The 114,469-nt window shown below is 62.6% G+C and carries 105 protein-coding genes and 1 tRNA gene (2 of these 106 running past the window's edge); 65 read left to right on the top strand and 41 right to left on the bottom strand.

The window, feature by feature from the left end; all coding sequences use genetic code 11:
* Window positions 1-84: the start of a heavy-metal-associated domain-containing protein gene (locus tag BLS51_RS06625; protein ID WP_090176246.1), read on the bottom strand. Its footprint begins 117 nt before the window's first position; only the first 84 of its 201 coding nucleotides appear in the window; its start codon is at window positions 82-84; its stop codon lies off the left edge, out of view.
* A gap of 82 nt (window positions 85-166) precedes the next feature.
* A complete protein-coding gene (locus BLS51_RS06620) occupies window positions 167-454 on the bottom strand; it encodes a type II toxin-antitoxin system HicB family antitoxin (RefSeq protein WP_090176251.1) in 288 nt (95 codons plus the stop codon).
* Window positions 455-712: 258 nt separating this feature from the next.
* Here BLS51_RS06620 and BLS51_RS06615 point away from each other — a divergent pair, with 258 nt between their 5' ends.
* Window positions 713-1,360: a CCXG family PEP-CTERM protein gene (locus BLS51_RS06615; RefSeq protein WP_090176254.1), complete on the top strand. Its 648-nt coding sequence runs from the start codon at window positions 713-715 to the stop codon at window positions 1,358-1,360.
* A gap of 71 nt (window positions 1,361-1,431) precedes the next feature.
* Here the strand turns inward: BLS51_RS06615 and BLS51_RS06610 are convergent, their stop codons facing one another.
* The 10 genes from BLS51_RS06610 to BLS51_RS06565 all read right to left on the bottom strand — a co-directional run bounded on the left by BLS51_RS06610 (window position 1,432) and on the right by BLS51_RS06565 (window position 11,586).
* Complete coding sequence (locus BLS51_RS06610) at window positions 1,432-3,240, bottom strand: PhoH family protein (RefSeq protein WP_090176259.1); 1,809 nt, start codon at window positions 3,238-3,240, stop codon at window positions 1,432-1,434.
* Between the two features lie 259 nt (window positions 3,241-3,499).
* Window positions 3,500-3,955, bottom strand: a complete 456-nt coding sequence (locus BLS51_RS06605) for a peroxiredoxin (protein WP_090176262.1) — start codon at window positions 3,953-3,955, stop codon at window positions 3,500-3,502.
* Window positions 3,956-3,976: 21 nt separating this feature from the next.
* On the bottom strand, window positions 3,977-4,939 hold the full coding sequence (locus BLS51_RS06600; protein WP_090176266.1) for a polysaccharide deacetylase family protein: 963 nt from the start codon (window positions 4,937-4,939) through the stop codon (window positions 3,977-3,979).
* A gap of 7 nt (window positions 4,940-4,946) precedes the next feature.
* On the bottom strand, window positions 4,947-5,987 hold the full coding sequence (locus tag BLS51_RS06595) for a bifunctional UDP-4-keto-pentose/UDP-xylose synthase (RefSeq protein WP_090176269.1): 1,041 nt from the start codon (window positions 5,985-5,987) through the stop codon (window positions 4,947-4,949).
* 21 nt (window positions 5,988-6,008) lie between these two features.
* Entirely contained in the window at window positions 6,009-6,932 is a 924-nt protein-coding gene (locus BLS51_RS06590) for a formyltransferase (RefSeq protein WP_090176272.1), read from the bottom strand.
* Complete coding sequence (locus tag BLS51_RS06585; RefSeq protein ID WP_090180502.1) at window positions 6,925-7,920, bottom strand: glycosyltransferase; 996 nt, start codon at window positions 7,918-7,920, stop codon at window positions 6,925-6,927. Before BLS51_RS06585 ends, BLS51_RS06590 begins: the two co-directional genes overlap by 8 nt.
* 20 nt (window positions 7,921-7,940) lie before the next feature.
* A complete protein-coding gene (locus BLS51_RS06580; RefSeq protein WP_090176276.1) occupies window positions 7,941-9,080 on the bottom strand; it encodes a DegT/DnrJ/EryC1/StrS family aminotransferase in 1,140 nt (379 codons plus the stop codon).
* 51 nt (window positions 9,081-9,131) lie between these two features.
* Window positions 9,132-9,503, bottom strand: coding sequence for an SMR family transporter (locus BLS51_RS06575; protein ID WP_090176279.1), 372 nt, complete (start codon window positions 9,501-9,503; stop codon window positions 9,132-9,134).
* A gap of 16 nt (window positions 9,504-9,519) precedes the next feature.
* Window positions 9,520-11,181 carry a glycosyltransferase family 39 protein gene (locus tag BLS51_RS06570; protein ID WP_090176282.1) on the bottom strand — a complete coding sequence of 554 codons (1,662 nt, stop codon included), beginning with the start codon at window positions 11,179-11,181 and terminating at the stop codon, window positions 9,520-9,522.
* Between the two features lie 21 nt (window positions 11,182-11,202).
* Window positions 11,203-11,586, bottom strand: a complete 384-nt coding sequence (locus tag BLS51_RS06565; protein WP_090176286.1) for an Mth938-like domain-containing protein — start codon at window positions 11,584-11,586, stop codon at window positions 11,203-11,205.
* 182 nt (window positions 11,587-11,768) lie between these two features.
* On the opposite strand from BLS51_RS06565, the gene BLS51_RS06560 reads away from it, so the two are divergent.
* The 3 genes from BLS51_RS06560 to BLS51_RS06550 are packed head-to-tail and all read left to right on the top strand — an operon-like array spanning window position 11,769 to window position 15,356.
* Window positions 11,769-13,001, top strand: a complete 1,233-nt coding sequence (locus BLS51_RS06560; RefSeq protein ID WP_090176291.1) for a pyridoxal phosphate-dependent aminotransferase — start codon at window positions 11,769-11,771, stop codon at window positions 12,999-13,001.
* A gap of 22 nt (window positions 13,002-13,023) precedes the next feature.
* Window positions 13,024-14,346: a homoserine dehydrogenase gene (locus tag BLS51_RS06555; protein ID WP_090176294.1), complete on the top strand. Its 1,323-nt coding sequence runs from the start codon at window positions 13,024-13,026 to the stop codon at window positions 14,344-14,346.
* A 50-nt stretch (window positions 14,347-14,396) separates the two neighbouring features.
* On the top strand, window positions 14,397-15,356 hold the full coding sequence (locus BLS51_RS06550) for a DUF4351 domain-containing protein (protein ID WP_090176298.1): 960 nt from the start codon (window positions 14,397-14,399) through the stop codon (window positions 15,354-15,356).
* Between the two features lie 77 nt (window positions 15,357-15,433).
* Here the strand turns inward: BLS51_RS06550 and BLS51_RS06545 are convergent, their stop codons facing one another.
* From BLS51_RS06545 to BLS51_RS06525, 5 genes are all read right to left on the bottom strand, one after another.
* Entirely contained in the window at window positions 15,434-15,766 is a 333-nt protein-coding gene (locus BLS51_RS06545; protein ID WP_090176302.1) for a BON domain-containing protein, read from the bottom strand.
* 208 nt (window positions 15,767-15,974) lie between these two features.
* Window positions 15,975-17,378, bottom strand: a complete 1,404-nt coding sequence (locus tag BLS51_RS06540; protein ID WP_090176305.1) for a sigma 54-interacting transcriptional regulator — start codon at window positions 17,376-17,378, stop codon at window positions 15,975-15,977.
* The gene (locus BLS51_RS06535; protein ID WP_090176308.1) at window positions 17,375-17,938 is read right to left on the bottom strand and encodes a hypothetical protein; all 564 of its coding nucleotides are present in this window, start codon (window positions 17,936-17,938) and stop codon (window positions 17,375-17,377) included. The genes BLS51_RS06540 and BLS51_RS06535 overlap by 4 nt, the downstream gene beginning before the upstream one ends.
* Complete coding sequence (locus BLS51_RS06530; protein WP_090176313.1) at window positions 17,928-19,358, bottom strand: sensor histidine kinase; 1,431 nt, start codon at window positions 19,356-19,358, stop codon at window positions 17,928-17,930. The genes BLS51_RS06535 and BLS51_RS06530 overlap by 11 nt, the downstream gene beginning before the upstream one ends.
* 131 nt (window positions 19,359-19,489) lie before the next feature.
* Window positions 19,490-19,831 carry a ribonuclease E inhibitor RraB gene (locus tag BLS51_RS06525; RefSeq protein ID WP_090176318.1) on the bottom strand — a complete coding sequence of 114 codons (342 nt, stop codon included), beginning with the start codon at window positions 19,829-19,831 and terminating at the stop codon, window positions 19,490-19,492.
* Window positions 19,832-20,100: 269 nt separating this feature from the next.
* Here BLS51_RS06525 and BLS51_RS06520 point away from each other — a divergent pair, with 269 nt between their 5' ends.
* Genes BLS51_RS06520 through BLS51_RS06425 form a run of 20 tightly spaced genes read left to right on the top strand, consistent with a single transcriptional unit; the run spans window position 20,101 to window position 37,505 of the window.
* The gene (locus BLS51_RS06520; protein WP_090176322.1) at window positions 20,101-20,832 is read left to right on the top strand and encodes a beta-ketoacyl synthase chain length factor; all 732 of its coding nucleotides are present in this window, start codon (window positions 20,101-20,103) and stop codon (window positions 20,830-20,832) included.
* Window positions 20,825-21,610: a lysophospholipid acyltransferase family protein gene (locus BLS51_RS06515; protein ID WP_090176326.1), complete on the top strand. Its 786-nt coding sequence runs from the start codon at window positions 20,825-20,827 to the stop codon at window positions 21,608-21,610. Before BLS51_RS06520 ends, BLS51_RS06515 begins: the two co-directional genes overlap by 8 nt.
* Complete coding sequence (locus BLS51_RS06510) at window positions 21,603-21,857, top strand: phosphopantetheine-binding protein (protein ID WP_090176330.1); 255 nt, start codon at window positions 21,603-21,605, stop codon at window positions 21,855-21,857. The genes BLS51_RS06515 and BLS51_RS06510 overlap by 8 nt, the downstream gene beginning before the upstream one ends.
* Before the next feature lie 28 nt (window positions 21,858-21,885).
* Window positions 21,886-22,137 carry an acyl carrier protein gene (locus BLS51_RS06505; protein ID WP_090180505.1) on the top strand — a complete coding sequence of 84 codons (252 nt, stop codon included), beginning with the start codon at window positions 21,886-21,888 and terminating at the stop codon, window positions 22,135-22,137.
* Between the two features lie 5 nt (window positions 22,138-22,142).
* Window positions 22,143-22,688, top strand: coding sequence for a COG4648 family protein (locus BLS51_RS06500; protein WP_090176333.1), 546 nt, complete (start codon window positions 22,143-22,145; stop codon window positions 22,686-22,688).
* Window positions 22,681-24,435: an ApeI family dehydratase gene (locus tag BLS51_RS06495; RefSeq protein WP_090176336.1), complete on the top strand. Its 1,755-nt coding sequence runs from the start codon at window positions 22,681-22,683 to the stop codon at window positions 24,433-24,435. The genes BLS51_RS06500 and BLS51_RS06495 overlap by 8 nt, the downstream gene beginning before the upstream one ends.
* Complete coding sequence (locus tag BLS51_RS06490) at window positions 24,428-25,171, top strand: glycosyltransferase family 2 protein (protein ID WP_373994307.1); 744 nt, start codon at window positions 24,428-24,430, stop codon at window positions 25,169-25,171. The genes BLS51_RS06495 and BLS51_RS06490 overlap by 8 nt, the downstream gene beginning before the upstream one ends.
* On the top strand, window positions 25,168-26,109 hold the full coding sequence (locus BLS51_RS06485; RefSeq protein ID WP_090176345.1) for a lysophospholipid acyltransferase family protein: 942 nt from the start codon (window positions 25,168-25,170) through the stop codon (window positions 26,107-26,109). Before BLS51_RS06490 ends, BLS51_RS06485 begins: the two co-directional genes overlap by 4 nt.
* Window positions 26,096-27,661 (top strand): HAL/PAL/TAL family ammonia-lyase, encoded by a 1,566-nt coding sequence (hutH, locus tag BLS51_RS06480; RefSeq protein WP_175472519.1) that lies wholly within the window; start codon window positions 26,096-26,098, stop codon window positions 27,659-27,661. Before BLS51_RS06485 ends, hutH begins: the two co-directional genes overlap by 14 nt.
* Complete coding sequence (locus BLS51_RS06475) at window positions 27,654-28,091, top strand: acyl-CoA thioesterase (RefSeq protein ID WP_090176349.1); 438 nt, start codon at window positions 27,654-27,656, stop codon at window positions 28,089-28,091. Before hutH ends, BLS51_RS06475 begins: the two co-directional genes overlap by 8 nt.
* The gene (locus tag BLS51_RS06470) at window positions 28,078-28,686 is read left to right on the top strand and encodes an outer membrane lipoprotein carrier protein LolA (RefSeq protein ID WP_090176353.1); all 609 of its coding nucleotides are present in this window, start codon (window positions 28,078-28,080) and stop codon (window positions 28,684-28,686) included. The genes BLS51_RS06475 and BLS51_RS06470 overlap by 14 nt, the downstream gene beginning before the upstream one ends.
* A complete protein-coding gene (locus BLS51_RS06465) occupies window positions 28,683-31,037 on the top strand; it encodes an MMPL family transporter (RefSeq protein WP_090176356.1) in 2,355 nt (784 codons plus the stop codon). The genes BLS51_RS06470 and BLS51_RS06465 overlap by 4 nt, the downstream gene beginning before the upstream one ends.
* Complete coding sequence (locus BLS51_RS06460) at window positions 31,030-32,277, top strand: NAD(P)/FAD-dependent oxidoreductase (protein WP_090176359.1); 1,248 nt, start codon at window positions 31,030-31,032, stop codon at window positions 32,275-32,277. The genes BLS51_RS06465 and BLS51_RS06460 overlap by 8 nt, the downstream gene beginning before the upstream one ends.
* Window positions 32,277-32,828 carry a DUF3261 domain-containing protein gene (locus tag BLS51_RS06455; protein WP_090180512.1) on the top strand — a complete coding sequence of 184 codons (552 nt, stop codon included), beginning with the start codon at window positions 32,277-32,279 and terminating at the stop codon, window positions 32,826-32,828. Before BLS51_RS06460 ends, BLS51_RS06455 begins: the two co-directional genes overlap by 1 nt.
* A gap of 1 nt (window position 32,829) precedes the next feature.
* A complete protein-coding gene (locus BLS51_RS06450; protein WP_175472518.1) occupies window positions 32,830-34,014 on the top strand; it encodes a beta-ketoacyl-ACP synthase in 1,185 nt (394 codons plus the stop codon).
* Complete coding sequence (locus tag BLS51_RS06445; protein WP_090176362.1) at window positions 34,011-34,472, top strand: hotdog family protein; 462 nt, start codon at window positions 34,011-34,013, stop codon at window positions 34,470-34,472. Before BLS51_RS06450 ends, BLS51_RS06445 begins: the two co-directional genes overlap by 4 nt.
* Complete coding sequence (fabG, locus tag BLS51_RS06440; protein WP_090176365.1) at window positions 34,469-35,206, top strand: 3-oxoacyl-ACP reductase FabG; 738 nt, start codon at window positions 34,469-34,471, stop codon at window positions 35,204-35,206. The genes BLS51_RS06445 and fabG overlap by 4 nt, the downstream gene beginning before the upstream one ends.
* Window positions 35,203-36,435, top strand: coding sequence for a beta-ketoacyl-ACP synthase (locus tag BLS51_RS06435; RefSeq protein WP_090176370.1), 1,233 nt, complete (start codon window positions 35,203-35,205; stop codon window positions 36,433-36,435). Before fabG ends, BLS51_RS06435 begins: the two co-directional genes overlap by 4 nt.
* Before the next feature lie 10 nt (window positions 36,436-36,445).
* On the top strand, window positions 36,446-36,880 hold the full coding sequence (locus tag BLS51_RS06430; RefSeq protein WP_090176373.1) for an excinuclease ATPase subunit: 435 nt from the start codon (window positions 36,446-36,448) through the stop codon (window positions 36,878-36,880).
* A 1-nt stretch (window position 36,881) separates the two neighbouring features.
* Window positions 36,882-37,505: a 4'-phosphopantetheinyl transferase family protein gene (locus BLS51_RS06425; protein ID WP_090176376.1), complete on the top strand. Its 624-nt coding sequence runs from the start codon at window positions 36,882-36,884 to the stop codon at window positions 37,503-37,505.
* Here the strand turns inward: BLS51_RS06425 and BLS51_RS06420 are convergent, their stop codons facing one another.
* Window positions 37,506-38,351, bottom strand: coding sequence for a polysaccharide deacetylase family protein (locus tag BLS51_RS06420; RefSeq protein WP_229207366.1), 846 nt, complete (start codon window positions 38,349-38,351; stop codon window positions 37,506-37,508).
* 88 nt (window positions 38,352-38,439) lie between these two features.
* Between BLS51_RS06420 and BLS51_RS06415 the strand changes: the two genes are divergently transcribed.
* A complete protein-coding gene (locus BLS51_RS06415) occupies window positions 38,440-39,165 on the top strand; it encodes a class I SAM-dependent methyltransferase (protein ID WP_090176387.1) in 726 nt (241 codons plus the stop codon).
* A 43-nt stretch (window positions 39,166-39,208) separates the two neighbouring features.
* On the opposite strand, the gene BLS51_RS06410 is transcribed toward BLS51_RS06415, so the two are convergent.
* Together BLS51_RS06410 and BLS51_RS06405 are read right to left on the bottom strand one after the other, a co-directional pair.
* Window positions 39,209-39,766: an outer membrane beta-barrel protein gene (locus tag BLS51_RS06410; protein WP_090176390.1), complete on the bottom strand. Its 558-nt coding sequence runs from the start codon at window positions 39,764-39,766 to the stop codon at window positions 39,209-39,211.
* Window positions 39,767-39,880: 114 nt separating this feature from the next.
* Window positions 39,881-40,105, bottom strand: a complete 225-nt coding sequence (locus BLS51_RS06405; protein WP_373994423.1) for an energy transducer TonB — start codon at window positions 40,103-40,105, stop codon at window positions 39,881-39,883.
* 179 nt (window positions 40,106-40,284) lie between these two features.
* On the opposite strand from BLS51_RS06405, the gene BLS51_RS06400 reads away from it, so the two are divergent.
* The 3 genes from BLS51_RS06400 to BLS51_RS06390 all read left to right on the top strand — a co-directional run bounded on the left by BLS51_RS06400 (window position 40,285) and on the right by BLS51_RS06390 (window position 43,384).
* Window positions 40,285-40,467, top strand: a complete 183-nt coding sequence (locus BLS51_RS06400) for a hypothetical protein (RefSeq protein WP_090176393.1) — start codon at window positions 40,285-40,287, stop codon at window positions 40,465-40,467.
* Between the two features lie 120 nt (window positions 40,468-40,587).
* Window positions 40,588-42,486: an MFS transporter gene (locus tag BLS51_RS06395; RefSeq protein WP_090176397.1), complete on the top strand. Its 1,899-nt coding sequence runs from the start codon at window positions 40,588-40,590 to the stop codon at window positions 42,484-42,486.
* Between the two features lie 145 nt (window positions 42,487-42,631).
* On the top strand, window positions 42,632-43,384 hold the full coding sequence (locus BLS51_RS06390) for a hypothetical protein (protein ID WP_229207368.1): 753 nt from the start codon (window positions 42,632-42,634) through the stop codon (window positions 43,382-43,384).
* Window position 43,385: 1 nt separating this feature from the next.
* On the opposite strand, the gene BLS51_RS06385 is transcribed toward BLS51_RS06390, so the two are convergent.
* From BLS51_RS06385 to BLS51_RS06375, 3 genes are read right to left on the bottom strand one after another with little or no spacing between them, the layout of a single operon-like run.
* Window positions 43,386-44,915 (bottom strand): hybrid sensor histidine kinase/response regulator, encoded by a 1,530-nt coding sequence (locus BLS51_RS06385; protein WP_090176400.1) that lies wholly within the window; start codon window positions 44,913-44,915, stop codon window positions 43,386-43,388.
* 5 nt (window positions 44,916-44,920) lie between these two features.
* The gene (locus tag BLS51_RS06380) at window positions 44,921-46,411 is read right to left on the bottom strand and encodes an ATPase domain-containing protein (RefSeq protein WP_090176403.1); all 1,491 of its coding nucleotides are present in this window, start codon (window positions 46,409-46,411) and stop codon (window positions 44,921-44,923) included.
* Window positions 46,412-46,463: 52 nt separating this feature from the next.
* Window positions 46,464-48,611 carry a diguanylate cyclase domain-containing protein gene (locus BLS51_RS06375; RefSeq protein ID WP_229207369.1) on the bottom strand — a complete coding sequence of 716 codons (2,148 nt, stop codon included), beginning with the start codon at window positions 48,609-48,611 and terminating at the stop codon, window positions 46,464-46,466.
* A 208-nt stretch (window positions 48,612-48,819) separates the two neighbouring features.
* Between BLS51_RS06375 and BLS51_RS06370 the strand changes: the two genes are divergently transcribed.
* From BLS51_RS06370 to BLS51_RS06350, 5 genes are all read left to right on the top strand, one after another.
* Window positions 48,820-50,025: an efflux RND transporter periplasmic adaptor subunit gene (locus BLS51_RS06370; protein WP_090176409.1), complete on the top strand. Its 1,206-nt coding sequence runs from the start codon at window positions 48,820-48,822 to the stop codon at window positions 50,023-50,025.
* 11 nt (window positions 50,026-50,036) lie between these two features.
* Complete coding sequence (locus BLS51_RS06365; RefSeq protein ID WP_090176412.1) at window positions 50,037-53,174, top strand: efflux RND transporter permease subunit; 3,138 nt, start codon at window positions 50,037-50,039, stop codon at window positions 53,172-53,174.
* A gap of 1 nt (window position 53,175) precedes the next feature.
* On the top strand, window positions 53,176-54,618 hold the full coding sequence (gene adeC / locus BLS51_RS06360; protein WP_090176416.1) for an AdeC/AdeK/OprM family multidrug efflux complex outer membrane factor: 1,443 nt from the start codon (window positions 53,176-53,178) through the stop codon (window positions 54,616-54,618).
* 78 nt (window positions 54,619-54,696) lie between these two features.
* On the top strand, window positions 54,697-55,308 hold the full coding sequence (locus BLS51_RS06355; protein ID WP_090176420.1) for a TetR/AcrR family transcriptional regulator: 612 nt from the start codon (window positions 54,697-54,699) through the stop codon (window positions 55,306-55,308).
* An 84-nt stretch (window positions 55,309-55,392) separates the two neighbouring features.
* Entirely contained in the window at window positions 55,393-56,100 is a 708-nt protein-coding gene (locus tag BLS51_RS06350) for a fumarylacetoacetate hydrolase family protein (protein WP_090176424.1), read from the top strand.
* Window positions 56,101-56,105: 5 nt separating this feature from the next.
* On the opposite strand, the gene BLS51_RS06345 is transcribed toward BLS51_RS06350, so the two are convergent.
* The gene (locus BLS51_RS06345) at window positions 56,106-56,930 is read right to left on the bottom strand and encodes an SIR2 family NAD-dependent protein deacylase (protein ID WP_090176428.1); all 825 of its coding nucleotides are present in this window, start codon (window positions 56,928-56,930) and stop codon (window positions 56,106-56,108) included.
* 69 nt (window positions 56,931-56,999) lie between these two features.
* Here BLS51_RS06345 and BLS51_RS06340 point away from each other — a divergent pair.
* Together BLS51_RS06340 and BLS51_RS29220 are read left to right on the top strand one after the other, a co-directional pair.
* Window positions 57,000-57,076 (top strand) — tRNA-Pro (locus BLS51_RS06340).
* A 90-nt stretch (window positions 57,077-57,166) separates the two neighbouring features.
* Window positions 57,167-57,382 (top strand): hypothetical protein, encoded by a 216-nt coding sequence (locus BLS51_RS29220; RefSeq protein ID WP_139168657.1) that lies wholly within the window; start codon window positions 57,167-57,169, stop codon window positions 57,380-57,382.
* On the opposite strand, the gene BLS51_RS06335 is transcribed toward BLS51_RS29220, so the two are convergent.
* Genes BLS51_RS06335 through BLS51_RS06320 form a run of 4 tightly spaced genes read right to left on the bottom strand, consistent with a single transcriptional unit; the run spans window position 57,379 to window position 60,131 of the window.
* Window positions 57,379-57,654, bottom strand: coding sequence for a hypothetical protein (locus BLS51_RS06335; RefSeq protein WP_139168656.1), 276 nt, complete (start codon window positions 57,652-57,654; stop codon window positions 57,379-57,381). The two genes, BLS51_RS29220 and BLS51_RS06335, sit on opposite strands and share 4 nt — an antisense overlap.
* Window positions 57,645-58,223, bottom strand: a complete 579-nt coding sequence (locus BLS51_RS06330; RefSeq protein WP_090176434.1) for a TadE/TadG family type IV pilus assembly protein — start codon at window positions 58,221-58,223, stop codon at window positions 57,645-57,647. Before BLS51_RS06330 ends, BLS51_RS06335 begins: the two co-directional genes overlap by 10 nt.
* Window positions 58,210-58,659: a TadE/TadG family type IV pilus assembly protein gene (locus tag BLS51_RS06325; RefSeq protein ID WP_090176437.1), complete on the bottom strand. Its 450-nt coding sequence runs from the start codon at window positions 58,657-58,659 to the stop codon at window positions 58,210-58,212. The genes BLS51_RS06330 and BLS51_RS06325 overlap by 14 nt, the downstream gene beginning before the upstream one ends.
* Complete coding sequence (locus tag BLS51_RS06320) at window positions 58,656-60,131, bottom strand: pilus assembly protein TadG-related protein (RefSeq protein ID WP_229207370.1); 1,476 nt, start codon at window positions 60,129-60,131, stop codon at window positions 58,656-58,658. The genes BLS51_RS06325 and BLS51_RS06320 overlap by 4 nt, the downstream gene beginning before the upstream one ends.
* Before the next feature lie 140 nt (window positions 60,132-60,271).
* Here BLS51_RS06320 and BLS51_RS06315 point away from each other — a divergent pair, with 140 nt between their 5' ends.
* From BLS51_RS06315 to BLS51_RS06280, 8 genes are all read left to right on the top strand, one after another.
* Window positions 60,272-60,637: a VOC family protein gene (locus tag BLS51_RS06315; RefSeq protein ID WP_090176445.1), complete on the top strand. Its 366-nt coding sequence runs from the start codon at window positions 60,272-60,274 to the stop codon at window positions 60,635-60,637.
* Between the two features lie 215 nt (window positions 60,638-60,852).
* Window positions 60,853-62,124 carry an ABC transporter substrate-binding protein gene (locus BLS51_RS06310; protein ID WP_373994308.1) on the top strand — a complete coding sequence of 424 codons (1,272 nt, stop codon included), beginning with the start codon at window positions 60,853-60,855 and terminating at the stop codon, window positions 62,122-62,124.
* 51 nt (window positions 62,125-62,175) lie between these two features.
* A complete protein-coding gene (locus BLS51_RS06305; RefSeq protein WP_090176448.1) occupies window positions 62,176-63,195 on the top strand; it encodes a LacI family DNA-binding transcriptional regulator in 1,020 nt (339 codons plus the stop codon).
* Between the two features lie 74 nt (window positions 63,196-63,269).
* Window positions 63,270-64,544, top strand: coding sequence for a glycoside hydrolase family 5 protein (locus BLS51_RS06300; RefSeq protein ID WP_090176453.1), 1,275 nt, complete (start codon window positions 63,270-63,272; stop codon window positions 64,542-64,544).
* Window positions 64,541-65,905 carry a GH1 family beta-glucosidase gene (locus BLS51_RS06295; protein ID WP_090176456.1) on the top strand — a complete coding sequence of 455 codons (1,365 nt, stop codon included), beginning with the start codon at window positions 64,541-64,543 and terminating at the stop codon, window positions 65,903-65,905. Before BLS51_RS06300 ends, BLS51_RS06295 begins: the two co-directional genes overlap by 4 nt.
* 38 nt (window positions 65,906-65,943) lie before the next feature.
* On the top strand, window positions 65,944-68,442 hold the full coding sequence (locus BLS51_RS06290) for a glycoside hydrolase family 3 protein (RefSeq protein WP_090176461.1): 2,499 nt from the start codon (window positions 65,944-65,946) through the stop codon (window positions 68,440-68,442).
* A gap of 19 nt (window positions 68,443-68,461) precedes the next feature.
* On the top strand, window positions 68,462-69,748 hold the full coding sequence (locus BLS51_RS06285) for a sugar MFS transporter (protein ID WP_090176464.1): 1,287 nt from the start codon (window positions 68,462-68,464) through the stop codon (window positions 69,746-69,748).
* Window positions 69,749-69,878: 130 nt separating this feature from the next.
* Window positions 69,879-71,447 (top strand): oleate hydratase, encoded by a 1,569-nt coding sequence (locus BLS51_RS06280; RefSeq protein ID WP_090176467.1) that lies wholly within the window; start codon window positions 69,879-69,881, stop codon window positions 71,445-71,447.
* On the opposite strand, the gene BLS51_RS06275 is transcribed toward BLS51_RS06280, so the two are convergent.
* From BLS51_RS06275 to BLS51_RS06265, 3 genes are all read right to left on the bottom strand, one after another.
* Complete coding sequence (locus tag BLS51_RS06275; protein WP_090176471.1) at window positions 71,448-71,912, bottom strand: hypothetical protein; 465 nt, start codon at window positions 71,910-71,912, stop codon at window positions 71,448-71,450.
* Between the two features lie 244 nt (window positions 71,913-72,156).
* Complete coding sequence (locus tag BLS51_RS06270) at window positions 72,157-72,624, bottom strand: cyanophycin metabolism-associated DUF1854 family protein (protein WP_090176474.1); 468 nt, start codon at window positions 72,622-72,624, stop codon at window positions 72,157-72,159.
* A 4-nt stretch (window positions 72,625-72,628) separates the two neighbouring features.
* The gene (locus BLS51_RS06265; RefSeq protein WP_090176478.1) at window positions 72,629-74,899 is read right to left on the bottom strand and encodes a cyanophycin metabolism-associated ABC transporter; all 2,271 of its coding nucleotides are present in this window, start codon (window positions 74,897-74,899) and stop codon (window positions 72,629-72,631) included.
* 205 nt (window positions 74,900-75,104) lie between these two features.
* Here BLS51_RS06265 and cphA (BLS51_RS06260) point away from each other — a divergent pair, with 205 nt between their 5' ends.
* The 9 genes from cphA (BLS51_RS06260) (at window position 75,105) to BLS51_RS06220 (ending at window position 90,517) form a co-directional block, all read left to right on the top strand.
* Window positions 75,105-77,267, top strand: coding sequence for a cyanophycin synthetase (cphA, locus tag BLS51_RS06260; protein ID WP_090176482.1), 2,163 nt, complete (start codon window positions 75,105-75,107; stop codon window positions 77,265-77,267).
* 16 nt (window positions 77,268-77,283) lie between these two features.
* A complete protein-coding gene (gene cphA / locus BLS51_RS06255) occupies window positions 77,284-79,854 on the top strand; it encodes a cyanophycin synthetase (protein WP_090176487.1) in 2,571 nt (856 codons plus the stop codon).
* Between the two features lie 210 nt (window positions 79,855-80,064).
* Entirely contained in the window at window positions 80,065-82,719 is a 2,655-nt protein-coding gene (locus BLS51_RS06250) for a TonB-dependent receptor (RefSeq protein ID WP_090176491.1), read from the top strand.
* Between the two features lie 128 nt (window positions 82,720-82,847).
* Window positions 82,848-84,056: an LLM class flavin-dependent oxidoreductase gene (locus BLS51_RS06245; protein ID WP_090176494.1), complete on the top strand. Its 1,209-nt coding sequence runs from the start codon at window positions 82,848-82,850 to the stop codon at window positions 84,054-84,056.
* 9 nt (window positions 84,057-84,065) lie between these two features.
* Window positions 84,066-85,640: an ABC transporter substrate-binding protein gene (locus BLS51_RS06240; RefSeq protein ID WP_090176499.1), complete on the top strand. Its 1,575-nt coding sequence runs from the start codon at window positions 84,066-84,068 to the stop codon at window positions 85,638-85,640.
* Window positions 85,641-85,644: 4 nt separating this feature from the next.
* Window positions 85,645-86,649, top strand: a complete 1,005-nt coding sequence (locus tag BLS51_RS06235; protein ID WP_090176502.1) for an ABC transporter permease — start codon at window positions 85,645-85,647, stop codon at window positions 86,647-86,649.
* Complete coding sequence (locus tag BLS51_RS06230; protein WP_090176506.1) at window positions 86,646-87,491, top strand: ABC transporter permease; 846 nt, start codon at window positions 86,646-86,648, stop codon at window positions 87,489-87,491. The genes BLS51_RS06235 and BLS51_RS06230 overlap by 4 nt, the downstream gene beginning before the upstream one ends.
* Window positions 87,488-89,287: a dipeptide ABC transporter ATP-binding protein gene (locus BLS51_RS30500; protein ID WP_090176509.1), complete on the top strand. Its 1,800-nt coding sequence runs from the start codon at window positions 87,488-87,490 to the stop codon at window positions 89,285-89,287. Before BLS51_RS06230 ends, BLS51_RS30500 begins: the two co-directional genes overlap by 4 nt.
* 15 nt (window positions 89,288-89,302) lie before the next feature.
* Complete coding sequence (locus tag BLS51_RS06220; protein ID WP_090176513.1) at window positions 89,303-90,517, top strand: LLM class flavin-dependent oxidoreductase; 1,215 nt, start codon at window positions 89,303-89,305, stop codon at window positions 90,515-90,517.
* A 9-nt stretch (window positions 90,518-90,526) separates the two neighbouring features.
* Here the strand turns inward: BLS51_RS06220 and BLS51_RS06215 are convergent, their stop codons facing one another.
* On the bottom strand, window positions 90,527-91,606 hold the full coding sequence (locus tag BLS51_RS06215; RefSeq protein ID WP_090176518.1) for an LLM class flavin-dependent oxidoreductase: 1,080 nt from the start codon (window positions 91,604-91,606) through the stop codon (window positions 90,527-90,529).
* Window positions 91,596-92,651 (bottom strand): ABC transporter substrate-binding protein, encoded by a 1,056-nt coding sequence (locus tag BLS51_RS06210; RefSeq protein ID WP_090176521.1) that lies wholly within the window; start codon window positions 92,649-92,651, stop codon window positions 91,596-91,598. The genes BLS51_RS06215 and BLS51_RS06210 overlap by 11 nt, the downstream gene beginning before the upstream one ends.
* A gap of 254 nt (window positions 92,652-92,905) precedes the next feature.
* On the opposite strand from BLS51_RS06210, the gene BLS51_RS06205 reads away from it, so the two are divergent.
* Window positions 92,906-94,369 (top strand): catalase, encoded by a 1,464-nt coding sequence (locus BLS51_RS06205; RefSeq protein WP_090176525.1) that lies wholly within the window; start codon window positions 92,906-92,908, stop codon window positions 94,367-94,369.
* Between the two features lie 46 nt (window positions 94,370-94,415).
* On the top strand, window positions 94,416-95,522 hold the full coding sequence (locus BLS51_RS06200; protein WP_229207372.1) for a patatin-like phospholipase family protein: 1,107 nt from the start codon (window positions 94,416-94,418) through the stop codon (window positions 95,520-95,522).
* Here BLS51_RS06200 and BLS51_RS06195 read toward each other — a convergent pair.
* A complete protein-coding gene (locus tag BLS51_RS06195) occupies window positions 95,497-96,393 on the bottom strand; it encodes a LysR substrate-binding domain-containing protein (protein ID WP_090176530.1) in 897 nt (298 codons plus the stop codon). The genes BLS51_RS06200 and BLS51_RS06195 overlap by 26 nt on opposite strands.
* Window positions 96,394-96,484: 91 nt before the next feature.
* Here BLS51_RS06195 and BLS51_RS06190 point away from each other — a divergent pair, with 91 nt between their 5' ends.
* Genes BLS51_RS06190 through BLS51_RS06175 form a run of 4 tightly spaced genes read left to right on the top strand, consistent with a single transcriptional unit; the run spans window position 96,485 to window position 99,949 of the window.
* On the top strand, window positions 96,485-97,978 hold the full coding sequence (locus BLS51_RS06190; protein ID WP_090176533.1) for a succinyl-CoA:acetate CoA-transferase ScpC: 1,494 nt from the start codon (window positions 96,485-96,487) through the stop codon (window positions 97,976-97,978).
* Window positions 97,979-98,011: 33 nt separating this feature from the next.
* Window positions 98,012-99,139, top strand: coding sequence for a M14 family metallopeptidase (locus BLS51_RS06185; protein WP_090176536.1), 1,128 nt, complete (start codon window positions 98,012-98,014; stop codon window positions 99,137-99,139).
* Between the two features lie 2 nt (window positions 99,140-99,141).
* Window positions 99,142-99,606 carry a CYTH domain-containing protein gene (locus BLS51_RS06180; RefSeq protein ID WP_090176539.1) on the top strand — a complete coding sequence of 155 codons (465 nt, stop codon included), beginning with the start codon at window positions 99,142-99,144 and terminating at the stop codon, window positions 99,604-99,606.
* 28 nt (window positions 99,607-99,634) lie between these two features.
* On the top strand, window positions 99,635-99,949 hold the full coding sequence (locus BLS51_RS06175) for a hypothetical protein (protein WP_090176542.1): 315 nt from the start codon (window positions 99,635-99,637) through the stop codon (window positions 99,947-99,949).
* 33 nt (window positions 99,950-99,982) lie between these two features.
* Here BLS51_RS06175 and BLS51_RS06170 read toward each other — a convergent pair whose 3' ends face one another.
* From BLS51_RS06170 to BLS51_RS06150, 5 genes are all read right to left on the bottom strand, one after another.
* Window positions 99,983-101,245, bottom strand: a complete 1,263-nt coding sequence (locus tag BLS51_RS06170; RefSeq protein ID WP_090176547.1) for a DUF2863 family protein — start codon at window positions 101,243-101,245, stop codon at window positions 99,983-99,985.
* A 146-nt stretch (window positions 101,246-101,391) separates the two neighbouring features.
* The gene (acnA, locus tag BLS51_RS06165) at window positions 101,392-104,100 is read right to left on the bottom strand and encodes an aconitate hydratase AcnA (protein ID WP_090176552.1); all 2,709 of its coding nucleotides are present in this window, start codon (window positions 104,098-104,100) and stop codon (window positions 101,392-101,394) included.
* 64 nt (window positions 104,101-104,164) lie between these two features.
* Entirely contained in the window at window positions 104,165-104,677 is a 513-nt protein-coding gene (locus BLS51_RS06160) for a hypothetical protein (protein WP_090176555.1), read from the bottom strand.
* Window positions 104,677-105,681, bottom strand: a complete 1,005-nt coding sequence (locus BLS51_RS06155; RefSeq protein ID WP_090176559.1) for an HpcH/HpaI aldolase/citrate lyase family protein — start codon at window positions 105,679-105,681, stop codon at window positions 104,677-104,679. The genes BLS51_RS06160 and BLS51_RS06155 overlap by 1 nt, the downstream gene beginning before the upstream one ends.
* A 114-nt stretch (window positions 105,682-105,795) precedes the next feature.
* Window positions 105,796-106,785: a malate dehydrogenase gene (locus tag BLS51_RS06150; RefSeq protein ID WP_090176563.1), complete on the bottom strand. Its 990-nt coding sequence runs from the start codon at window positions 106,783-106,785 to the stop codon at window positions 105,796-105,798.
* Between the two features lie 237 nt (window positions 106,786-107,022).
* On the opposite strand from BLS51_RS06150, the gene BLS51_RS06145 reads away from it, so the two are divergent.
* The 7 genes from BLS51_RS06145 to gltA all read left to right on the top strand — a co-directional run bounded on the left by BLS51_RS06145 (window position 107,023) and on the right by gltA (window position 113,053).
* Complete coding sequence (locus BLS51_RS06145; RefSeq protein ID WP_090176568.1) at window positions 107,023-107,808, top strand: GntR family transcriptional regulator; 786 nt, start codon at window positions 107,023-107,025, stop codon at window positions 107,806-107,808.
* A gap of 204 nt (window positions 107,809-108,012) precedes the next feature.
* Window positions 108,013-108,435, top strand: a complete 423-nt coding sequence (gene sdhC / locus BLS51_RS06140) for a succinate dehydrogenase, cytochrome b556 subunit (protein ID WP_090176572.1) — start codon at window positions 108,013-108,015, stop codon at window positions 108,433-108,435.
* 1 nt (window position 108,436) lies between these two features.
* On the top strand, window positions 108,437-108,808 hold the full coding sequence (gene sdhD / locus BLS51_RS06135) for a succinate dehydrogenase, hydrophobic membrane anchor protein (RefSeq protein ID WP_090176575.1): 372 nt from the start codon (window positions 108,437-108,439) through the stop codon (window positions 108,806-108,808).
* Window positions 108,809-108,810: 2 nt separating this feature from the next.
* On the top strand, window positions 108,811-110,589 hold the full coding sequence (gene sdhA / locus BLS51_RS06130) for a succinate dehydrogenase flavoprotein subunit (protein WP_090176579.1): 1,779 nt from the start codon (window positions 108,811-108,813) through the stop codon (window positions 110,587-110,589).
* A gap of 11 nt (window positions 110,590-110,600) precedes the next feature.
* Window positions 110,601-111,311, top strand: coding sequence for a succinate dehydrogenase iron-sulfur subunit (locus tag BLS51_RS06125; protein WP_090176581.1), 711 nt, complete (start codon window positions 110,601-110,603; stop codon window positions 111,309-111,311).
* A 105-nt stretch (window positions 111,312-111,416) separates the two neighbouring features.
* On the top strand, window positions 111,417-111,698 hold the full coding sequence (locus BLS51_RS06120) for an FAD assembly factor SdhE (RefSeq protein WP_090176585.1): 282 nt from the start codon (window positions 111,417-111,419) through the stop codon (window positions 111,696-111,698).
* Window positions 111,699-111,751: 53 nt separating this feature from the next.
* Window positions 111,752-113,053 carry a citrate synthase gene (gene gltA, locus BLS51_RS06115; RefSeq protein WP_090176590.1) on the top strand — a complete coding sequence of 434 codons (1,302 nt, stop codon included), beginning with the start codon at window positions 111,752-111,754 and terminating at the stop codon, window positions 113,051-113,053.
* A gap of 47 nt (window positions 113,054-113,100) precedes the next feature.
* Here gltA and BLS51_RS06110 read toward each other — a convergent pair whose 3' ends face one another.
* Window positions 113,101-114,282 (bottom strand): YbbN family protein, encoded by a 1,182-nt coding sequence (locus BLS51_RS06110; RefSeq protein ID WP_139168655.1) that lies wholly within the window; start codon window positions 114,280-114,282, stop codon window positions 113,101-113,103.
* 54 nt (window positions 114,283-114,336) lie between these two features.
* A protein-coding gene (locus BLS51_RS06105; RefSeq protein WP_090176598.1) for a hypothetical protein crosses the window boundary here: on the bottom strand, window positions 114,337-114,469 show its end. 176 nt of this gene lie beyond the right edge of the window; 133 of the gene's 309 nt are visible here — the last part of the coding sequence; its start codon lies off the right edge, out of view; its stop codon occupies window positions 114,337-114,339.

The following is a 114,469-nucleotide window of genomic DNA, read 5'->3' as shown; positions in this document are numbered from 1 at the left end:
GGCGGCGTCCACCGCTTGCACAGCCTTGGTGACGGCGCCAACACAGTGGCCGCAGCTCATGTTTTCTACTTGCAGTTGATACATTGCGTACTCCCGGAACAGTTTCGATCCCTGTACTCTAATCCTTCCAGCAGTAGTAAGGTCAAGCGAATTTTCCGGTTGCGCCTCAGCCCACCGGCGGATCGTCCAGCCGCGCCAGATCGAGGCTGATCAGCGCCCAGATGCCGCCCACGTAACTGGGCTCTTGCAGCAGGGTTTCGACTTCGGAGGGTTTGATTTCGAAGGGGCGGCCTTGCTCGATCAACTGGCCGACGTGACCGTAGATCGCCTTGGTGGCGTTGCTCAGGGCTTTGTCGACTGTCTCGCCTGTTGTAACGCAGCCAGGCATATCAGGTACCGTGACGCCGTATTTTTGGGCGCCTATCGTCCGCTGGATCAGGATAGGTATGTCCATGATATCTGGCCAACATCAATGACTTGAGTGTCTAGTGTCATACAGCTTGCCACCGGTTTCAAGCACTTTCTGAGAAGAGCTTTTGCCAAGCTGTTCCTTGCTTTGAGTGATTGACATCGAGAATTGCCTCAGATAACATTGAGAACATGCTTTAATGCATCTAAAATGTCAGTGTAGTAATACACAAAGCCACGGTCCCCTATCCCCGTACCTGGTCAAGCGCCACGCTTTATTTACCTAAACCACACGGGGATCATCATGAAATTCGCTAAACTTGCTGCACTTGCCGTTGCTATGGCCTATGGCACCTCCCAGGCTGCCGTCATCACTTTCCAGACCGGTTTTTCCGACGCCGGCGTTCAATCCAGTGCCACCGCTTACCGCGACGTGGTGAATGCGGCTGTTGCCAATTCGACGCAGAGCACAGTGTTGAGCAACTATGACATCGTTTCCAACCAGTCGCTGTTCGGCGCCGGCGCCAGCAACATCGCCTTCAAGTCGAGCATCGACTTTGGGCTGGCCAACAGCGGCACGTATTCCTTCCGTGCCGGCGTCGATTTCGGCAATGGCGGTGCGGTGTTCCTCGACGGCCAGGCGGTCGATCTGAAAACCAACGATATGTGGTGGGCGCACAGCTACGACAACACCAATTCGGTGTTCACGGTGAACAACCAGGCGCTATCGGCCGGCAATCACACGCTGACCATCTACGGCCTGGAAGGCTGCTGCGATGGCGGCCAGCAGGTGCAGTTCTCTGCCAACGGCGGCGCCTTCCAGAGCTTCAGCGCCAACACGCTGCAACTGACCGCCGCCGTGCCTGAGCCGGAAACCTACGCCATGATGCTGGGCGGCCTGGGCTTGGTGGGCGTGGCCGCGCGCCGTCGCCGCAGCAAACAGGTAGCGTAAAAAGAAAAAGCCCCGCCGGCATTGCTGCGGGCGGGGCCAAAAACAATCGGGTCAGCACTGACCCCGAATTTTTACAGCACTTCGCTGGCGTGATCCGCCAGGCGCGAGCGTTCGCCGCGCGCCAGTGTGACGTGGCCACTGTGCGACCAGCCCTTGAAGCGGTCGACCACATAGGTCAGGCCGCTCGAACCTTCAGTCAGGTATGGCGTGTCGATCTGCGCGATATTGCCCAGGCAGATGATCTTGGTGCCCGGACCGGCACGCGTCACCAGCGTCTTCACTTGCTTCGGCGTCAGATTCTGCGCTTCGTCGATGATCAGGAACTTGTTGACGAAGGTACGGCCACGCATGAAGTTCAGCGACTTGATCTTGATGCGCGAACGGATCAGGTCCTGCGTTGCCGCACGGCCCCACTCGCCGCCATCCGAATCGGACTTGTTCAGCACTTCAAGGTTGTCGTCGAAGGCGCCCATCCATGGCGACATCTTCTCTTCCTCGGTGCCCGGCAGGAAACCGATGTCTTCACCGACCGGCACCGTCACGCGGGTGACGATGATTTCGTTGTAGAGCTTGGTTTCCAGCACTTGCGCCAGGCCGGCTGCCAGTGCCAGCAGGGTTTTGCCCGTACCAGCCTGGCCGAGCAGCGTGACGAAGTCGCATTCCGGATTCATCAGCAGATTCAGCGCGAAGTTCTGCTCGCGATTGCGCGCGGTCACGCCCCAGACATTGTTCTTGTTGTGGCTGAAGTCACGCAGGGTTTGCAGCACGGCGGTCTTGCCGTTGATCTGCTTGACCTGGCCATAGAACGGCGCTTCGCCATTCTTCGGCTCCAGGAACACGAACTGGTTGACCAGCATCGACGGCACGAACGGGCCGGTGACGCGGTAGAACGTGGCGCTCTGGCCGTTCTTGTTCTCCTGCCAGGACTCCAGATCCTTGCCGTGCCTGTTCCAGAAATCGTCCGGCAGCTGGACGATGCCCGAGTACAGCAGGTCGGTGTCTTCCAGCACGTGGTCGTTGAAGTAGTCCTCGGCCGGCAGGCCCAGCGCGCGCGCCTTGATGCGCATATTGATGTCTTTCGACACCAGCACGATGGCGCGGCCGGCTTGCTCGGCTTCCAGCGAACGCACTACCGACAGGATCTGGTTGTCGGCCTTGCCCGATGGCAGGCCAACCGGCAGCTCGGCCGTTTGCAGACGGGTCTGGAAGTACAGGCGGCCCTTGGCGTCCTTGTTGCCCAGCTTGGACAGCGGGATGCCATTTTCGATGGCGTCGTCGTCGGTGTTGGAGACCAGCGCGTCCAGCGTGCGCGACACCTGGCGTGCATTGCGCGCCACTTCGGTCATGCCTTTCTTGTGGTTGTCCAGTTCTTCCAGCGTCATCATCGGCAGGTAGACATCGTGCTCTTCAAAACGGAACAGCGACGATGGATCGTGCATCAGCACGTTGGTGTCCAGCACGAACATCTTGGTGGTGCCGGTCTGGTCGGCATTGCGGCTGGTGGACGACTTGATCGCCACTTCATTGTTCTTGTGCTTGGCCGGGTGCGGCGCTTCGGCCACGATCGGCGTGACCTTGCCACGCGGCGAAGGCTTGCCCTTGGCCTCGACCGCTTCGGCGGCGGCTTGCAGCACGGCCGGCGCGGCCTTCAGCACGGCAGCCACGGCTTTGGATTTGCCGGCGGCCGGCGTCTTGGCCACGGCTGGTTTTTTTGCAGGTGGTACGGCTTTGACGGTCGCCGCCTTCTTCGGCGCTGGTGCAGGCTCCGGCGCGATGTCGGCGACTGCCGCGAGGGCAGGCGTCACGCGGCCGCTGGCCTTGGGGTAATCTTTTGCCAACAGTATAGTCGCTGGCTTACTTGGTATTTTTGGCAGTGGCATCAGGATCTCAATCGAAAGATATCTGGAGGAATCCGCCCACAGGAAAACGTCCCGATGGGGTGGATGCTGGGTAAAAGGGAAAAGTAGACTGCCGACGGGCGCTCATCCGGCCCGGTGAAAGTACCGCGTGGTGGCCGGCTGGCCACCATGTAGGGTGGGAAGAATTACAGTACTGACTCAAAATAACTGGATACGCTCGGTTCTGATACGGTTGAGCAAACTGGAAGCTGCAACGCGTCCCAACAACGATCCTGATAACTCAGGCCTGACGCGCTACAAATTCCAGCACTTCATCGACGTGACCGGCTACCTTCACGCCTCTCCATTCTTTCACCAATTGGCCGTTAGCGTCAATCACAAACGTACTGCGCTCGATGCCACGGACAGTCTTACCGTACATTTGCTTCATCTTCATGACACCGAACTGTTCGCAGACTTGCTCTTCCGGATCGGAAATCAGTTCAAACGGCAGGCCCAGCTTGGCGCGGAAGCCTTCGTGCGAGCGCAGCGAATCACGGCTGATGCCGTAGATTTCGGTCCCGGCTGCCTGGAATTGTTCATGCAGGTCGCGGAAGGCCACGTTTTCAGTGGTGCAGCCTGGGGTGTTGTCCTTCGGATAGAAGAACAGCACGGTATAACGCGCCGGGCGGCCGGACAACTGGAAGGTCTGGCCGCTGGTCATCGGCGCGGAGAAATCGGTTACTACATCAGCCACAGGCGTCTCCTAAGAGGGTTACTAAGCTTGGGCAGCACCTTGAATGATCAGCTGGCCCGAGCGTCCCGGCAATTCGCCCCAGGTGATGGGGCAAACCGGCATCGGCAGGGTTCGTATCTTCTGATAGTAGTCAGCCATGGACGCCAGTCGGTATCCCTGCGCTTGCCATCCTGCCAATAGCTGCTCAAATATGGGGGCAAGTTTCTGTCCTTCAAGCTCTGCATGCAAAGTATAAACGTGGTCGCGCGTGGCGCCCTCGGTCAATTTCAGCAGGAAAGCAGCGATATTCGCGGTGCTGATGGTTAAGCCGTTGATTTCGCAGCCTAAAAGTTCATCCAGCGTGGGCAGCGTGGTGGGCATCTGGATGTGCTTCAGCACCTGCTTGCCGTCGGACAGCAGATGCGGGCCGTCGGCCGGGTTGGCCAGCGTGCCGTCGGGTTTGAGCACGCAGCGGCCGTCGGACGCATAGGCGTAGCCGGCGTCGTCGTGTTCATGGAAGGCGCCATTGTTCATCTGCCAGCCGGCGGCGCCGTGCGTACGCGGCGCCACGCCGAAGATTTGCGTGTAGCGGGCGGCCGCCTTGCGCATCATGCTGGCCGACCAGGCGGCGTCGCGCTTGGCCACATTGTCCTGCCACAGCACGTGGTCCCAGGTATGGATACCGCATTCGAAGCCGGCGTCCTGCACGGCGCGCATCTCGGTCGCGCAATCCTTGCCGATGTCCGGGCCGGGCAGCAGCACGCCATACATCAGTGTCTTGAGGCCGTAGTGTTCGACCACCGAGGTGCGCGACACCTTGTTGAAGAAGCCGGGGCGCAAGGCGCGGCGCAGCGCCCAGCCGGTGTGGTCCGGGCCAAGCGAGAACAAAAAGGTGGCGCCAGCCTGGCGTGCCTTCAGCATGCGCACCAGGTTGGGAACGCCTTCACGGGTGCCACGCCAGGTGTCGACATCGATCTTCAACACCATCAAGGGTCGGGTCGTCATCAGTCCATCAGTCCATCAGCGCGTGAGCGGCGGCTACCTGGCTGCGGTAGGCGTCGAAGATTTTCTTCAGCGCGTCGGCCATGCTGGTGGATGGCTTCCAGTCCAGTTCTTCACACGTGTTGGTGATCTTCGGCACGCGGTTCTGCACATCCTGGTAGCCGGCGCCGTAGTAGGCGCCGGAGGTGGTTTCGACGATCTTCACCTGCGCGGCGCCGCTCGCGTACTCAGGGTAGTCCCTGGCCAGTTCCATCATCATGCCGGCCAGGTCGCGGATCGAGTAATTGTTGACCGGGTTGCCGATGTTGTAGATCTTGCCGCTGGCGGCGCCGTCCTTGTTATCGATGATCTTCATCAGTGCATCGATGCCGTCATCGATGTCGGTGAAGGCGCGCTTTTGATGGCCGCCGTCGACCAGCGAGATGTTCTCGCCACGGACGATGTGGCCGAAGAACTGCGTTACCACGCGCGACGAGCCTTCCTTCGGCGTGTGGATCGAATCCAGGCCGGCGCCGATCCAGTTAAATGGCCGGAACAGCGTGAAGTTCAGGCCTTCCATGCCATAGCCCCAGATCACGCGGTCCATCAGCTGCTTGGCGTTCGAGTAGATCCAGCGTGGCTTGTTGATCGGGCCGCAGATCAGTTCCGAATTCTCTGGATCGAATTCGTCGTCATGGCACATGCCATACACTTCCGACGTCGACGGGAACACCAGGTGCTTGCCGTACTTGGCGGCCGAGCGCACGATGGGCAGGTTGGCCTCAAAGTCCAGTTCGAACACGCGCAGCGGCGCTTTCACATAGGTCGATGGCGTGGCGATGGCCACCAGCGGCAGGATCACGTCGCACTTCTTGACGTGGTATTCGACCCACTCCTTGTTGATGGTGATGTCGCCCTCGAAGAAGTGCATGCGCGGGTGGTCCAGCAGCTCGGGAATGCGGTCGCTGTTCATGTCCATGCCGTAGACATGCCAGTCAGTGGTTTCCAGGATGCGTTTCGACAGGTGGTGGCCAATGAAGCCATTGACGCCAAGGATGAGGACTTTTTTCATGATGAGTTTTTCAGGTGATGATTAGGCCGCCGCAGCCAGGCGTGCTTGCAACTGTGCTGCGGTGATGGCGATGCCATCGGCGGTCAACGAGGAAATCGTCAGCATGCGGCCGTCGCCACAAACACCGAAGATACGGTCATCGACCACAGCCAGGCCGGCAGGCAGGCTGAGGCCGACAACATTGCCGGCCAGGCGCGCACGCTGAATGACATAGCGTACGCCGTCAATCTCAGTGAACGCACCTGGATAGGGAGGGGCAACAGCCCTGTGCAAATTGTAGACCTGCTGCGCCGGCTGGCGCCAGTCGATGCGGCCGTCTTCCGGCGTGCGGCCACCGAAGTAGCCGCCCTGGGTCAGGTCGTTGTGCAGTCGCGGCGCGCGCTCGTCCAGCAGCGATGGCAGCACGCGCCACAGCGCCTGCTCGGCCGCCACCTGCACTTTGCCGAAGACTTCGTGCGCGGTGTCGTCCGGCAGGATCGGCACTTCCATCTGCGCGACGATGGCGCCAGCATCCGGCTTGACGGTCATTTCGTGCAGCGTGGCGCCGGTGACAGTGGCGCCGTGCAGCACCGCCCAGTTGACCGGCGCGCGGCCGCGGAATTCCGGCAGCAGCGAGCCATGCATATTGAAGGCGGGCGCCACGTCCAGCAACGCGGCCGGCAGCATGTGGCGATAGTAGAAGCTGAACATCAGGTCAGGTTTGGCCGCCAGCACTTGCGCCAGCAGTTCCGGCGACTTCGCGTCGGCGGGCGTGATGTAGGGAATGCCTTCGGCCTGGCACAACGAGATCACCGATTCGAACCAGATGTTCTCGCTGGCGTTGTCTTCATGCGTGACCACCAGCGCGACGTCAACGCCGCCGGCCAGCAGCACCTTCAGGCAGCGCACGCCGACATTGTGGTAGGCGAAGACCACCGCCCGCTTGCGGCTTTCAAACTCAGTCATGATGACGCGCCACGGTGCGTTTTTCGATACCGATCGGCAGCTCCGCCAGCTCGACCGGCTTTTGCTGCAGGATCGTCTGCACCACGTAGCGCGGCCGCGCACGCACCTGCTGGAAGATGCGGCCGACATACTCGCCCAGCAAGCCAATGCCGAACAGGATCACGCCCATGAAGAAGAAGGCCACGGCAAACAGCGTGAACACGCCGTCCGCCTCGACGCCTACCACCAGCCGGCGATACGCCAGCACCACCACCATGATGGCGGAGAAGAAGGACATCGCCATGCCCAGCATCGAGTAGAACTGCAGCGGGATCAGCGAAAAGCCGGTGATCAGGTCGAAATTCAGGCGGATCAGGCTGTACAAGGAGTACTTCGATTCACCGGCCGCGCGTTCCTCGTGTTCGACGATGATTTCGGTCGGGTTGCGGGCAAAGCGGTAGGCCAGCGCCGGCACGAAGGTATTCACCTCGCAGCACTGGTTCATCAGGTCCACCACGTTGCGGCCGTAGGCGCGCAGCATATTGCCCTGGTCGGTGATCTTGATGTTGGTGATGCGCTCGCGCAGGCCATTCATGGCCTTGGAGGCCCAGGTGCGCCAAGCAGAATCCTGGCGCTTGCGGCGGATTGAACCAACGTAGTCGTAGCCCTCGCGCATCTTGGCCACCAGGTTGCCGATTTCTTCCGGCGGATTTTGCAGGTCGGCGTCGAGCGTGATCATGATCTCGCCGCGCGCCGCTTCAAAGCCGGCCAGGATCGCCATGTGCTGGCCGTAGTTGCCGTTGAAGAGCACCACGCGGGTGACGTCGGGACGCTTGCGGAATTGCTCGGCCAGGATAGCCACCGAGTTGTCGCGGCTGCCGTCGTTGACGAACACGATCTCGTAGCTGGCGCCCAGCTTGTCGAGCGCCGGATACAGGCGCGCGAACAGCACCGGCAGGCCGGCCTGCTCGTTGTACACCGGGATCACCACCGAGATTTCCGGCTTCAGATTGGCGAGAGTCATGTCGGTCATTTGGTCAGGATCGCTTTCACGGCTGCGACAGCACGGTCGACATCGGCCGTGGTCATGGCATAGAACATCGGCAGCGTCACGGTCAGGCGGCCGATCTTTTCGGCGATCGGGAACATGCCTTCCTTGAAGCCGCGCTCGCGGTACAGGGTGAACAAATGGATCGGTGCGTAATGGTAGCCGGTGCCGATATTGAAACGCTCCTGCATGGCGCGCATGAAGTCGGCGCGTGTGGCCGGGCCGCAGTCCGGCAGGATGATCTGGAACAGGTGGTAGTTGCTAGAGTCGAAAGCTTGCAGCGGCAACTGGGCGCCGGTCTGCGCTTCGAAGTCCGGGCCGAAGGCTTCGTAATAGCGGCGTGCCAGCGCACGGCGGTGCGCAGTGATTTTTTCCACGTTGGCGAACTGGCCAAGGCCGATGGCGGCCATGATGTCGCTCATATTGTATTTGCCGCCAAGGACGTCGACATCGATCCCGTCAACGCCGCTGCGGGTCACGCCTTGCAGGCGGTATTTTTCCGCCAGTTTGGCTTCTTCCAGGTTGTTCAGCACCAGCGCGCCGCCTTCGCCGGTGGTGAGATTCTTGTTGGCCTGGAAGCTGAACGAGACGAAGTCGCCAAAGGCGCCGATGCGCTTGCCCTGCCATTCGGCGCCGAAAGCTTGCGCGGCGTCTTCCACCACGCGCAGATTGTGTTTGCGCGCGATCGCGTACAGGCGGTCCATGTCCACCGGCAGGCCGGACAGGTAGACCGGGATGATGGCCCTGGTACGTGGCGTGATTGCGGCTTCCAGCTTATCGAGGTCGATATTGCGGGTCAGCGGATCGATGTCGGCAAACACCGGCGTGGCGCCCACTTCGACGATGACATTGGCGGTGGCGACCCAGGAAATCGGCGTGGTGATGACTTCATCGCCGGGACCGATGCCGGCGATGCGCAGCGCGATCTCCATGGTGCAGGTGCCGGAGTTGAAGGTGCGCACCGGGCGGCCGCCGAAGTACGCCGACATCTGCGCTTCAAACGCTGCGACTTTCGGTCCGCTAGTGATCCAGCCGGAGCGCAGCACGTCGCTGACGGCGGCAATGGTGGCTTCGTCTATCGTCGGACGGGAGAAGGGAAGGAAGGGCAGCTCAGCACTCATCGGGATTAATCTACGTTTATGGATGATCTGGCTGCAATTCTAAATTGTTCGTCAGGTCCGCGCCAGCCAAGCAACCCCTACGAGTATCACTACGATGGCAAGTAAACGTTGTATCGACAGCGCTTCGCCGAACAGATACCAGGCGCCTATGGCGGTCACCACATAGCCCAAAGATAGCATCGGATAAGCCACCGAAACATCGACGCGCGACAGCGCGATAATCCACAACACCACCGATAGCACATAGCAAGCGAGCCCGCCAATTATGGGGATCTGCGTTGCGACGCGTAAACCGACGCTGAATAAATTACTCAGCGTCAGATGGATTTCGCCGACATTGCGCGCGCCCGCTTTCAACAATAATTGCGCGACCGCGTTGAGCAAAACACCGACAACAATGAAGCAAAAAGTGGCGAAATTCATTTTATGGTTTTGTTCATTACATATTGGTAAGGACGACCCGGCGGCTGTCCCGGGCGACGATGCGCATGTGTAAACCGTGGCCTTGCATTACACCCAGCGTTTCGATGCCGACGATGGCCAGCGCCTTTTCATTACGGGCAGTATGCGCGCGCCAGCGCTGGTAGAAACCATCCAGGGTGGGGATGGACAACTCCGGCTGCTGGCGCAAGCCGAAGGTGAACTCGTCCCAGTACGCCACCAGCGTCACCGGCCGGCCAAGGTAGAAGGTCATCGACTGCTCGTAGACGAACACAGTATAGACGGGGGTATCGGGCAGCAGTTCTGACCGCACTTTTTGCGCCAGCGCCTTGCCGGAGCGCAGCTGGCCGTAAGTCTCGAACCCAGCCAACAATAATTGCACTGAGGCAAAGCTGGCGATCGCCAGCGTCAGCACAGTCAGGTCGCGGCGCAGCTGGCGCGCATGCAGCAGCGCCAGCGCGCCGCCGGCTGCTGCGACCATGGCGGCGGCCAGCACCCACGGCTGGTAGGTTTCCAGCAGCGCGCGCTCGTCCGGGTGGCGCGAGGCAGCCTGGATCATGTGCGGGATCATGGCGATGCCGACCACGCCAGCCAGCACCAGCAGGCCGGCGGCAAGCATGCGGCTCAGGCGCGGCGCGCCTTCCAGGTAGACGCCCAGCAGCAGCGCCAGCGCCGGATACACCGGCAGGATGTAGCCAGGCAGCTTGGAACTGGAGTAACTGAAGAAGAAGGTGATGAATACCACCCACACCAGCAGCAGCAGCCTGGGCTGGAAGGTGGCTTGCGCGTCGCGCCTGGCGCCGTTCAGCAGCGCCTGCGGCAGCAGGCCCAGCCATGGCATCACGCCGGGAATCAGCAGTAGCAGGAAGTAGTACCACGCGCCTTCGCGGTGGTGGGTCTTGAGGAAGAAGCGTTCCCAGTGTTCGTGGATGAAGAAGAAGTGCGGCTGTTCCGGGTTCTTCAGCGCCACCAGCACGAACCACGGCGCGGCAATGGCGAAGAACAGCAGCAAACCCTTGCCGAGGTGCAGGCGCTTCCAGATGGCCAGGTCGCGCGACAGCAGGCTGTAGATGACCAGCACCGCGCCCGGCAGCACCACGCCGATCAGGCCCTTGGCCAGCACCGCCAGCGCCATGCCGGCCCAGCACAGCAGCATCCAGTTGCGCTGCTCGGACGGCGTGGCGCCGTCGCGCTGGGCGATCAGCATGGCGCCGAGGGTGATGGTCATCATGCCGCTCAGGCCCATGTCCAGCGAGTTGAACTGGCCGCAGGCGACCCAGAACACGCTGGAGCCCAGCACCACGGCGGCGTAAAAGCCGGCGCGCGGGCCGAACACGCGCTTGGCCGCGTAGCCGGTAAACAGCACGCCGCCCAGGCCGCACAGGCCGGTCCACAGGCGCGCCTGCCATTCGCCCAGGCCGAAGGCGGTGAAGGTCAGCGCGTTCATCCAGGTTTGCAGCGGCGGCTTTTCAAAGTACTTGATGCCGTTGAGGCGGGTGGTGATCCAGTCGCCGCTGGCCCACATTTCCCGCGCCATTTCGGCGTAACGGCCTTCGTCAGGCGGGACCAGCGAGCGGATGCCCAGCACATACAGCCAGACCAGGGCGAACACCGCCACCAAAGTCCAGGCGACTTTCTTCGAGTTGTACAGGTCGTTCATCAGGCACTTCTATTGTTGTTCTTAGTCGGCTTGCGGCGTGATGATCAGGGCCAGCGTGACCTTGCGGCCTTCGCCCATCAGGATGTTGTAGGTGCGGCAGGCGGCCTGGCTGTCCATGCATTCGACACCGATGCGGCGCATGGTCAGCGCGGCGGTCAGCTTCGGGTGGATGAAGCGCTGGCGCTCGCCGGTGCCGAGGATGACCACGTCCGGATCGTCCCGGCCGATCAGCTCGAAGTGCTCGGCGGTCAGCGATTCGAAGGTTGGCGCGTCCAGTGCGCGCGGCGGGGTTTCCGGCAGCACGATCAGGCTGTAGTGGTAGCGTTCGGCATTGATTTCGACGCCGCTGGCGTCGTAGCCGGTGACGGTCTGGTATTTCTGGGTGTCGCTTTGATGGAGCTTCATGGCGCAGGGGTAAAAAACGGCAAAAAGGAGCGCCATTGTAGCCTTTTCAAGGTGGGGCCGGCCTGAAAGGTTGATTAAATCGGAGGCTTTCGGCAGAATGGTTCTTTTCGCATTGCAGCACGGGCCGTCGCCGGTGTTTTGGCAGGTCAGAGAAGTTTGCCTCACATAAACAGGATTTTATTTTGCGACCGATTCAAAAATCGAACAAACTGGCGGAAGTCTGCTACGAGATCCGCGGCCCGGTGCCTGAGAAGGCGCGGCAGATGGAGGAGGAAGGCCACAAGATCACTAAGTTGAATATCGGCAACTTGGCCGTATTCGGCTTTGACCCGCCGGACGAGATTGTCCAGGATATGAAGGTGAACCTGTCCAACGCGGCGGGGTATACCGATTCCAAGGGCATGTTTGCGCCGCGCAAGGCGGTGATGCACTACACGCAGGGCAAGAACATCGCCGGCGTCAGCATTGACGATATCTACCTGGGCAATGGCGCGTCCGAGCTGATCGTGATGTCGATGAATGCGCTGCTGAACAACGGCGACGAGGTGCTGGTGCCGGCGCCGGACTATCCGCTGTGGACGGCAGCGGTGTCGCTGTCGGGCGGCACGCCGGTGCACTATATCTGCGACGAGCAGCAGGACTGGTATCCGGACATCGAGGACATGCGCCGCAAGATCACGCCGAACACGCGCGCGATCGTGGTCATCAACCCGAACAATCCGACCGGCGCGCTGTATCCGGTCGAGCTGCTGTTGCAGATCATCGAGCTGGCGCGCCAGCACGACCTGATCATTTATGCCGATGAAATCTACGACAAGGTGCTGTATGACGGCGCCCAGCACGTGTCGATCGCCTCGCTGGCCGACGATATCCTGTTTGTCACCTTCAACGGCCTGTCGAAGAATTACCGCGCCTGCGGCTACCGTTCCGGCTGGATGGTGGTGTCGGGCGAGAAGTCGCACGCGAAAGACTATATCGAAGGCCTGAACATGCTGGCCTCGATGCGCTTGTGCGCCAACGCTCCGGGGCAGTTTGCGATCCAGACTGCGCTCGGCGGCTACCAGTCTATCGACGATCTGGTGGGCCCGGGCGGGCGCCTGTTAAAGCAACGCGATCTGGCGTACAAGCTGCTGACCGAGATTCCGGGCGTCACTTGTGTCAAGCCGAAAGCGGCGCTGTACATGTTCCCGCGTCTTGATCCGAAGATCTATCCGATCGCGGATGACCAGCAGTTCGCTTATGAATTGCTGGCCGAAACGAAAGTGCTGATCGTTCAGGGCAGCGGCTTCAACTGGATCGCGCCGGATCACTTCCGTGTCGTGTTCCTGCCGAACTCGGACGATATGGTGGAAGCTTTCGGCCGCATGGCCAAGTTCATGGAAAGCTACCGCAAGCGCCACGGCGCCAGCTTCTAAGTCAGATCCCTGGAAACACATTATGAAACCAATCAAAGTAGGCTTGTTAGGCGTCGGCAATGTCGGCGGTGGTACGTTCGATGTGCTGGAGCGCAATCAGGAAGAAATCCGCCGTCGCGCCGGCCGCAGCATCGAAGTGGTGGCTGTCTCGGCCCGCAACCTGGAGCGCGCCAAAGCGCGCACCGGCGGCAAGGTGAAGGTGGTGGCCAATCCGGCCGACATCGTCAACGATCCGGAAATCGACATCGTCGTCGAGCTGATCGGCGGCTACGAGGAAGCGCGCAAGCTCGTGCTGCAAGCGATTGCCAACGGCAAGCATGTGGTCACCGCCAACAAGGCGCTGCTGGCCGAGCATGGCAACGAAATCTTCAAGGCGGCGCAGGACAAGGGCGTCATGGTGGCGTTTGAGGCGGCGGTGGCGGGTGGCATCCCGATCATCAAGGCGCTGCGCGAAGGCCTGACCGCCAACCGCATCGACTGGTTTGCCGGCATCATCAACGGCACCACCAACTTTATCCTGTCCGAGATGCGCGACAAGGGCCTGGACTTCGCCACCGTGCTGAAGCAGGCGCAGGAACTGGGTTATGCGGAAGCCGACCCGACCTTCGACATCGAAGGTGTGGATGCGGCGCACAAGGCCACCATCATGTCGGCGATTGCCTTCGGTATTCCGGTGCAGTTCGACAAGGCGCACGTGGAAGGCATCTCCAGGCTGAACGCGGTGGACATCAAGTATGCCGAGCAACTGGGCTACCGCATCAAGCTGCTGGGCATCGCCAAGCGCGCCAAGGTCAACGGCAAGGAAGGCGTGGAGCTGCGCGTGCACCCGACGCTGATTCCATCGAAACGCCTGATCGCCAATGTCGAAGGGGCGATGAACGCGGTGCTGGTGCAGGGCGACGCGGTTGGCGCCACGCTGTATTACGGCAAGGGCGCTGGCTCGGAGCCGACCGCGTCGGCGGTGATTGCCGACCTGGTCGATATCACCCGCCTGGCCACCGCTGATCCTGAGCACCGCGTACCGCACCTGGCGTTCCAGCCGAACGCGATGACCAATATCGAGATTCTGCCGATGGCGGAAGTCACCACCAGCTACTACCTGCGCATGAACGTCAAGGACGAGCCAGGCGTGCTGGCTGACCTGACACGCATCCTGGCCGACGCCGGCATCTCGATCGACGCCATGCTGCAGAAAGAGCCGGCCGATGGCGAGACGCGCACCGACATCATCTTCCTTACGCACCAGACGCAGGAGAAGAGCGTCAACGCCGCCATCGCCAAGATGGAAAGCCTGTCGACGGTGGGCGGCAGCGTCACCAGGATCCGCCTGGAAAACCTCAGCTAGGCTTGTGGCAGCTCATACGGCCCCGTCTCATGGGGCCGTAGACTGGGCAGATGTCGAACACCGCCGCCCGCTATGATTCACCCTGGAAAGCTGCGCTGACGCATGCTTTCCAGGACTTCATCATCCTCTTCTTCCCCGACCTTTATCCCCTGATCGACTGGACCAGGCCAGCGCATTTCCGCGACAAGGAATTGGCGGGCATCAGCCTTGGCGCCATCCCCGGCCACATGGTGGCCGACCAACTGGTCGAAGTCAGTTTGCTTGCCGGCTGCGTGCAAACGGCCCTGATCCACATCGAAATCCAGGCACAGCGCGACACGGCGCTGCCACGACGCGTCTTCGATTACAACTATCGGATTCATCATCAGTACTCGCAACCAGTGGCCAGCCTGGTGCTGCTGGCAGATGAAGACCCACGCTGGCGTCCAGACGCCTATCACGATCATGTGCTGGAGACGTCGACGGCGTTTCGCTTTACCTCAGCTAAATTGCTGGACTGTGCTCAACGAACTGAAGAATTGCTGGCTTCGCATAACCCGATCGCCTTGGTGGCGCTGACGCATCTACGTACCCAGCAGGCGCGCCATGATCCACATCAACTCTATGCGGCCAAGTGGGAGCTTACGCAGCGAATCTACCAGCACTGTTGGCGCAAGGAGCGCATACTGGTGATGTTCAAAGTGATTAACTGGATGATGGTATTGCCGGAGCCGCTGCAGCGGCGGTACTGGCAGGCAGTTTTCAAACTGGAGAAGGAGGCGAAAATGGAATGGATCACTCCATTGGAGCAGATGTTTATCGATGACGGATGGAAAAAAGGTTTGAAGGAAGGTCGAGAGGCGGGGCGCAAGGAGGGGGCGGCGACGCTGTTGGAACGGCTACTCACGCAACGCTTTGGGCCGTTGCCTAAAACTGTGCAGCGCAAGCTGGCAAAGGCGGATCTGGCGCAGCTGGAGGTATGGAGTGATGCGCTTCATGAGGCAAAATCGTTGAAGCAGGTGTTCGGATAAAAAAGCCGGGGCAGCGTCTACGCACGCTGTCCCGGAAAGGGTTCTTCCAATACCTAGGGCTTGCTACAACTTACAACTTACTTCGAAGCGACGGTCAGTTCGCTTTTCACTTCCTTCACGCCTGGCACGGCCGAGGCGACCTGGATGGCTTGGGTACCGATATCGGTATTGGCGACGGTGCCACTCAGGGTCACCACGCCGTCATTGGTGGTTACGCCGATCTGCTTTTGTTCAGACAGGGACGCCTTGATTTTGCTGGTGATGGCCTCGTCGTTGGTGGCGGTGCCGGCTTTGGCGGCGCCAGCCAGCGCTGCATCCTGTTGGCCAGCGGCGAATGCGGTACCGGTTGCGGCAGCGGCGGTCAGGGTGGCGGCTACCATCAGGCGGGCGATCAGTTTGTTGGTCATCATGATTTGCTTCCTTTATCGAGTTTGAGGATAAAACGTCTGTGACGTTACCTACTCCTTTGCAAACCCCGTGCCAGCTGTAATTTTCCCTTTATTTTCAATGACTTGTAGGTTAATTTCTAATGGGAAATTATAAACTTGTAGATTTTCCGGCCATATTGCCGCGATCTTGTCGGGAAAAAGCGACGATAGCCAGAGGCTATACGCTAACTCATTGATTTTTAATGGATTCGTCTTGTCGCTCAATGGCGACATCCCCTCGGAACAGGCTGGCGTCCAGATTATGTTTCTGCAGCAGGCGGTAAAACTCCGTGCGGTTGCGCTCGGCCAGGCGGGCGGCGTCAGCAACATTGCCATCTGTGAGTTTCAGCAGCTGGACCAGATAGTTACGCTCGAAACGCTGGCGTGCCTCGGTGTAGCTCAACACCTCCAGCGACGGCACGCGCAACGCACGCTGCACCAGCGACAGCGGGATCAGCGGTGCCGTCGCCAGCGCACACACGTGCTCGATCACGTTGTATAACTGGCGCACATTGCCGGGCCAGGCCGAGGTGGTCAGCGCCTCCAGCGCGTCGGGCGCGAAGCCGCGCACCGTCTTATCGTATTTGGCAGCCAGCGTTTGCAGAAATTGGTTGGCCATCGGCACGATGTCTTCGCGGCGCTGCGACAGCGGCGGCAAGGTCAGCGTGATGACGTTCAGGCGGTAATACAAGTCCTCGCGGAACTGCCCCTCCTGCATCGCTGCATCCAGGTCGCGATGGGTGGCGGACAGGATGCGCACATCGACCGGCTTAGCCACGTCCGAGCCCAGCTGGCGCACCACGCGCTCCTGTAGCACCCGCAACAGCTTGACCTGCAACAGCAGCGGCATGTCGCCGATCTCGTCGAGGAACAGCGTGCCGCCATCGGCCGCCTGCAGCAAGCCTTCGCGCGCGCCCACCGCGCCAGTGTAGGCACCCTTGACGTGGCCGAACAGTTCCGACTCCAGCAGCGCCTCCGGGATCGCGCCGCAATTGATGGCGATGAACGGCGCTTTGGCGCGGCGGCTGGCGCGGTGGATCGCCTGCGCCAGCATTTCCTTGCCGGTGCCGCTTTCGCCACGGATCAGGATGCTGGCGTCGGACGCCGCCACCAGCCGTGCCTCGGCCAGCAGTTCATCCATGCACTGGCTGCGGCTGATGATGGCCGAGCGCCATTCCTGGTCGCCCTCATCGGTGCGCGCGGCCGGCGCCGCCAGGCTCAGCGCCTGGGCGATGCGCTCCAGCAGCAGCTTGGCGTCGAACGGCTTGGTCAGATAGGCGTAGGCGCCCAGCGTGGTGGCTTCCACCGCGTCGGGGATGGTGCCGTGCGCGGTCAGCAGGATCACCGGCAGCGACGGATAGCTGCGGCGGATTTCCTGGAACAGCCACATGCCGTCACGGTCCGGCAGGCGGATGTCGCTGATCACCAGACGAGGCAATTCCATCGACATGCGGGTTAACGCTTCCTCGGCGCTGCCGACCGCCGTGACGCGGTAGCCGTTGGCGGTCAGCCGCATCGACAGCAGGCGCAGCAGGTCGTCGTCATCATCCACCAGCAGCAGGTGGGCGCCCTGGCCTTGGCTTGTCGTCGTCATTTGGTCACCTGCGAAGTTGGCGCCGGACGGACCGGCAGGGTGCGTTCGATAGCCTTCAGGCCTTCGACGATTTCATTCAGTTGCTCGATGCGGCGCTGGTTGTCCTTTTGCTGCGTGGCCAGCTTGTCGGCGTGGTCATACAGGCGGCGGGTTTCCGCGCAGTTGCTGGACAGCAGTTGCGCCAGCGACCGGAACGGCGCCGCCTCGACATCGGCCGACGTCGCCACGCTGTCCAGCAGCGCCTGCGCGCGCGCCAGGTCGCTGCTGCCGCGCGTCAGCATCAGCGCCATGCCCATCTGGACGGCGACACGCGGGCTGCGTTTTTGCAGGCCGAGGCCGCTCAGTTCCTTCAGTAGCTCGCCCTGGGTCATGCGCCGCAGTGACTGGTGGTAGCTGAGCAGGGGGGCAACTTCGTCCGGCGGTGGCGGCGGCGCGCTGATGACTTCAATGACCGGCGCCGGCACCGGTGGCGGCGCCGGATCGGCCGGGATCGGCGAGTTCAGCGTGCACGCCGACAGCGCCAGGCAGGCCAGCAGGCACAGGATGAGATTAGCTTTCATAAGGCAGTTCAATGCGGAAGTGGGCGCCCCGTTGCGAGGGCATCAGTTTGAGGATGCCGCCATGCGCGGCCACGTATTCATGCACGATGGACAGGCCGATGCCGTTGCCGCGTCGTGCGCCTGGCGGTTGTCGCTGTCCCTGGTAAAACGGTTCAAAGATGCGCGCCGCGTCTTCCGCCGCCACGCCCGGCCCCTGGTCGACGCAATCAAGCAGCAGCTTGCCGTCCAGTTCGCCGAGACGGAAGCAGATCAGGCCGCCGGCAGGGCTGAAACGCACGGCGTTCGACAGCAGGTTGCCGACCACGATCGCCATCTTGTCGGCGTCGACGGCCAGCGGCGCGGCGCGGCCTTCGGTCACCACCGTCAGCTTGGCGGCCTGCCATTGCAGGCGCTGGCTATCGATGGTCTGGGCCAGCAGCGCGCCCAGGTCGGCCGGCTGGCGTTGCAGGTGCTGGGCATCAAAAGTAGCGGCGTTGTAGCGCAGTAGCGCCTCGATCTGCGATTGCAGCGCCGCCGTATTCTGGTTGAGGATGCCGGCGATCTCGCGCTGGTCGGGCGACAGCGCGCCAGCCACGCCATCCTCCAGCAGCGCCACGCCTTCGCGCAACGCCGCCAGCGGCGTCTTCAGCTCATGCGAGATGTGGCGCAGGAAGCGCGCCTTGTCGGCTTCCAGGTCGGCCAGGCGCTGGCGCAGCCAGTTCAGCTGCTGGCCGACGCGTTGCAGGTCGCTTGGCCCGCGTACGGCGATCACTTGGTCGTAGCGGTTTTCGCCGAGCGTGTCGATGGCCTGCTCGATCTGCTCCAGCGGGCGCGACAGCCACAGGCCAAAGCCGGAGGCCAGCGCGGCGGCGATCAGGATCGAGGCGATCACCTGCGCCTTCAGCACGGCGCGGCGCTGGTCAAGCTCCGCCAGTAGCGCGCTGTTGCGGCGCTCGACTTCCTGTTTGACTTCGTCGCTCAGCTGCTCGTTGACTTCGGGCAGCGGCAGCAGTGCTTTTTCCAGCGCTTGCTGGCGTGCGGTACGGGCAGCGCCGGGCCGCGACGGCGCCTGCAGGATCTGCCAGGCCTGTTCGCCGGACTGGCGCCAACGCTCGAACAGCTCGGCCGGCGTGTAGGGCAGGGCGGTGGCCACCTCGTCCAGCGACAGACGGGCGTCGCGCCAGGCGTCTGCATAGCGGCGGCGGAAGGCTGGATCGTCCAGCACCAGGTACTGGCGCGCGCTGCGTGCCATGGCGACGCTGCGTTCAGCCAGTTGTTGGGTATTTTCAGTGAGCGCCAGCGCGTGGCGTCCACTGTCGCGACTATGGGCGGCCAGGCGATCCAGCGTCCACAGGGCATGCAGCGAGGCGGCGCTCAGCAGCACGGCAATCAGCAAAAAGACGCCCAGCAATAACTGGCGAAACGAGAGTTTCGAGAGCATTGTGGGTCAGAAAAAGGCCATATTGACTGAATAATAAGGCCAAACCACGGCGGGAGCCTGCACGATTGGCGGGCTCCATGCGCGTGGGCGGAGCGCCGGCCGGGGTGGCCAGCGCGCTTCGCCGCATCGGATCAGGCGGCGGGGCCGACGTCCATGCCGTCGTAGGATTCCAGCTGGTGTTCTTCAGCGAATTTGTAGAATTCCTGGTTGCGGGCGTGCAGCGTGTCGACCGTGTGCTTTTCAACCTTTTCGATATGCAACCACCACAGCGCCGGGTTGTCGCCCTCCTGCTTGGAATCGTAGATGCCGACGATCTGGTAGCCCTTGGCTTTCAACAGCGCTTGCGCCGCTTCCAGCTTGGCCTTGTCGGCGTCGGCGAAAAAGTAACCCCACAGCAGTGGCTTGGTGATATCCCATGGGGCATTCGCCTTCATGTCGTCAAACAGCGTGACCATTTCTTCTTTGCTAATCATATGTATTCCTTGAAGTTCCAGGCTGTATTTTACCGCGCGCACGATTTACCTGACGGTTGGCGCGTGTAACGTAACATTTGCCGCTTTCTGCTCAAAAAGCGTGGATTTTGGAGAGTATTTGTGCGTGATTGTGCACAACTTTAGAGCGATATCAATAAAAAAGTTTCCTGGGATCTATTTATTTTGGCTTGGCTGAGACCGCTCGTTTATAATTTGAAAAGTGCGCCAGTTGCATTTATTTTCTTTCTTGCTCTAGACAAATCACCAACATGCGCTCCCCTGGCGTTCGATTCTCCATAGCCCGGCACGCCCAATGGGCGCCCGGCCTGACCTCCCGCGAAGCATGGGCTGCCTGGTCGAAGGCGCCGTATGCCATCGTTCCAGGCGAAGAGCCAGGCGTGAAGCCGATGCCGCCGATGCTGCGCCGGCGTGCCGGCTTCCTCGGCAAGATGGCGCTGGAAGTGGCTTATCAGTGCCTGGACGGCCTTGGCGATATTCCTACCGTATTCTGTTCGCGCCATGGCGACGTGGCGCGCGCGGTGGAGTTGCTGACCGATCTGGCGAAGGGCGAGGCGTTGTCGCCGACGGCTTTTGGCATGGCGGTGCACAACGCGATTCCCGGCTTGTTCACCATTGCGCGTGCCGATCGCGCCAACCACATTGCGCTGGCGTCCGGCGAGGCGACGATCGAGCATGCAGTGATCGAAGCCTGCGGCCTGTTGGCCGATGGTGCGCCGGCGGTGCTGCTGGTGGCGTGCGATTGTCCGTTGCCGGCGCTGTTTACGCCTTTCGAGTCGTGCGAAGAGCAGCCTTTTGCGTGGGCCTGGCTGATGACCGCCGCCGATGACGGCGCGATCGCGCTGAACTGGAGCGCTTGCGACGATGCGCCGAAAGGCGGCATGCCGGGCGGCTTGCAGGTGGCGGCCTTCCATCAAAGCGGTGCACGCAGCATGGAGCGCTGCGACGGGCGCTTGCGCTGGCATTGGAGCCGCGATGCTTGAGGCGCTGCTGGCGCGCTGCGGACTGTACTGGCGGGTGTTTGCGACAGGCTTGAGTTTTGTGGTGTTTGGTGTCGGCGGCCTGGTGCTGCGGCTGCTGGTGTTCCCGCTACTGAATCTGATGGTGCGGCAGCCCGAGCGCAGGATCAAGGCGGCGCGCACGGTGATACGCCGCGCCTTCCGCGCGTATGTGGATTTGATGCGCGCATTGGGCGTGCTGCGTTATGAGATCAGCGGGCTGGAAAAGCTGGAACGCGGCGGCTTGCTGATCCTGGCGAATCACCCGACGCTGATCGATACCGTGTTCCTGATGGCCTTCGTCAAGAACGCCGACTGCATCGTCAAGGGCGCGTTGTGGAACAACCCGTTCACGCGCGGGCCGGTGCGGGCGGCAGGGTATATCAATAACGAAGGCGGCGCGGAACTGGTGGAGGACTGCATCGCCTCGCTGGAACGCGGCAATAACCTGATCGTGTTCCCGGAAGGGACGCGCACGCCGGGCAATGGCGTGATCAGCATGAAGCGCGGCGCAGCCAATATCGCGGTGCGCGGTGCGCGCGACATGACGCCGGTGCTGATCCGCTGCGAGCCGGTCACGCTGGGCAAGGGCGAAAAATGGTGGCGGGTGCCGCCACGCCGTGTGTTGATGCGCATTGACGTGCTGGATGATGTGGCGGTCAGCAGCTTTACCGAAGGCGGCGCCAGCGAAGTAATGGCGGCGCGACAGCTGACCGAGTTTTTACAAAATTATTTTACGGGGAAGTATCAAAGCCATGCTTGAACTGGAAGTGAAAGAACTGATTATCGATGTGCTCCAGCTGGAGGACATTACGCCCGACGATATCGACAGCGCGGCGCCGTTGTTTGTCGACGGCCTGGGCCTCGATTCGATCGATGCGCTGGAGCTGGGCGTGGCGCTGCAAAAGAAGTACGGGATCTCTCTGTCCGCAGATTCGGAAGATACCCGCCGTCATTTTGCCTCGGTGCAGGCGTTGGCGGCGATGATTGAAAGTCATAGAAAAAAGTAAGGGGAAGTACATGATCGACCTGAGTGAAATGAATAAACAGCAGTTGCAGACCTGGGTGGTCGACCTGCTGGCAGATATGTTTGAACTCGACAAAGCCGAACTGACGGCCGAGTCGAACCTGTATTCCGACCTGGATATCGACAGCATCGACGCGGTCGACCTGGCGGTGAAACTGAAGCAGTTGACCGGCAAGCGCCTGCAGCCGGAAGTGTTCAAGACCATTCGCACTATCGGCGACGTGGTCGATGCGCTGGCCGGCATGACGGAGCAGGCAGCATAAGCACGATGCCGATGACTGTATTAACAGCGGCGATTACGCTGTTGTATCCATTAGCGATCTGGTTTGGCCACGGACAGGTGGAGCCGCGCTGGCTGGCCGGTCTGCTGTTGCTGGCTGCTGCCACGCGCCTGCCGGCGCTGAAGCTGAGTGGCGTCGCGCGCTGGTCGGTGGCTGGCGCACTGGTGCTGGTGGCCTGCGCCATCTGGAGCAATATGCTGTTGCCGTTGAAGCTGTATCCGGTGCTGGTGAACATGGCGTTGCTGGCGGGTTTTGGCTATAGCCTGACCACTCCGGTGTCTGCGGTCGAGCGCATGGCGCGCCTGCGCGGCGGCGATTTTCCGCCGGTGGCGCAGGCATACATGCGCACCGTGACGCAGGTATGGTGCGGCTTCTTTATCGTCAATGGCGCGCTTGCGCTGGGCACCGCGCTGTGGGCGACGGAGGCCGTCTGGTCGCTGTACACCGGTGTGATTTCGTACGTGCTGATGGCGGTGCTGTTTGGCGCCGAGTATCTGGTCCGTCTGCGTTTCAAGCGTTCGCATCATGTCTGACCGTATTGAAGATCTCGCCGCCGCGATTGCGGCGCGACCTGCCCATGGATTGCTTGGCTGGCGTGCCGGTGTGGCGGTCAGCAACGCACAGTTCCTGACGCGCGTGCGCGACTGGCATGCGCTGCTGCGCGCACAGGCGGGGCGCAACTACGCGCTGTACCTGGATGACAGCATCGAATTCGGCGCGGCGCTGCTGGGCGCCTGGCATGCCGGCAAAACCATCTGGCTGAGTGCTGACACGCTGGAGGCAAGCTGCGCTTCGCTGCGCGCGCAAGTCGATGGCTTCCTCGGTCAATTTCCGGCGGCATTGCAGCCCTTGCAGCCACAGGCGGCGAATGGCAGCGCGGGCGATATGCCAGCCCGCGCACTGGCCAGCGATCTTCCGGCGCTGGTGGTATTCACCTCCGGCAGCACCGGCACAGCGCAAGCCATCCCCAAAAAAATGTCGCAAATTGCCAGCGAGGTAGCGACGCTGGAGCAGCTGTTCGGCCGCGCCGTGGGCGACGCCGCCGTACTGGCGACGGTGTCGCATCAACACATCTACGGCTTGCTGTTCAAGGTGTTGTGGCCTTTGAGCAGCGCGCGCGCCATCCACGCGCTGAGCATCGCCTTCCATGAAGAACTGGCGCCCGCAATGGCTGCTGGCCCGTGCGTATTGGTCGCCAGCCCGGCCCACCTGAAACGCCTGCCGGAACATCTGGACTGGAGCGGCGCCGCACGCATGCTGCGCGGCGTGTTCTCGTCCGGCGGCCCACTGCCTGAAGAGACGGCGTTTTCAACCGGCGCCTTGCTGGGCGAGGTGCCGATCGAAGTATATGGCAGCTCCGAGACCGGTGGCATCGCCTGGCGCCAGCGCAGCCGCTGCGGCGATGACTCCTGGCTGCCGTTCCCCACTGTCGATTGGCGCATCAACGAAGAAGACGCCACGCTGGAAGTGCGCTCGCTGCATCTGCCTGACGACGGCTGGCTGACGCTGGCCGATCGTGCCGAGCGTGTTGCTCATAGCGGCCCGTCGCGCTTCCTGCTGCTGGGTCGCGCAGACCGCATCGTCAAGATTGAAGAAAAGCGGATTTCTCTGACAGCGATGGAAGCCGCGTTGCTGGCGTCAGGCCTGGTCGCCGAAGCGCGCGTTATCCTGTGCGAGCCGGAAACCGGCGAACGCCAGCGCCTGGCCGCCTTGATCGTGCCTGCACCTGCCGGTCGCGCGCTGCTGGAAGAGCAAGGCAAGAATGCGCTGAATACGCGGCTGCGCAGCGTGCTGGCGACCACCGTCGAAGCAGTCGCGCTGCCACGCCGCTGGCGCTACCTCGACCAGATTCCGGTCAACGCGCAAGGCAAGATCACACTGGCCGCGTTGCAGGCCTTGCTGGACAACGAGGACGGCGCGAGCAACCGTCCGCGTTTCCCGCGCATGCGTGAACTGGAGCGTGAGTCCGCGCGCGTGCTGCTGGAAATCAGCGCACCAGCAAACCTGCTGTACTTCGATGGTCATTTCGACGTTGCCCCGATCCTGCCCGGTGTGGTGCAGATCGACTGGGCGATGCACTATGGCCGCCAGTTCTTTACGCTGCCCACGCGCTTCAGAGGCATCCATGCGCTCAAGTTCCAGCAGGTGATACAGCCGGAGATGCCGGTGCAGCTGGAGCTGGTCTACGATACCGTCAAGAACAGCCTGAATTTCCGCTTCATGTCCGCAGCCGGCCAGCATGCAAGCGGCCGTGTCATGCTGGAGGATGTGGATGTTTAAGCCTTGCATCGTTGTTCCGGTGTACAACCACGAACACGCCATTGGCGCTGTGCTGGACGGCCTGCTGCGGCATGGCGTGCCAGTCCTGCTGGTGGATGACGGCAGCAATGCAGACTGCGCCGCCGTGCTGGATGCGCTGGCGCGTGAGCATGCGGCAAAAGTCACGCTGGTGCGCCTGCCGCACAATCAGGGCAAGGGCGCTGCCGTGCTGGCGGGCTTCCGCCGCGCGGCGGAACTGGGCTACACCCATGTGCTGCAAATCGACGCCGATGGCCAGCACCAGACTGGTGACGTGCCTGTGTTCCTGGCGCAGGCTGCGGCGCATCCGCAAGCCATCATTGCCGGCCACCCGATCTACGACGAGTCGGTGCCGAAGGCGCGCCTGTATGGCCGCTACGCGACGCATATCTGGGTGTGGATCAACACGCTGTCGCTCGATATCAAGGATTCCATGTGCGGCTTCCGCGTGTATCCGGTGGCGCCAGTGAATGCGCTGGCGGCGCGCCGCCATATCGGCAAACGCATGAACTTCGACACCGATATCCTGGTGCGGCTGTTCTGGGACGGCGCGCAAGTGATCAATCTGGGCACCCGCGTTTCCTACCCGTCGGACGGCGTGTCGCACTTCCGCGTATGGCGCGATAACGTGCTGATCTCCTGGATGCACACGGTGCTGTTCTTCGGCATGCTGCCGCGCATTCCCAAACTGCTGGCGCGAAAATGGCAAGCCCGATGAGCGCGCGCGGACTGCATTGGGCATCGATCAACGAGATCAGCTTCGTGGCTGGCATGCGCCTGCTGTTCTGGATTTGCCGTGTGTTCGGCCGCTGGCCGTTCCGCGTGTTTCTGTATCCGATCCTGGGCTGGTACGTGATGACCAAGCCGCTGCCGCGCCGCGCATCGCAGGAATACCTGCAACGGGTGTCGCGCTACACCGGCAGAAAATTGCCCGGTGTCCTGCGTCACTTCGCCGCTTTTGGCGAAAGCATCCTGGACAAGATGCTGCTGTGGGGCGGCTTGTACAAAGTGGACAAGGTCGAACTGCACGGCGGCGAACTGATTACGGATGCTGTAGCGGCGGGCAAGGGCGGTCTGCTCATCTGCGCTCACCTCGGCAACCTGGAACTGTGCCGCGTGCTGTCACGCCAGCGGCATGACATCAAGCTGACGGTGCTAGTGCACACCAAGCACGCGCAAGCCTTCAATGACATGCTGGGCAAACTGAATCCCGCAAGCCAGATGAATCTGATGCAGGTGACGGAGATGTCGCCCGCCACCGCCATGCTGCTGTCCGAGCGAGTGGCGCGCGGAGAGTTCGTCGTCATCGCCGGCGACCGTGTGCCGGTGTCGCACAATCCGCGTGTGGCGATGGCTGACTTTATCGGCGCGCCGGCGGCTTTCCCGGTCGGACCGTATGTGCTGGCCAGCATACTGCAATGCCCGGTCTACCTGCTGTTCTCCATCCGTGAAGGCAAGCGTGCGGCCGTGTATTTCGAACGCTTCCGCGAAGCGGTGCGGATTCCGCGCGCCGGCCGCGAAGCCGTGTTCAATGAATTGGCCACCGATTACGCGCAACGCTTGGAACACTACTGCCTGCGTGCGCCGCTGCAGTGGTTTAACTATTATGATTTTTGGCACTCACCCCAATTGGAACGCCCAGATGCATCTCGCTGATATTGCCCAACTCGACAAACCGTCGCGCACTGTGCGCTTCGACCGCAACCGCCTGACGATTGAAGATATCGTCGATATCGCGCAAGGCCGCGCCACGGCGGTACTGTCGGATGATCCTGAATTCCGCGCCGCCATCGCGCGTGGCGCCGACTTCCTCGAACGCCTGCTGCGCGAGGATGGCACGATCTATGGCGTGACCACCGGCTATGGCGATTCCTGCACCGTCACCGTTCCGCCTGAGCTGGTGGCAGACCTGCCGCACCATCTGTACACCTACCACGGCGTCGGCCTGGGTGAATACTTCACGCCAGCACAATCGCGCGCCATTCTGGCATCGCGCCTGGCGTCGCTGAGCAAAGGCTATTCCGGCGTTAGCGTTGAGCTGCTGCTGCAAATTACCCGTCTGCTGGATGCTGGCCTGCTGCCGCTGATTCCGTCCGAGGGCTCGGTTGGTGCCAGCGGCGACCTGACACCGCTGTCCTATCTGGCAGCGGTGCTGTGCGGCGAGCGCGAAGTGTGGCGCGATGGCGTGCAAGTGCCAGCAGCGCAAGCCTTGCAGGAAGCCGGCATCACGCCGTTGCGCCTGCGGCCGAAAGAAGGTCTGGCCATCATGAATGGCACCGCCGTGATGACGGCGCTGGCCTGCATGGCTTACGACCGGGCCGATTATCTGGCCAAGCTGAGTACCCGCATTACCGCCATGGCCTCGTTCGCGATGGACGGTAATGCCCACCATTTCGACGAAGTGCTGTTCTCGGCCAAGCCGCACAACGGCATGCAGCAGGTGGCTGCATGGCTGCGCAGCGATTTGCCGACCGATACCTGGGAGCGCAATGGCAAGCGCCTGCAAGACCGCTACTCAATCCGCTGCGCGCCGCACGTGATCGGCGTACTGGCGGATGCGATGCCGTTCTTCCGCAGTTCGATCGAGAATGAACTGAATAGCGCCAACGATAATCCGCTGATCGATGCCGATAACGAGCGCGTGCTGCACGGCGGCCATTTCTACGGTGGCCATATCGCTTTCGCCATGGACGGCATGAAGAACGCCGTCGCCAACCTGGCCGACCTGCTGGACCGCCAGATGGCCTTGCTGGTGGACAGCCGCTACAACCACGGCTTGCCGGCCAACCTGTCGGGCGCCACCGGTGCGCGCGCGCCGATCAACCACGGACTGAAAGCCTTGCAGATCAGCGCCTCGGCATGGACTGCGGAAGCGCTCAAGCTGACCATGCCGGCTTCGGTGTTCTCACGCTCGACCGAGTGCCATAACCAGGACAAGGTCAGCATGGGCACCATCGCCGCGCGCGACTGCCTGCGGGTTTTAGAGTTGACCGAGCAGGTTGTCGCCGCGCTGCTGATCACTGTGCGCCAGGGCGTGTGGCTGCGTAGCCAGGCCAGCCCGGAGTTGCAACCGCACGCCGCGTTGACGGCAATGCAGGAGGCGCTGGCGGCCGATATCAAGCCGGTGGAGGAGGACCGCCGGCTGGAACCGGACCTGCGCGTGCTGCTGGAGCGCATCCGCAGCCAGGTATGGGATCTGTATGCGTAAAGCCAAGGAAAGCCGCTGGTTCGCGGAAGTCGAGATGCAGGTGCAGTTCTTTGACCTGGACCCGATGGAAATCGTCTGGCATGGCCGCTACGTCAAGTATCTGGAAGTGGTGCGCTGCGCCTTGCTCGACAAGATCGGCTACAACTACCCGCAAATGAAAGAGTCCGGCTACGCCTGGCCGGTGATCGACATGCAGTTGCGCTACGTGGGCTCTGCCGTTTTCGGTCAGAAGCTCAAGCTGCGCGCCGACATCGTCGAGTGGGAAAACCGTTTGAAGATCGATTACCTGATCACCGACGCGGAAACCGGCAAGCGCCTGAACCGCGCCACCACCACCATGGTTGCTGTCGATATCGCCACCAAGGAGATGTGCTTCGTGTCGCCGCCGGTGCTGTTTGAAAAAATGGGAATCAAACATGAACAAGACTAAGTTTGCTATCGCAGCGCTGTCGCTGCTGGCATTGGGGCAGGTGCAGGCCGCCGTGCCTGCCGCGAAGATCCAGGCCATGCTGGCCAAGCCCTCCGTCATGTGCGGCCGTTTTGACCAGACCAAGAATCTGGCCGGCATGAAGAAGCCGCTGGCTGCGGAAGGGCGCTTTTGCGTGGTGGCCGGCAAGGGCGTGTTGTGGCGCACGCTGAAGCCGTTCCCCAGCACGCTGCGGCTGACGCGCGACGAAATCGTCAACTACCAGGGTGACCGTGTGGCCATGCGCCTTGACGCCAAGACCGAACCGACGGTCCGCGTCATCAACAACGTACTGTTCTCGCTGCTGGCCGGCGACCTGGGCCAGCTGGACACGCTGTTTGACGGCGACGGCAGCGTTGATGCGAACAGCTGGACCGTGTCGCTGAAGCCGCGCCAGGCGGCGTTGGAAAAAGCCATCGGCACCATCAAGCTGGAAGGTGGGAATTACGTCAAATCCATCGTCATGAGTGAGTCCAGTGGTGACCGTACCACCATCGTGTTCTCCGCCATCCAGACCGGCGAAGGCGCGATGAGCAAAGAAGAAGCGGCACTGTTTTGACCCGCACCCGCCAACTCGCGCTGCTTTGGATGCTGGCTGTATGCCTGCTGCTGGGCCATAACGTCTATCTGTGGGCGGTCAAGCGTATCGTGCCGGATACCGACATCATGGCGCTGCTGCCGGTGCAGGAGCGCGATCCGGTATTGCAGGCATCGTTCAGCCACATGGTCGACGCGGCGCAGCAGCGGTTGATTGTGTTGGTCGGCGCGGAAGACTGGCAAGACGCCACGCGCGCCGCTGATGCCTACAGCGCTGTGCTGGCAGGTCGCAACGATATTTTCGAGGCGACGCCGGTCAATGAGAAAACGCAGAATGACTGGCTGTCGCTGTTCCAGCAACATCGCCTGGCGCTATTGACCGTGCAGCAGGAAGCGCAGCTGCATCAGCAGCCATCGCAATTCTGGCTGGAGGCGGCACTGGCCAAGCTGTATGCGCCGTTTGGCGGGCCCAAACTGGGCGCTTGGCAGGACGATCCTTTCGGCCTGTTCGCTGGCTGGGTGCAGGAGCGTGCACTGGAAACGCCGGTGCGTCCGCGCGATGGCCATCTGTTCGTCGCCGACGACAAGCGCCAATACGTGCTGCTGCCGCTGACGCTGAAAGTGCCCGCGTTGTCGATGACGGCGCAGGACACCGTGCTGCCGTTGCTGAAGCAGGCCGGCGACGCCGCGCGTAAAGCCTCGCCGAAAGTGGAGCTGATTCAGGCCGGTGTGATACTGCACGCGGCCAACGCCAGCGGCCAGGCCAGCGGCGAGGCGTCCACCATTGGCATCGGCTCGCTGCTCGGCATTATCCTGCTGATGTGGTTTGCCTTCCATTCGTTCAAGCCGATTTCGCTGATTCTGCTGTCGATCGGCATCGGCTGCCTGGGTGCCTTGTCGGTGTGCTGGATGCTGTTCGGGCATATCCACCTGATGACGCTGGTGTTCGGCGCAAGCCTGATCGGTGTGGCGCAGGACTACGGCATCTACTTCCTGTGCAACCGCCTGGCGGCCGATGAACAGCTGGATTCGCCAGGGCTGCTGAAACGCCTGCTGCCCGGCCTGGGCCTGACCTTGCTGGCTGCGGTGATCGGCTACATGGGGCTGGGCCTGACGCCATTCCCCGGCTTGCGCCAGATGGCGGTGTTCTCGGCGCTCGGACTGGTGTTTGCGTGGCTGACGGTGGTGTGCTGGTTCCCGATGCTGATCGGCAGCCGTACCTTGAAAAGCGGTGGCCTGGTGCGCGTCTATGGCGCGGCCTTGCAACGCTGGCCGCTGCTGCGCCTGAACCGCACCTCGCTGATTGCCGCCGTGATGTTCATACTGGCGGCCGGCTACGGCATCAGCCGCCTCGGCGCGAATGACGACATCCGCCTGCTGCAAAATCCGCCCAAACACTTGATCGATGACCAGATCAAGTTGAGCAAGCTGCTGGATGCGCCGACGCCGGTGCAATACTTCCTGGTGCGTGGCGATTCGGTGGAAGCGGTGCTGGAGCGGGAGGAGCACCTGAAGGCGCGGCTGGATTCGCTGATTGAAGCCAAGCGCCTGTCCGGCTATCAGGCCATGTCCAACTGGGTGCCATCGGCGCACGCGCAAGCCGCGCGGCGCGCGCTGATCGAAGAAAAGCTGCTGTCCGACGATGGCCCGTTGAAAGGCATTGCCGCGCAGGCGGGCGAGGATGCGCAGTGGATCGCCGCTACCCGCGACGGCTTGCTGGCCGCCGGCACGCCGCTGACGCTGGAGGCCTTCCTGCAATCGCCGGCCAGCGAGCCTTGGCGTCACCTGTGGCTCGGCGAGAGCAAGGGTGTCTACGCCAGCATCGTCGCCTTGCGCGGCTTGAGCAGCGCCGCCGCGCCGCAAGTGCTGCTGGCGGCGGAAGGGCTGGACGGCGTGCAGTGGGTGGACAAGGTGGCCGAGATTTCGTCAGTGCTGGGCCGCTACCGCGCGTATATGAGCTGGGTGGTGGCTGCCGCTTATATCGTGGTGTTTGGCCTGCTGTTCCGCCGTTACCGTGGCCGCACCTGGCGTGTGCTGGCGCCGACCGCACTGGCCAGCGTCGCAACGTTGGCGATTCTGGGTTATGCGTCGCAAAACCTGCAACTGTTTCATGTGCTGGCTTTGATGCTGCTGTTGGGCGTCGGCGTCGATTACGGCATCTTCATGCAGGAGCATCCCGACCGGCGTGACCATACGCCATGGCTGGCGGTTGGCATGTCGGCCGCGAATACGATTTTGTCCTTTGGCTTGCTGGGCCTGAGTTCCACGCCGGCATTGCAGGCATTCGGCCTGACGATGCTGCTGGGGACAGCGCTGGTCTGGCTGATTGTTCCCTGTTTTGGTTCTATTACCCGAGAAAGCAAACATGAGTGAGGCATCGAAGATCGAAACCGCCGAGATCCTGATCGTCGGCGCCGGCCCGGCAGGTTCGGTCGCTGCGGCCCTGCTGCGTCAGCAAGGCCGGCAAGTGCTGGTGATTGAGCGCGAGCAGTTCCCGCGCTTCTCCATCGGCGAGAGCCTGCTACCACAAAGTATGGCTTACCTTGAACAGGCGGGCATGTTGCAGGCGGTGGTGGAGGCTGGTTTCCAGTTCAAGAACGGCGCAGCCTTCATGCGTGACGGCTGCTACACCGATTTCGATTTTCGCGACAAGCATTCGGAAGGCTGGGGCACGACCTATCAGGTACAGCGCGCCAACTTCGATCACATCCTGGCCAAGGAAGCGGAGCGCTTTGGCGCCGAAGTACGCTATCGCCATGAAGTGCTGAACATCGAACTGGGCCAGGGCGCCAATGGCGGCGCCCGCGTTACCGTCAAAGACCCGGATGGCCAGCAGTATGTGGTGGACGCTGGCTTTATTCTGGATGCCAGTGGTTTTGGCCGCATCCTGCCACGTCTGCTGAAACTGGAAACGCCGTCCAATTTCCCGGTGCGCGGCGCCATCTTCACGCACGTTGATGATGGCATCCGCGCCGGGGGCTTTGACCGCAACAAGATCCGCGTCACCGTTCATCCCAAACACTGTGATGTCTGGTTCTGGACTATTCCCTTTGCCGGCGGCCGTTGTTCGCAGGGCGTGGTGGCCGAGACCAGCTTCCTCGACAGCTACCAGGGCACGCCGACCGAACGCCTGCGCACCATCATTGCGGAAGAGCCGTCGTTGCAAGCCTTGCTGGCCAACGCCAACTGGGATACGCCGGCGCGCCAGATCGTTGGCTATTCGGCCAACGTGGAGAAACTGTGGGGCCAGGGCTATGCGCTGCTGGGCAATGCCGGCGAGTTCCTCGATCCGGTGTTCTCGTCTGGCGTGACCATCGCCTTCAAGTCCGCCAGTCTGGCGGCAGCCGCGTTGCAGCGCCAGTTCGCCGGCGAGACGGTGGACTGGCAGGCCGATTACGGCGTCCCGCTGCGCAAGGGCGTTGATACCTTCCGCGCCTTTGTCGAGTCCTGGTATGCGGGCGGCTTCCAGAAGATTATCTTCCACGAAGCCAAGCAGCCCGACGTCAAGCGCATGATTTCGTCCATCCTCGCCGGCTACGCCTGGGACCAGAGCAATCCGCTGGTGAAGGAGACGTCGCGCCGGCTGACAGCGCTGGAGGCCCTGTGTTCCTGATGCCATACCGCTGGCGTGCCGCTGCCGTGGTAGTGATGGCGCTGACGCTGTCGGCCTGCGCCACCACGCCGCCGCCGGCCGCGCGCCTCGGCCTGAAGCTGGCGCCGGCGGCGCTGGGTACATCGATCAGCGTACAGCAGCACCTGAAGGTGGAGCGAAATGGCCGTACCGACGACCTGGATGTCGCCTTGCAGGTGGAACCGGAGGCGATCGACGTGGTCGGCCTGGCCTTTGGCCAGCGCGTGCTGACGCTGCGCTACGACGGCAAGGAACTGACTTCCTGGCGCCATCTGATGCTACCGTCGCAGGTGCGCGCCGAGGATGTGCTGGAGGATATGCAGCTGACGCTGTGGCCCGCCGACGCCATCGCCGCTGCGCTGCCTGCCGGCTGGCGCGTGGTGGAACAGGGCCGCAAGCGCACTGTGTACCTTGCCGACGAACCTATTATGGAGATAGTCTACAGTGGCGAGCCGCGTTGGAGCGGCACGGTGGTGTTGGAAAACCTGCGATATCACTATAAGCTGACGATACAGTTTGCACCCGAGACTTAGCATGTTGAATATTTACCTGAACGATTGCGGCATTATTTGCGCACTTGGCGACAGCCATGCGCAGGTCAAGGCACGCCTGTACGCCGGCCAGTCCGGCGTACAGGCGAGCGGCCGCTGGTCGTCCGGACGTCAGTTGCCGCTGGGTGAGGTACAGGCAGAACTGCCTTCGCTGGCGCACCTGCCACCGCATCAGCGCAGCCGTAATAACGCGCTGGCGCTGTCCGCGCTGGCGCAGATCCGTCCCGCTGTGGAGGCGGCGATTGCCCGGTATGGCGCGGACCGCGTCGGCGTGGTGATCGGCACCAGCACCTCCGGTATCGGCGAGACCGAACAGGCGGTTGGCCAGCACGCCGCAGTGGGCGCGCTGCCGCAGGACTTCCATTACGCGATGCAGGAGATGGGATCGCCGGCCGAGATGCTGGCGCATGAACTGGGGCTGCGCGGCCCGGCCTATGTGCATTCCAGCGCTTGCTCGTCCAGCGCCAAGGCCATGGCCAGCGCCGCGCGCCTGATCCGCATGGGACTGTGCGATGCGGTGATCACCGGCGGCGCCGATTCGCTGTGCAGCTTCACCGTGGCGGGCTTCGCCTCGCTGGAGTCGGTCAGCCCGGCGCAGTGCAACCCAATGAGCGCCAATCGTCGCGGCATCAATATCGGCGAGGGGGCGGCCTTGTTCCTGATGACGGCGGAACCGGCATCGGTGGCGCTGCTGGGCTGGGGCGAATCGTCCGACGGACACCATATGTCCGCGCCCGATCCGGCCGGCGAGGGCGCACGGCTGGCGATGACGCAGGCTTTGCAGCGCGCCGGCGTGCAGCCGGCGCAGATCGATTACATCAATATGCATGGCACGGCGACGCCACAGAACGATGCGATGGAGTCGCGCGTGATCGAGAGCCTGTTCGGCTGCGAAGTGCCGGTCAGCTCGACCAAGCCATTCACCGGCCACACGCTGGGTGCGGCGGCAGCGATTGAAGCGGCGCTGTGCTGGCTGGCCATGCAGGACGATAACCCGGACGGCAAACTGCCGCCGCACCTGTGGGATGGGGCCGCCGACAGCGCGTTGCCGGCACTGAACCTGGCGCCGGTGGGCGCCACGCTGGGCCGCCCGTTGCGGCATGTGTTGAGCAGCTCCTTCGCCTTTGGCGGATCGAACGCGGTGCTGCTGCTGGGGAGAACCGCATGAATATGCCGGATATCCGCACGCTGGTGCCGCACTCCGGTCAGATGGTGCTGCTGGACCGCGCCATCAGCGCCGATACCGACGACTTCTGCGCCGAGGTGCGCATCCACGCCGGCAGCATGCTGGCGGATGAACGCGGTGTCGGCGCCTGGGTCGGTATCGAATACATGGCGCAGGCGATCGCCGCGCACGCTGGCTGGCTGGCCTTGCAGCGCGGTCACGAGGTCAAGGTCGGCTTCCTGCTTGGCTCGCGCAAGTATGAAGCGCAGGTATCGCAGTTTGCGCTGGGCGAGGTATTGCGGGTGCATGTGCACCGCGTGCTACAGGCCGAGAATGGCCTGGGTGCGTTTGAATGCCGCATCGATATCGTTGATGGCGCCAGCGCTGCGGCGACGGCGACGGTGACGGTATTCCAGCCGGATAATGTCAATCAATTTCTCAAAGATGGAAACGTAGGATGAATCAGAACAAATCCATGAGCGTGCTGGTGACGGGATCGTCGCGCGGCATCGGCAAGGCGATTGCGCTGCGCCTGGCGCGCGATGGCTATGACGTGGTGCTGCATTGCCGCAGCCAGCGCGCGGAAGCCGACGCGGTGGCGCAGCAGATCGAAGACATGGGCCGCGCCGCGCGCGTGCTGCAATTCGATATCAGCGACCGCGCCGCCACTGCTGCCGCGCTGGAGGCGGACGTTGAGCAGCACGGCTGCTACTACGGCGTGGTGTGCAACGCCGGCGTGGCGCGCGACAACGCTTTCCCGGCGATGTCCGGCGAAGACTGGGACATCGTGTTGCAAACCAATCTGGATGGCTTCTATAACGTGCTTAATCCGCTGATCATGCCGATGGTCCAGCGCCGCAAGCCGGGCCGCATCGTCACGCTGGCCTCGGTGTCGGGGCTGATCGGCAATCGCGGCCAGGTCAACTACAGCGCGGCGAAAGCCGGCATCATTGGTGCCACCAAGGCGCTGGCGCTGGAACTGGCCAAGCGCAACATCACCGTCAACTGCGTGGCGCCGGGCCTGATCGAAACCGACATGATCGAAGATGTGCCGATGGAAGAAGCGCTGAAGCTGATCCCGGCGCGCCGTGTCGGCAAGCCGGAAGAGGTGGCGGCAGCCGTCAGCTTCCTGGTGGGCGAAGAGGCGGGCTACATCACCCGCCAGGTTATTTCGGTCAACGGTGGCCTGGCATGAGCCGCCGCGTCGCCGTCACCGGTATGGCCGGCATCAGCCCGATCGGCAACGACTGGAAGGCAATCCGTCAGCGCCTGGGCGAGTACCGCAATGCGGTGGTACGCATGGCCGACTGGGAAGATTATGAAGGTTTGAACACGCGCCTGGGCGCACCGGCCGCACCGTTTGAACTGAACCAACGTTATCACCGCAAGGCGGTCCGCAGCATGGGCAGGGTAGCGCTGATGGCAACCCGCGCCACCGAACTGGCGCTGGCCGATGCCGGCTTGCTGGAACATCCGCTGTTGCAGAGCGGCCGCATGGGCGTGTCCTTCGGCTCGTCGGCCGGCACGCCGAGTGCGATCGGCGACTTTGGCCGCATGATGGAGGAACGCACCACCAAGGGCATCAATGCCACCACCTACATCAAGATGATGGCGCATACGGCGCCGGTCAACATTGGCGTGTTCTTCGGCATTACAGGTCGCGTGATCACCACCTCCAGCGCCTGCACCTCCGGCAGTCAGGGCATCGGTTACGCGTATGAGGCAATCAAGGGCGGCAAGCAGCTTGCCATGGTGGCCGGCGGCGCCGAGGAATTGTGCGCCACCGAGGCGGCGGTGTTTGATACGTTGTTTGCCACCAGCACCCGCAACGATGCGGGCCATACCACGCCGCGCCCGTTCGACGGCGGACGCGATGGGCTGGTGATCGGCGAGGGCGCCGGTTGCCTGATTCTGGAAGACATGGAGCACGCGCAAGCGCGCGGTGCCACGATCTACGCGGAACTGGTCGGCTTTGGCACCAATAGCGACGGCTGCCACGTCACCCAGCCGAACGCCGCCACCATGCAGACGGCGATGCAGCTGGCGCTGGAAGACGCCAATCTGCAAGCCGCAGATATTGGCTACGTCAATGCACACGGCACTGGCACGGCGCAAGGCGATATCGCCGAATCGCAGGCGACGCTGGCGGTGTTTGGCGGCGCCACGCCTATCAGTTCCCTGAAGAGTTATATGGGGCACACGCTGGGCGCCTGCGGTGCGCTGGAAGCCTGGATCAGCATCCAGATGATGAACGAAGGCTGGTTCGCGCCGACCATCAACCTGGACCAGATCGATCCGGAATGCGCGGCGCTGGACTACATCGCCGGCACCGGCCGCGCGTTGCAGTGCGAGTATGTCATGTCGAACAATTTCGCCTTCGGCGGCATTAACACGTCGCTGATTTTTAAACGCCACGTCAAATAGGGAAATAACCATGAAAAAAAAGCTGTTTGTTGCCGCGCTGCTGGCCGCCTCGTTCTCCGCCTCGGCGGCTGATACCATGATCAAGTTTCCGATCGCCGGCGCCATGTCTGTCAATGACGCTGAAAAGCGCCTGGACGAAGGCGTGAAGTTCTATTTCGCCGGCCAGCCGACGCCGAAAGTGCTGACCAAAGTCACCAGCGACAAGACCAGCCAGCGTACCAACAGCTTTGGCAAGTCGGCCGAGAAGGCCTGCAACTGGGTGTTCCTGTCGGCCATGCTGGCGTTGCAGAAGCGCGCCCAGGAAGTCGGCGCCAATGCGGTGATTAACATCGTCAGCAATTACAAGGATGTTGAGATGGCCAGCGCCACCGAGTTTGAATGCGCTGAGGGCGCCATCATGGCGGGCGTTGCTCTGAAGGCTGATTTCGTCAAGGTCGCGCCATAATATGAGTTCAGTGGTTACGCTGTGGATGGTGGATGCAGACGCCGTGACGGATGCGGATCTGCTGCGCTATCGCAGCTGGCTCTCGCCTGGTGAGGAGGCGCGCTACCAGCGCTTTGTGCGCTCCCACCGCCAGCGCCAGTTCGTGGTGGGCCGCGTGCTGCTGCGGCTGGCGCTGGGGCGCTTGATGCACATCGCGCCGCAGGAGGTCAAGCTGGAAGAGCAGGTAGGCAAGGCGCCGCGCCTGGCGGCACCGCTGCTGAAAGGTGCGGCCCCTGGCTTCAGCATTGCCCACAGCGGCCGCTGGGTGGCGTGTGCTGTAAGCGCGCAAACCGCGCTGGGACTGGACATCGAGCTGTGCGACGCGACGCGCGACCTGCACGCCCTGGCGGCACAAGCTTTCGATGCCGACGAGATGGCGCAGTGGACACGCATTCAGAATTTGCCGGCTGATGAGCGCACCGATGGTTTTTACCGTTTGTGGAGCGAGAAGGAAGCGCGCTTCAAACTGGGCCTGACCGCCGGCGGGCATTGCGTGGCGATACCCCATGCGGAACTATCGGTGGTGGTGTGCAGCGAGCAGCCGTTGGCGCAACGGCCGCAGATCGAGATGACTACGCTGCCGTGACTACTGCCATAGCCAGTTCCACAGGCCGGGCAGCTGCGGCTTGGCGTCCGGGTTGCTGACGGTGGCGGCCAGGGCGGCGCGTTCCAGTTCATCGTGCTTGTCGTAGAACGGCTTGTCGGCCAGCGGCACGTTGAGTTCGCGCGCCACGTCCAGCAGGATGTCGATGTATTCCTCGATGTGGCGAGAGGTGTAGGTGTTTACATCATGGAAAGTGACCACCACTGGCGTGTATCCGTCCACCGCCGGCATGGTGCCGGCGGCCCAGCGCTTGCGGGTTTCTGCCAGGTGGGTCAACATGTTGGAGCGCTTGTGCCAGCTGAAGTTGATGCCGTAAATTTTGCCGTCATTGGCGTTCAAGTCGGTCAGCAACATGTGCAAGCCGTGCGCCTGGTAAGAGGCCAGCGTCGCGGCGTCGTAGGCCCAGAAGGGCGGACGTACCAGCTTGGGGGCGACGCCGGTTTCGGCGATCAGGTCGTCGACGCCCAGCCGCATGGTTTCATCCAGCCTTTCACGGCTCATGAAGCGATGATTGGAGTGAAACGATGTGGCGGAATGCAGCGCGACGACATGGCCTTCGCCATGTTCGCGACGGATCAGGAAGCGGCCCATCTGGGTGCCGCCGCCATGCCAGGCACGGGTTTGGGTGAAGAATACGGCCTTGATGTTTTTACGCGCCAGGACGTCGAGAATGTGCACCGTCGGGTTGTCGTTGACGGCCGCCGCCGGGCCGTCGTCGAAGGTCAGCAGAAAGCGGATCGGCGCAGGCTGGTCCTGTGCCTGCGCACCTGCGCACAATAGCAGTAGAGAGAAAGCAGCAAGCAGTAGGTGGGGACGGAGCACTGACACGGAATGGATCGCTAAATTCGGTCCGATATTGTACGTGAATTTGCGTAACTCACCGCGCTTTGAATAACATTGAAAAGAAGAAGGGCTTATGAGCGCCAATGTAGATCTGATGCAGCCACCCGGTGATCCCCACGTGCCGGAAACGGCTTTCGGCAAGTGGTTTTTGCGCACCGAGACCTGGACCGTGCACGTGCTGGAGCGCGCATTGAAGGACCTGGATCGTTTGATGCCGGCAGGTGCGCCGCGCAGCTTTGACGTGGTGGCGGATGTCGGCTGTGGCTATGGCCGTTCGCTAGGCAAGTTGCAACAGCGTTTTTCGCCGCAGCGTCTGATCGGCATGGACATCGACCCTGAAATGCTGGAGGAATCCGCTAAAGAGGTGGCGGCGCTGAACATCAAAGCTGACTTTATCTGCTGCTCCAGTTCCAATATCAAGCTGGAAGATAACTCGGTCGACCTGCTGTTCTGCCACCAGACCTTTCACCACCTGATTGATCAGGAGCGCGCGATCGAAGAGTTCTTCCGCGTACTCAAACCAGGCGGCGTGCTGCTGTTTGCCGAATCGACCCGCCGCTACATACACTCCTGGGTTATCCGCCTGCTGTTCCGCCATCCGATGGATGTGCAGAAAACCGCGCCGGAATACCTTGCCATGGTGCGCAGCGCCGGCTTCTCGGTGCCGGATAGCGCGGTGTCCTATCCCTTTCTGTGGTGGAGCCGCGAAGACCTGGGGATGATGGAGAGCGTCTTCCGCATCAAGCCACCGGCGGTGCGCGAGGAAACCCTGATCAACCTGGTCGCGGTCAAACCATAAAAAAAAGCCGGCGCGAAGCCGGCTTTGCTTTAAGCGCTGTGGCTTAGAAGGCGTAACGCACGCCAGCCGAGATCAGGTTGGCTTTGATGTGGGCGTCGCCGTCTTTGGCGATCTTGCCGAAGTACTCGTATTCAGCAACGAAGCTGACATTTTTGTTCAGCACGAAGGCCGCGCCAACGCTGACGTATGGCGAGGTCTGGTTGTCGGAACCGCTTTCCGAGTAGCCCAGTGCCGATGCCGACACTTTCACGTGGTTGTAGGCGGCGCCTACTTTGCCGATCAGCGCGAACTGTTCGTTCAGTGGCAGGGTGCCGGTGGCAGCCACGTACAGCGAGCGTGCTTTCGAGGCGATGCGTGCGCCGCTGGCCGATTTTTCCGCTTCACGCAGATCGGCCGCGCCGACTTCAACGCCGAAGTTCTGGGTGTAGTTGTAGCCGCCGTACACTTTGTACGCGGTGTCGTGATCTTTCAGCGAGTAGCCGTCGAGTTCAACTTTTTGTTCGGCACGGCCGACGTTGCCGCCGATGTATGCGCCTTCAGCGTGCGCGGCCAGTGGAGCAGCCAGGGCTGCGATCAGTGCGATCAGTACGTTCTTTTTCATTTGCTATCCTAAAGTGTGGCTAAGAAAGCAAAACGGAACATCCTGCTTCATGCGGATGTTCCGTTTCGCCGGGGCAATATTATATAGAAAGATAGCAAAGCTTGCAAATCAACTTCAGCGAGTATCAGTCCAGGCTCCAGGCGTATTGCATTTTTGTCCAGGACTGTTGCGGTGCGCCTTCCACCGTACCGGGTTTGAATCTGCACAGGCTGAGGCCGGCCTGGGCGGCACGGTCCAGCTTGCGGAAGCCGCTGGATTTTCCACCCGCGAATCGGCCACCTTGCCATCCACGCCGATCAGTAAAGCAAGCATGACTGTGCCGGTGTCGCCATTGCGCAGCGCGTTCTTCGGATAGTCCGGCTTGCCGCACGTCTGGCGGCAGGCAGACGTATCAATATTGTCATATCAATTCGCTAAAATTTATCTTTGGATGTAAACGATTCTCATTTACTATATTCGCTTTAAAATACACACCGACTTCAGCGTCGGCGTGCAAGGCGCAATGTAAGGAGGATGAGATGAACTGGATCTGTATCGGTGTGGCGGCACTTGCTGCGCTGTGCCTGTACCTGGCGTCGCCGCACCAGTCGCTGTGGCCGGCGGCGCTGAAGCGCCAGGCCTTTCTGCGCTGGCTGTCGGTGCCGCTGGCGGTGGGCGCGATCGCCAGCGCGGTCGACGCCTATGGCTTCTGCATCCTGTAAGGTCTGGCGCTGGCCACTCCACCTGATCTAGCGTGGCGCAGCGCTTGAGGCAACGCATGCCGGACGGTTCCGGCATGCGGTTATAATCCGCTCAATCTTTCCTGAACGGACACGTCCCTCATGAGCCAGCCCAATCAGTTTTCCCTGTTAAAGCAACGCCGCTTCGCGCCGTTTTTCTGGACCCAGTTCCTCGGCGCGTTCAACGACAATCTGTTCAAGACGGCGCTGGTGGTCATCATCACCTTCGATGCACTGAGCTGGACCACGATGTCGCCGTCGCTGGTGACCAACCTGATCCCCGGCCTGTTCATCCTGCCGTATGTGCTGTTCTCCGCCACCGCCGGTCAGCTGGCCGACAAGTTCGAGAAGTCTGGCCTGACGCGCTTCGTCAAGTGGCTGGAGCTGGCCATCATGTGCGTGGCAGGCATCGGCTGGGTGACGCATCACCTTTGGCTGCTGATCGCTGCGGTGGTTGGCATGGGCATTCATTCCACCTTGTTCGGACCGGTCAAATATGCCTACTTGCCGCAGCAGCTGAAATCGGAAGAACTCATCGGCGGCAACGGCGTTACTGAAATGGGCACCTTCGTCGGCATCCTGATGGGCGAGGTGCTGGGTGCGGTGCTGGTGGTGCAGCAGCCGAATGGCTTGTGGCTGGAAGCTGCCGCCACGGTGCTGGTGGCGGGCATGGGCCTGGTGGCCGCGTATCGCATCCCGCATTCGCCGGCGCCGGCGCCGGAACTGAAGATCAGCTGGAACTTCATCGGCGAATCGGTCCGCAATATCAATTACTCGCGCAAGAACCGCACGGTGTTCCTGTCGATGCTGGGCAACTCCTGGTTCTGGTTCTACGGCGCGCTGGTGCTGGCGCAGTTCCCCGTGTACGCCAAGGACTACCTGCACGGCGACCACAGTGCCTTCGTGCTGCTGCTGACCATCTTCTCGCTGGGCGTGGGCAGCGGCTCGCTGCTGTGCGAGCGCCTCTCCGGCCGCAAGGTGGAGATCGGCCTGGTGCCGTTTGGCTCGATCGGCCTGACCATCTTCGGCGTTGACCTGTATTTCGCCAGCCTGGCTTACAGCACTGCGGCGGTGGCGGGCGCACACATGGATGCGTTCGCGCTGATGGCGCAGCATGGCATGTGGCGCATCCTGTTTGATGTGCTGATGATTGGCATGTTCGGCGGCTTCTTCATCGTGCCGCTGTTCGCACTGATCCAGACCCGCTGCGATCCGGCGCACATCTCGCGCACCATCGCCGGCATGAACATCCTCAATGCGCTGTTCATGGTGGCGGCGGCCGGCCTGGCCATTGTGCTGCTGGGGCAGGGCCTGAGCATCCCTGAACTGTTCCTGGTGACGGCGTTGCTGAACGCGGTGGTGGCGATTTACATCTTCTCGCTGGTGCCTGAATTCCTGATGCGCTTCATGGCCTGGCTGCTGATCCACACCATCCACCGGGTCGACACGGTTGACGCCGAGCGCATTCCGGCGGAAGGGGCGGCGGTGCTGGTGTGTAACCACGTCAGCTATGTCGACGCGATTGTCATCGTGGCGGCGGCACCGCGGCCGATCCGCTTCGTCATGGACCACCGCATCTTCAAGCTGCCGCTGCTGGGCTGGATTTTCCGCACCGCGCGTGCGATCCCGATCGCGCCGGCCAAGGAAGACCCGTGGCTGATGGAGAAAGCCTATATCGACATCGCCCAGGCGCTGCACGAGGGCGAGCTGGTATGCATTTTCCCCGAAGGTCAGCTGACCCGCACCGGCGACATCAACGACTTCAAGGGCGGTATCGCCAAGATCATCGAGCGCACCCAGGTGCCGGTGATCCCGATGGCGTTGCGCGGCCTGTGGGGCCATCTGCTGAGCCGCAACAAGGAAAATGCTTTCGGTCGCGCCTTCCGCAGCGGTTTGCGCTCGCGCCTGTCGCTGGCGGTGGGCGAACCGGTGGCGCCGCAGGACGTCACGCCGGACGACCTGAAACAGCGCGTGGCGACGCTGCGCGGCGATTGGAAATAAGACAATTTGGCCTAAATGTCCATGTCATAGTGGTGAGGAAATGTAACTTACCACAGGTTACAAATTACGGATCTGGATTTACAGGTTTTCTTTAGACTGCATGCGGCGCTTCACGAGAGCGTCTCATAAAACTAGGGGAAATCAGATGAAAAATACCACCACCGCGCTGGCAGCGGCGGCGCTGCTGGCGTTGACCGCCTGCGGCGGCTCCGACAGCTACACGCCACCACCGCAAGCCGCGCCAACGCCAGTACCGGCACCTACGCCGGTTGCTTCGACCATCAGCGTCGACTTCAGCCAGGGCATCGACGGCTGGATACCCGGCGTGGCCGACTACTTCGATGATGATGCGCCGAGCGAAACCGGCTATGGCTGGTCCAAGCTGCCACCGGGCACCGGATTGAGCGGCATGGGCTTCTACCTGACCAGCCATAACAACAGCGACAACGTCATGACCTATGTGAAGCACCAGTACAGCGGTTTTGTACCCGGCGCAAAATACAGCCTGACTTTCTCGCTGACCCACGCCACCGATGCCTCGCAGGATTGCTTTGGCGCAGGCGGTTCGCGCGGCGCCAGCATTTATATGGTGGCGGCGGCCAGCGGCGATGAGCCGAAGACGGTCAAGCAAGCCAATGGCGAATACCGCATGAACCTGGATCGCGGCAACAACGCTGAATCCGGCACGCAGGGCAAGGTGCTGGGCCTGCTCGGTTCGGAAGAGCTGGAGTGCGGTGGCGCCGGCTGGGCCAAGGTCACCCGCAAGTTGGACGACACCATCGCGGTGACCGCCGACAAGGAGGGCAAGCTGTGGATCGTGCTGGGCACCGACTCCGGCTTTGAATCGGCCAACGCGCTGTACCTGCTGAGCGCGACGGTCAACGTCAAGCCGCAGTAAGTCAGCGCGCCGCCTGGACCTGGTCGCGGTTTTGCCGTGCGCCGGCCAGGCGGATGATTTGTTCCAGTTCCACCGGCTTCACCAGGTGATGGTCGAAGCCGGCTTCCACCGTGCGCCGGCGCGCGTCGTGCTGGCCCCAGCCGGTCAGGGCCAGCATCAGGATATGCTCGGCGCCGGGTTTCTGGCGAATGGCGCGCGCGGTTTCGTAGCCATCCATGCCCGGCATGCCGAGGTCCATGATGACCATGTCCGGCGTCTGTTGCTCGACTGCGGCGATGGCGGCCATGCCATCGTAGGCGGTGCGTACATCGAAGCCATCCAGTTCCAGCAGCGCGGTCAGCGAATCGGCCGCGTCCTCGTTATCGTCCACCACCAGCACCTGCATCTTGCGGCCGTCCGTGCCGGCCTGCTGCGCCAGCGGCACCGCGTCGCGCGCGCCGCCGTGGTCCACCACCGGCAGGCGGATGATGAATTCCGTGCCTTTGCCGGGACCTTCGCTGTAAGCGTCCACTGTGCCACCGTGCATTTCGGCGAACTCACGCGCCAGGCTCAGGCCGATTCCCAGGCCGCTGGAGAACTGGCCGTTGACGGTCTTGCTCTGTTCGAACATGCGGAAAACGCGCGGGATGGTGTCGGCATCCATGCCGATGCCGTCGTCGCGTATCGACACCAGCAGCGCGCCATCGTCAACGCTGGCGCGCACCACCACATGCCCGGCCTGCGGCGTGAACTTGACCGCGTTGGACAGGATGTTGGCGTAGATTTGCACCACGCGCGCGTAGTCGATGTCCAGCATGATCTCGCTGGGCGGCAGTTGCCAGCTGATGTGGATGCGCTTGGCGTCGGCCGCGTGCTGGCATAGTTCGCTGACATGGTTCAGCACCGAGGCCAGCGACGCCAGCTGGCGTTGCAGCGTGATCTTGCCGCTGGTGATGCGCGCCACGTCCAGCAGGTCATCGACCAGCCGCGTCAGCAGGCGCACCTGGCGTTCCACCATGTCGCGGATGCGCGCCACCGGCGCCGCGTCCGGGTACATATGCGTCAGCAGCGACACCGAGGTGCGGATCGGCGCCAGCGGGTTGCGCAGTTCGTGGCCCAGGCTGGCGAGGAACTCGTCCTTGCGGCGTGCCGCCTCGCGTACCTGGTACTGCTTGTTGCGAGCGCGCAGCGTGGCGTGCAACGCGGTGATCAGGGTCAGCGTGCGCACCGGCCGTTCCATCAGGCTCAGGTTACCGAGCCCGGCCACCGCCTGCCGCACCACCGGCGAATCGGCGCCGTTATGCGTCAGCAGGATGATCGGCAGGTCGGACCAGTCGGGCTGGCGCAGCACGCAGGCTTGCAGCAGCTGCAAGCCGCCTGGCGCCAGCGCTTCTTCCACCGTCAGCACGGCGCCGGCGCCTTGCTCCAGTTGCTGCGCCAGTTCGGGCAGCGTGGTGCAGACGTGGCTGTCGATGGCGGCCATCGCCAGCACCTTGGCCGCCAGCGGCGCATCCTGGCCGGTGGGCGCGTAGATCAGGATGCGGGTTTCCATGGCGGTCAGTGCGCCTGCGCGTCGCTGCCGCTGCCGTGGTAGGCGGGGACACCGGTCAGCACGCCGTGGAAATCCTTCAGCACCGGCCCCACCTTCAGGCCGCCAGGGCCGACCTCGAAGCGGCGCAGCGTGCGCTCATGGGTGCTGCCGCGTTTCTTGAACACGGAGATGGCCTGGCGCACCTCGCCGGCGGCCTCAAAGTAACGCAGCAGGATGACGTTGTCGGCCAGGTAGCTGGCGTCGACATTATTGGTCATTGCGCTGCCCAGCATGCCGGATTGCACGCCGACGATGATGCTGACCACGCCGCGCTGGCCCAGCCAGGTCAGCAGCTCGTGCAGGTAGATAATCAGGAAGCGCTCGTCCGGCACGGCGTTCAGGTAGCCGTTCAGGCTGTCGATGACCACCAGCCGCGCGCCATTCTCCACCGATTGCATGACGGCGCTGGCAAATTCACCGGGCGACAATTCGGCCGGATCGACCTGCTGCACCGCCAGCAGTTGTTTGTCGATGGCTTCGGTCAGGCTCATGCCCAGATTGGCGCTGCGGTTCAGCAAATTGTTGCGCGCCTCCTCGAACAGGAACATGGCGCAAGGTTCGCCGCGCTGCGTGGCGGCGTGCACGAACTGCGTCGCCAGTGAGGACTTGCCAGTACCGGACGGACCGGTAAGCAGCGTGCTCATGCCTTCTTCCAGGCCACCGCCCATCAGCGCGTCCAGTTGCGGCAAGCCGCTGGACAGTTGCTGGCGCTGGGTGTTTTCGCGCGATTCGGCTGCCACCAGGCGCGGATAGATTTGCAGCCCGCCTTTGATGATCTTGTAGTCGTGCGCGCCGCCGCGAAAGGCGATGCCGCGATACTTGACCACGCGCAGGCGGCGCCGTTCAGCGCCGTAGTTCTGGTCGGCCAGCTCCAGCGTGAATACCGCGTGCGCCAAGCTGCGCACCTGCAGGTCGGTGGACAGGGCGGTGCGGTCGTCGAGGAAGATGGTGGTGCATTGGCGGCTGCTCAGGTACTGCTTCAGCGCCAGCACCTGGCGGCGATAGCGCAGCGGACTTTCCGCCAGCAGTTGCAGTTCCGACAGTGAGTCCAGCACCACCCGGCGCGGCTGGTATTTGTCGACGGCCGCCAGGATGCGCTGCGTGGTGTTGCCCAGTTCGATTTCGGACGGATGGAAGATTGTGTATTGCTGGTCCGGATCGAGCGCTTTCTCGTCGGGGATGATTTCTTCGATGCGGATGCTGTCCATGCTCCAGCCGTGCGATTGCGCCACGCTGCGCAATTCGATCGCCGTCTCCCCCAGCGTGATGTACAACGAGGACTCGCCGCGCCGCACGCCTTCATTGAGGAACTGCAGCGCCAGCGTGGTCTTGCCGGTGCCTGGCTCGCCTTCGACCAGGTACAGGCGATCGCGGGTCAGGCCGCCTGCCAATACTTCGTCCAGGCCCGGCACGCCGGTCGATAGAAAGTCGGTAGTCAGGCTGTTTTGCTCTTGCATGGGGCATGGTCCAGACAAAAAAATATAATCTGGACAATACTACCTGAATTGACTATCGCCGCGCGCGCTGCTGAATTCCCTGTTGCTTGTGGCGGTACATGGCGCGGTCGGCGCGACCCAGCAGGGTTTCGACGTCCTGCGGATCGTCCGGATGATGTAGCGCGATGCCGATGCTGGCGCTGAGGCTGACGCTGGTGGTTTTCAACGTGAACGGTTGCAGCAGTGCGTGGCGCAGCTTGTCGGCTGCTTCCTCGGCGGCGCCGTCGGCCGTCAGCATTTCCAGTATCACGATGAACTCGTCGCCGGCCAGGCGGCCGACGGTGTCGGTCTTGCGCACCGCGCCGCGCAACCGCGCGGCGAACTGGCGCAGCAGTTCGTCGCCTTCATCATGGCCGTGGCGGTCGTTGACCTGCTTGAAGCGGTCGAGATCGAGGAATAGCACAGCGCAGCTCTGGCGCGAACGGTTGGCGCGTTGCAGTGCCTCGGGCAGCGCCTGCATCAGCGCGCGGCGGTTGCACAGGCCGGTCAGGGTGTCGCGCAGCGCCATTTCCTCCAGCGAGGCGAACAGCGACTTGCGTTCGCTGATGTCGTGCAGGAAGGCGATGAACAAATGGCCGCTGCTGCGCGGCACGTAGGCCAGCGACACTTCCACCGGCAGTTCCTGGCCAGCACGGTTGTGCAGCGTCAGTTCGACCCGGCGGCTGAGCACGGCGGTGGCGCTGTCGGCCAGTTGCTGCATGTCGCGTTCGTAGGCGCGGCGCAGCGGTGCCGGCAGCATCATGGCGGCCAGCGGCTGGCCGATCACCTCGTTGCGTTTCCAGCCCAGCAGCCGCTCGGCCTGCTGATTCCACTCGCGGACCACGCCGCCCGGATCGAGGGCGATGAAGGCGTCGTGGGCGTTGTCGAGGATGGCGCGCAGTTCGGCCGCGCGTTCCTGCAACAGTTGCTGCGTGCTCTGTTCCTGGCCCAGCGCGCGCTCCAGTTGTAGCGCCTTGCGGGCGATTTCGCGGGTACGCTCGGCCACTGTCGATTCCAGCTTTTCATTCAGGCTGCGCAGCGCATCGAGATGGGCCTGTTCGTTGCGCAGCATCTCGGCCAGCGCGCGCGACAGCACTTGCGCTTCATGGAAGGTATCAACCGGCTGGATGGCCGGCAATGTCTCTGCCTGATCCGGTGCCGCCAGGCGTTCCTCGATGGTGTGGCTGAGCTTGTTCAACGGCCGCGTCAGGCGGCGGGTGACGAGGGCGGCGGCGAGCGCCATGGCCAGGCCGAGGATGGCGCCCAGCAGCAGGATCTGGCGTTCCAGCACGCGGGCGCCGGACAGGGCCTGCTCCTCCGGCTGGCGCACCAGGATGGACCAGCTCAGCGTGGCAGGATCGGCCGGATCGCCGCTGCGGGCATAGCCGGTCAGGTAGCTGCGGCCGTCGGGCCAGGTTTCCTTCAACGCGCCGGAAGCGCCGTCGCGCGCCAGCGTCAGGCTGTCACTGTTGATCTTTTGTTCTTCCATGCCCTGCGGGCCGAGGATGACCACGCCGTCGCCGCGCACCACGAAGATCTCGGCCGAGTATTGCTGGTCGGCCGGCGCCAGGATGGTTTGCACCATGCGCCGCGCCCAGCCCCAGCTCATGTGCACGCACAGCACGCCGAGCTGCTGGCCGTTGGCGTCTTTCAGCGGGCCGGAGGCGTCGACGAAGCGCCACGGATCGGCGCCGCCGGCGGGTTTCTTGCCGAGCAGCTTGGCCGGGTGGTAATCGCTGGCAAAGATTTGCTCCCTGCCGCCCTTGAACCAGTCGCGCTCGCTGACGTCACTGCCTTCCAGTACGCCCTGGGTGGCGGCGTACACCTTGCCGTCCGGCCTGGCCAGGCCGATCCAGGCGTAATCGGGAAAGGTTTTCTGCAAGCTTTCCAGCGCCGTGCGCACCTCGGCCGGCGAGCGGCCGTCACGCACGGCAGGCAGCTCGCTGAGCAACTGGACGTCGGCGGCCGCCTTGCGCACCACGCTGTTGAGCGAATCGCGCATCTGCCAGGACAACTGCTGCAGGCGCTGCTGGGCCTCCTTGCGGGCGTAGCCGATAGCGAAGTGATCCACCAGTATCAGCAAGGACAACACCGTCAGCATCACCGTGGCGCCAACACCGACGCTCACCAGCGTGGTGAGGCGGGGACGGGCACCGGATGGCGGAGGGAAAGTTAAGCGCACGGTCGTACCAAAAGATGACGAAAAGAAATTAACTGATTGTAGCATTGCAAGCTGGAATGCATTGGAAGTGCAGGGCGATCAGCCAGCCTTAAATCTCACTTAAACAACGCTTAAGGTTGCCGCACTGCACAAGAAAGTTGCTTGACTTAATTAGAATGATCGTTCATTCTATAGGCTGTGCTTAATTTTTATACAGAAAGCTCATCATATGGAAGCCCTGTTCTGCAAAAAAACGATGCTGCGCACCGCTGGTGCCGCAGCCATAGTCTCCGCACTGGCCGTTCTGGCCGGCTGCTCCAAGTCCACGTCCGAAGCACCTCAACAACAGCAGGTGGCGGAAGTGGGCGTTTTCAAAGTGGCGCAAGCGCCGCTGCAAATCACGACCGAACTGCCGGGCCGCACCAGCGCTTACCAAGTCGCTGAAGTGCGCCCGCAGGTCAACGGTCTGATTCAGAAACGCCTGTTTGTCGAGGGTGCCGACGTTAAAGCCGGCATGCCCTTGTATCAGATCGATCCGGCCATCTACCAGGCTGCCTACAACTCCGCCAAGGCCACGCTGGCCAAGGCCAAGGCCAACCTGTTGACCGCCGCGCCGAAAGTGCAGCGTTACAAGGAGCTGGTCGCCATCGAAGGCGTCAGCAAGCAGGAATACGATGACGCCGTCGCCGCCCACGAGCAGGCCAAGGCTGACGTGGAATCGGCCAACGCCGCGCTGGAACAAGCCAAGATCAACGTCAACTACACCCACGTCGATGCGCCGATCAGTGGCCGCATCGGCCGTTCGAGCGTGACGCCGGGCGCGCTGGTCACCGCCAACCAGACCACCGCGCTGACCACCGTGCAGCAGCTGGACCCGATCTACGTCGACGTCACCCAGTCGAGCGAAGACATGCTGCGCCTGAAGCGTGAAGTGGAGAGCGGCGGCCTGAAAAAAGACGGCCAGGCCAAAGTCACGTTGCTGCTGTCGGACGGCAGCAAGTACGCCGAAGCCGGCAAGCTGCAGTTCTCCGATGTCTCGGTTGATCCGGGCACCGGCAACGTGACGCTGCGCGCGCTGTTCCCGAATCCTAAACATGATCTGCTGCCTGGCATGTTCGTGCGCGCGGTGGTGGAATCCGGCGTCGATGAGAAAGCCATCGCCGTGCCACAGCAGGGCGTGACCCGCAACCCGAAAGGCGAAGCAACCGCCATGGTGATCAACAAGGAAGGCAAGGTTGAACAACGCACGCTGGTTACCGGCAGCACGCTGGGCGACAAGTGGCTGGTCAAATCCGGCCTGGCCGAGGGCGACCTGCTGATTGTCGAGGGCCTGCAGAAAGTCAAACCGGGCGCGCCAGCCAAGCCTGCCGCCGCTGCCGCCGCGACTGCCGCTGCCGGCGGTGCGGCACCAGCCAACGCCAAGAGCGCGAAGTAAGGAGATAGCCCATGTCCCGTTTCTTTATTGATCGCCCGATTTTTGCGTGGGTGGTCGCGATTGTCATCATGCTTGGCGGCGTGATGGCGATTCTCGGCCTGCCGATATCGCAGTATCCAAGCATTGCACCGCCGTCGATTTCGATCACCGGCTCGTATCCAGGCGCCTCGGCCAAGACCGTGGAAGATGCCGTCACCCAGATCATCGAACAGAAGATGAAGGGTATTGATGGCCTGCGCTATATGTCGTCGTCGTCCGACGCCACCGGTGGCGTCAGCATCACGCTGACCTTCAAGAGCGGCACCAATCCTGACATCGCGCAGGTGCAGGTGCAGAACAAGCTGCAGCTGGCGACGCCGCTGCTGCCTGCCGCCGTGCAGCAGCAAGGCCTGGTGGTTGCGAAAGCCACCAAGAACTTCCTGCTGGTGCTGGGTTTCGTGTCTGAAGATGGCAAGATGACCAACGCCGACATCGGCGACTATGTGCTGGCCAACGTCACCGATCCGATCTCGCGCCTGGAAGGCGTGGGTGACGTGACCAACTTCGGTTCGCAGTACGCCATGCGCATCTGGCTGGACGCCGCCAAGCTGCAAAGCTACCAGCTGACGCCAGCCGACATTTCGTCGGCCATCACCGCGCAAAATGCCGAAGTGTCGGCCGGTGAACTGGGCGGCCTGCCAGCTGTCGCCGGCCAGCAGCTGAACGCCACTGTGACCGCGCAAAGCCGCCTGCAGACCGCCGAGCAGTTTGGCGCCATCCTGCTGAAAACCTCTGCCAACGGCGCCACCGTGCACCTGCGCGACGTGGCCCGCATGGAGCTGGGCCGTGAGAACTACAACATCACCGCCCGCTACAACGGCAAGCCTGCCTCCGGCATGGCGATCAAGCTGGCCACCGGCGCCAATGCACTGGATACCGCCAACCTGGTCAAGGCCAAAGTGGCCGAGATGGAAAAACGCTTCCCGCAAGGCCTGAAGGCCGTGGTGGCGTTCGACACCACGCCATTCGTCAAGCTGTCGATTGAAGAAGTGGTGAAGACCCTGGTGGAAGCAGTCATCCTGGTGTTCCTGGTGATGTACCTGTTCCTGCAAAACTTCCGTGCCACGCTGATTCCAACCATGGCGGTGCCGGTGGTGCTGCTGGGTACTTTCGCCATCCTGTCGGCGCTGGGCTACTCGATCAACACATTGACCATGTTCGCGGTGGTGCTGGCGATCGGCTTGCTGGTCGATGATGCCATCGTCGTGGTGGAAAACGTTGAACGTATCATGAGCGAGGAGGGGCTGTCGCCGCTGGAGGCAACCCGCAAATCGATGACGCAGATCAGCGGCGCGCTGGTGGGTATCGCGCTGGTGCTGTCGGCGGTGTTCGTGCCGATGGCCTTCTTCAGCGGTTCGACCGGTGTGATTTACCGTCAGTTCTCGGTGACGATCGTGTCGGCGATGGTGCTGTCGGTGCTGGTGGCGATGATCTTCACGCCGGCGCTGTGCGCGACCATCCTCAAGCCGGTGGAAAAGGGCCATCACATGGCCGATACAGGCTTCTTTGGCTGGTTCAACCGCACCTTTGACCGCAGCAGCACCAAGTATCAGGGCATCGTCGGTTCGATCCTGAACCGCAGCGGCCGTTCGCTGATCATCTACGCCGCCATCCTGGTGGTGATGGGCCTGGCCTTCGTGCGCCTGCCGACTTCCTTCCTGCCGGAAGAAGACCAGGGCGTGCTGTTCTCGCAGATCCAGCTGCCGACCGGCGCTACGCAAGAGCGTACGCTGAAGGTGATCGAGAAAGTGGAAAACCACTTCCTGGTCAACGAGAAGAACAACGTCGCTTCGGTATTCGCGGTGGCCGGCTTCAGCTTCGCGGGTAATGGCCAGAACAGCGGCATCGCCTTCGTCCGCATGAAGGACTGGTCCGAGCGTCCGGGCAAGGATAATCGCGTCAGCGCGATTGCCGGCCGCGCGATGGGCGCGCTGATGCAGATCAAGGATGCGATGGTGTTCGCCTTCGCGCCACCAGCCGTGCTGGAACTGGGTAACGCCTCCGGCTTCGACTTGCAGCTGCAGGATATCGGCGGCGTCGGTCACGATGCGCTGATGGCTGCGCGTAACCAGATGCTGGGCATGGCCTCGCAGAGCAAGGTGCTGGTCGGCGTGCGTCCGAACGGCATGGAAGATACGCCGCAGTACAAGATCACTGTCGACCAGCAGAAGGCCATCGCTTTGGGCCTGAAGGTGGATGATGTGAACAAGGTGCTGAGCACCGCCTGGGGCAGCTCGTACGTCAACGACTTCGTTGATCGTGGCCGCGTGAAGAAGGTGTACCTGCAAGGTGCGCCGGAAGCCCGCATGACGCCGGAAGACCTGAACAAGTGGTTCGTACGTAACACCGACGGCGAGATGGTGCCATTCTCGGCCTTCTCGACCGGCAAGTGGATCTACGCCTCGCCGCGCCTGGAGCGCTACAACGGCCTGCCGTCGACCGAGATCCTGGGCGCGCCTGCGCCGGGCCAGAGCTCGGGCGCCGCCATGGCGGAAATCGAAAAGCTGGCGGAAAAACTGCCGCCAGGTATCGGCTACGAGTGGACCGGCCTGTCGACCGAAGAACGCGACTCCGGCTCGCAGACCACGCAGCTGTATGCGATCTCGATCCTGATCGTGTTCCTGTGCCTGGCCGCGCTGTATGAAAGCTGGTCGGTGCCGTTCTCGGTGCTGCTGGTGGTGCCGCTGGGTGTGATCGGTACGGTGCTGGCCACCATGCTGTTCAAGCTGTCGAACGACGTCTACTTCCAGGTCGGCCTGCTGACCGTGATTGGCCTGTCGGCGAAGAATGCGATTCTGATCGTGGAGTTTGCCAAGGAATTGCAGGACAAGGGCGAGGACCTGAAGAAGGCCACGCTGCACGCAGTCAAGCTGCGTCTGCGTCCGATCCTGATGACGTCGATCGCGTTCGGCCTGGGCGTGCTGCCGCTGGCAATCAGCAGCGGCGCCGGTTCCGGCAGCCAGAACGCCATCGGCGTGGGCGTGTTGGGCGGCATGCTGACTGCGACCTTCCTGGGCATCTTCTTCGTGCCGCTGTTCTTTGTGCTGGTGCGTGGCTACTTCACTCCGAAGAAGCCGGCCGCTCCGGAAACCGCTGTAGAGGTGCATTAATATGAAAAAATCTTTGATGACGATGGCGGCGCTGGCGATGTTGGCCGGTTGCAGCCTGGCGCCGGTGTACGAACGCCCGGCGCAACCGGTGCCGCAGGCTTTCCCGAACGGCGACGCCTACAAGGGCGTGCCGCCGGCGGCCGCTGACGCCAAGCCGGTGTCGCAAATCCTGTGGCGCGAATACTTCGCTGACGCCAAACTGCGCCAGGTGATCGAGCTGGCGCTGGCCAACAACCGCGACCTGCGCGTATCGGTGCTGAACATCGAGAAGGCCAAGGCGCAGTACAACATCGATTCGGCGGCGCTGCTGCCGAAGCTGTCGGCCAATGTCAACCAGACCGCCACGCGCACGCCGTCGACCATGACCGGCACCGGCGAAGCCGCCATCAGCCGCCAGTACACCGGCGGCCTGGTGATGTCCTCGTATGAGCTGGACTTCTTCGGCAAGGTGCGCAACCAGTCGGAAGCCGGCCTGCAGACTTACCTCGGCACCGAGGAAGCGCGCCGCACGCAGCAGATCACTTTGGTGGCGGAAGTGGCGAATGCCTATTCGACGCTGATCGCCGATCAGCAGCGCCTGAAGCTGGCGCAGGAAACGCTGAAGTCGCAGCAGACCTCCTATGACCTGAGCAGGAAGCGTTTTGCCTCGGGCGTGGTGGCCGGCACAGATATGTACGATGCGCAGACCAGCGTGGAAACCGCGCGCAACGATGCAGCGGTCTACACCGCGCAAGTGGCGCTGGACCTGAATGCGCTGACGCTGCTGGTCGGCGGCGCCGTGCCTGACGACCTGCTGCCGACCGGCGAGCTGGAAGAGGTGACGCAGCTGGCTGCGATTCCGGCCGGCCTGCCGTCGGACCTGCTGCGTTCCCGTCCGGACGTGCAGGAAGCCGAACGTGCGCTGCGCGCCGCCAACGCCAATATCGGCGTGGCGCGTGCCGCCTTCTTCCCGAGCATTTCGCTGACCGCGTCCGGCGGCAGCGCCAGCACCACCTTGTCGGGCTTGTTCAAGGCTGGCTCGTCGACCTGGAGCTTCGCGCCGCAGATCAACCTGCCGATCTTCGACGCGGGCGTCAACCGCGCCAACCTGAATATCGCCAAGGCTGACCGCGACATCTCGGTGGCGCAGTACGAGAAGTCGGTGCAGACCGCGTTCCGTGAAGTGGCTGACGCACTGGCCACGCGCGGCACGCTGGACGAGCGCCTGTCGTCGCAGACCGCGCTGGTGGAAGCGTCGCAGAAGAGCTACACCATCAACGAGGCGCGCTATCGCCAGGGTGCGGATACCTACCTGAACGCGCTGGTGTCGCAACGCGCGCTGTACACCGCGCAGCAGGGCCTGATTACCACGCGCCTTGCAAAAACCAGCAACGCCGTCACCTTGTACAAGGTGCTGGGCGGCGGCTGGCAGCCGGAGCTGCCACAGCAACAGCCGCAAGGCTGATCCGGCGCGGCGGGCGCCATTTCGCGCCCGCCGTCTATACTATCTTTATCTGCCCCAGGCACATTACCAAGGACACCAATGAACACCCCGGTCAAACGACGCACAGACCCAGAGCGCGCGCAAAACCGCCGCAATCAGGTATTGCAGGCGGCCGCCGTGTGTTTTGCCCGTAGCGGCTTTCATGCCGCCAGCATGTCGGAGATCTCGAAAGAGGCCGGCATGAGCGCGGGCCACATCTACAACTACTTCGACAGCAAGGACGCCATCATCATGGCGTTTGTCGACCTGCACGCCGAGGATGTACTGATCAAGCTGGGTGAGCTGGACAGCCAGGAAGATCCGCTGCAATCGATGATCGACGGTGCGCCGGAACATATCGAACAACATCTTCATCCGCAGCCGACCGATCTGCCGCTGGAGATGTTTGCCGAAGCCGCGCGCAATCCGAAGATCGCCGAGGCGCTGCGTTGCGCCGACCGCAGAGTGGGGGAACGCTTCCGCCCGATCATCAAGCGCGAGCGCGAGAAGCGCGGGCTGTCTGTGGACGACGCCTTGCTGGATGGCCGCATCGATACCATGGTGTCGCTGTTCCAGGGCTTGTCGATCCGTGCCATACAGCGTCCCGACATGCAGCGCGACTCCCTTGTGGAAGGGTGGCGGGTCGCGCTGAAGGCCTTGCTGCTGACCTGATTTGTCTCTTAATGTTTCGCGCCGCTGCAAGGGCGCGCGCGCTGTTGTACCATGCATGATGTGTCTTTCCAGCTGAGGAGCATCATGACTTCCTACGTAATTCCCGCCCACGACATCGTCGGCCTGCCGGTAGCCGGTACTTCCGATTTGTTCCCTGTCCGCCGCGTCTACTGCGTCGGCCGCAACTACGCCGGCCATGCGCGTGAAATGGGTTCCGACCCGACGCGCGAGCCACCATTCTTCTTCTCCAAGCCCGGCGACGCGCAAGCCGTGGTGCCGGCCGCGCCGAACCGCGTGCTGGAGCTGCCGTATCCGCCGCTGACCGAAAACCTGCACTATGAATGTGAGCTGGTGGTCGCCATCGGCAAGGGCGGCGCGAATATCGCGGTGGCCGATGCGGCGTCGCACATCTTCGGCTACGCGGTCGGCTTCGACATGACGCGCCGCGACCTGCAATTCAAGATGCGTGACGCCGGCCGCCCATGGGAAATCGGCAAGGCGTTCGACTTTTCTGCGCCGATCGGCCTGATACATCGCGCTGATGAAGCGGGCGACATCAACAACGCCGCCATCCAGCTGGATGTGGATGGCGTGACCAAGCAGTCGTCGTCGATCTCGCAACTGATCTGGTCAATCAGCGAAACCATCGCCAACCTGTCGACCTACTTTACGCTGGCGCCTGGCGACCTGATTTTCAGCGGCACGCCGGAAGGTGTGGGCGCGGTGGTGCGCGGCAATGTCCTGGAAGGCAAGGTCGCCGGCCTGTCGCCGATCACGGTGAAATTGGTATAAACCGTTTATAGCAAAGCGTTGATTGCGCTCAACGCTTGCAATGATCCCGCCGCCAGCCCGACATCGCGCGGGCTGGCGACTTGCGGTTCACGCGGGTTGATGCGCACCATGCGGCCGTTGTAGTGACTGACGACCGACTGGCCGAAGTAGCGCACCGACGGTATCGCCACGCCTGCGCCCAGTTCGATCACCAGCGGACGCTCGGCCTGCCGCAACAGCCGGCTCAGGCGCGCTTCCTGCGCGGCGGCGCGGCGTTCGATCCAGCCGCCATCACCAAACATCAGGATATTCGGCCGCGCCAAGCCGCCACAATGTGGGCAGGTGGGCGGCGCGTTCATTAGCTGGCACGCGGAATTGTCGACTTGCGGCTTGTAAGCGTCCGCGCGCCAGATATCGGCGCCGCAGGGTTGCAAGCATTGCAGGTGGTGGATGGAACCGTGGCATTCATGAATGCGCTGCGGATCGAAGCCGGCGAGCTGGAACTGGCCATCGACATTGCTGGTGAAAACGCCGTAGCCATGTTCCATGCGCTCGCCCCATTGCTTCAGCAGGCGGAAACCCTCGTGCGGCACGGTGGCGCGGTACAGATTCAGGCGGTGACCGTAGAATCCCCATGCCAGCGCCGGGTCTTCATGAAAAGTCGATGGCGAGGCGACGCTGCTGAACGCCATGCGCGCCTGGGCGAGGGCGGGATAGGCCTTCCAGAAGCCCTCGTTGCCGCGAAAATCCGGCAGGCCGGAATCCACGCCGATGCCGGCGCCGGCGGCGGCGATCAACAGATCGGCTTGTTGGACGAGCGCGGCGGCGCGCTCAAGATCAGATGCGTGCATGCCACCATCTTAGCCGCGACAGGCAAACATGACAAATACTTAAACCCGCTGCTATAATTAGCTGTTCGTCGGGGCGTAGCGCAGCCTGGTAGCGTACGTGCATGGGGTGCACGGGGTCGGAGGTTCGAATCCTCTCGCCCCGACCAACAATCAAATCAAGGACTTAGGCCAGCCACTAGCTGGCCTTTTTCTTTTTCGGCTATGATGTTTTCTTTCGTCAATAACTGGGGAACGGTATGGCTGATTGGGATTGGAGTAGTACGTCCGCAAGGGAATCGCTGGTGCTGCCGCGCGTGGATGCGCTGGCGATTTACGCCAACAGCAGCGGAGAAATCGTGCTGCGCCAGCAGGGCATGGACGGGAACGAAGACAGCATCATCATCATCCCCAAAACCCAGGCGCAACACGTGGTCACGGCGATTTCTGAAATGCTCGCGGACAAGCCGAACTAGCCGACGAACAGTTTCAGCAGTGACGGCAGTAGCTGCGTGACAAAGATCGCTCCCACCACCCATATGATGATGGACGACTTTGCCTCGGCGAGGGCCGCTTTCAGTTCGCCTTTCAGCTCTGCGATATCGGTCTTGGTGGCGCTATTCGCTTTAAGAAAGGCGATATCCAGCTTGATGGCTGCGACATCCGCTTCGAGTTTCCCCAGGCACGCTTCGATATTCATGCGCCAAGCGTATGCCTCGGGCCTCTCGTCGTCAAATTTCATGGACATAACGTGCTCCCCGGTTGAAAGCCGAGTGACTCGGCTTTTGCCAGCGTAACGGCTTGCGGCAAGCTGAAATTGATGCCGCTCAAAGGGAACATGGGCTGGTAGGCGACCTCGCCGCAGTCTTGCGTGCCCGGCGCGCAGATGCGAGCACGCACCAGGCGGATGCAACTGGCGCCGTAGGGATTGCTGATGCAGTTGAGGCGCGCCTGCGCCGGGCAGGCCGGCAGGCTGCCCGCCGGAATCTGAGATGGCGTCAGGCTGCCATCCGCATTGCGCGTCAGCGACAGGTAGTCGATGCGCACATGCGCATCGCTGACCGGCGCACCCAGCAGCAACGTGCCGGCGCTGTCGCGCATGACGGCTGATTGCCGCACGCCGTTCATCACCGCCGGGCTGCTGAAATCGCTGACAGCCGCCGCGTAAGCTGCGCGTCGCGTGACCTCCTGCAAGGTATTCCACAGGTACAGCGCCCGTGCCGCTTCCAGCACGAAAAACATCACACCGATAAAAATCACCACGCACAGCGCGAATTCCGCCACGGTGGCGCCGCGTTGGCGTTCAGTTGCCCACATAGCGCACATTGTGGCTGGCCCGCACGCGGATGTTGCCGAGATTGCCGGCGTAGTCGGACAGTCCGCTCGGCACTTCGATCATGACGACGACCGTAACCATGGCCGGCACATAGTTGAACAGCGCGCTGCAAGGTACGCCGTCGCAGGTGACGGCAACGATCAGGTTGCCCGGCGCAGGTGCGAGCGCGCCCAGTTCCTGTTCGATCAGATGGCTGGCCAGCGCCACCTCCTGCGCCGCCAGTTGGGGATTCTTCATATTCACCGCCGGCACGCTGGACAGGTAGCGGGCGCCAGCCCAAGCCGCCTTCTGCACCACTTCATAGTTATACATGACGCGACCATAAAACGTCAGCACGACCAGCATGGACAGCAGCACCGGCAATGACAGCGCCAGTTCCAGCGCGACCACGCCGCCTTGCCGGCGTCGGCTGTTCATGGCTGCAACTCCGGCACGCCGCTCAGCGACGATGGCGGCGCGATGCCGGCAAACTCCGCGCTCAGACTGCTGGCGGTGGCAGGCACCGCCATGAAGAAGCGGCCCACGCCCAGCACGGTGGCGCTGGCCGTGGCGCCGGCCGGCACCGGGCAAGCCAGCAGCGCGACATTGAGCATGCGCCGGTTGGCGACGCCGGGCTGGCGCGCTGGCGCGGGCGCCTGGAAATTGCTGCCGCTGGCCTGGTTGTATGGTGTGGCGGTGCTCTTGTTGTTCGGGTAGCCGCTGGCGGCTGGCGGTCCGGGTGTGTACAGGCTGGACCATGCGCTGGTGGCGAACACGCTGTAGCCGGCGGCAGGCTCCACCGGCTGCGCCACGTAAGCCGAGTAGGGCACGGCTCTGGCGCCCGCCCACAACAGGCCGTATTGTGATGCGGTGTTGCTGGCGTCGCCGGGCAGGGGATCGGCGCGCGTCCATAAGCGTGTGCCGCCACTGGTCCAGCTGGCCGCAGTTTGCGCTGCCGGCGCCGGTGTCATCCAGGCCGGTGTCGTTGGATAGGGCTTGATGTTGCTGTCGGGCGGCGCGGTTTCCGGCATGCAGGCATTGGCGCTGTAGTCGTCGAAACGCGCGTTCAGGTGCTGGTATAGCGCGGCGAGCGGAAAGCCGCGCTGCACGGTCAGCGTGCCGCCGATGACGGTCGGCATGGCCAACTGGCCGGCGCAAACGAAGGGGCCAACCACGGCGGTGGCGAAGTCCGCTGCGTTGCCGGACATGCCGGGCGAGGCCAAAGGATCGATGAGGAAGTTTTCCGGCGTCAGGCCGTGTGGATTCAGATTCATCAGGTCGTAGGCAACGCCGCGACGGAAGCCGAATTCCACCAGTTCGTTGAAGCTGGCATTGCCGCTGACATTGGCGCGCGAGGCTGCTGCTGCCGTCGATTGCGCGCAGATCGCCAGTGGCGTCACCAGCGTCGCTGCGCGTCCGGCCACCGCGCGCGCGGCGGTGTAGCTGGCGCCACGTCCTCTGCCGCCAAGATGCATGAAAACCGCGTCCACCAGGCCGGGGTCGGAAGCCAGCCGGCGGGTATCGATTTTGGCGTACATCATGCGCGCTGGTGCGCCTTGGGCGGCGGCGACATCGGCCCAGCCGTCGTCCGGCGTAGCCGGTGTGGCGGCGAAGCGCAAGGCGTCATTGGACCAGCTCACCGTGGACAGATTGTAGCGATAAGGCAGCCTGCTGGCCGCCGTTGCGGCCGCCGTGACAGCGTTGGCGATGCCGCTTTCGGTGCCGTTCAGTTCGCGCGCGGCGGCGAGGGCGGTAGCGTCCGCCAGTATCTGTAGTTCCGCCTTGCGGTTGTAGAGCTGCGCCAGGTCCAGCGCCAGCCCGAGCAGGGCCAGCATGCCAAGCAGCGTCGCGCCACACAGGATGGCGATCACGCCGCGCTGGCGGCGCCGGGACGGATGGAAAACAAGCACAGTCTTCTCCTGGCGAGGGGCACCGTCCAATTTTATCCAGCAGGAAATATTAACTGTTGACCAGGCGCAAGGCTCCTGACAGAAACTGTCATGACCTGGCCGTACCATGGCTGCATTGCCAACCTTGAACGGAGAACCACATGAGCCCTGATTACGTGCTGTTATACGTCGATAATGCTGTCGCCAGCGAAGCCTTCTACATCGACCTGCTGAGTCTGCAGCCAGTGCAGTCGTCGCCAACCTTTGTGCTGTTTGTGCTGGCGTCCGGCATGAAGCTGGGCCTGTGGTCGCGCCATACGGCCGAGCCCAAGGTGCTGGCCAACGGCGGCGGCAGCGAGCTGGTGTTTGCGGTGGACGACCGCAGCGTGGTCAACGATATGTATGCTGACTGGTCGGCGCGCGGCCTGGCCATCGCCCAGCGGCCGACTGCGGCGGACTTCGGTTACACCTTCGTGGCGCTGGATCGCGATGGCCACCGCCTGCGCGTGCTGGTGCTGGAAGTATGATGAAAGCGGCTGCGGCCGCTTTTTTACTTGTTGTTTCCGTTGACACTCAAAATCAAGGGGTGCTATATTTGCCACAGGATTGGGAACGTTTCCAATCCCGTTTGACGCGCACCCTCGTCTCTTCGCCCCGCGAAGTTGCCGGCGCCTTGGACGGCGCCGGTTTTTTTCCCGGTTGAAGACCGTAGCACCCTATAAAAAAGACAGACGGAGACTGGATGGACAAGCACACCACGGGCGCGCCACGACGCGCCTGGATGTTGCGCCCGGCGCTGGCTGCGCTGGCGCTGATGCTGGGCGGCGGTGCCCAAGCTGCTGCCGCGACCGCACCGAAGGCGGAAGTGATGCACTGGTGGACTTCCAGCAGCGAATCGGCCGCCGTGCGCAAGTTCGCCGACGCCTACCGCGCCGCCGGCGGCGTGTGGGGCGATACGGCGATTGCCGGCGCTGACCAGGCCAAGGCGGTGGCCATCAACCGCATCGTCGGCGGCAATCCGCCCACGGCCGCGCAATTCAACACTACCAAACAATTCCGCGACCTGATCGATCAGGGCTCGCTGAATAACGTCGACGATATCGCCATCCGTGACCGCTGGGAGCAGCTGATGCCGCAGCCGGTGCTGGATGTCATCAAGGTCAAGGGCCACTTCTACGCGGTGCCGGTGGACATTCATATGTCGACCTGGATCTGGTATTCGAAGGCGGCGTTCCAGAAGGCTGGCATCGCCAAGGAGCCGGCCACGCCGGACGAGCTGTTCGCCGCGCTGGACAAGCTGAAAGCGGCCGGCCTGGTCGGCCTGGCGCACGGCGGCCAACCGTGGCAGGAGAACATCCTGTTCCAGGCCATGCTGGCGAATATCGGCGGCAAAGACTTGTACCTGCAAGTGCTGCGCGACCGCAATCCGAAAGCGATCAACTCGGAAACCTTCAAGAAAGTGCTGCTGGCCTTCAAGCGCCTGCAAGGCTATGTGGACACCGGCTCGCCGAACCGCAACTGGAACGACGCCACCGCGATGCTCATCAACGGCAAGGCGGGCGTGCAGATCATGGGCGACTGGGCCAAGGGCGAATTCGCCGCCGCGAAGCAGACCGCCGGCAAGGACTTCGGCTGCATCGCCGGCCTGGGGCCGAACGTGCCGTACCTGATCCAGGGCGACGCCTTTGTCTTCCCGAAGACAAAGAATCCGGACGCGGTGCGCGCGCAAAAGCTGCTGGCCACCACCATGCTGGCGCCGGGCGCGCAGCTGGAGTTCAACAAGATCAAGGGTTCGCTGCCAATACTGAGCAATGTCGATGCCTCCAGCATGGACGTGTGCGCGCAGGCCGGCATGGCGATCCTGAAGGACAAGTCGCGCGCGGTCGGCATGATCGAAGTGCACCTGACGCCTGACCAGAACGGCGCCTTGCAGGATGTGCTGACCACCTACTGGAATACCCGCATGACGGTGGAAAGGGCGCAGAAGGGCGTCGCCTCCGCCTTGATGGATTGACCCGTCCGGGTTATCCTTGCCGCCGCATAGACAGAACGGATAAGGGAATTTGTGGCAACCATCAAAGACGTAGCCCGGCTGGCGGGCGTGGGTTTAGGGACCGCCTCGCGCGTCATCAGCGGCAAGGGATCGGTATCGAAGACCACGCAGGAGAAAGTGCTGAAGGCGATCGAGGAACTGGAGTTCCGTCCATCGCACGCGGCGCGCTCGCTGTTGTCGGGGACGACGCAGATGGTTGGCGTGTACATCCCTTACCTGAGCGGCACGTTCTACACGCCGATTCTGCAAGCGATCTACACCGCGCTGCGCGAAGCGGGCCTGAACATGGTGGTGGCTTTCGGCGTTGGCGACGGCGATGCGCGCAACCAGGCGATCGATGGCCTGAATTTCCTGATCGAGCGCGGCAGCGATGGGCTGATCGTGATGAGCAGCGAGATGATGGACGAGGACATTGTGGCGCTCGGACCGTTCCAGTCGCGCGTGGTGGTGATTAACCAGGCCTTTCCCAGCATTGCGAAGCAGTGCTTTACGGTGGACCACGAGGCCGGCGGGCGGCTGGCGGCGCGCACCTTGCTGGATGCGGGACACCGCAAGATCGCGGTGATTGCGGGCCGCGCGGCGGCAACCGACAACCAGCAGCGTATCGCCGGTTTCAAGGCGGAGCTGGAGGAGGCCGGCGTCGACACGCGCAAGATGTGGCTGGCCGACGGCGACTTTACGCCGGAAGGTGGCTGGACCTGTGCGGAAAAGCTGTTGCAGTCGGGTGAAGAATTTACAGCGCTGTTTTGCGCCAATGATGAAATGGCGGTAGGCGCCTTGTCGATGTTCCAGAAGGCGGGCGTGCAGGTGCCGCAGCAGGTGTCGGTGCTTGGTTACGATGATACGCACAGCGCGGAGTTCACCGCGCCGCAGCTGACCAGCGTGCATATTCCGTGGAGCGAGATGACGATGAGCGGCTTGAATTATCTGCTGAACCATTGCTACGGTTTGAAGCGTCCGGTGGCGCGTGAATACCGCCTGCATGTGGCTGAACGGGCGTCCCTGGCTTCGGTGGCGCGTAAAAAGAAGTAAAGATCGAGAGCACGCGCTGTCCGCATGCTCTTTTTTTACAGTATATTGGAAACGATTCCATCAACGGAGACGGCATGCTGATAAAACGACTGGTAATTCTGGCTGCATTCCTGCTGGCCGGCGCGGCGCAAGCGCAAGGCGGCTTGCCGATGTTGCGCACCGAAGGCACGAAATGGCTGGCCGCCGATGGCACGCAAACGCCGCTGCGTGGCGTCAATCTGGGCAATTACCTGATCCAGGAATTCTGGATGATGGGGCAGGATACCAAGGCCGTGAACGATCAGTGCAAGCTGGAGGCGGTGCTGGACCGGCGCTTCGGCTACGAGAAGCGCGACCGCCTGTACACGCTGTTCCGCGATAACTGGATCAAGGAGCGCGACTGGGACATGCTGCGCAAGCTGAATCTGAACCTGGTGCGGCTGCCGTTCATTTACAGCGTGGTGGAGGACGAGAAGCATCCGCGCCAGCTGCGTGCCGACGCCTGGAAATACCTGGATAACGCCATCGAACAGGCCGAGAAGCGCGGCATGTATGTGATCCTGGACCTGCACGGCGCCGTCGGTAGCCAGGGCTGGGAACATCACAGCGGCTGCGCGGGACAGAACAAATACTGGGACACGCCGGAATACCAGGCGCGCACCATCTGGCTGTGGCAGCAGATCGCCGCGCGCTACAAGGATCGCGGCGCGGTGGCCGGCTACAGCATCCTGAACGAACCATGGGGCACCACGCCGGAGAATCTGGCGGTGGTCATGGGCACGCTGTACAAGGCAATCCGCGAGATTGACCGCAACCACGTCATCATCCTGCCTGGCCATAGCAAGGGCATCGACGCTTATGGCAAGCCGTCCGAGCATGGCATGAGCAATGTCGCCTTCGAGATGCATCCGTATCCCGGCCACTTCGGCTGGGGCAAGCCGGGGCTGGCGGTGCACAAGAACTGGCTGCAATGCACCGGCGAAGGTGACAACGTTTGCAAATGGAAGGCGCGGCTGGACGGCCTGGATACCGCCTTCTTCGTCGGCGAATTCCAGCCGTGGGCCTTCATGGGGCCCGAGCTTGGCGGCCAGTTGCTGCGCGTGACTTACGACACCTATGTCGCCAATGGCTGGGCCTCAACCGCGTGGGCCTACAAGCTGGTGACCAACAAGGGCGGACAGGGCAAGGGTACCTGGGGCCTGGTCACCAATGCGCCCGGCGCAAAAATTCCACAACTAGATTTCAACAAGGCCTCGCTGGCCGACATCGAAAAACTTTTCCGCCTGTTTGGCAGCGTGCCGTATGAGCCGCAGCAGACTGCCATCCAGTGGATGAACTCTCCAACATCGCCTACTCCTTTCAAACCATGACCATGATTCTTACTGACCTGCCTACGGCGATCAAGCGCTCCGACTTTGCCAGCGACTTCTTGTGGGGTGTCTCCACATCGGCTTACCAGATCGAAGGCGCTGCCGCCGTTGATGGCCGCGTGCCGTCGATCTGGGATACCTTTTCCGCCACGCCGGGCAAGATCCGCGACGGCTCCACCGGCGCTGTCGCCTGCGATCACTATCACCGCTGGGAGGAAGATCTGGACCTGGCACAGTCGATGGGCCTGAACGTCTACCGGTTCTCGATTGCGTGGACGCGGATTTTCAATGGCGTGGACGCGGAGCCGAATGCGAAGGGACTGGCGTTCTATTCGAAGCTGGTGGACGGCATGCTGGCGCGCGGCTTGCAGCCATGGTGCACGCTGTATCACTGGGATCTGCCGCAATATATCCAGGATCAGGGTGGATGGAATAACCGCGATACCATCAAGCTTTATTTGCAATATGTGGACGTGATCACCAGGCATCTGGGCGACCGCATCAAGCACTGGATCACCCACAACGAACCTTGGTGCACAGCGATGCACGGCAACTGGGATGGCATGCACGCACCGGGCAACAAGTCGCTGCCGCTGGCGCTGCAAGTCTGCCACAACGTGCTGGTGTCACATGGACATGCTGTGCCGCTGATCCGCGCCAATGTGCCGGACGCGAAGGTCGGCATCGCATTGAGCTTGCATCCGGTGAAACCGGCCAGCGACAGCGCGGAGGATATCGCCGCCGTCTCGCGCCACGATGCGCTGCGCAATCGCTGGTTCCTCGACGTGCTGTATGGCCGCGGCTATCCGGCGGAAGCGCTGGCGCTGGTTGGCGCCGATGCGCCGGTGATTGAGCCGGGCGACATGGAAGCGATCGCCGTGCCGTGTGATTTCCTCGGTGTGAACTACTACTTCCCGGAAGAGGTGGCGAACGCGCCGGAAGACTACCCGCTGCGCACCAGGATCGTGTATCCGCAAGACCGCCAGCGCACCGACTTCGGCTGGGAAGTGTCGCCGGACGGCATGGTGACGCTGCTGGAACGCGTTGCGCGCGATTATCCGACCGGCGACTTGTATGTCACCGAAAATGGCTCGTCCTACGACGACCATCTTGAAGGCGGTGTGGTGCAGGATACCGCGCGGCGTGATTACCTGATCCGCCACCTGGCAGCGATGCGCGATGCGATTGCCGCCGGCAGCAAGATCAAAGGCTATTTCGCCTGGAGCCTGCTGGACAACTTCGAATGGGCGGAAGGCTATCTGCGCCGCTTCGGACTGACCTATATCGACTATGCAACGCAGCGACGCATCGTCAAGCAAAGCGGCGAGTGGTACAGCGCCTTCGTGCGCGGCAAAAACTAAACATCAATAACTAAACATCAATAACGGAGACACATACAATGAATAACCACATCCTGCGCCGCGCTGTTGTTGCGGCCACGCTGGCGCTGGGCGCCAATGTCATCGCCGCACCAGCCACCAAGCCTTTGACCGACTGGCCGCACATCACCAGCGCCGTCAAGCAGGACAAGGCGATGGAAGCGCGCATCAAGGAGATCGTCGCCGGTATGACGCTGGCGCAGAAGATCGGCCAGATGACGCAGCCGGAAATCAAATTCAGCACGCCGGAAGATATCCGCAAATACTACATTGGCTCGGTGCTGAATGGTGGCGGCAGCTGGCCGCAGGGGAATAAGCACGCCAGCGCAGCCGACTGGGTCAAGCTGGCCGACGCCTATTACGACGCTTCGGTGAGCACCGACATGAAGGTGCAGATTCCCGTCATCTGGGGCATCGATGCCATGCATGGCAACTCGAATATGTACGGCGCCACGCTGTTCCCGCATAACATCGGCCTGGGCGCTGCGCGCGATCCGAAGCTGATCGGCGAGATGGCGAAGTCGGTCGCACGCGCGGTGCGCGCCACCGGCATCGACTGGGTGTTTGCACCGACGCTGGCGGTGGTGCGTGACGACCGCTGGGGACGTACTTACGAAAGCTTCTCCGAAGATCCGGCCATCGTCAAAGACTATGCGGGCGTCTACGTCAAAGGTCTGCAAGGCGACTTGAAATCCGATAACACGGTGGTGGCCACCGCCAAGCACTTTGTTGGCGATGGCGGCACCTTTGAAGGCAAGGACCGTGGCGTCAACAAGTCCGCCAACGAAGAGATGATCAACATCCACGCGCAGGGGTATTATCCGGCGTTGGCTGCTGGCGTGCAGACCGTGATGGCGTCCTTCAACAGCTGGAATGACTACGGCAAACTGCATGGCAGCCGCGAGCTGCTGACCGTTGCGCTAAAGGAGAAGATGGGCTTCGACGGCCTGGTGGTCAGCGACTGGAATGGCATTGGCGAAGTGGCCGGCTGCGCGGAAGACAGCTGCGCTGCATCGATCAATGCGGGCGTCGACCTGGTGATGGTGCCGGAGAAGTGGAAGAGCTTCATCGCCAACACCATCGCGCAGGTAGAGAAGGGCGAGATTCCGATGTCGCGCATCGATGATGCGGTGACCCGCATCCTGCGCGTCAAGCTGCGCGCCGGCCTGTTCGACGGCAAGAAGCCTTCACAGAACATCTACGCCGGCAAGCAGGAAGCGATGCAGGACCGCGCGCTGGCGCGCAAGGCAGTACAGGAATCGCTGGTGCTGCTGAAGAATAACGGCGGCGTGTTGCCGCTGGCGCGCGGCAAGAAGATACTGGTGGTCGGCAAGAGCGCCGACAACATGGCCAATCAATCGGGCGGCTGGTCGCTGACCTGGCAGGGCACTGACAACAAGAACAGCGACTATCCGTTCAGCGACACCATCCTGGCTGGCGTGCAAGAAGTCGCCGGCAAGGACAACGTCACGTATAGCGAGAATGCCGCCGGTGTCGATGTCAGCAAGTATGACGCAGTGATCGCGGTGATCGGCGAAACGCCATACGCCGAGGGCGACGGCGATATCGGCCCGGCTGGCACGCTGCGCCTGTCGGGCCGTCATCCGGAAGACCTGGCGGTGTTGCAGGCCGTAGCGGGCAAAGGCAAGCCGGTGGTGACGCTGCTGATTTCCGGCCGTCCGCTGTACACCAACGATATCCTCAACCTGTCGGACAGCGTGGTGGCCGCGTGGCTGCCGGGCACCGAAGGCAAGGGCGTCAGCGATGTGCTGTTCCGCAAGGCGAACGGCAAGGTCAATCTGGACTTCCGCGGCAAGCTGTCGTTCTCGTGGCCGAAGTCGGCCTGCCAGACGCCGCTGAACATCGGCGATGCTGGCTACGATCCACTGTTCAAATATGGCTATGGTCTGAATTACAGCAGCAAGGCGACGGTGCCGCAGCTGGACACCAGTTATCCGGAAGGCGGTTGCGGCAAGTCGCTGGCGGTGCCGGTGTACAATCCGACCGACCGCGCGACGTATGGCCTGTATGTCAGCAGCGGCGGCCAGCGCGTGGCGCTGGGGGCGGACTTGAACGCGGTGTTCAACCTGCCGACCGTGAAAGTGGAAACTGCGCAGATCAACACCCAGCAGGACGCCAAGCGCCTGACCTGGACCGGCGCGGCGAAACTGGAAGCACAGGCCAGCAAGGCGCGCAAGCTGCCGGCGTTTGCCAGCACCGACGGCGCGCTGCAGTTTGATACCATCGTGACGGTCGCGCCGCAGGGCAAGGTCTTGGTGGGCATGGAGACAACGGAGCTGGATGCCAGCGAAGTGTTGAAGCAACTGGTGGGCAAGGGCAAGCAGACGGTGAAGATTCCGTTGGCCTGCTTTGCCGCCAAGGGCTTGCCGCTGGCGGCATTCAGTACGCCGTTCAGCATCGCCGCCGATGCGCCGTTTACGGCGACGTTCGCCAACATCCAGATCGTTGGCGGCGCCGCCAAGGACAAGGATGCGCTGGCGTGCGCGGATCTTAAATAATAAAAGGAGAAGGTAAAGCATGGAACATTATTCGCAAACTGCGGTGGCGCCGGGGCAGTCACAGACTGCCGGTGGAAATACCGGGCCGCTGGTCATCGTTACTATCCTGTTCTTCATGTGGGGCTTGCTCACGTCGCTGAACGACGTGCTGATCCCGCACCTGAAGGCGGTGTACACGCTGACCTATGTGCAGGCGATGCTGGTGCAGTTCTGCTTCTTCGGCGCCTACTTCATCGTCTCGCTGCCTGCGGGCATGCTGATCAAGAAGCTCGGCTACCAGAATGGCGCCGTGGCCGGACTGACGATAGCAGCTGCCGGCTGCGTGTTGTTCTATCCGGCGGCGACCAGCGGCTACACGCTGTTCCTGATTGCCTTCTTCGTGCTGGCGGGTGGCATCACCATTTTGCAGGTGGCGGCCAATCCGTATGTGGCGGCGCTGGGTGATCCGCGCACGGCGTCCAGCCGGCTGACGCTGACGCAGGCCTTCAACTCGCTGGGTACCACCGTGGCGCCTGCGTTGGGCGGCATGCTGATATTGGGCGGCGGCGTTTTGAGCGCTGTTGATCTGGCCAAGCTGCCGGAAGTGGAGCAGGCCGCGTATCGCGCCAAGGAAGCGGCCAGTGTGCAAGGCCCTTATCTGGTGCTGGCTGCCGCGCTGCTGGTGCTGGCCGTCCTGTTCGCGCTGGCGCGCCTGCCGAAGATCGTCGACGCTGAACAGGCGGGCGCGCAAGGCACCTTTGCCGATGCGCTGAAACACCGACATCTGGCGCTGGGCGTCGTGGCGATCTTCCTGTACGTCGGCGGCGAAGTGTCGATTGGCAGCTTCCTGATCAACTTCCTCGGCGAGCCGCATGTGGCGGGCCTGACGGCGGAGACGGCGGCCCATTACGTCAGCTTCTACTGGGGCGGCGCGATGATCGGCCGTTTCATCGGCTTCGCGGTGATGCGCACCGTCAGCCCAGGCAAGGCGCTGGCCTTCAACTCGGCGGCGGTGATTGTGCTGGTGCTGCTGGCGATCTTCAGCAGCGGTTCGCTGGCGATGTGGTCGATTCTGGCGGTGGGCCTGTTCAACTCCATCATGTTCCCGACCATCTTCTCGATGGCGCTGAATAAACTGGGTCCGCTGACCGGCCAGGGTTCCGGCGTGCTGTGCATGGCGATCGTCGGTGGTGCGCTGGTGCCGTTTGCGCAGGGCTACCTGGCGGACACCGTCAGCCTGCAACTGTCGTTCCTGGTGCCGGCCGCTTGCTATCTGTTCATCCTGTATTTCGGTCTGAAGTACGCGAATATGTACACCGAAAAATAAGCCATTTTTGTTCGATTGGATTGCCTTTTAGGTAAGCACTTCTAATCCCGGCTTTTCTGAATCGTGCGCAATGACCTTGGTTGAGTTGACTGTCTAAAATCGGTTCATCTCAACTGAGGGAGTGTGCGTCATGAGTAATCCTGTTAAAGCGTATTTGGTTGGCGGCGGCATCGGGTCACTGGCCGCAGCGGCGTTCATGATTCGCGATGGCGGCGTGGCCGGCAGCGATATCACCATCTTTGAAGCCCTGCCGCTGGCGGGCGGCAGTCTTGACGGCGGCGGCAATCCGGACAGCGGCTACACGCTGCGCGGCGGCCGCATGCTCACCACTGACAACTACGAGTGCACCTGGGATCTGTTCAAGAGCATCCCGTCGCTGGAACATCCGGGCCAGACGGTGTACGACGAAACCATCGCGTTCAACGAACTGCACAAGTCGTATTCGCGTGCGCGGCTGGTGGACCGCAACCGTTTCAAGGTCGATGTCAGTTCGATGGGCTTCTCGATGGAGGACCGGCTGGAGCTGGTCAAGCTGGAGGAGGCCGACGAGAAGGATCTGGGCGATAGCGCAATCACCGACTGGCTGTCGCCGGAATTCTTCGAGACCAAATTCTGGTATATGTGGGCGACCACGTTTGCCTTCCAGCCGTGGCACAGCGCGGTGGAGTTCAAGCGCTACCTGCGCCGCTTCATGAAGGAGTTCTCACGCATCGAGACGTTGGCTGGCGTCAAGCGCACGGTCTACAATCAATACGATTCGCTGGTGCGGCCATTGCAGCACTGGTTGCAGCAGCAGGGCGTGCAGGTGCTGCTCGGCGCCAAGGTCGAGGATCTGTCGTTGACCGAAGACGCGTCCACCGTGACCGCGATCCGCTACCTGCGCGATGGCGAGGCGCACACCATCCAGGTCCGTCCCGAAGACCTGGTGTTCTTCCAGAATGGATCAATGACCGATGCTTCCAGCTACGGCAGCATGCACAGCGCACCGTCCAGGCTGGACAAGCGTGACAGCCAGGGCTGGGCGTTGTGGGAAAAGCTGGCTGCTGGCCGGCCGCAGTTCGGCAATCCGGCGGCGTTCAATTCCAGCATTGCGGAATCGTGGTGGGAGTCGTTCACGGTGACGCTGAAAGATCCGGCCTTCTTCGACCGCATGGAGAAATTCACCGGCAATGTGGCCGGTACGGGCGGGCTGGTGACGTTCAAGGATTCCAACTGGTTCATGTCGGTGGTGCTGGCGCATCAGCCGCACTTTGCCGGGCAGCCGGAAGGTGTGCAGGTGTTCTGGGGCTATGGACTGCATCCGGACCGCATCGGTAATTTTGTCGCCAAGCCGATGGCGGAGTGCAGTGGTGAAGAGATCCTGCGCGAGCTGTGCGGCCATCTGAATTTCGATTACGAACAGGTGATGTCGAGCGCGAACTGTATTCCATGCCGCATGCCGTATATCACCAGCATGTTCATGCCGCGCCAGCATAGCGACCGTCCGCTGCCAGTGCCCACCGGTTCGCGCAATCTGGCCTTCGTCAGCCAGTTTGTCGAGGTGCCGGAGGACGTGGTGTTCACCGTCGAATACTCGGTGCGTGCGGCGCAGATGGCGGTCTACCAGCTGCTTGGCGTACAGCGCGAAGTACCACGCATCACGCCGCACGACGAATCGCTTAAAGTGAAGTTTGATGCGGTGATCAAGGCCTTTAAATAATCACGCCAATGCGCCCATCAGCTTTTGCATGGGCGTGAGTGGAATCAGTGCGTCCGGCTCGTCTATCTCCAGTACGACATCGTTGTAGGCAACCGGACGCAGATGTTCGACTTCAATCGTGTCAGATTGCCGCGCTTCGTCGAGTAATTGTTGCAGGGCCGGCGCATCCAGCAAATTCAGCTTGGCAAGCAGGGCGCTGTACTTTCTCATGTCGGCCTCATTGGCAGCGATGCGATCCGCAGGCCGCACGGCAAGCTGGATACAGCCGAATACCGCAAACGTCGCCAGCAGCCAAGCCGATTGCGCCGGCAACTGCGCCGCTAGTGCCGCCACCGCGCTGCTTCCCGCAAGCAGACTCATGAAGACTAACGAAGTCTGGATGCGGCGGTAAAAGCGCGCGGTGCGCTGACACAGGCGTTGTGCGTAGCGGAAATTGAAGTACAGCTCTTCCTTGTCTTCATCCATGATCGGCTCCCTCCTTCGGCGGCTGCTGCTTGGCAGGCGCGGGCTTGCGGCGCTTCACTTCCGTTTGGGAGCCGGGCGCTGCGGTATGTGTGACTTCGGTTCGAGGAGATTCATTGTATGCCTTCCCGCACCTTCTTGATGGGCGCACGATTCCATCATGCAGGCATTTTTTGCGCATGCTTTGCGCTAGATCAGATGGGGAAGGCGGCGCCATCGGTGTTGGGCCGATGGCGCGGGAGGGGGATTACAGGAAGCGGTCGAGGATTTTTTTGCTGTGCTTGTCCAGTTCGCGCAGGTCGCGGACCAGGTAGTGGATGCCGTGGATGTCGGAGACCAGCAGCGTGTCAACCGTCAGGCGGCGGATGTCTTCTTCGCCGCGCAGCACGAATTCGGTATCGCCGCGATCCGTCACCACCGACCAGGTGCATGGCGTCGCATAGCTGGTCACGCTGTTGATGCGCGAGATCTCGGGCATGAATTCACGCCCGCCGAGCTCTTCGGACACCAGCGCGCCAATCGCCGGCGGCAGGTCGCTGATCAAGTCGATCCACGCCACTTCCTTGCCATCGGTGTTCAGCAGCGAGATACCATCTTCCGGCGCCTGCACCGGGAACGCGCGCACCGGCGACACGCCTTCATGCACCACGCCGTCCACGGTGGTCAGCACCAGGCGGCCGAAGGGATTACGGGTCAGTTCAAATGTAGTCGTCATCGTGTTATTCCTTGCTACCGTCGTCCAGGTCCGTGTCCACATTGCGGGCCTGCGCCTGATACAGGCGGTAGTACGCGCCCTCGCGCGCCATCAGTTCGTCATGCGGACCATCTTCCACCACCACGCCGCGATCCAGCACCACCAGGCGGTCGGCTTTTTGCAGCGTTGACAGGCGGTGGGCGATGGCGATGGTGGTACGGCCTTGCACCAGATTGTCCAGCGCCTTCTGGATTTCTTTTTCGGTTTCCGAGTCCACCGAGGCGGTGGCTTCGTCGAGGATCAGGATCTTCGGATCGATCAGCAGCGCACGCGCGATCGAGATGCGCTGACGCTCGCCGCCCGACAGGCCCTGGCCACGCTCACCAACCATCGAGTCGTAGCCTTGCGGCAGGCGCAGGATGAATTCGTGCGCATGCGCGGCGCGCGCAGCGGCGATGATTTCTTCGCGCGTCGCATCCGGCTTGCCGTAGGCCAGATTCTCGGCAATGGTGCCGAAGAACAGGAACGGCTCCTGCAGTACCAGGCCGATGTTGCGGCGATAGTCGGCCACCCTGAACGAGCGGATGTCCTTGCCGTCCAGCAGAATCGCGCCTTCGGCCACATCGTAGAAGCGGCAGATCAGATTGACCAGCGTGGACTTGCCGGAGCCCGAGTGCCCCACCAGGCCAACCATCTGGCCTGCCTTGATGTCGAGGTTGATGCCGCGATTAACGGCGCGATTCCCATAGCGGAAGCCGACTTCGCGCAGCGAGATATTGCCCTCGACCTTATCCAGCTTGACCGGATTGGCCGGTTCAGGCACCGACGACACGTGGTCCAGAATATCGAAGATACGCTTGGCGGCCGATGCCGATTTCTGCGTCACCGAAACGATGCGGCTCATCGAATCCAGGCGGCCGTAGAAGCGGCTGGCGTAAGCGATGAAGGAAGTCAGCACACCGACAGTGATATTGCCCTTGGAGACCTGATAAATACCGAATACCCAGATCACCAGCAAGCCCAGCTCCGTCAGGAAGGACACGGTCGGCGAGAACAGCGACCATACCTTGTTCAGCTTATCGTTGACCGCCAGATTGTGCTTGTTGGCGGTGCGGAAGCGGTTCGCCTCGCGCGCCTCCTGCGCAAAGGCCTTCACCACGCGGATGCCGGGAATGGTATCGGCCAGCACGTTGGTGACCTCGCCCCACACGCGGTCGATCTTTTCGAAGCCGGTGCGCAGGCGGTCGCGCACCAGGTGGATCATCCAGGCGATGAACGGCAGCGGCCCCAGTGTGCAGATGGCCAGCCATGGATCGAGATTGAACAGGATGATGCCGGTCATGATGATCATCAGGCAGTCGGACAGGAAGTCCAGCAGGTGCAGTGACAGGAACACGCAGATGCGGTCACTCTCGGAGCCGATGCGCGACATCAGGTCGCCGGTGCGCTTGCCGCTGAAGTATTCCAGCGACAGCTGCAGCAGGTGTTCATAGGTCGTGGTGCGCAGGTCGGCGCCGATACGTTCCGAGGCCAGCGCCAGTACATAGGTCTTGCCCCAGCCGAAAATCCACGCCATCACCGCCGCGCCCACCAGGCCGGACATGTACAGCGCCACCAGCGACGGATCGACCGGCTTGCCGCTTTGGTACGGGATCAGCACATTGTCCATCAGCGGGATGGTCAGGTAAGGAGGAATCATGTGCGCGCCGGTCGACAGCAGCATCAGCGTGAAGCCGAGCGCCAGCTGCCATTTGTACGGCCGGGCGAAGCGCCACAGGCGGAACAGCGTCCACGTCGACGGCGGCGTGTAGACCACCTTGGTGCAGACCGGGCATTCTTCCTGGTCCGGCTCCATCGGCGCCTTGCAGCTTGGGCAGACGTTTTTGTCGTCGACCACCACCGGCTGGCCGCTGGCGTGGCTGTCGCGGTGCGCGTCGAACTGCTCGACCAGGCGGATCGCCGCCAGGTTCTGACCCAGCGTGAAGCGCCATGCGCCCAGTCGGCCTTGTTTATTGATTAATTCGAGATGACCGACGCCGGCGTGGTCGTGGTGTTTCAACACCATGCCCGGCGAAAACGGCCACGATTCCCAGCTGGCCGCACCCGGCGCGCGGGCCAGCAAACGGGCCGGCGTCACCAGCATCGCGCCCTTCGAAAAACGAAGTTGCTGATCCAGGTCAACCTCCAGGGCACTTACAACGTTTTCCTCTTGGGAAAGTTGTGCCTGTATCTCGGAACGCCAGCGTTCGGGAAGCTCGCTCAGGCTGGATACGTTGGAAAGTTGTTCGGTCGTCATCGTGCGGCGTACTCCGGAGGGGAAAAGGGCTGTTGTTGCGGCTTATTTACGGTATTCTGTCATTGATCAAACATTTGACAGAAAACAATAAAAAGCTTGTTTTGCGTTGGCGGCAAGTATACCGCACAGCAGCAGGGCACGGATACAGGGTTTACAATACGGCGCGGGCTGGCAAAGCCGATAACAAAGTTACAAGAATCAACACATGACTAAGAAGAAAGACATTGAAGTTCTCCGCGTAACCCATTTGCGCGGTCCGAATATCTGGACCTATCGCCCGGTCATCGAGGCGTGGCTGGATATTGGCGAACTGGAGAACTTCCCATCGAATTTGTTGCCTGGTTTGTATGAGCGTCTGACCACCATTTTGCCAGGCCTGATCGTCCACCGCTGCGGCGTGGGCGAGCACGGCGGCTTCCTGGAGCGCCTGCGCGACGGCACGTATGCCGGCCACATCCTGGAACACGTGGTACTGGAGCTGCAAAACCTGGCCGGCATGAAAACCGGCTTCGGCAAGACCCGCGAAATCAGCCCGGACAGCGGCCTGTATAAAATGGCCTTCCGCACCCGCCAGGAAGAAGTCGGCCGCGCCGCGCTGGCCGCCGGCCGCGACCTGCTGATGGCGATGATCGAAGATAAGCCTTACGATCTGGACGCCACCGTCGCCACGCTGACCGACATGGTCGAGAGCCTGTGCCTCGGCCCAAGCACTGGCAACATCGTCGACGCCGCCGGCGTGCGCAAGATTCCTTTCATCCGCCTGACCGACGGCAACCTGGTGCAGCTGGGCCACGGCGCCGCGCAGCGCCGCATCTGGACCGCCGAAACCGAACACACGTCGGCCATCGCCGAAGGCATCGCCTCCGATAAAGACCTGACCAAAACGCTGGTGTCGTCGTGCGGCGTGCCGGTGCCGGAAGGCCAGCTTGTCACCAGCGCTACCGAAGCATGGGAAGCCGCGCAGGACATCGGCCTGCCAGTGGTGCTGAAGCCGTATGACGGCAACCATGGCCGTGGCGTATCGCTGAACCTGACCAACGAAGCCGATGTCGCCGCCGCCTATGAACTGGCCGCGCAGGAGGGCGACAGCAGCAGCGTGATCGTCGAGCGCTTCATCGTCGGCGACGAACACCGCCTGCTGGTGGTGGGCCGCCGCGTGGTGGCCGCCGCTGCTGGCGAGTCGCTGTGGGTCACCGGCGACGGCAAGTCGAGCGTGCTGGAACTGTGCAACACTCAAATCAACACCGATCCGCGCCGTGGCGAAACCGAGGAATTCCCGCTGGGCCGCGTCAAGCCTGACGAATCGGGCGAGATCATCCTGGAGCTGAAGCGCCAGGGCATGACCCACGGCTCGGTGCCGGCCGATGGCCAGAAAGTGCTTATTCAGCCGAACGGCAACGTCGCTATCGACGTCACCGACAAGGTGCACCCGCAAGTGGCCGCGATGGCTGCACTGGCGGCGCGCGTGGTTGGCCTGGACATCGCCGGCATCGACCTGGTGACGTCGGACGTCACCCGTCCGCTGGAAGAAACCGGCGGCGCCATCATCGAAGTCAACGCCAGCCCGGGCCTGCTGGCCCACCTGAAGCCGGCCGAAGGCGAGCCGCGCAACGTCGGCGAAGCGATTGTCGAGCACCTGTTTGGCGAAGCCACCGGCCGCATGCCGATCGTCGGCATCGCCGGCAAACATGGCACCACGATGACCGCGCGCCTGGTCGCCTGGCTGCTGCAAATCAGCGGCAAGAAAACCGGCCTGACCTGTGCCGATGGCCTGTTCGTCAACGGCCGCCTGCTGCCGCGCGACGGCTTCTCCGACTGGGAAACCGGCGAGCGCCTCCTGCTGAACAAGAGTGTTGAAGCGGGCGTGTTTGAAAACAGCGCACGCATGATCCTGGCCGAAGGCCTGGCCTACGACAAATGCACGGTGGGCGTGGTCACCGATGTCAGCGGCCTGGAAGAGGTGAGCGAGTTCCACATCGACAGCGAGGAGCGCCTGTACAACGTGCTGCGCACGCAGGTCGACGTGGTGCTGCCGGGCGGCGCCGCAGTGTTGAATGCCGCCGATCCGCAAGTGGTTGAAATGGCCGACCTGTGTGACGGCGAAGTGATTTTCTACGGCGTGGACGAGCACCTGGCTGCTATCGCCGCGCATCGCCAGGACGGCAAACGCGTGGTGTTCCAGCGTGCCAACTGCATCGTGATGGCCGAGGGCCAGACCGAGGCGGGCACGCTGCCGCTATCGCCGCTGGTGCCGCCGGAAGCCGTGCTGGCCGCGATTGCCGCCGGCTGGGCGCTGGGCCTGACGCCGGAGCTGATCGGCGCCGGCTTGCGCACCTGGGAAGCGAATCCAAAGAAAACACCTCATTGAAAGAACAAGAATAATCATGGAAGTTAAACGTATCCGCGCCCTTCGCGGCCCGAATCTTTGGAGCCACCATACTGGAGTGGAAGTCATCGTTTCGTGCCCGCCGGAAGAACAATCGATCGCGACGCTGCCGAACTTCGAACAGCGCCTGCACGCGCGTTTTCCTGCCGTTGGCGCCTTGCACCCGACCGGCAATTCCAGCGCCGTGCCGCTGGCCCGCGTGCTGGAAGTGGTGACCCTGAGCCTGCAGGCGCAAGCCGGCTGCCCGGTGACGTTCAGCCGCACGCACGCCACGCTGGAAGAGGGCATCTATCAAACCGTGGTGGAGTACACCGAAGAAGCCGTCGGCCGCCGCGCCGTGGAACTGGCCGAGGCGCTGATCGTCTCGGTACTGGCCGATACCGCCTTCGACCTGGAAGCCGCGCTGACCGAATTGCGCGACCTGGATGAAGACGTGCGCCTGGGCCCAAGCACCGGCGCCATCGTCAACGCCGCCGTGGCGCGCGACATTCCGTTTCGCCGCCTGACCGAAGGCTCGATGGTGATGTTTGGCTGGGGCTCGAAACAGCGCCGCATCCAGGCCGCTGAAATGGACACCACCGGCGCCATTGGCGAGACCATCGCGCAGGACAAGGAACTGACCAAGAAGCTGCTGCACGCCGCCGGCGTGCCGGTGCCTATCGGCCGTTCGGTCGAAGATGAAGCCGACGCCTGGAAAGCCGCGCAGGAAATCGGCCTGCCGGTGGTGGTCAAGCCGAAGGACGGCAACCAGGGCAAGGGTGTCACGGTCAACATCATGACGGAAGACCATCTGAAGGCTGCCTTCCGCACCGCCAAGGAATTCCGCGACGATGTGATGGTCGAGCGCTACTTGCCAGGTCACGATTACCGCCTGCTGGTCATCGGCAACAAGCTGGTGGCTGCCGCGCGCCGTGATCCGCCGCTGGTGGTGGGCGACGGCGTGCACACCGTGCGCCAGCTGGTGGAGATCGTCAATGCCGACCCGCGTCGCGGCTCGGGCCACTCGACTTCGCTGACCAAGATCCGCTTCGACGACATCGCGCTGGCGCGCCTGGCACTGCAAGACCTGAACGCGGATTCGGTGCCGGCCAAGGGCCAGCGCGTCATCCTGCGCAACAACGCCAACCTGTCGACCGGCGGCACCGCTACCGACGTCACCGATGACGTGCATCCGGAAGTAGCGGCGCGTGCGGTGGAAGCGGCGCAAATGATCGGCCTCGATCTGTGCGGCGTGGACGTGGTGTGCGACAACGTGCTGGAGCCAATTGAAAATCAACGTGGCGGCGTGGTGGAAGTGAATGCCGCGCCGGGCCTGCGCATGCACATCGCGCCATCGTTTGGCAAAGGCCGCGCGGTGGGAGAAGCCATCGTCAACACCATGTTTGCGCCTGGCGAAAACGGCCGCATTCCCGTGGTAGCGGTGACCGGCACCAACGGCAAGACCACCACCGTGCGCCTGATCGCGCACCTGCTGACCGCCAGCGGCCTGCGCACCGGCATGACCAATACCGACGGCGTCTACATCGAAGGCCGCCAGACCGATAGCGGCGATTGCAGCGGTCCACGCAGCGCGCGCAACGTGCTGCTGCATCCTGATGTTGATGCGGCGGTGTTTGAAACCGCGCGTGGCGGCATCTTGCGCGAAGGCCTGGCCTTTGACCGCTGCCAGGTGGCAGTCGTCACCAATATCGGCATGGGCGACCACCTGGGCCTGAATTACATCACCACCGTGGAAGACCTGGCGGTGCTGAAGCGCGTGATCGTGCAGAACGTGTCGGAAAGCGGCTACGCGGTGCTGAACGCGGTTGATCCTATCGTCGCCGGCATGGCGGCCACCTGCCGTGGCAAGGTGATCTTCTTCGGCGCCGACCGCACGCATCCCGTCATCGCCACGCACCTGGCGCAGGGCAGCCGCACCGTGTATGTGGAAGATGGCGACATCGTCGCGGCGGAAGGCCGCGAGCAGCATCGCATCTCGCTGTCGCAGGTGCCGATCACCCGCAACGGCGCCATCGGCTTCCAGGTGGAGAACGTCATGGCGTCCGTCGCTGCGGCGTGGGGCGTGGGCATCGGCTGGGATGCGATCCGCCTCGGCCTGAAAACCTTCGCCAACGATTCGGACAATGCGCCGGGCCGCTTCAATGTGTTCGACTACAAGGGCGCGACGCTGATCGCCGACTACGGCCACAATCCGGACGCCATCCTGGCACTGGTCAAGGCGGTGGAAACCATGCCGGCCAAGCGCCGCGTGGTGGTGATTTCCGGCGCAGGCGACCGCCGCGACCAGGACATCTCGCAGCAGACCGAGATCCTTGGCCGCGCATTTGACGACGTGCTGCTGTACGAAGACGCCTGCCAGCGTGGCCGCGTCGACGGCGAAGTGGTGGCGCTGCTGCGCTCCGGCCTGACCGGCGCACCGCGCACTTCGCACGTTGAGGAAATCTACGGCGAATTCAAGGCCATCGACACCGCGCTGGCGCGCTTGCAAGACGGTGACCTGTGCCTGATCCTGATCGACCAGGTGGAAGACGCGCTGGCGCATATCGCCAGGCGTATCAAGGAAGCATAATCTTCCACGCTCCATAGAAGGCCGCCGCATGAGCTTATGCGGCGGCCTTTTTTTTGTCGCCCGCGCAACAGCGCAGGGCGGCGCCGGCTGTTGAATAAACAGCAGTTCGCGCTGCAAATCCAGCAATCCGGGCGTGAAACGGCGCCGATTTGAGTGGCATGGAAACTGCACTTTGTGCAAGCAACCAACCACAAAGATCGGAGCCGAATCATGAATCACCAACTTCCTCAACCCACGCCGCGCCGCCTGGCGCTGGCGGTTGCCCTGGCGTTGACCGCGTTGCAGGCGCAGGCTGATCCTGCCGCAGCAGCTGTGGCGGACGACGCTGCCGCACCAGCGGTGGAAGCGATTGCCGACGGCTCGGTGGTGGTGGTGAAAGGGCAGAGCACTGCGCTGGCCAGGCGTCCGGTCAGTTCGGTGTACGGCACCGATACCAGCTTGCTGGATACGCCACGCTCGGTATCGCAGGTCAATGCCGACCAGTTGCTGCGGGATGGCATCAAGACTGCCGACGACCTGGTCAAGTACGCGCCTGGCGTGACGCGCAACGGCGGCCAGAACGTCTCGGTGGCGCCGCTGATACGCGGCCAGGCGTCCGAGCTATACCAGGATGGCCAGCGTACCTACAATGTGCGCCATCCTTTTAATACCAATGCCTTCGAGGGCGTCGATATTGTCGCCGGCCCGGTGCCGCAAGTGTTCGGCATCTCCTCGCGCAGTGGCGGCTATGCCAATTACCTGTCGAAGAAGCCGGACTTTGAGAGCCAGCACGGCCAGGTCAGCGCGCAACTGGGCACCTGGGTGCCGGGCGGTGGCTCGTATGGTGCCAACTCGCTGACCTTCGATCTGACCGGCCCGCTGAGCGAGACGCTGGCCTACCGCGTCAGTGTGACGCCTCAGCGCGCCAAGGACTACGCCGATGGCGTCAGTAATAACTACAACGCCTTCTACGGCGCGCTGGCGTGGAAGCCGGCCGCCGGCGTGCGCGTTGACTGGAATCTGGCGGTGGACGACTACTACGATTTCAATGTCACCCACGGCTGGAACCGCGTGACGCAGACGCTGATCGACAGCGGCCAGTATTACGGTGGCCGTGCGACGCCGATCATCAGCGTCGGCAGTGGCGCTTCGATCAAGTATTATTCGCCGGTGTACGCATCGGGCGCCTATAACTCATCGGTGGTGGGTTGGCAGCAGCGTACCGCCGTCACCAACACGGCCGGCGTCAAGCAGTATGTCGCCGGAGCGCTGCTGAGCGGTACGGCGTTGCCGTCCTTCCTCACCAACGCTGCCACGCCGGGCACCGTGCGCGGCTGGGTCTACGATCCGGGCTTGCAGGGCAATGGCCTGACATCGCTGTCCGATTCGGCGTACTCCAACCCGAACGACAAGAACACGGCACGCCGCGAGACCTCGCAACTGCGCGTGGCATGGGACATCACGCGCGGCTGGTCGCTGCTGAACAGCGCCCTGTACCAGCACTCCAAGGATACCGGCAGTTCGGTCGGCAGTTTCTTCACGCAGATCGAGGACCGCATCTTTGAAGACCGGCTGGAACTGCGCGGCAATGGCGGTTACACGCTGTTTGGCCTGCCGCTGCGGCACGACAGCAATACCGGTGTCAGCTACCGCTACGAACGCTTCAGTACCAAAGCGGCCAACAACAGCTTCACTATCAATCCGTATGACCTGACTGCGCCGCTGGACTTGAAAACGCCAGGAACGCTGCTCGGCCTGGCCTCGCCATCCGGTCCCGGTTCGTGGATCGGCACTGCCGGCGTGCCGCAATATTCCAGCGCGTTTGGCTATCTGAGCCTGCCTGCTGCCTATCCGGCCGGCGGCGACTTCTATTCGGAGCGCGGTGGGTCACCGGCAGCCGGCGGCGCCGTCTACACTTCGGACGGTGACTGGAAAAACCTCGGCCTGTTCACCCAGCAGAACTTCCTGCTGGACGAGCGCTATGGCCTGAACCTCGGCCTGAGCGGCACCCGCGTTGACGCCTACATTCACAATCCGGTCTACCTGACCGCAGCGCAGGAAGTATCGGATTCGCTGCGCGCCTACCTGCCGGCGGTACAGGGCAGCCTGCTGTATAAGCCGACTGCGGACAGTACGCTGTACGCGACCTATGACCGCTCGTATTCGATCAACACCGGCGGCTTTGCAGACGTGCTGACCTGGGGCGCCAATAACAAACTGAATCCACTCAACTTCCGCAGCTTGAGCCGCTTGTTTGAAGTCGGCGCGAAGGCCGAGCTGATACCCGGCCGTCTGCAAGGCACCATTGCCGCCTATCGCCAGCAGCGTGACGTGGCGCCGCTGACCGATGGCAGCGTGCCGAAAATGCAGATCCGTGGTGTCGACCTGTCGCTGCGCCTGCAAGCCACGCGTGATGTGACGGCGGGCCTGAACTATTCGCTGATCAACGCCAAGTACACCTACATCACTTTCCCGGCCGGCTTCTTCTCGCCGTACGGCTTCGTGGCCGACAACGCCACCGTGTTCGCCGACGGAAATACGCTGAACCAGCGCGCCGCACCAGGCTCCAGCAAGGCGCCCGGCATCCCGCAGCACTCGCTCAACGGCTATGTCGATGTGCGCTTCGGCAAAGGCTTCGGCGCCGAGGCCTCCGCCTGGTGGACCAGCAAGTGGGACACCAGCCTGGCCCACAACGCTACCGTGCCGAATGAGCACAACCTGAACCTGACGCTGTACTACCGCCAGCCGAAGTGGGATGCGGCGCTACGCATCCTCAACGTTACCAATGAGCAGAACTTCGTCAACGGGTTGACCGGCGCCACCACCGAGTTTTTGCAGCCGGGCGTGCCGCGCGCGCTGCAAGCCTCGCTGGCGTACCGCTTCTAAGCGCCGCTGCGCAAGCAGCAGCGCGCTGTTGAAAAAGCAGCAGCGCCGTTGCACGCGCAGCAGTTTTGGCCATCCCGCGCGGGCACGGCTTTTGCGAAATACAGGAATAACCATTGAAGGAGCAGGCGATGAGCGGGAAAACGGGCGTAAAAATATTGTGGTATCTGACCGCGCCGGACGGCCAGGTGCCGTGGGAAGCGGATGGACGCTGGCAGACCGGCTACGGTCATTTGCAGCAACTGGCCAGCACCATCGACAAGCTGGGTTACTACGGTGCGCTACTGGCCACCGGCGCCGACGAAGTCAACGTGCTGGCGGCATCGGTGCTGTCGGTCACCCAGCGCATGAAGTTCGTGGCAGCCGTCTATCCGGGCCTGATCGCGCCGGCCAAGCTGGCACAGATCGCGCAGACCATCAACCGCTTCTCAGGCAATCGCCTGATCTACAACGTCGTCAATGGCAACGACAAGGTGCTGCCGTCGCAAGGTTTCCACTTGCCGCATGATGAGCGCTACGATTACAGCCTGGAATACTGGGATGCCTTCAAGCGCCTGTACAGCGGCAGCGGTGCTGGCTACGACGGCAAATACATTCAGATCGCACCGCGTCCGGCCGATGCCGGCGGTGGCAGCCAGCGTGGCGCTGCTGCGCCGAGTTATGCGCCTATCCCGCTGTGGGGCGCTGGCACCTCCGGCCCCGGCGTGGCGCATTCGGTGCAGACGCTGGATGTGTATTTGAGCTTTGCCAACACCCCGGCCAGGCTGGGTGAAAAATTCCGCCGCGTCGGCGCCGAGGCGGCCAAGCTGGGACGCCAACTGGAATATGGCACGCGCTTGCAGATCATCGTGCGCGAAACCGAGGAGGAGGCGTGGGAATATGCCGAGTACCTGGTCAGCCGCACCTCGGTCGAGTATGCGCGCCAGTCGATCGAGCGCCAACTGCCGCCGGGCGAGCATTTCGATACCTATGTCAGCCCGGACCCGCAGGTCAACCGCAACCTGGAGCAGATTCGTGCCGGCCGCCTGCCGAAGGCACGCGATTATGAGATTTATCCAAACATCTGGACCGGCCCGGCGCTGCACGGCTTTAACGTGCTTGGCCCGGCGCAGGGCACCACGCTGGTCGGCAGCGCCGAGAACGTGGCGGCGCGCATCCGCGAATTCCAGGCACACGGCGTTGGCACCTTCATCCTGTCCGGTTGGCCGTTGATCGAAGAGGCGTACCGCGTGGCCGACCTGCTATTCCCGCTGCTGGACTTGGACCACGGCTTCGACGTACCGTTGCTGTCGCCGGGACGCCGGCCTGCCGCACAGGCGCCACTGGCCGCTGCAGCGTAAGGAGGCCGCATGGGACAGCACTCGCGCAGGGACTTTTTACGTGGCGGCGCCGCACTGGGCGCCGGCCTGGCCTTCGGCGGCTTGCTCGCCGGCTGCGAGCAGCAGGGCGGCGCAGGCAATGCATCCGCCAGCGCCGCTGCCGCGCTGGACGACAAGCCGCGCCAGGGCGGCCGCCTGCGGCTGGGCATCGTCGACGGCAGCCATAGCGGCAATCTGGATGTCCACAAGCCGGTCGGCAGCGGCATCATTCGCGGCTTCGCGCTGTACAGCAAGCTGTGGGAGTGGAGCGAGCATATGACGCCGGACCTGGCGCTGGCCGAAGAGGTCAGCGTCAACGCCAACGCCAGCGCCTGGACCATCCGCCTGCGCAAGGGGCTGGAATTCCATCACGGGAAAACCATCAGCGCCGATGACCTGATTTTCTCGGCGCGCCGCCTGTCCGACCCGCAACTGGCGTCGCCGTTTGCGTCGCTGGTGCAGCGCATAGACCGCGACAACATCGTCAAGCTGGATGAGCGCACCGTGCGCATTCCGATCCGCGATGGCGCCGGCTTTTTGCCGCTGCCGGACGGCTGGGTCAATTTCGGCGGCATCGTGCCGACCGACTATGACCCGGTGCGCAATCCGGTCGGCGCAGGGCCGTACAAGCTGAAGGAATTCACGCCCGGGCAGCGGTCGCTGTTCACCCGCTTTGAAAACTACTTCAAGCCCGGCAAGCCGTATGCGGATGAACTGGAAATCATCGAGTTCAAGGACCAGACGGCGCGCGTGGCGGCTTTGCTGGCGGGGCAGATCGATACTGCCTACGCCATCTCGCCCGAGCAGATTCCGGCGCTGCGCGCCAGCGGCGTGGCCAACCTGGTCATCAGCCAAAGCCACGGCTGGCACGGTTTTGAAATGAACCTGAACGCCGAACCATTCCGCGATGTGCGCGTGCGGCAGGCTTTCCGTCTGCTGGCGAATCGCCAGGAGCTTGTGGAGCGCGCGCTGGGCGGCCAGGGGCGGATCGCCAATGACCTGTATTCGCCGCTTGATCCAACCTACAACCACGCCATCGCCCAGCGGCCCTACGATCTGGAACAGGCAAGGTCGCTGTTGCGCGCGGCGGGCCACGAGCGCTTGCAACTGGAACTTGCGGCCGGACCGGGCGGCAGTGCGGCGGCGCAGGTGTTTGCCAATCAGGCCAGGCTGGCTGGCGTCGACATCCGCGTCAAGCAGGTCGACGCCGCCACGTTCAACGGCCCGCTGCGCGACAGCTGGGCCTTGAGTACCACCTATAAGCTGGGTGGCGAATTCCTGCACACCGCCACCAATACCGATGGCCCGCTGGCGGCCCTCAACAAAACCCACTTCAACGACGCCCGCTTCACGCAACTGCTGACCGAAGCGATGGCGCAGCCGGACGTCGAGCGGCGCAAGCTGCTGGTGCACGAGGCGCAGCAGATCCAGCATGACAGCGGCGGCCTGCTGATCTGGGGCTACGCCAACGTGGTGGACGGCATATCGCCGCGTGTTGGCGGCGCCAAACCGGAACGCTCGCACTTCACCACCTGGCGCTTCGATGACCTGTGGCTAAGGAGCTGACACGATGAGCCAACTGACTGCGCTGGTGCCGTGGGCGCTGTGGCTGGGACGACGTCTGCTGGGCGGCGCGGCGGCCGTGGTGGCCATCAGCGTGATCGTGTTCGCCGCCACCCAGGCCTTGCCATCCGACCCGGCGCGCATGGTGCTGGGACCGGAAGCATCGGAAGCCACGGTGCGCACGCTGCAACGGCAACTTGGGCTGGATCAGCCCTTGCCAGTGCAGTACCTGAACTGGTGCGGCCGGCTGGTGCGCGGCGATCTTGGCGTATCGCTGGATTCACATGTGCCGGTGCAGACTTTGCTGGCCTCGCGCGCAGACAATTCGCTGGCGCTGCTGGCCGGCGTGTTGTTGCTGCTGGTGCCGTTTTCGCTGGGTGGCGGCGTGTGGATGGCGCTGCACCGCGACAGCTGGCTGGAGCGCAAGGTGCTCGGTGCGCTGATTGCCGTCAAGGCCGTGCCGCAGTTCGCGCTGGGCATCGCGCTGGTGATGCTGTTTGCCACCAGTGTGTGGCGCTGGTTGCCGGCCGTATCGCTGCTGGACTCGGGCCGCTCGGCATGGGCGCAGCCACGCTTCCTGGTACTGCCGCTGGCGACCTTGCTGCTGGCGGGCTTGCCCTACCTGTGCCGGCTGGTGCGCGCCGCCATGATCGAGGCACTGGAATCGGAATATGTGCTGGCCGCGCGTCTGCGCGGCGTGCCGGAGTGGCGCATCCTGTGGCGCCATGCGCTGCCGAATGCACTGATCCCGGCCATCCAGGGCCTGGCGCTGACACTGAGCGTGCTGCTGGGCGGGACGCTGGTGGTGGAAGTGGTGTTTGCCTATCCTGGCGTTGGCAGCGCGCTGAACGCGGCAATTGAAATGCGTGACTTGCCGGTGGTGCAGGCGCTGGTACTGCTGATTGCCGCCAGCGTGGTGCTGATCAACCTGGGCGCCGACCTGCTGGCGGTGCTGCTGACACCGCGTCTGCGTACCGCGCTATCCCAGGGCCGCGCCGGAGCCAAACCATGAGTGGCCCGGCGGTGCTGCGCCATTGGTTGCGCGGCGTCTGGCGTCAGCGCGCGCTGCGTAGCGGCCTGTTGCTGACGTTATTGGTGCTGCTGGTGGCGCTGGCCGGCCCCTGGCTGGCGCCGCACGGCGCGGCTGATTTCACCGGGCCGGTGTACGGCGCACCGGCGCAAGGCGCGCCGCTGGGCTACGACTACCTTGGCCGCGATGTGTGGTCACGGCTACTGCTGGGCGGCTGGTCGATGGTGTGGATGACCATCGCCGCCGCCATCATCGCGCTGCTGGCAGGCGCGCTGCTTGGATTGCTGGCGGCGCACGCCGGCGGCCGCATAGACCGCGCGCTGGTCTGGTGTGCCGACGTGCTGCTGGCTTTCCCTAACCTGATCCTGGTGCTGCTGGTGGTGTCGATGCTGGGCCGCGCGCCGTGGCTGATCGTGCTGACCACCTCGATTGCTTTCTTGCCCGGCATGTTGCGCCTGGCGCGTAGCCTGGCGCTGGGTGTGGCTTCGCAGGAGTTTGTCGAGGCGGCCGAGCTGCTGGGCTACTCGCGCCGCCACATCCTGCTGCGCGAAGTGCTGCCGAATATCCTGACGCCGCTGCTGGTCCATTTCGGCAGCATGATGTCATGGGCGGTGACGATCTTGTCCGGCTTGAGCTTCCTCGGTTACGGCGTGGCGCCACCGGCGGCGGACTGGGGCCTGATGATCAATGAAAATCGTGCCGGCCTACAGGCGCAGCCATGGGCGGTGCTGGCGCCGGTGCTGATGATTGTACTGTTCGCGTTGGGCGCCAACCTGCTGGCGGATGGCCTGGCGCGACTCAATGCGAGGATAGAACAACGATGAACGCACCCGTCCAGTTGCCGCAGTTGCTGGCCAGCCCCGCGCTGGCCGTTTCCGGCCTTGCCATCACCTTGCAGAACGGCGCCGAGGTGGTGTCGGATATCGCGTTTGAACTGGAGGCGGGACAGATCCTCGGCCTGGTCGGCGAATCCGGCTCCGGCAAAACCAGCATCGCCAGCGCTCTGCTGGGCCATGTGCGGCAGGGTGCACGCATCAGTGGCGGCAGCGTGATGGTGGCGGGCGAGGATGTGCTGCGCGCGACGCCAGCCACCTTGCGGCGGTTACGTGGGCGCTTGATTGGCCATGTGGCGCAAGACCCGGCCACCGCACTCAACCCGCTGCAACGCATCGGCGCCGCGCTGGAGGAAGTGCTGCACCTGCACGCGCCGTCGCTGCCGCGCGGGGAACGCGGACAACGCATCACGCAGGTGCTGCGCGATGTTGGCCTGCCGCAGGAGCCGGACTTTTTGCGCCGTTTCCCGCACCAGCTGTCGGGCGGCCAGCAGCAGCGGGTGCTGCTGGCATTGGCCTTCCTGCCGCGTCCGGGCCTGATCGTGCTGGACGAACCGACGACCGCGCTGGATGTCACCACGCAGGCGCGCATCCTCGAAACCGTGCGTCAGCTATGCCAGCGTTACGGTGCGGCGGCGGTGTATGTCTCGCACGACCTGGCGGTGGTGCACCAGCTGGCCGACCGCGTGATTGTGCTGTACGCCGGGCGCATCGTTGAAAGCGGGCCTTCCGCGCGGCTGTTCGCGCATCCCGCCCATCCTTACACCAAGGGACTGCTGGCGGCGATTCCTGATATCGGCAAGGCCAGCGTGCCACGGCCGATTCCCGGCCAGCCGGCGGCGCCGGGCGCACGCGCAACCGGTTGCGCCTTTGCCGGGCGTTGCGCCTGGCGTATCGACGCCTGCGCTGTCGTGCCGCCATTGCAGGAGGTGGCGCCGCAGCACCGCGCCGCCTGCGTGCGGCCGGAAGCGCTGGCCGCAGTCGCCAGTGTACGATTCGTTGAGCTGGCGCCGCCGCCACCGGCCGAACCGCTGCTGTCGGTCGCGCATGCCAACGCCTGGTATGGCCGCCAGCAGGTGCTGTTCGATGTCGGCCTGTCGGTCTCGCCGGGCGAATGTCTGGCCGTGGTGGGCGAATCCGGCTCCGGCAAGACCACGCTATCCCGCCTGCTGGCCGGACTGGGCGCGTCGGCGCAGGCGGAGCTACGTTATGGCCGCTCGCTGCTGCCCTTGCAGGCCCGCGCCCGTGGCGCCGCCGAGCGCCGCGAGATCCAGTACATTTTCCAGAATCCTTACCGCGCGCTGAATCCGCGCCAGACCGTCGGCCAGACCTTGCGCCATGTACTGCGCCATGTGCGGCCGCAGGAACAGGATGGCGAAGCGGCTATCCTGGCGGTGCTGCACAAGGTGGCGTTGCAGGCCCGCGTGCTGGATGCCTGGCCGGGCGCCTTGTCCGGCGGCGAACGTCAGCGGGTCGCCATCGCCCGCGCGCTGCTGTGCCAACCACGCCTGCTGATCTGCGACGAGATCACCTCGGCGCTGGATGTGTCGGTGCAGGCGGCGATCATGGAACTGCTACAGCAATTACAGGCCGAAGGACTGGCCATCCTGTTCGTCACGCACAACCTGGGCGTGGTGCGTTCGCTGGCCAATCGCGTGCTGGTGCTGCGCCAGGGCCGTGTGATAGAGCAGGGCGACGCCAGCCAGGTGCTGGATCGTCCACAGCGTAACTACACGCGCGCGCTGGTAGGTGATACGCCCAGCATCCGTGCCTTCCAACCTTACTGAACCGAGGACCATTCCATGAGCATCGATTTCTTTTCGCGCCTGCCGTTACACGGCGAAACGCAGCACCTTCCCGGCGACAGCCGCAATCGCGGCGACTGGCATGGTCTGGGACCGGGCCAGACCACCGGCGCCTTGTCCGACTTCGCTGTCGGTGATGATTTCAGCTACATCGACTACCTGGCGCAAGTGGCCAAGGCCACCGAGCTGAATGGCTTCGGTGGCGTGTTGATGGTGAACGGCGTCACCGGAGAAGAGCCGTGGACGGTGTGCTCGCTGCTGGCGCGCGAAACGCGCCGCCTGCGCTTTGTCACCGCGTTCCAGCCGTATCACTTTTCCCCATGGGCGGCGGTGCAGATGGCCGCAACCTACCAGCGTGCCAGCGGCAACCGGCTGGTGTGGAACATCATCAATGGCGGCTCGGAGACGGTGCAGCAGCAGGTTGGCGACTTCGTGCCGCACGATGAGCGCTATGCGCGCGCCACCGAATTCATGGACGTGGTGCGCGGCTACTGGAACAATCCGGACTTCCATTACGCCGGCAAATATTACAAGGCAGAGGGCGGCGGTTTGCGCGGGCCGCTGGCCAAGGCGGCGCTGCCGCTGATCTGCACCGCCGGCTCGTCCGAAGCGGCGCGCGACTTCGGTGCCAAGCATGCCGACTATTTCCTGATGCGTGCGGAACGCCCGCAAGAGGTGGCGGAACTGATTGCCGATGTACGCCGCCGCGCTCGCGCGCACGGCCGCGAGAATGCCATCCGTTTCGGCCTGTCGATCGACGTCATCACCCGACCGACCGATGAGGAAGCCCGCGCTGAAGCGCGCCGTTTCTTCGACGAGGCGCAGGTGCGCGGCGCCCATCGTGCGGCCGCTGCCGCTACCGGTCTGCGCTCGGCGCGCAAGCTGGGCTACGAAACCGAATTCCAGCAGCCGCAGAAAGAGGAACGCCAGTTCGAGGATTTCTTCATCCATCCGAATGTGTGGGCCGGTTTCGGCTACATCGGCATTCCGCCTGGTTGCGCGCTGGTTGGCAGCTATGCCGATGTGGTGGAGCGCATCCGAGAATACCATGGCGTTGGCATTGACCTGTTCTTCCTGGCCGGTTATCCGCACCTGGAGGAAGCGTATCGTATTGGCGAGCACATCCTGCCGCATTTCCGCAAGGAGCGCGCCGCCGCTGCGCGCAACGATACGCTGCAACCGCCGCAGCCGCTGGCGGCCAACGGCGGTTGATGCTGCTTTTTATGCCGCCGCCAGTTCACGGCGGCGGAATTCCTCGCGCACGGCGGGGATGATGTAGCGGCCGTAGTCGATGGCGTCATGCAGCGGATCGTAGCCGCGATTGAGGAAGGTGGTCACGCCGATGTCGGCATAGGCCAGCAGCGCCGCGATGATGGTGTCTGGTGTACCGACCAGCGAGGTCGAGTCGGTGCCGCCGCCGATGGCGCTGGAGGTGCCGAGGAATAGCGCCTTGTCAAACACCTCGCCACGCGCCGCCAGCGCCAGCTGGCGCTGGCCGCCGCCGCTCTGGCCATGATCGCCGCCACGTCCCGGCACTTTCGCGCCGCTGTAGTTGCGCTCCAGCTGGGCGACGATGTGACGCGCCTTTTGCCACGCCAGCTCCTCCGTCTCGCCGATGATCAGCCGCACTGACAGGCTGACGCGCGGCGGCGTCACGCCGATGGCGTCGGCCGCCGCCTTCAGCTGGGCGATGCGGGCGGCGGTGTCGGCCAGCGGTTCGGCCCACAGCGCATACAGGTCGGTGTGGCGCACCGCGACCTGGTAGGCGGCGTCCGAGGAACCGCCCAGCGAGATCGGCACGCCGGTCTTGCGCAGCGGCTTGACCGGCGAGTAGGCGTTCCTGATGTTGAAGTATTTGCCTTCAAAGTCGAACGGCTGGTCCTCGCTCCAGGTGCGGCGGACTATTTGCAGGTATTCATCGGCGCGAGCGTAGCGCTCGGCCTTGTCCAGCAGGTGTTCGCCGTGCTCGGGTTCCGGTGCATGGCCGGTGATGGCGTGCAGGCGTATGCGGCCGCCAGTGGTCTGGTCCAGCGTGGCGAAGGCGCGCGCCGCCAGCACAGGCGGCGTCAGGCCGGGGCGATGGGCGATCATGAAGCCCAGCTTTTCGGTATGGGCGGCGGCGTAGGCGGCCAGCGTGGCCGGATCGCCGCCGCCGCTGGCGATCAGCACGCGGTCGAAGCCCGCATGTTCGTGGGCGCGCGCCAGGTCGCGCAGATAGGTCAGGTCCAGCGGCGCGCCATAAGCCTGGCGCGGCGCGAGCTGGTTGCGCGGGAACAGCCCGCCGACAAATTCAACTGGCATGGGTAAGCTCCTCTTTGGCCTGCTGTTGCAGCAGCGCGTGCGCGGCTTTCAGCGGCGCGTGATCGGCCCAGGCGCGCACGTCGACATCGCGGTCGAGGAAGCCGTGGCGCAGCTGGAAGTTCTTCTGCAGTTCAAACAGCGACAGGCGTTCGTCCGACAGGTCCGGCGCCAGCGACAGGTGGAAGCCGTCGCGATACGCCGCCGCCACGCCTTCGCTGCCGGCACGGGTTTCGGCTTGCAGGATGGCGCGCACTTCGGCTTCATGGCTGCGCGCCCAATCGGCAGCGCGCAGCGTCTGTGCCAGGAAGCGCACCACCAGGTCGAAATGCTGGTCGAGGAAATCCTGGTGCACGGTGATCGGACGCGGCGTGCCGTTGTTGACGCGGTGACGGCGCTGCGGCAACTGGTCCAGGTTGATGCCAACCACGGCGCCGGCGGCGCGCGCGGCATCGGCTGCTGCCGCGCCCTTGACGTAGACCGCGTCCACCTCGCCGAGGATCAGCGCCTCGATGCCGTGCCAGAGGCCCGCGCCTGGCGCGTCGCCTTGCGTTTGTGGCGTGGTGCTGCCGACTTCCACCAGCGTCACATCTTCCAGCGTCAGACCGGCCGAAGCCAGCGCGCCGTGGTAACCGGCCAGGCTCATGCCGCGCGCGATGCTGCGTCCGCGTTTGTTTTCGGCCAGGTCGATGTCCCGGAAGCGCGGCAGCGCCAGGCGCTTGCCGGCCAGGTCGGCCGGGCTGCTGATCTGTGAACCGGGACGAACCAGGATCGATTGCCACTCGTCGATCCAGGTCAGGCCGATCAGGCGCGTGTTGGCGCCTTGTGCGCGTGCTGGCAGCGCGAACAGGTTGCCGCCTTCGCGTATCAGCGTGGTCAGCTCGTGGTCGTAGTGCTGGCGGGCCAGCTCGCCGCCGACTTCCTGCAAGGTCTTGAGAGCGATGCCTTCGGTGGCGAATTCCTGGTCCAGCCAACCGAGCTTGTAGGCCAGGCCGGTGGCGGTCGGCACCGGGCAGCGGGTGAACCAGATCGTATCTGTCTTGCTCATATGTCTTCCTCTTGAAATGGTGTGCTGCGCCGGCGGCGCCGCTGCCAGTCCTGATGCAGAAAGCGTACCGGGCGAAAACCGCCCATTGTGCTTGGTTTTCGCCAGCAGATTGCTGCGCCGGCAGCAGCAGCTGTTCAAGTCACAGCAATCGCGTATAGAAATTGACTATCATCGCCATTAATATATATAGGTTTTATTTATCGAGATGGCTGAGTAAAATAGTTTTACGCTATTAAACAATGAGGAGCCATAGTATGAGTCAGCCACCTATCACCACCGCCTCCGGCATTCCAGTCGCCGACAACCAGAATTCCCTGACCGCCGGCCCTCGCGGTCCCGTCCTGTTGCAAGACTTCCACCTGATCGAGAAGCTGCAACACTTCAACCGCGAACGCATTCCAGAGCGCGTGGTGCACGCCAAAGGCTCGGGCGCCTACGGCACGTTCACCATCACGCACGACATCACCAAGTACACCAAGGCCAAACTGTTCGCCGAAGTCGGCAAGCAGACCGAGACCTTCCTGCGCTTCTCCACCGTGGGCGGCGAGAAGGGCAGCGCCGATACCGAGCGCGATCCACGCGGCTTCGCCGTGCGCTTCTACACCGAGGAAGGCAATTGGGACCTGGTCGGCAACAACACGCCGGTATTCTTCCTGAAGGACGGCATCAAGTTCCCGGACTTCATCCACACGCAAAAGCGCGATCCGCAGACCAACCTGAAATCGCCAACCGCGATGTTTGATTTCTGGAGCCGCACGCCGGAAAGCCTGCACCAGGTAACCACGTTGTTCTCCAGCCGTGGCACGCCGGACGGCTACCGCCACATGCACGGTTTCGGCAGCCACACCTACAGCCTGATAAACGCCGCCGGCGAACGTGTCTATGTCAAATGGCACTTCCTGACGCAGCAAGGCATCAAGAACCTCAGCGCTGACGAAGCCACGCGCATCGCCGGCACCGATCCGGATTACGCGCAGCGCGATCTGTTCAACGCCATCGCCGGCGGCGACTTCCCGCGCTGGGACGTCAAGGTGCAAGTCGCCACCGACGCCGAACTGGCCGCATGGGAAGCGCGCACCGGCTGGAATCCGTTCGACCTGACCAAGGTATGGCCGCACGCCGACTTCCCGCTGCTGCAAGTCGGCGTGCTGGAACTGAACCGCAACCCGGTCAACTACCACGCTGAAGTAGAGCAGGCCGCTTTGTCGCCATCGCACGTGGTGCCGGGCATGGGCTACTCGCCGGACAAGATGCTGCAAGCGCGCCTGTTCGCTTACCACGACGCGCAGTTGTACCGCGTGGGCACCAACCACCAGCACCTGCCGGTGAACGCGCCACGCTGCCCGTTCCACAACCAGCAGCGCGACGGCGCCATGGCTGGCGCCAATGGCGGCGCGGCGCAGAACTACGACCCGGTACAAGCCGCCGGCAGCAATCCGCACGGCATGGGCCACGGCGAACCGCCGCTGGCGCTGGACGGCGCGGCCGGCCGCTACGATGGACGTGGCAAGGAAGACGACTACACCCAGGCGGGTGACCTGTTCCGCCTGATGCCGGCCGATGAACAGCAAAACCTGTTCAACAACATCGCCGGTCCATTGAGCCAGGTGAATGCCGAGATCATCGCCCGCCAGCTGGCGCACTTCGACCAGGCCGATCCAGCCTACGGCGCCGGCGTGCGCGCAGCGTTGCAAGCGCGCGGCGTCAATGTAGCGTAAAGATGGCTTACAATCTCCATGTTGCAGCGCATCGTGGAGGTTGGACTTGAAACAGAAAGCCGCTTTTCCGCCGTCGTCCGCCTTGCCGGGCCAGGTCGTCCTGGTCTTGCAGGGCGGCGGCGCTTTGGGCGCCTATCAGCTGGGCGTTTACCAGGCCTTGCACGAAGCCGGCATTGAGCCGGACTGGGTGATCGGCACTTCCATCGGCGCCATCAACGGCGCCATCATCGCCGGCAATGCGCCCGAGCGCCGGCTGGACCAGCTACGCGAATTCTGGCATCGGATGGAGCGCAATTCCTTTGGCTTCGCCACCATGCCGCGTGCGGTGGCGAATGCCATCACGCTGGGGCAGGGCATTCCCGCTTTCTTTGAACCGAACCTGGCGTCGTGGTGGAATCCCGACGCGCATGTCGGCGTCGAGCATGCGTCCTTCTATCAGACCACGCCGTTGCGCACGACGCTTGAAGACCTGGTCGATTTCGATTACCTGAACGACAAGCACATGCGCATGACGGTTGGCGCGGTCAACGCGCGCACCGGCGCCATGCGCTATTTCGACAGCCGCAAGGAGCCCTTGTGCGTTGAACACGTGATGGCGTCCGGCGCGTTGCCACCGGCGTTTCCGGCGATCCGCATCGACGGCGAGCCATACTGGGACGGCGGCATTTATTCCAACACGCCGATCGAGGCGGTGCTGGATGATGAGCCGCGTCGGCAGTCGGTGATCTTCTCTGTGCAGGTGTGGAATCCGGATGGCAGCGAGCCGCAAAGCGTGCTCGATGTGCTGGATAAGCAGAAGGAGATCCAGTACGCCAGCCGCGCCAGCAACATCGAGCAGCAGCGCAAGCTGCACCGGCTGCGTCATGTTATCCGTGAGCTGACCAGACACTTGCCGGCGGAAGAGCTGGCGCAGCAGGAAGTACGCGAGCTGGCCTCGTGGGGCTGCGGCACCGACATGCATGTGGTGTCGCTACGCGCGCCGCGCATCGGCAACGAGGACCACACCAAGGACATCGACTTCAGCGCCAGCGGCATCCGCGCCCGCTGGCAGGCCGGCTACGACGACACCCAGCGCTTCCTCAAGCTACGCCCATGGGAACAGCCGATTGATCCGATCGAGGGCATCGCTATCCACGAACTGCCGGAGCACTGAGCACTTCGTCGCAGACTGCCAGCCACGCGCGGGCGGCGTGCGACAGGTAGCTGGCTCGCCAGACATGGGCCGGTTGCCACGCCAGTTCGGGATCGGCGACTTTCACCGCATCGAGGTGGCCGATGGCGAGGCGGTGGATAAAGGGCTCGGGCAGCAGCGCCACGCCCATGCCGGCGGAGGCCATCGCCACCAGCCAGTCCCACTGGCCGCTTTGTGCGGCGATCTGCGGTTCAAAGCCGGCGGTGGCAAAGGCGGCGCGCAGCGTGCGCGTCATGGCGAAATCGTCCTTCAGCAATACCAGCGGCGTATTGGCCAGCGCTTTCAGTTTGATGGTGCTGCGGTTTTTCTGGAAGGTGCCTTGCGCGGCCAGCGCCCATACCGGGTAGCTGGCGATTGGTGACGATTGCAGGCCGAGTTCGGGATCGGCAGGCAGCACGGTCATGCCGATTTCCAGCTCGCCTTGCGCCACCTGGCGTTCAATCGCCTGGCCGGCATCTTCCTGTAGTGTCAGCGTGATGTTGGGGTGGCGCTGGCGGAAGGCTTTCAGCACGGGCGTGAACAGCAGGTTGATCATCGGCGGGATGCCGACCGTCAGTTGACCACGGTCGACCGTCTGCGTGTCGCGCACTTCGACCGCCAGCTGGCGCATGGTCGCCAGCATCTCCACGCCACGTGCGTAGACCACCTGGCCGGTGTCGGTCAGCGTCAATCGGCGGCCTTCGCGTATCAGCAGTTGCGCGCCGACTTCCTCTTCCAGCTGTTTCACCATCTTGCTGATGGTCGATTGCGTGACGTGCAGCGACTCCGCCGCCTGCGTGAAGCTGTTCAGGCGGACGGTTTCGGCAAAGTAGCGGAGCGAGCGCAGGTCCATGAATAAAAGGAATGGAAGTTGAGAATTTAAGTCATAAAACTACAGTTTTTCTGATTCTATACTGAAACAAAAGAATGAGGAGAACCCACATATGTATGAAGATCGCATCCGCCGTCCGGCGCTCATGAACAAGCTGATGAGCGCGGAGCAGGCCGCCCTTTTATTCAAGGACGGCATGACAGTAGGCATGAGCGGCTTTACCCGAGCCGGTGATGCCAAGGCGCTGCCCGCAGCGTTGGTCGAGCGTGCGCGCTCGGCCCCGCTGCACCTGACTTTGCTGACCGGCGCATCGCTGGGCAATGACAGCGATGGCCTGATGGCCAATGCCGGCGTGGTCGCGCGCCGCATGCCTTTCCAGGCCGACGCCGCGCTACGCCGCAAGATCAATTCCGGCGAGGTGATGTTCATCGATCAGCACTTGTCGGAGACGGCCGAGCAACTGCGTTCCGGCGACCTGAAGCCGGTGGATATCGCGGTCATCGAAGCGGTGGCGATCACGCCTGATGGCGGCATCATCCCCACCATGTCGGTCGGGAACACGGCGAACTTCGTGCAGCAGGCCGGCAAGGTGATCGTCGAGATCAACCTGAGCGCGCCGCTGGCGCTTGAAGGCTTTCATGATATTTACGTGCCCGGTGCACGTCCCCACCGCGAGGCTATTCCCTTGCTGACGCCATTGCAGCGCATCGGCACGGCGGTGATTACGGTGCCGCCGGAGCGTATCGCCGCCATCGTGATCACCGACAGCCCGGACAGCCCCTCCAACGCGCTGCCGCCCGACGACGAGACCGACGCCATCGCGCGTCACGTTATCACCTTCCTTGAAGGCGAGGTGAAAGCGGGGCGGATGGAGAATGATCTGCGTCCGCTGCAGGCAGGCATTGGCACCATCGCCAACGCCGTGCTGCATGGCCTGATCGATTCGCCGTTCCGTGACATGACCATGTACTCGGAAGTGCTGCAGGATAGCGCTATCGAGCTGCTGGATTCCGGCCAGCTGAAGATGGCGTCGGCGTCGTCGATCACGCTGTCGGCGGCCATGCATGAGAAATTCTTGCACAATATTGAGCAGTACCGCGAGCGCATCGTGCTGCGGCCGCAGGAGATCAGCAACCATCCGGAGATTGTGCGCCGGCTTGGCATCATCGCGCTGAACACGGCGCTGGAGTTTGACATCTACGGCAACGTCAATTCGACTCACGTCGGCGGTACACACATGATGAACGGCATCGGCGGCTCGGGCGACTTCGCGCGCAATGGCCAGCTGTCGATATTTGTCAGCAAGTCAGTAGCGAAGGATGGTGCAATTTCCAGCGTGGTGCCGTTTGCGGCGCACGTCGACCACACCGAGCATGATGTCGATGTGCTGGTGTCCGAATGGGGCCTGGCCGACTTGCGCGGACTGGCGCCGCGCGAGCGCGCGCCGCTGATTATCGAGCACTGCGCGCATCCCGACTATCGCCCGCAACTGCGCGCCTATTTCGAGGAGGCGAAGCAGGGCGGCGGCCAGACGCCGCATGTGCTGGAGAAGGCTTTGTCGTGGCACGCCCGCTATCAACGCGAAGGAAGCATGCTGGTAAAATAATGGTCATTAGCGTTCACTTAGTATTGGATCAACATGACCATTAAAATCAGCCAGAACTTCGACTCCGGCGCCATTGAAGTGCTGCGCGCCGACAGTGCAGCCACGATTGAACTGAACCTGCGCAAGGACTCGCACGCGGATATTCACCAGTGGTTCCACTTCCGCGTGCAGGGCGCGCGTGGTCAGAAGCTGACGATGCGCTTCCTGAACGCCGGCCAGGCCACGTACGCCAAGGGTTACGAGGATTATCAGGCAGTGGCCAGCTACGATACCGAGAACTGGTTCCGCGTGCCGACCAAATTCGATGGCGCGGTCATGACGATCAGCCATACGCCGGATACCGACAGCATCTACTACGCTTACTTCGAGCCGTATTCGTTCGAGCGCCATCTGCGCCTGCTGGGCGAAGTGGGTGAGCATCCGCTGGCGCGCGTGCATGACCTGGGTTCGACGGTCGATGGCCGTGACATGAACCTGGTGGTCATCGGCAAGCCGGAAGCGGAAAAGAAGATCTGGTTCATCGCGCGCCAGCATCCTGGCGAGTCGATGGCCGAGTGGTTTATCGAAGGCCTGATCGATTCGCTGCTGGACGATGCGAATCCGATCGCCCGCAAGTTGTTGCAGCGCTGCGTGTTCTACATCGTGCCGAACATGAATCCGGACGGTTCGGTGCGCGGCAACCTGCGCACCAACGCGGCTGGCGCCAACCTGAATCGCGAGTGGATGACGCCTTCGGTCGAGCGCAGCCCGGAAGTGCTGTACGTGAAGCAGAAGATGCATGAAACCGGCATCGATATGTTCTTCGACATCCACGGTGATGAGGCGCTGCCTTACAACTTCGTGGCTGGTAATGAGATGCTGGAGAACTTCAGCGATGAGCGCCGCGCCAAGCAGCAGGCCTTTATCGATCGCTACAAGGATGCGTCGCCAGACTTCCAGGACAAGGTGGGCTATGCGGCCAGCAAGTACAAGGAAGACATGCTGACGCTGGCGTCGAAGTATGTCGGCCATCACTTCGGCTGCCTGGCGCTGACGCTGGAGATGCCGTTCAAGGACAACGCCGACCTGCCTGATCCGAACGTGGGCTGGAATGGTGCGCGTAGCGCGGCGCTGGGCGCGGCGATCCTGCAGCCGATTCTGCTGTCGCTGAACGATTACTGATCATGGGCGTCGAGATCGAACGCAAGTTTTTGCTGTCCGGCGATGGCTGGATGCGCCTGGGCGAGCCGGTGTTCTTCAAGCAGGGTTATCTGTCGTCGAACAAGGAGCGCGTGGTGCGTGTGCGCATTGAGGGCGAGCGGGCGGTGATCACGATCAAGAGCGCCAACAAGGGCGCAACGCGCGGCGAGTGGGAGTATGAGATTCCTGTCGCCGACGCGGCCGAGCTGCTCGACGGTTTGTGCGAGCAGCCGTTGATCGAGAAGTACCGTCGCCGCATTACGTTCGCCGGCAATGTGTGGGAAGTGGATGAGTTCCTTGGCGTGAACGCCGGGCTGGTGGTGGCGGAAATTGAATTGCAGTCGGAAGACCAGCAGTTCGACAAGCCCGACTGGATCGGCGCGGAAGTCACCGCCGATCTGCGCTATTTCAACTCGAACCTGATTAAGCAGCCGTTCTCCACTTGGTAAGTGCTTGCTTCTGTCCTAAGCTATCAGGATGGATAACGAGGTTGCAGCGCTCAAGGCGCATATCGACGCGATCGTGCCAACGTTAGCAACGAAGGCCGACATCGAGATTTTGCGCGCGGAAATGCACAAGATGTCGGCTGAGGGGTATCGTTGGATGGTGGCGTCGATGGTGGCGATGTTCATCGGCTTCGGAGGCTTGTATTTTGCCGCCAGCCGCTCGCAGGCTGAACGCAGCCAGGCGCCGCCGGCGATACAAGTGCAGTCCCCGCCGCCTGCCGTTCCAGCCGCACAAGCCCAGGGGCCGCAGCCAATTGTGATTTATGTTACGCCGCCCAAACAGTAACAAAGCCCCGTGAGGGGCTTTGTTACTGTTGGCTTAGTGGAAGTGCTCGGTGCCGGCGGGCGCGTCTTCGGGCATTTCGGCGTGGGCCAGTTCGCCTTGCGGGTCGGCGAACAGCGGGGCGCCGCAGTCGTCGCAGAACTCGACCACATAACGCTCGTTGTGCTTCTTGATCTGCGTGACGCCAGCCGCGTTCAGGTGGGCGATGATGTCGTCCACCGGGGTCAGCGGCTTCAGCAACGCGGTCAGCGCGCCCGGACCTTCCGGCGGCGTGCCTTCCTCATCTTCCTGGCCGTACAGCGGCCATACCACGCCATAGATCACATCGCTCGACGAACGCTGCGTGAAGGCGACGCGGTATTCGTCCACCTGCGCTTCGGCGCTTTCCTCGCCGAAGCCGGCAATCACCGCGCGCAGTTCCGACGGTTGCACGTCCAGCGTGTGGGTCAGGTAGTGCACGGCGGCGCGGATCGATACCGGGCGGATCAGCTTGTCCGCTTCGCGGCAGGCCATGTAATAGGCTTCCGGCAGCAGCAGCTCGACGCCGCAACCCGGCAGCAGGCGGCTGACGGTCGACGTGGCCTGTGTGCGCCATTGCTCCAGCGCGGACGAACGCTCGGCGGCGAAGTTCGACTGGTGCTCAGGCATCTGCCAGCGGAACAGCGGTGCGCCGGCCGGCGCCACCACGGCCACCAGCAGGTAGCGGGTGTCAGCCAGGAAGGGGGCGGTTTCCGGCACCTTGGTGTCGGCCTTCAGCGCCGTGCCTTTGATGGCGGCTTGCGCCAGCTTGTGTACCTTGCCGTAGGTTTCGACATGGCTGCGTGGCAGCTGGTCGATCGAGAACAGCGTTGGCGACATGGCCAGTTGCGTGCCCTCAGCCAGCAGGTGCGCGGCGAAATGCGCCGTCAGCGTTTGCAGGATGTCGGACGGGACAGGGCCGGAGGCGATGGCGAAGCGTGTCCAGGCGAGGATGGGTGCGGCCACCAGCAGCACGTCGAACTGCTTGCTGACGCCGTCGGCCGTTTCGATGCTGATGTGACTCGATTCGCTGACCGCTTCCACGCCGTCCATCACCACGTCGTAGGCGTTCAGGTCTTCCTTGAACAGCGCGTTGAGGGTGGCGTCGATGGTGTCCTGGTGGCCGGTCTTCAGCAGTTTCTGGAGCTGTGCATCGAGAGAGTGCTCCCAGGCCCGCTCTTCGATACGGCTGGCCGCCTGCCCGACAGCCTGGGCGTAGGTGGCGAGACGCTGGCTCTCGGCAGACAATTTTTGGGATGAAGCTTTAGATGAACGACGCATAGCGCAATAAGAGTCTCATAAAAGTGAAAAAAACGGATCAGTCATACAGATCATAACCCTTATGCGACATATTGTAGATCATTCGGCAAACGTGCATAAAAAAACGCCGGGACCAGCCCGGCGTTTCAGGTGTCGAGCGCTGAAAGTTAAGCAGCCAGCAACTGGCGCAGAACGAACGGCAGGATGCCGCCGTGCTTGTAGTAGTCGACTTCGATCGGGGTGTCGATACGCAGCAGTACCTTGACGTCCTGGCTGCTGCCGTCCTGGCGGTGGATCACCAGCGTGGCCAGCTGTTGCGGCTTGATTTCGCCGTCCAGGCCTTTCAGGTCATAGGTTTCCTTGCCGGTGATGCCCAGCGATTCCACCGAATCATTGCCGATGAATTGCAGCGGCAGCACGCCCATGCCGACCAGGTTGGAACGGTGAATACGCTCGAACGAACGCACGATCACCGCCTTCACGCCCAGCAGCTGCGTGCCTTTGGCCGCCCAGTCACGCGACGAGCCGGTGCCGTACTCTTCGCCGCCAAACACCATGGTCGGGGTGCCGGCTGCCACGTACTTCATGGCCGCGTCGTAGATCGACAGCTGTTCGCCCGATGGCTGGTGAATGGTGATGCCGCCTTCGACTGCGGAACCGTCGGCTTTCGGCGGGATCATCTTGTTCTTGATACGCACGTTGGCGAAAGTGCCGCGCATCATGATCTCGTGGTTGCCGCGGCGCGAGCCGTAGGAGTTGAAGTCGGCTTTCTGCACGCCGTTTTCCTTCAGCCATTTACCGGCCGGGCCGTCTTCCTTGATCGAACCGGCAGGGGAGATGTGGTCGGTGGTGATCGAATCGCCGAACACGCCCAGTGCGCGCGCACCGGTGATGTTCGGATCGGTCACTTTCGGCGTCATCTCGAAGCCGTCGAAGAATGGTGGCTCGGCGATATAGGTCGAAGCAGGCCAGTTGTAGACCTGGCCTTCGGTCGACGACACGTGCTCCCACAGCTTGCCCGGGTTGCCCTTGACGTCGGCGTAGTTGGTCTTGAAGACTTTTGCATTCATCGCAAACTTCATCAGCTTGGCGATTTCATGCGAGGTCGGCCAGATATCGCCCAGGTAGACGTCCTTGCCGTCCTTGCCCTTGCCAACCGGCTGGGTCATCAGGTCGACGGTCATGTTGCCGGCGATGGCGTAGGCGACCACCAGCGGTGGCGAGGCCAGGAAGTTCGAACGGATATTCGGGTGAATCCGCGCCTCGAAGTTACGGTTACCCGACAGCACGGCCGAAGCGACGATGTCGTTCGAGGTGATGGCGGCGTTCAGCTCAGGCGTCAGGTCGCCGGCGTTGCCGATGCAGGTGGTGCAGCCGTAGGCGGTAACGCCGAAGCCCAGTTGCTCCAGGTAAGGCAGCAGGCCGGCGGCGGTCAGGTACTCGGTTACCACGCGCGAGCCAGGAGCCAGCGAGGTCTTGATGTGCGGCGCCACGGTCAGGCCGGCTTCAACGGCTTTCTTGGCCAGCAGGCCGGCGGCCAGCAGCACGCTCGGGTTCGAGGTGTTGGTGCACGAGGTAATCGCAGCGATCAGCACGTCGCCGCTCTTGACGTGTACGCCGTTGGTGGTGGTGTAGGTCTGGCTCAGGTCTTCCGGCTTCTTGTTGAAGCCATTTTCCGAGGTCGGTTTCGAGAACAGCTCGATGAAGTTGTTCTTCACGTTGCCGATTTCGATACGGTCCTGCGGGCGCTTCGGACCAGCCAGCGATGGCGTCACGTCGGTCAGGTTCAGTTCCAGCACGCGGGTGTAGTCGATATCGCCAGCCTTGGACACGCCGTACATGCCCTGCGCCTTGAAGTAGGCGGCAAAGGCGGCGATTTCTTCCTTGGTGCGGCCGGTGCCTTCGAAGTATTCGATGGTGGCGTCGTCGACCGGGAAGAAGCCCATGGTGGCGCCGTATTCCGGCGCCATGTTGGCGATGGTGGCGCGGTCGGTGACCGACAGCGTCTCGGTGCCTTCGCCGAAGAACTCGACAAACTTGCCGACGACTTTGGCTTTTCGCAGCATTTCGGTGATGGTCAGCACCAGATCGGTCGCGGTGCAGCCTTCGCGCAGCACGCCGGTCAGGTTGACGCCGATCACGTCCGGGGTCAGGAAGTAGACCGGCTGGCCCAGCATGCCGGCTTCCGCCTCGATGCCGCCGACGCCCCAGCCGACCACGCCGATGCCGTTGATCATGGTGGTGTGCGAGTCGGTGCCGACCAGCGAGTCAGGGTAGTACACGCCGTTGCTGTCCTTGTGGACGCCGCGCGCCAGGTATTCCAGGTTGACCTGGTGGACGATGCCGAAGCCCGGCGGCACCACGCCGAAGGTGTCGAAGGCTTGCATGCCCCATTTCATGAACTGGTAGCGCTCGTTGTTGCGCGAGAATTCCAGCTTCATGTTCAGATCCAGCGCTTTTGGCTCGCGGAAGTGGTCGATGGTGACCGAGTGGTCAACCACCAGGTCAACCGGCACCAGCGGCTCGATTTTCTTGGCGTTGACGCCCATCTTGTAGGCGACGTTGCGCATCGCGGCCAGGTCGGCCAGCAGCGGCACGCCGGTGAAGTCCTGCAGCACCACGCGGGCGACGACGAAAGGAATTTCGTCGGTGCGTTCACCGGTTGGCGCCCAGTTGGCCACCTGCTTGACGTGTTCTTCGGTGACTTTCTTGCCGTCGACGTTACGCAGTACGGATTCCAGCACCACGCGGATCGACATCGGCAGGCGGGAAATTTTGGCGCCCAGACTCTTTTCCAGGGCTGGCAGCGAGTAGAACTTGGCCTTCTTGCCCGAAATGTCGAATTCCTTAAGCGTGTTCAGAGTGTTGTGTGACATGACCTCTCCTTCGTATTGGGTATCGTCTATTTGTTAAAAAGCGTGGTGCTGCGTTCGTAATGCGTTATTGAAGCGTGTTGGCCGGCGCGTCGGCGGCGGTGGCCAGCGGCTTCAGTTGTTCGGCGTTGCGGCATTCGTTGGCCAGCTGGCGGTTCTGCTTGGAGTCCAGCAGCATGCCCTTGGCCGGGATGCCGATCCAGATCAGGCCATACAGCTTGTTCTCGAAGCGCAGCGCGCCGGTGGTGGTGCCAACGCGGGTCAGGCGGTGCAGGCGCTTCTTCCAGCGCAGCGCGATGTGGCCATCGTCGCTGGCGTTCTGGTAGATGGTGATCTTGTTGCCCAGTTCGCAGTCGAAGTCGGTGGCGGCGGTATCGGTGATGACCGGCTCGTCTTCTTCCTCGTTCGGCGCTTTCGGCTCGACCGGCTTGGCGGCGACCTTCTTGGCCTTGGCGGCCGGCTTTTTGGCGGCTTCCTTCTTGACGGGTTTTTTGACCTCGGTTTCGGCGTGGGCGCCGGCGGCAAGGGTCAGCGAGGCCAGAGCGAGGCTGCAGGCCATGAATAATTTGGAGATCGACATTAGTTTGCTTCCTGTGGCTGGTCGGTGGACGGACCGTTGAACAGCGGCGCCACCGATTCCGGCAGGCTCAGGCCCGCCAGTTTGGCGCGCTGTAGAACGGTCCAATAATATCTATAGCTGGCGCGGTCGTGCAAGCGCCCATTTTGGGAGATGGGACCCCATTGCACGGCTGCGGCTTCGTGCAGGATGGCGGCCGCCTCGCTGACTTCCGACAGGCGCGGCGTGAACGTCTTGATGATCGGCTTGATCTGGTTCGGGTGGATGCTCCACATGCGCGTGTAGCCGAATTCGGCGGCGGCGCGCTGGGCGTCATTCGCCGCCACCGCAGTGTCCTTGATCTCGGTGGTCACATTGTGCGACGGCACCTTGCCGTGCGCGTGGCAGGCGGCGGCGATGTCCAGCTTGGCCCGCACCACCAGCGGGTGGGTGAACTGGCCAGGCGTGCGCATCGCCGCGCCGGGGATCGCACCGTAGTGCGACGAGACGAAGTCCATGATGCCGAACGACAGGCACTGCACCTGGGGCAGGGCGGCGATCGCGTAGACGTCGTGTAGCGCGCCGTGGGTTTCGATCAGCACGTGCACCGGCAGGTCCTTGCGGCCGGCCTTGGCGGCGTGCGTGTTGATCAGCTTGATGGCGCGCGCCAGTTCGTCGATGCTGTTGACCTTGGGGATGGCGATGTAAGCCAGCCGCTTGGCGGCGCTGCAGATGATCTCGACGTCCTGCGCAAAGTGCGGGCTGGCGATGTCGTGCACGCGAGCGCCGATGCGGTTGAACTGGTTGTCGTCGGAGTTGAGCAGTTCCACCACCAGCCGGGCGTGGGCTTCCTCGTTGCCGGCGCTGGCGCCGTCTTCGCAATCGAGGGTGATGTCGAACAGTGGACCAAGTTCTTGTTGCAGGGCGATCGACTTGCGCATCAGCTTTTCGGAGCCGGCATAGTGATCGCAGGCGGGCAGCAGTAGCGGCTGGCGGTTACCCTGGAATAAAACCTCGGATGGGTGCATGCGGGTGGAATCTGATAATCGGTCGGTAGAAGAAATAACCGCCGCGCTGCTCTCGGCAGCGCGGCGGGTACGGCGGATCGGTTGTTTAACCGGTTCCACGAGAGGGGAGAAGGATTACGGCAGCAGGTGCTTGACGCCTTCGCGCTCTTCGGTCAGTTCTTTCAGGGTCAGGTTGATGCGCTCTTGCGAGAATGCATCGATGTCCAGGCCTTGAACGATTTTGTATTCGCCGTTTTCGGTGGTCACAGGGAAGCCGAACACGATGCCTTCAGGGATGCCGTACGAACCATCCGAAGGCACGCCCATGGTGGTCCACTTGCCGTTGGTGCCGACGTGCCAGTCATGCACGTGGTCGATGGCGGCGTTGGCAGCCGAAGCAGCCGACGACAGGCCGCGCGCTTCGATGATCGCGGCGCCGCGCTTGCCGACCGTCGGCAGGAAGGTGTTGGCATTCCATTCCTGGTCGTTGATCAGGTCCTTGACGTTTTTGCCGCCCACGGTGGCGAAGCGGTAGTCAGCGTACATGGTTGGCGAGTGGTTGCCCCACACGGTCAGCTTCTCGATGTCTTTCACCTGGGTGCCGGTTTTGGCAGCCACTTGCGACAGCGCGCGGTTGTGGTCCAGGCGCAGCATGGCGGTGAAGTTCTTGGCTGGCAGCGATGGCGCCGATTTCATGGCGATGTAAGCGTTGGTGTTGGCCGGGTTGCCGACCACCAGGACTTTGACGTTGCGCGAAGCGACGGCGTCCAGTGCTTTACCTTGGGCGGTGAAGATCTGGGCGTTGGCTTCCAGCAGGTCTTTACGCTCCATGCCTGGGCCGCGTGGACGGGCGCCGACCAGCACTGCGTAGTCGACATCCTTGAAGGCGGTCAGCGGGTCGGCGTGGGCGGTCATCTCGGCCAGCAGCGGGAATGCGCAGTCGTCGATCTCCATCATGACGCCTTTCAGCGCTTTTTGTGCCTTCTCGTCGGCGATTTCCAGCAGTTGCAGAATAACTGGTTGGTCCTTGCCGAGCATGTCGCCGTTGGCGATGCGGAACAGCAGTGCGTAGCCAATTTGACCGGCGGCACCGGTGACAGCAACGCGCAATGGGGTTTTAGCCATGATGAATCTCCAAAGTGTGTAAGTAAAACGTTCTTGAAGCTGGACCGTTGCCCGGTCCGGGAAATCGTAATCATACTGCAAAATTCAACGCTTATAATGATGTATCGATAAGCGTTGGCGGCGAGTGTAGGCCTGCTGCCACTATCTGTCAATCCTATCTTATGTCTTATATAAGACAGATAAGTTATTGCCGTTTTTTCTGGACGGCACTGTTCATTTGTGGTGAAATCTTGGTCTATGAGTTCCGCGCCACCCAATTCGAACAACAATGCTACCGCTGCCAGCGCCGGTAGTGCTGCTTCGGTGTCGCCAACTTTCTCCCCGCTTTACCAGCAAATCAAGGCCCTGATCACCAAAAGCCTGCAGTCCGGCGAATGGAAGCCGGGTGAACTGATCCCCAGCGAAGTCGAACTGGCCAACCGCTTCAAGGTCAGCCAGGGCACGGTGCGCAAGGCGATCGACGAGCTGGCCGCCGAAAACCTGGTGATGCGCAAGCAGGGCAAGGGGACTTTCGTCTCCACCCACCACGAAGAGCGCGCCCAGTTCCGTTTCCTGCGGCTGATGCCGGACGAAGGCGTGCCGCACCCAGGCGTCAGCCAGTTTATCGAAGTCAAGCGCACCCGTGCGCCGGCCGACGTAGCGCGGTTGCTGGACCTGAAGTCCGGCGACGCCGTGATATTTGTCAAACGTGTGCAACATTTTGACGCCGTGCCAACCATCGTCGAGGAAATCTGGCTGCCAGGCATCACCTTCAAGGGGCTGACTGCGGAGCGGCTGGAAGAATACAAGGGTCCGATGTACGGGCTGTTTGAGTCCGAATTCGGCACGCGCATGATCCGTGCCACCGAAAAAATCCGCGCCGTTTGCGCCGCCGAGGGCGACGCCGCGCTGTTGAAAATTGCCGCGAACACGCCGCTGCTGGCGTCGGAGCGGGTGTCGTTCACGTATGGCGACAAGCCGGTCGAGCTGCGCCGCGGCCTGTACCTGACTGAACGCCATCACTATCACAACGAGTTGAATTGAAGGAGACACAGCGTAACTGGGCGCCGGTCATACGCCCGTAGCATTGTTGCGCTGATAATACGTTGAGCTACGGAAAGTAGCCGCCAGTTGTGATGCCGACCACTATTTTTATTATATGTAACAATAGATATTGGTTATGAGAGTGGAAATCGGCGAAAATCGTAGTCTTACCAAAATTTTGTATAAGCCTGAGGAGGTCTTGTTATGTCAGAAGCCGTAAGGGAAGCCCCTAAAAAAGAACGGCCGGAGTTCCGTAACATCCACGTTACCGAACTGTCCAACTACCGCATGCCACTGGCTGCCATCGTGTCCATCCTGCACCGTATTTCCGGCGTGGGCATGTTCGTGCTGCTGCCTTTCGTGCTGTATCTCTTGCAGAATTCGCTGCGTTCCGAGATCTCTTTCGCGTACTACGAAGGTTTCGTGACCTACCCGCTGGTCAAGCTGATCATCCTCGGCCTGAGCTGGAGCTTCCTGCACCATATGTGCGCCGGCATCCGTCACCTGGTGATGGACCTGCACGTCGGCCTGGACAAGCACTCGGCGCGTAAATCCTCCGCGACCGTGCTGGTCATCAGCCTGGTGCTGACTGCCCTGATCGCCCTGAAACTGTTTGGAGTATTCTGAAATGTCCATTAACGATAACGGTATCGGTCCTAAGCGCCGCGTAGTCGGCGCGCACTATGGCATGCGTGACTGGCTGGCGCAACGCGTCACCGCAGTCATCATGGTGATCTACACCGCCGCCCTGGTGCTGGCTTTCCTCACCGGCCAGAACTTTACCTATGAAGGCTGGGCTGGCCTGTTCGCCCAACAATGGTTCAAGCTGCTCACCGCAGTGACGCTGATCGGCCTGTTCTACCACGCCTGGGTAGGCATGCGTGACGTCTGGATGGACTATGTGCGCGCCATTGGCCTGCGCCTGTTCCTGCAAATCGCCACCATGGCCTGGCTGATTGGCTGCGCTGTGTGGTCGATTCAAATTATCTGGAGTGTGTAATCGTGGCAGCTATTAAATCTGGTATTCCAACCCGCCGCTTTGACGCGGTAATCGTCGGCGCCGGCGGCTCCGGCATGCGCGCATCGCTGCAACTGGCCGAAGCCGGCCTGAACGTCGCGGTGCTGTCGAAAGTGTTCCCGACCCGTTCGCACACCGTTGCGGCACAGGGCGGCATCGGCGCCTCGCTGGGCAATATGGCCGAAGACAACTGGTTCTGGCATATGTTCGACACCGTCAAGGGTGGCGACTACCTGGGCGACCAGGATGCGATCGAATTCATGTGCCGCGAAGCACCGAAGGTGGTCTACGAGCTGGAACACTTCGGCATGCCGTTCGACCGTAATCCTGACGGCACCATCTACCAGCGTCCGTTCGGCGGCCACACCGCCAACTTCGGTGAAAAAGCTGTGCAGCGCGCTTGCGCCGCAGCTGACCGTACCGGCCACGCACTGCTGCACACGCTGTACCAGCGCAACGTTCGCGCCCGCACCCACTTCTTCGTCGAGTGGATGGCGCTGGACCTGATCCGCGACGCCGAAGGCGACGTGGTGGGCGTGGTCGCGCTGGAAATGGAAACCGGCGACGTGATGATCCTGGAAGCCAAGACCACCGTCTTCGCCACCGGTGGCGCTGGCCGTATCTTCGCTGCTTCGACCAATGCCTTCATCAACACCGGCGACGGCATGGGCATGGCCGCACGCGCCGGCCTGCCGCTGCAGGACATGGAATTCTGGCAGTTCCACCCGACCGGCGTGGCCGGCGCGGGCGTGCTGATCACCGAGGGTGTACGCGGTGAGGGCGGTATCCTGATCAACTCGGAAGGCGAACGCTTCATGGAGCGCTATGCGCCGACGCTGAAGGATCTGGCGCCGCGCGACTTCGTGTCCCGCTCGATGGACCAGGAGATCAAGGAAGGCCGTGGCTGCGGTCCGAACAAGGACCACGTCATGCTGGACCTGCGCCACATCGGCAAGGACACCATCGAGAAGCGTCTGCCATCGATTCTGGAAATCGGCCACAAGTTCGCCAACGTCGATGCGACCAAGGAACCGATCCCTGTCGTGCCGACCATCCACTATCAGATGGGCGGCATCCCGACCAATATCCACGGTCAAGTGGTCACGCCGAACGGCGACGGCACGCAGAAAGTGGTCAACGGCCTGTACGCGATCGGCGAATGCGCCTGCGTCTCGGTGCACGGCGCCAACCGCCTGGGCACCAACTCGCTGCTGGACTTGCTGGTGTTCGGCCGCGCAGCCGGTAACCACCTGGTGGCATCGAACCTGAAGCAGAAGGAAAACAAGCCGCTGCCGAAAGACGCATCGGACTTCGCGCTGAACCGCCTGAACCATCTGGAAACCTCGACCGGCACCGAAAAAGTGCAGGGCGTCGCCAACGATATCCGCGCCACCATGCAGAAGTACTGCGGCGTGTTCCGTACCGACGAGATGCTGAACAAGGGCGTCGAAGAAATCATGAAGCTGGACGAGCGCCGCAAGCACGTCTCCTTCAAGGACAAATCGAAGGTGTTCAACACCGCCCGCGTGGAAGCGCTGGAACTGGACAACCTGATCGAAACCGCGAAAGCCACCATCGTGTCGGCAGCTGCCCGTAAAGAATCGCGCGGCGCCCACGCGCAGGATGATTACCCGCACCGCGACGACGACAACTGGATGAAGCATACCCTGTGGTACTCGGAAGGCAACCGACTGGATTACAAAGCCGTCGTGACCAAGCCGCTGACGGTTGATACCTTCAAACCGAAACCACGTACTTTCTAAGGCTATACAACATGGCACGCACTCTCAAACTTAAAATCTACCGCTACGATCCGGATCAGGACGCCAAGCCGTACATGCAGGATGTCACCGTCGAGTTGAAAGACACCGACAAGATGCTGCTGGACGCGCTGCAGCGCATCAAGTCCGACGTCGATGACTCGCTGGCCCTGCGCCGCTCGTGCCGCGAAGGCGTGTGCGGTTCGGACGCGATGAACATCAACGGCAAGAACGGCCTGGCTTGCACCACCAACCTGAACGAGCTGAGCGAGCCTATCGTGCTGCGTCCGCTGCCAGGCCTGCCGGTGATCCGCGACCTGATCGTCGACATGACCCAGTTCTTCAAGCAGTACGATTCGATCAAGCCTTACCTGATCAACGATTCGATCCGTCCTGAAAAAGAACGCCTGCAAACCCCGGAACAGCGCGAAGAGCTGGATGGCCTGTACGAGTGCATCCTGTGCGCGTGCTGCTCGACTTCGTGCCCTTCGTTCTGGTGGAATCCGGACAAGTTCGTCGGTCCTGCCGGCCTGCTGCAAGCCTACCGCTTCATCGCCGACTCGCGCGACGAAGCCACCGGCCAGCGTCTGGACAACCTGGAAGATCCGTACCGTTTGTTCCGCTGCCACTCGATCATGAACTGCGTCGATGTCTGCCCTAAAGGTCTGAACCCGAACAAGGCAATCGGCAAAATCAAAGAGCTGATGGTACGCCGCGCAATCTAACGCGCACCCTGCGGGCGGCAGCGCAAGCGCCGCCCGTTTTTGTTTCACCGTTTTAGAATCTGCGCTCCAGCAAGAATGGCGCGCACAGTGTAAAGTAATAAACTTATGACTGAAACGAATCACGCAGCGCATCAGTCCGACCCAGCCAACCGTGCCCGCCTGCGCTGGCGCGCCCGCCGGGGTCTGCTGGAAAACGACATCATCCTCACCCGTTTTCTGGATGCGCGTGAAACTGAATTGACCGACGAGGAAGTGGACGCGTTAACGCGGCTCCTCGACTTGTCGGACAATGCCCTGATGGATCTGGTACTGGCCCGCAAGGAGCCGGAAGGCGAGATTGACCTGCCGCACGTTCGCGCGTTGCTGCAGCAGTTGCGCCAAGCGTAAGCAGCACACCCAGTTTCTTTTACTTGCATCATCTCTCCAAGAAGGAAGAGTCCATGAATATCTCTGATAACAAAGCCACTCTCTCGTTCTCCGATGGCAGCGCATCGGTCGAATTCCCGATCTACAAAGGCACCGTTGGTCCTGACGTCGTCGACATCCGTAAACTGTACGGCGCGACCGGCAAGTTCACCTACGATCCAGGCTTCATGTCGACCGCAGCGTGCAACTCGTCGATCACCTACATCGACGGCGACAAGGGCGAACTGCAATATCGCGGCTACCCGATCGAACAGCTGGCGGTGAACGCCGACTTCATGGAATCGTGCTACCTGCTGCTGAACGGCGAACTGCCGAACGGCGTGCAGAAAAAGGAATTCGTTGAGACCGTCACCAAGCACACCATGGTGCACGAGCAGATGCAATTCTTCTTCCGCGGCTTCCGTCGTGACGCGCACCCGATGTCGGTACTGGTCGGCACCGTCGGCGCGCTGGCTTCGTTCTACCACGACTCGCTGGACATCAACGACGCCAAGCATCGCGAAGTATCGGCCATCCGCCTGATCGCCAAGATGCCTACGCTGGTGGCGATGGCGTACAAATACTCGATCGGCCAGCCGTTCGTGTACCCACGCAACGACCTGTCGTACTCGGCCAACTTCATGCGCATGATGTTCGGCAATCCATGCGAAGAATACAAAGTCAACGACGTGCTGGTGCGCGCGCTGGACCGTATCCTGATCCTGCACGCTGACCACGAACAGAATGCTTCGACCTCGACCGTGCGTCTGGCCGGTTCGTCGGGCGCCAACCCGTTCGCCTGTATCGCTGCCGGTATCGCCTGCCTGTGGGGCCCTGCCCACGGCGGCGCCAACGAAGCGGCACTGACCATGCTGAAAGAAATCGGCTCGGTGGACAACATCCCGGCCTTCATCGCCCAGGTTAAAGACAAGAACTCCGGCGTCAAGCTGATGGGCTTCGGTCACCGCGTCTACAAAAACTTCGACCCACGTGCGAAGCTGATGCGTGAAACCTGCTACGAAGTGCTGAACGAACTGGGCCTGCAAGACGACCCGCTGTTCAAACTGGCGATGGAACTGGAAAAGATTGCACTGAACGACGAATACTTCGTTTCGCGCAAACTGTACCCGAACGTCGACTTCTACTCGGGCATCGTGCAATCGGCGCTGGGCATTCCAGTGTCGCTGTTCACCGGCATCTTCGCGATGGCGCGTACCATCGGCTGGATCGCCCAGTGGAACGAAATGATCGCCGATCCAGAGCAGAAAATCGGCCGTCCACGCCAGCTGTTCATCGGCTCGACCGTGCGCGACGTGCCACCGCTGGACAAGCGTTAATCCACGGTTAGCACGCAGCATAAAAAAACGGGCTTCGGCCCGTTTTTTTATTGCTTGATCAGATTAAGCAGCGCCGCTTTGCCGTCTTCCTGCGACCAGCCGGTCAATTGCGCGACCGGGCGGCCGTCTTTCAGCAGATAGAATTGCGGCACCGCGCCGACGTTGAACGCTTGCCATTCGCTGACGTTGTAGGGGATGGACATCGGCGTTTGTGGGTGTTCCCTGTTCCAGCCTGCCACGAAGTCGAAAGGGATGGAGGCGCTGGGCGGGATGATCAGGGTCAGATTGGCCATGCGCAGTCGTGCCAGGAACTTGCGGTCATCGTGCAGGGCGTCGAGCGCGTTGCGGGAGGGATGGCAGCCGGCGTCCACCACCATCAGCAGTTCGGTATCTTTGGCAGCGGGCAAGGCGCGCCGCGTCAGCGTGTTGCTGGCGGCGTTGTAGTCGAATACTGTGCGGCCAACGAAGTCGGGCCCGAGTTGGTCGATCACCTTGGGTATGGCCTTGTCCGCCAGTAGCGGATGGCGGGCGGCAAATGCGCGCGCCGCTTCGAATGCACGTGCGGCCAGCATCGCGGTGAAGACTGTTCTGTCGATGCCGCGCCGGGTATCGATGCCGCGCCGGGAAAATTCCGCGTGCAGCGCCAGCATGTCGATATAGGCCGCCGAACCGGGAAGCTCCTGATGCACCAGCATGGTGGCACTGAATAGCAGCGGCAAGTCCCCATCCGGCTGAAGCATCAGCGCCTGGCTGCTCATCCTGTCCCTGAATAGTTCATCGTAGCGTTGTAGTAGCGCCGTGTTGATGCGCGTGGCCGACGCCGGCCCGTTATCCTGCGGATGATCGGCGAATTCTTTCAGCAAATGCAGACGCCGTTCTGTATCGGCGGATGGTTCAGGCAATCGTAGCGGTTCGCCGACCAGCCCTTGCGTGAGCTGCGGCAGATGCTCGCCGAGTCCCATGAAGGCCAATGCCGCTTCGAGTTGCCCTGGATTCAGTTCGTCAGTCAGCGCCGCATGGTTGAAGCTGATTACATGGTTGTCGCGCCACCGCAGGCCAGCAAGGAAAGAGCGCTTGCCGTAGGGCGTCAACGCGTCCAGTGGTGTCGGCTCACCGGATGCGAGAACGGCTGCAAGTTGTTCGCGGGTCTGTATCTGCGCGGCTGTGGCGATGGCGGACGAGATACAGCATAGGCAAAGAATTGTCTTGCGAAGAGCTTTGGCAATCATAGTGCGGGGGGAAGTTGGATTGCCAAAACAATATCACACTCAATGCGCTGGTGGTTACCGGGCGTCAAAGTGCAGCATGTGTTCGACGCGGACCTTGATTTCGCTGTTCAGGCTGGCGAGCGCCTTGCGCAGCGCGCGGGCGGAGGTTTCGCCGATGCCGCCGACAGTGATGCTGTGCTCATAACAG

The organism is Duganella sp. OV510 (genome assembly GCF_900100205.1).
Taxonomy (GTDB): domain Bacteria; phylum Pseudomonadota; class Gammaproteobacteria; order Burkholderiales; family Burkholderiaceae_D; genus Rugamonas.
The sequence above is the reverse complement of the archived record's forward strand: the minus strand, read 5'-3'. Positions and strand labels throughout refer to the sequence as shown.

Bases quoted from the DNA above. Each gene is read 5' to 3' on its own strand.
- BLS51_RS06540 (WP_090176305.1), bottom strand. From the start codon at position 17,378: ATGACGACGACAAGCCAAGGCCAGGGCGCCCACCTGCTGCTGGTGGAT.
- BLS51_RS06180 (WP_090176539.1), top strand. From the start codon at position 99,142: ATGGGCGTCGAGATCGAACGCAAGTTTTTGCTGTCCGGCGATGGCTGG.
- BLS51_RS06545 (WP_090176302.1), bottom strand. From the start codon at position 15,766: ATGATGACCAACAAACTGATCGCCCGCCTGATGGTAGCCGCCACCCTG.
- BLS51_RS06370 (WP_090176409.1), top strand. From the start codon at position 48,820: ATGGAAGCCCTGTTCTGCAAAAAAACGATGCTGCGCACCGCTGGTGCC.
- hutH (WP_175472519.1), top strand. From the start codon at position 26,096: ATGCATCTCGCTGATATTGCCCAACTCGACAAACCGTCGCGCACTGTG.
- BLS51_RS06570 (WP_090176282.1), bottom strand. From the start codon at position 11,181: ATGAACGACCTGTACAACTCGAAGAAAGTCGCCTGGACTTTGGTGGCG.
- BLS51_RS06460 (WP_090176359.1), top strand. From the start codon at position 31,030: ATGAGTGAGGCATCGAAGATCGAAACCGCCGAGATCCTGATCGTCGGC.
- BLS51_RS06325 (WP_090176437.1), bottom strand. From the start codon at position 58,659: ATGAACAGCCGACGCCGGCAAGGCGGCGTGGTCGCGCTGGAACTGGCG.
- BLS51_RS06150 (WP_090176563.1), bottom strand. From the start codon at position 106,785: ATGGCTAAAACCCCATTGCGCGTTGCTGTCACCGGTGCCGCCGGTCAA.
- BLS51_RS06610 (WP_090176259.1), bottom strand. From the start codon at position 3,240: ATGCCACTGCCAAAAATACCAAGTAAGCCAGCGACTATACTGTTGGCA.
- BLS51_RS06475 (WP_090176349.1), top strand. From the start codon at position 27,654: ATGCGTAAAGCCAAGGAAAGCCGCTGGTTCGCGGAAGTCGAGATGCAG.
- BLS51_RS06590 (WP_090176272.1), bottom strand. From the start codon at position 6,932: ATGACTGAGTTTGAAAGCCGCAAGCGGGCGGTGGTCTTCGCCTACCAC.
- BLS51_RS06310 (WP_373994308.1), top strand. From the start codon at position 60,853: ATGGACAAGCACACCACGGGCGCGCCACGACGCGCCTGGATGTTGCGC.
- BLS51_RS06195 (WP_090176530.1), bottom strand. From the start codon at position 96,393: ATGGACCTGCGCTCGCTCCGCTACTTTGCCGAAACCGTCCGCCTGAAC.
- BLS51_RS06505 (WP_090180505.1), top strand. From the start codon at position 21,886: ATGAATAAACAGCAGTTGCAGACCTGGGTGGTCGACCTGCTGGCAGAT.
- BLS51_RS06400 (WP_090176393.1), top strand. From the start codon at position 40,285: ATGAACTGGATCTGTATCGGTGTGGCGGCACTTGCTGCGCTGTGCCTG.
- adeC (WP_090176416.1), top strand. From the start codon at position 53,176: ATGAAAAAATCTTTGATGACGATGGCGGCGCTGGCGATGTTGGCCGGT.
- BLS51_RS06365 (WP_090176412.1), top strand. From the start codon at position 50,037: ATGTCCCGTTTCTTTATTGATCGCCCGATTTTTGCGTGGGTGGTCGCG.
- BLS51_RS06495 (WP_090176336.1), top strand. From the start codon at position 22,681: ATGTCTGACCGTATTGAAGATCTCGCCGCCGCGATTGCGGCGCGACCT.
- BLS51_RS06575 (WP_090176279.1), bottom strand. From the start codon at position 9,503: ATGAATTTCGCCACTTTTTGCTTCATTGTTGTCGGTGTTTTGCTCAAC.
- BLS51_RS06245 (WP_090176494.1), top strand. From the start codon at position 82,848: ATGAGCGGGAAAACGGGCGTAAAAATATTGTGGTATCTGACCGCGCCG.
- BLS51_RS06455 (WP_090180512.1), top strand. From the start codon at position 32,277: ATGCCATACCGCTGGCGTGCCGCTGCCGTGGTAGTGATGGCGCTGACG.
- BLS51_RS06555 (WP_090176294.1), top strand. From the start codon at position 13,024: ATGAAACCAATCAAAGTAGGCTTGTTAGGCGTCGGCAATGTCGGCGGT.
- BLS51_RS06515 (WP_090176326.1), top strand. From the start codon at position 20,825: ATGCTTGAGGCGCTGCTGGCGCGCTGCGGACTGTACTGGCGGGTGTTT.
- BLS51_RS06155 (WP_090176559.1), bottom strand. From the start codon at position 105,681: ATGCACCCATCCGAGGTTTTATTCCAGGGTAACCGCCAGCCGCTACTG.
- BLS51_RS06175 (WP_090176542.1), top strand. From the start codon at position 99,635: ATGGATAACGAGGTTGCAGCGCTCAAGGCGCATATCGACGCGATCGTG.
- BLS51_RS06410 (WP_090176390.1), bottom strand. From the start codon at position 39,766: ATGAAAAAGAACGTACTGATCGCACTGATCGCAGCCCTGGCTGCTCCA.
- BLS51_RS06270 (WP_090176474.1), bottom strand. From the start codon at position 72,624: ATGACGACTACATTTGAACTGACCCGTAATCCCTTCGGCCGCCTGGTG.
- BLS51_RS30500 (WP_090176509.1), top strand. From the start codon at position 87,488: ATGAACGCACCCGTCCAGTTGCCGCAGTTGCTGGCCAGCCCCGCGCTG.
- BLS51_RS06235 (WP_090176502.1), top strand. From the start codon at position 85,645: ATGAGCCAACTGACTGCGCTGGTGCCGTGGGCGCTGTGGCTGGGACGA.
- BLS51_RS06580 (WP_090176276.1), bottom strand. From the start codon at position 9,080: ATGAGTGCTGAGCTGCCCTTCCTTCCCTTCTCCCGTCCGACGATAGAC.
- acnA (WP_090176552.1), bottom strand. From the start codon at position 104,100: ATGTCACACAACACTCTGAACACGCTTAAGGAATTCGACATTTCGGGC.
- BLS51_RS06315 (WP_090176445.1), top strand. From the start codon at position 60,272: ATGAGCCCTGATTACGTGCTGTTATACGTCGATAATGCTGTCGCCAGC.
- BLS51_RS06300 (WP_090176453.1), top strand. From the start codon at position 63,270: ATGCTGATAAAACGACTGGTAATTCTGGCTGCATTCCTGCTGGCCGGC.
- BLS51_RS06330 (WP_090176434.1), bottom strand. From the start codon at position 58,223: ATGTGGGCAACTGAACGCCAACGCGGCGCCACCGTGGCGGAATTCGCG.
- BLS51_RS06615 (WP_090176254.1), top strand. From the start codon at position 713: ATGAAATTCGCTAAACTTGCTGCACTTGCCGTTGCTATGGCCTATGGC.
- BLS51_RS06595 (WP_090176269.1), bottom strand. From the start codon at position 5,987: ATGAAAAAAGTCCTCATCCTTGGCGTCAATGGCTTCATTGGCCACCAC.
- BLS51_RS06250 (WP_090176491.1), top strand. From the start codon at position 80,065: ATGAATCACCAACTTCCTCAACCCACGCCGCGCCGCCTGGCGCTGGCG.
- BLS51_RS06415 (WP_090176387.1), top strand. From the start codon at position 38,440: ATGAGCGCCAATGTAGATCTGATGCAGCCACCCGGTGATCCCCACGTG.
- BLS51_RS06485 (WP_090176345.1), top strand. From the start codon at position 25,168: ATGAGCGCGCGCGGACTGCATTGGGCATCGATCAACGAGATCAGCTTC.
- BLS51_RS06335 (WP_139168656.1), bottom strand. From the start codon at position 57,654: ATGTCCATGAAATTTGACGACGAGAGGCCCGAGGCATACGCTTGGCGC.
- BLS51_RS06215 (WP_090176518.1), bottom strand. From the start codon at position 91,606: ATGCCAGTTGAATTTGTCGGCGGGCTGTTCCCGCGCAACCAGCTCGCG.
- sdhC (WP_090176572.1), top strand. From the start codon at position 108,013: ATGTCAGAAGCCGTAAGGGAAGCCCCTAAAAAAGAACGGCCGGAGTTC.
- BLS51_RS06285 (WP_090176464.1), top strand. From the start codon at position 68,462: ATGGAACATTATTCGCAAACTGCGGTGGCGCCGGGGCAGTCACAGACT.
- BLS51_RS06550 (WP_090176298.1), top strand. From the start codon at position 14,397: ATGTCGAACACCGCCGCCCGCTATGATTCACCCTGGAAAGCTGCGCTG.
- BLS51_RS06510 (WP_090176330.1), top strand. From the start codon at position 21,603: ATGCTTGAACTGGAAGTGAAAGAACTGATTATCGATGTGCTCCAGCTG.
- BLS51_RS06110 (WP_139168655.1), bottom strand. From the start codon at position 114,282: ATGATTGCCAAAGCTCTTCGCAAGACAATTCTTTGCCTATGCTGTATC.
- BLS51_RS06425 (WP_090176376.1), top strand. From the start codon at position 36,882: ATGAGTTCAGTGGTTACGCTGTGGATGGTGGATGCAGACGCCGTGACG.
- cphA (WP_090176487.1), top strand. From the start codon at position 77,284: ATGGAAGTTAAACGTATCCGCGCCCTTCGCGGCCCGAATCTTTGGAGC.
- BLS51_RS06145 (WP_090176568.1), top strand. From the start codon at position 107,023: ATGAGTTCCGCGCCACCCAATTCGAACAACAATGCTACCGCTGCCAGC.
- BLS51_RS06535 (WP_090176308.1), bottom strand. From the start codon at position 17,938: ATGAAAGCTAATCTCATCCTGTGCCTGCTGGCCTGCCTGGCGCTGTCG.
- BLS51_RS06120 (WP_090176585.1), top strand. From the start codon at position 111,417: ATGACTGAAACGAATCACGCAGCGCATCAGTCCGACCCAGCCAACCGT.
- BLS51_RS06220 (WP_090176513.1), top strand. From the start codon at position 89,303: ATGAGCATCGATTTCTTTTCGCGCCTGCCGTTACACGGCGAAACGCAG.
- BLS51_RS06600 (WP_090176266.1), bottom strand. From the start codon at position 4,939: ATGACGACCCGACCCTTGATGGTGTTGAAGATCGATGTCGACACCTGG.
- BLS51_RS06390 (WP_229207368.1), top strand. From the start codon at position 42,632: ATGAAAAATACCACCACCGCGCTGGCAGCGGCGGCGCTGCTGGCGTTG.
- BLS51_RS06445 (WP_090176362.1), top strand. From the start codon at position 34,011: ATGAATATGCCGGATATCCGCACGCTGGTGCCGCACTCCGGTCAGATG.
- BLS51_RS06205 (WP_090176525.1), top strand. From the start codon at position 92,906: ATGAGTCAGCCACCTATCACCACCGCCTCCGGCATTCCAGTCGCCGAC.
- sdhD (WP_090176575.1), top strand. From the start codon at position 108,437: ATGTCCATTAACGATAACGGTATCGGTCCTAAGCGCCGCGTAGTCGGC.
- BLS51_RS06380 (WP_090176403.1), bottom strand. From the start codon at position 46,411: ATGCAAGAGCAAAACAGCCTGACTACCGACTTTCTATCGACCGGCGTG.
- BLS51_RS06210 (WP_090176521.1), bottom strand. From the start codon at position 92,651: ATGAGCAAGACAGATACGATCTGGTTCACCCGCTGCCCGGTGCCGACC.
- BLS51_RS06530 (WP_090176313.1), bottom strand. From the start codon at position 19,358: ATGCTCTCGAAACTCTCGTTTCGCCAGTTATTGCTGGGCGTCTTTTTG.
- BLS51_RS06230 (WP_090176506.1), top strand. From the start codon at position 86,646: ATGAGTGGCCCGGCGGTGCTGCGCCATTGGTTGCGCGGCGTCTGGCGT.
- BLS51_RS06190 (WP_090176533.1), top strand. From the start codon at position 96,485: ATGTATGAAGATCGCATCCGCCGTCCGGCGCTCATGAACAAGCTGATG.
- BLS51_RS06280 (WP_090176467.1), top strand. From the start codon at position 69,879: ATGAGTAATCCTGTTAAAGCGTATTTGGTTGGCGGCGGCATCGGGTCA.
- gltA (WP_090176590.1), top strand. From the start codon at position 111,752: ATGAATATCTCTGATAACAAAGCCACTCTCTCGTTCTCCGATGGCAGC.
- BLS51_RS06470 (WP_090176353.1), top strand. From the start codon at position 28,078: ATGAACAAGACTAAGTTTGCTATCGCAGCGCTGTCGCTGCTGGCATTG.
- BLS51_RS06295 (WP_090176456.1), top strand. From the start codon at position 64,541: ATGACCATGATTCTTACTGACCTGCCTACGGCGATCAAGCGCTCCGAC.
- BLS51_RS06395 (WP_090176397.1), top strand. From the start codon at position 40,588: ATGAGCCAGCCCAATCAGTTTTCCCTGTTAAAGCAACGCCGCTTCGCG.
- cphA (WP_090176482.1), top strand. From the start codon at position 75,105: ATGACTAAGAAGAAAGACATTGAAGTTCTCCGCGTAACCCATTTGCGC.
- BLS51_RS06185 (WP_090176536.1), top strand. From the start codon at position 98,012: ATGACCATTAAAATCAGCCAGAACTTCGACTCCGGCGCCATTGAAGTG.
- fabG (WP_090176365.1), top strand. From the start codon at position 34,469: ATGAATCAGAACAAATCCATGAGCGTGCTGGTGACGGGATCGTCGCGC.
- BLS51_RS06345 (WP_090176428.1), bottom strand. From the start codon at position 56,930: ATGCACGCATCTGATCTTGAGCGCGCCGCCGCGCTCGTCCAACAAGCC.
- BLS51_RS06565 (WP_090176286.1), bottom strand. From the start codon at position 11,586: ATGAAGCTCCATCAAAGCGACACCCAGAAATACCAGACCGTCACCGGC.
- BLS51_RS06355 (WP_090176420.1), top strand. From the start codon at position 54,697: ATGAACACCCCGGTCAAACGACGCACAGACCCAGAGCGCGCGCAAAAC.
- BLS51_RS06290 (WP_090176461.1), top strand. From the start codon at position 65,944: ATGAATAACCACATCCTGCGCCGCGCTGTTGTTGCGGCCACGCTGGCG.
- BLS51_RS06265 (WP_090176478.1), bottom strand. From the start codon at position 74,899: ATGACGACCGAACAACTTTCCAACGTATCCAGCCTGAGCGAGCTTCCC.
- BLS51_RS06450 (WP_175472518.1), top strand. From the start codon at position 32,830: ATGTTGAATATTTACCTGAACGATTGCGGCATTATTTGCGCACTTGGC.
- BLS51_RS06620 (WP_090176251.1), bottom strand. From the start codon at position 454: ATGGACATACCTATCCTGATCCAGCGGACGATAGGCGCCCAAAAATAC.
- BLS51_RS06170 (WP_090176547.1), bottom strand. From the start codon at position 101,245: ATGCGTCGTTCATCTAAAGCTTCATCCCAAAAATTGTCTGCCGAGAGC.
- BLS51_RS06275 (WP_090176471.1), bottom strand. From the start codon at position 71,912: ATGGATGAAGACAAGGAAGAGCTGTACTTCAATTTCCGCTACGCACAA.
- BLS51_RS06525 (WP_090176318.1), bottom strand. From the start codon at position 19,831: ATGATTAGCAAAGAAGAAATGGTCACGCTGTTTGACGACATGAAGGCG.
- BLS51_RS29220 (WP_139168657.1), top strand. From the start codon at position 57,167: ATGGCTGATTGGGATTGGAGTAGTACGTCCGCAAGGGAATCGCTGGTG.
- BLS51_RS06350 (WP_090176424.1), top strand. From the start codon at position 55,393: ATGACTTCCTACGTAATTCCCGCCCACGACATCGTCGGCCTGCCGGTA.
- BLS51_RS06160 (WP_090176555.1), bottom strand. From the start codon at position 104,677: ATGTCGATCTCCAAATTATTCATGGCCTGCAGCCTCGCTCTGGCCTCG.
- BLS51_RS06520 (WP_090176322.1), top strand. From the start codon at position 20,101: ATGCGCTCCCCTGGCGTTCGATTCTCCATAGCCCGGCACGCCCAATGG.
- BLS51_RS06430 (WP_090176373.1), top strand. From the start codon at position 36,446: ATGAAAAAAAAGCTGTTTGTTGCCGCGCTGCTGGCCGCCTCGTTCTCC.
- BLS51_RS06240 (WP_090176499.1), top strand. From the start codon at position 84,066: ATGGGACAGCACTCGCGCAGGGACTTTTTACGTGGCGGCGCCGCACTG.
- BLS51_RS06385 (WP_090176400.1), bottom strand. From the start codon at position 44,915: ATGGAAACCCGCATCCTGATCTACGCGCCCACCGGCCAGGATGCGCCG.
- BLS51_RS06490 (WP_373994307.1), top strand. From the start codon at position 24,428: ATGTTTAAGCCTTGCATCGTTGTTCCGGTGTACAACCACGAACACGCC.
- BLS51_RS06125 (WP_090176581.1), top strand. From the start codon at position 110,601: ATGGCACGCACTCTCAAACTTAAAATCTACCGCTACGATCCGGATCAG.
- BLS51_RS06435 (WP_090176370.1), top strand. From the start codon at position 35,203: ATGAGCCGCCGCGTCGCCGTCACCGGTATGGCCGGCATCAGCCCGATC.
- BLS51_RS06500 (WP_090176333.1), top strand. From the start codon at position 22,143: ATGCCGATGACTGTATTAACAGCGGCGATTACGCTGTTGTATCCATTA.